The 112,387-nt window shown below is 63.3% G+C and carries 107 protein-coding genes and 14 pseudogenes (1 of these 121 running past the window's edge); 47 read left to right on the top strand and 74 right to left on the bottom strand.

The annotated features are described in order from the left end of the window. Positions 1–184: 184 nt before the first annotated feature. The 6 genes from GXN78_RS33525 to GXN78_RS33500 form a co-directional block, all read right to left on the bottom strand. Positions 185–1,798, bottom strand: a complete 1,614-nt coding sequence (locus GXN78_RS33525) for a GMC oxidoreductase (RefSeq protein ID WP_219910132.1) — start codon at positions 1,796–1,798, stop codon at positions 185–187. Between the two features lie 18 nt (positions 1,799–1,816). Then, a complete protein-coding gene (locus GXN78_RS33520; protein ID WP_106560919.1) occupies positions 1,817–2,527 on the bottom strand; it encodes an OmpW family outer membrane protein in 711 nt (236 codons plus the stop codon). 173 nt (positions 2,528–2,700) lie between these two features. After that, positions 2,701–3,504, bottom strand: coding sequence for an SDR family oxidoreductase (locus tag GXN78_RS33515; RefSeq protein ID WP_106560920.1), 804 nt, complete (start codon positions 3,502–3,504; stop codon positions 2,701–2,703). After that, on the bottom strand, positions 3,501–4,961 hold the full coding sequence (locus GXN78_RS33510) for an AMP-binding protein (protein ID WP_106560921.1): 1,461 nt from the start codon (positions 4,959–4,961) through the stop codon (positions 3,501–3,503). The genes GXN78_RS33515 and GXN78_RS33510 overlap by 4 nt, the downstream gene beginning before the upstream one ends. A 44-nt stretch (positions 4,962–5,005) precedes the next feature. Next, complete coding sequence (locus GXN78_RS33505) at positions 5,006–5,935, bottom strand: alpha/beta fold hydrolase (RefSeq protein WP_106560922.1); 930 nt, start codon at positions 5,933–5,935, stop codon at positions 5,006–5,008. Then, positions 5,932–6,906: an enoyl-CoA hydratase/isomerase family protein gene (locus tag GXN78_RS33500; RefSeq protein ID WP_106560935.1), complete on the bottom strand. Its 975-nt coding sequence runs from the start codon at positions 6,904–6,906 to the stop codon at positions 5,932–5,934. Before GXN78_RS33500 ends, GXN78_RS33505 begins: the two co-directional genes overlap by 4 nt. 136 nt (positions 6,907–7,042) lie before the next feature. Between GXN78_RS33500 and GXN78_RS33495 the strand changes: the two genes are divergently transcribed. Further along, entirely contained in the window at positions 7,043–7,762 is a 720-nt protein-coding gene (locus tag GXN78_RS33495) for a TetR/AcrR family transcriptional regulator (RefSeq protein WP_106560923.1), read from the top strand. An 8-nt stretch (positions 7,763–7,770) separates the two neighbouring features. On the opposite strand, the gene GXN78_RS33490 is transcribed toward GXN78_RS33495, so the two are convergent. The 8 genes from GXN78_RS33490 to GXN78_RS33455 form a co-directional block, all read right to left on the bottom strand. Continuing rightward, positions 7,771–8,628, bottom strand: coding sequence for an alpha/beta hydrolase (locus GXN78_RS33490; RefSeq protein WP_106560924.1), 858 nt, complete (start codon positions 8,626–8,628; stop codon positions 7,771–7,773). An 88-nt stretch (positions 8,629–8,716) separates the two neighbouring features. After that, entirely contained in the window at positions 8,717–9,793 is a 1,077-nt protein-coding gene (locus tag GXN78_RS33485) for an alkene reductase (RefSeq protein ID WP_106560925.1), read from the bottom strand. A gap of 31 nt (positions 9,794–9,824) precedes the next feature. Continuing rightward, positions 9,825–10,529, bottom strand: coding sequence for an SDR family oxidoreductase (locus tag GXN78_RS33480; protein ID WP_106560926.1), 705 nt, complete (start codon positions 10,527–10,529; stop codon positions 9,825–9,827). Positions 10,530–10,563: 34 nt separating this feature from the next. After that, positions 10,564–11,565: an NADP-dependent oxidoreductase gene (locus GXN78_RS33475; RefSeq protein ID WP_106560927.1), complete on the bottom strand. Its 1,002-nt coding sequence runs from the start codon at positions 11,563–11,565 to the stop codon at positions 10,564–10,566. Positions 11,566–11,573: 8 nt separating this feature from the next. Beyond that, positions 11,574–12,053, bottom strand: coding sequence for a DUF2147 domain-containing protein (locus tag GXN78_RS33470; protein ID WP_106560928.1), 480 nt, complete (start codon positions 12,051–12,053; stop codon positions 11,574–11,576). Positions 12,054–12,123: 70 nt separating this feature from the next. Beyond that, positions 12,124–13,110, bottom strand: a complete 987-nt coding sequence (locus tag GXN78_RS33465) for an MDR family oxidoreductase (RefSeq protein WP_106560929.1) — start codon at positions 13,108–13,110, stop codon at positions 12,124–12,126. A 173-nt stretch (positions 13,111–13,283) separates the two neighbouring features. Continuing rightward, positions 13,284–13,889: a TetR/AcrR family transcriptional regulator gene (locus GXN78_RS33460; protein WP_106560930.1), complete on the bottom strand. Its 606-nt coding sequence runs from the start codon at positions 13,887–13,889 to the stop codon at positions 13,284–13,286. Positions 13,890–14,090: 201 nt separating this feature from the next. Then, positions 14,091–14,507, bottom strand: a complete 417-nt coding sequence (locus tag GXN78_RS33455) for a fumarylacetoacetate hydrolase family protein (protein WP_164256101.1) — start codon at positions 14,505–14,507, stop codon at positions 14,091–14,093. 558 nt (positions 14,508–15,065) lie between these two features. On the opposite strand from GXN78_RS33455, the pseudogene istA (GXN78_RS33450) reads away from it, so the two are divergent. Continuing rightward, a pseudogene (gene istA / locus GXN78_RS33450) lies at positions 15,066–15,755 on the top strand (IS21 family transposase); the annotation flags it as partial. A 9-nt stretch (positions 15,756–15,764) separates the two neighbouring features. Here the strand turns inward: istA (GXN78_RS33450) and GXN78_RS33445 are convergent. The 4 genes from GXN78_RS33445 to GXN78_RS33430 all read right to left on the bottom strand — a co-directional run bounded on the left by GXN78_RS33445 (position 15,765) and on the right by GXN78_RS33430 (position 18,982). Next, a complete protein-coding gene (locus tag GXN78_RS33445; protein ID WP_164256097.1) occupies positions 15,765–17,840 on the bottom strand; it encodes a recombinase family protein in 2,076 nt (691 codons plus the stop codon). Next, entirely contained in the window at positions 17,830–17,997 is a 168-nt protein-coding gene (locus tag GXN78_RS33440) for a hypothetical protein (RefSeq protein ID WP_164255698.1), read from the bottom strand. Before GXN78_RS33440 ends, GXN78_RS33445 begins: the two co-directional genes overlap by 11 nt. 128 nt (positions 17,998–18,125) lie before the next feature. Further along, positions 18,126–18,635, bottom strand: coding sequence for a helix-turn-helix domain-containing protein (locus GXN78_RS33435; RefSeq protein ID WP_239142999.1), 510 nt, complete (start codon positions 18,633–18,635; stop codon positions 18,126–18,128). A 116-nt stretch (positions 18,636–18,751) separates the two neighbouring features. Next, a complete protein-coding gene (locus tag GXN78_RS33430) occupies positions 18,752–18,982 on the bottom strand; it encodes a DUF5372 family protein (RefSeq protein WP_239142876.1) in 231 nt (76 codons plus the stop codon). A gap of 95 nt (positions 18,983–19,077) precedes the next feature. On the opposite strand from GXN78_RS33430, the pseudogene GXN78_RS33425 reads away from it, so the two are divergent. From GXN78_RS33425 to GXN78_RS33415, 3 genes and pseudogenes are all read left to right on the top strand, one after another. Beyond that, positions 19,078–19,401, top strand: a pseudogene (locus tag GXN78_RS33425) (IS21 family transposase); the annotation flags it as partial. Further along, positions 19,401–20,183, top strand: a complete 783-nt coding sequence (istB, locus tag GXN78_RS33420; RefSeq protein ID WP_106561233.1) for an IS21-like element helper ATPase IstB — start codon at positions 19,401–19,403, stop codon at positions 20,181–20,183. The pseudogene GXN78_RS33425 and the gene istB (GXN78_RS33420), both read left to right, overlap by 1 nt. Positions 20,184–20,325: 142 nt before the next feature. After that, positions 20,326–20,664: pseudogene (locus GXN78_RS33415) on the top strand (transposase); the annotation flags it as partial. 83 nt (positions 20,665–20,747) lie between these two features. Here the strand turns inward: GXN78_RS33415 and istB (GXN78_RS33410) are convergent. Together istB (GXN78_RS33410) and istA (GXN78_RS33405) are read right to left on the bottom strand one after the other, a co-directional pair. After that, positions 20,748–21,536 carry an IS21-like element helper ATPase IstB gene (istB, locus tag GXN78_RS33410; RefSeq protein WP_106561234.1) on the bottom strand — a complete coding sequence of 263 codons (789 nt, stop codon included), beginning with the start codon at positions 21,534–21,536 and terminating at the stop codon, positions 20,748–20,750. 16 nt (positions 21,537–21,552) lie between these two features. Further along, positions 21,553–23,076: an IS21 family transposase gene (gene istA / locus GXN78_RS33405; RefSeq protein ID WP_239142998.1), complete on the bottom strand. Its 1,524-nt coding sequence runs from the start codon at positions 23,074–23,076 to the stop codon at positions 21,553–21,555. 202 nt (positions 23,077–23,278) lie between these two features. On the opposite strand from istA (GXN78_RS33405), the pseudogene GXN78_RS33400 reads away from it, so the two are divergent. Beyond that, positions 23,279–24,199: pseudogene (locus tag GXN78_RS33400) on the top strand (transposase); the annotation flags it as partial. Positions 24,200–24,739: 540 nt separating this feature from the next. Here GXN78_RS33400 and GXN78_RS33395 read toward each other — a convergent pair. Beyond that, positions 24,740–25,465, bottom strand: a complete 726-nt coding sequence (locus tag GXN78_RS33395) for a TetR/AcrR family transcriptional regulator (RefSeq protein WP_106561236.1) — start codon at positions 25,463–25,465, stop codon at positions 24,740–24,742. 63 nt (positions 25,466–25,528) lie between these two features. On the opposite strand from GXN78_RS33395, the gene GXN78_RS33390 reads away from it, so the two are divergent. The 6 genes and pseudogenes from GXN78_RS33390 to GXN78_RS33370 all read left to right on the top strand — a co-directional run bounded on the left by GXN78_RS33390 (position 25,529) and on the right by GXN78_RS33370 (position 30,949). Then, positions 25,529–26,353: an enoyl-CoA hydratase/isomerase family protein gene (locus tag GXN78_RS33390; protein WP_239142997.1), complete on the top strand. Its 825-nt coding sequence runs from the start codon at positions 25,529–25,531 to the stop codon at positions 26,351–26,353. A gap of 1 nt (position 26,354) precedes the next feature. Beyond that, the gene (locus GXN78_RS33385; RefSeq protein ID WP_106561238.1) at positions 26,355–27,587 is read left to right on the top strand and encodes a CaiB/BaiF CoA-transferase family protein; all 1,233 of its coding nucleotides are present in this window, start codon (positions 26,355–26,357) and stop codon (positions 27,585–27,587) included. 13 nt (positions 27,588–27,600) lie between these two features. Beyond that, entirely contained in the window at positions 27,601–28,947 is a 1,347-nt protein-coding gene (fahA, locus tag GXN78_RS33380) for a fumarylacetoacetase (protein WP_239142996.1), read from the top strand. A gap of 48 nt (positions 28,948–28,995) precedes the next feature. Then, a complete protein-coding gene (locus tag GXN78_RS33375; RefSeq protein WP_106561240.1) occupies positions 28,996–29,997 on the top strand; it encodes a tripartite tricarboxylate transporter substrate binding protein in 1,002 nt (333 codons plus the stop codon). Positions 29,998–30,585: 588 nt separating this feature from the next. Then, positions 30,586–30,657, top strand: a pseudogene (locus GXN78_RS41645) (aspartate 1-decarboxylase); the annotation flags it as partial. Positions 30,658–30,685: 28 nt separating this feature from the next. Continuing rightward, positions 30,686–30,949, top strand: coding sequence for a hypothetical protein (locus tag GXN78_RS33370; RefSeq protein WP_106561242.1), 264 nt, complete (start codon positions 30,686–30,688; stop codon positions 30,947–30,949). 528 nt (positions 30,950–31,477) lie between these two features. Here the strand turns inward: GXN78_RS33370 and GXN78_RS33360 are convergent. Next, positions 31,478–32,170, bottom strand: coding sequence for a Crp/Fnr family transcriptional regulator (locus tag GXN78_RS33360; RefSeq protein WP_106561243.1), 693 nt, complete (start codon positions 32,168–32,170; stop codon positions 31,478–31,480). A 163-nt stretch (positions 32,171–32,333) separates the two neighbouring features. On the opposite strand from GXN78_RS33360, the gene GXN78_RS33355 reads away from it, so the two are divergent. Continuing rightward, positions 32,334–33,989, top strand: a complete 1,656-nt coding sequence (locus GXN78_RS33355; protein ID WP_239142995.1) for a molybdopterin cofactor-binding domain-containing protein — start codon at positions 32,334–32,336, stop codon at positions 33,987–33,989. Positions 33,990–34,004: 15 nt separating this feature from the next. Here GXN78_RS33355 and GXN78_RS33350 read toward each other — a convergent pair whose 3' ends face one another. Further along, positions 34,005–35,720, bottom strand: coding sequence for an IS1634 family transposase (locus GXN78_RS33350; RefSeq protein ID WP_106561496.1), 1,716 nt, complete (start codon positions 35,718–35,720; stop codon positions 34,005–34,007). Between the two features lie 44 nt (positions 35,721–35,764). Here GXN78_RS33350 and GXN78_RS33345 point away from each other — a divergent pair, with 44 nt between their 5' ends. The 3 genes and pseudogenes from GXN78_RS33345 (at position 35,765) to GXN78_RS33335 (ending at position 37,229) form a co-directional block, all read left to right on the top strand. Further along, on the top strand, positions 35,765–36,115 hold the full coding sequence (locus GXN78_RS33345; protein WP_106561495.1) for a DUF6788 family protein: 351 nt from the start codon (positions 35,765–35,767) through the stop codon (positions 36,113–36,115). Positions 36,116–36,174: 59 nt separating this feature from the next. Next, positions 36,175–36,759: pseudogene (locus GXN78_RS33340) on the top strand (molybdopterin cofactor-binding domain-containing protein); the annotation flags it as partial. An 11-nt stretch (positions 36,760–36,770) separates the two neighbouring features. After that, complete coding sequence (locus GXN78_RS33335) at positions 36,771–37,229, top strand: (2Fe-2S)-binding protein (protein ID WP_106560882.1); 459 nt, start codon at positions 36,771–36,773, stop codon at positions 37,227–37,229. Positions 37,230–37,407: 178 nt separating this feature from the next. On the opposite strand, the gene GXN78_RS33330 is transcribed toward GXN78_RS33335, so the two are convergent. The 11 genes from GXN78_RS33330 to GXN78_RS33280 form a co-directional block, all read right to left on the bottom strand. Then, positions 37,408–38,331, bottom strand: coding sequence for a hypothetical protein (locus tag GXN78_RS33330; RefSeq protein WP_106560883.1), 924 nt, complete (start codon positions 38,329–38,331; stop codon positions 37,408–37,410). Positions 38,332–38,372: 41 nt separating this feature from the next. After that, a complete protein-coding gene (locus GXN78_RS33325) occupies positions 38,373–39,221 on the bottom strand; it encodes a CmcJ/NvfI family oxidoreductase (RefSeq protein ID WP_106560884.1) in 849 nt (282 codons plus the stop codon). Between the two features lie 15 nt (positions 39,222–39,236). Next, positions 39,237–39,950, bottom strand: coding sequence for an NAD(P)H-dependent oxidoreductase (locus GXN78_RS33320; RefSeq protein ID WP_106560885.1), 714 nt, complete (start codon positions 39,948–39,950; stop codon positions 39,237–39,239). A 46-nt stretch (positions 39,951–39,996) separates the two neighbouring features. After that, positions 39,997–40,722 (bottom strand): ABC transporter ATP-binding protein, encoded by a 726-nt coding sequence (locus GXN78_RS33315; RefSeq protein ID WP_106560886.1) that lies wholly within the window; start codon positions 40,720–40,722, stop codon positions 39,997–39,999. A gap of 21 nt (positions 40,723–40,743) precedes the next feature. Next, entirely contained in the window at positions 40,744–41,538 is a 795-nt protein-coding gene (locus tag GXN78_RS33310; RefSeq protein WP_106560887.1) for an ABC transporter ATP-binding protein, read from the bottom strand. Further along, on the bottom strand, positions 41,505–42,482 hold the full coding sequence (locus GXN78_RS33305) for a branched-chain amino acid ABC transporter permease (RefSeq protein WP_219910129.1): 978 nt from the start codon (positions 42,480–42,482) through the stop codon (positions 41,505–41,507). Before GXN78_RS33305 ends, GXN78_RS33310 begins: the two co-directional genes overlap by 34 nt. Next, the gene (locus GXN78_RS33300; protein WP_106560888.1) at positions 42,479–43,357 is read right to left on the bottom strand and encodes a branched-chain amino acid ABC transporter permease; all 879 of its coding nucleotides are present in this window, start codon (positions 43,355–43,357) and stop codon (positions 42,479–42,481) included. The genes GXN78_RS33305 and GXN78_RS33300 overlap by 4 nt, the downstream gene beginning before the upstream one ends. 33 nt (positions 43,358–43,390) lie before the next feature. Then, positions 43,391–44,575 carry an ABC transporter substrate-binding protein gene (locus GXN78_RS33295; protein ID WP_106560889.1) on the bottom strand — a complete coding sequence of 395 codons (1,185 nt, stop codon included), beginning with the start codon at positions 44,573–44,575 and terminating at the stop codon, positions 43,391–43,393. A 29-nt stretch (positions 44,576–44,604) separates the two neighbouring features. After that, positions 44,605–45,804, bottom strand: coding sequence for a CoA transferase (locus GXN78_RS33290; protein WP_106560890.1), 1,200 nt, complete (start codon positions 45,802–45,804; stop codon positions 44,605–44,607). A 69-nt stretch (positions 45,805–45,873) separates the two neighbouring features. After that, the gene (locus GXN78_RS33285) at positions 45,874–46,596 is read right to left on the bottom strand and encodes a glutathione S-transferase family protein (protein WP_106560891.1); all 723 of its coding nucleotides are present in this window, start codon (positions 46,594–46,596) and stop codon (positions 45,874–45,876) included. 40 nt (positions 46,597–46,636) lie between these two features. Further along, positions 46,637–47,371, bottom strand: coding sequence for an SDR family NAD(P)-dependent oxidoreductase (locus GXN78_RS33280; protein WP_106560892.1), 735 nt, complete (start codon positions 47,369–47,371; stop codon positions 46,637–46,639). A 331-nt stretch (positions 47,372–47,702) separates the two neighbouring features. Here GXN78_RS33280 and GXN78_RS33275 point away from each other — a divergent pair, with 331 nt between their 5' ends. The 7 genes and pseudogenes from GXN78_RS33275 to GXN78_RS33245 all read left to right on the top strand — a co-directional run bounded on the left by GXN78_RS33275 (position 47,703) and on the right by GXN78_RS33245 (position 53,715). Next, complete coding sequence (locus GXN78_RS33275) at positions 47,703–48,470, top strand: SDR family oxidoreductase (protein ID WP_239142994.1); 768 nt, start codon at positions 47,703–47,705, stop codon at positions 48,468–48,470. Positions 48,471–48,489: 19 nt separating this feature from the next. After that, entirely contained in the window at positions 48,490–49,083 is a 594-nt protein-coding gene (locus GXN78_RS33270; RefSeq protein WP_106560893.1) for a 2-hydroxychromene-2-carboxylate isomerase, read from the top strand. A 58-nt stretch (positions 49,084–49,141) separates the two neighbouring features. Next, entirely contained in the window at positions 49,142–50,329 is a 1,188-nt protein-coding gene (locus tag GXN78_RS33265) for an acetyl-CoA C-acyltransferase family protein (RefSeq protein ID WP_106560894.1), read from the top strand. 70 nt (positions 50,330–50,399) lie between these two features. Continuing rightward, positions 50,400–50,681 (top strand): hypothetical protein, encoded by a 282-nt coding sequence (locus GXN78_RS33260; protein WP_106560895.1) that lies wholly within the window; start codon positions 50,400–50,402, stop codon positions 50,679–50,681. Between the two features lie 120 nt (positions 50,682–50,801). Further along, positions 50,802–51,931: pseudogene (locus GXN78_RS33255) on the top strand (Re/Si-specific NAD(P)(+) transhydrogenase subunit alpha). A 32-nt stretch (positions 51,932–51,963) separates the two neighbouring features. After that, positions 51,964–52,287 (top strand): NAD(P) transhydrogenase subunit alpha, encoded by a 324-nt coding sequence (locus GXN78_RS33250; protein WP_106560896.1) that lies wholly within the window; start codon positions 51,964–51,966, stop codon positions 52,285–52,287. Between the two features lie 2 nt (positions 52,288–52,289). After that, positions 52,290–53,715: pseudogene (locus GXN78_RS33245) on the top strand (NAD(P)(+) transhydrogenase (Re/Si-specific) subunit beta). Positions 53,716–53,731: 16 nt separating this feature from the next. Here GXN78_RS33245 and GXN78_RS33240 read toward each other — a convergent pair. Next, positions 53,732–54,274, bottom strand: coding sequence for a MarR family winged helix-turn-helix transcriptional regulator (locus tag GXN78_RS33240; RefSeq protein WP_239142993.1), 543 nt, complete (start codon positions 54,272–54,274; stop codon positions 53,732–53,734). A 661-nt stretch (positions 54,275–54,935) separates the two neighbouring features. Here GXN78_RS33240 and GXN78_RS42290 point away from each other — a divergent pair. Then, positions 54,936–55,526: a short-chain fatty acyl-CoA regulator family protein gene (locus GXN78_RS42290; protein WP_308812455.1), complete on the top strand. Its 591-nt coding sequence runs from the start codon at positions 54,936–54,938 to the stop codon at positions 55,524–55,526. Positions 55,527–55,831: 305 nt separating this feature from the next. Here GXN78_RS42290 and GXN78_RS33230 read toward each other — a convergent pair whose 3' ends face one another. From GXN78_RS33230 to GXN78_RS33195, 8 genes are all read right to left on the bottom strand, one after another. Then, the gene (locus GXN78_RS33230; protein ID WP_106560898.1) at positions 55,832–56,821 is read right to left on the bottom strand and encodes a tripartite tricarboxylate transporter substrate binding protein; all 990 of its coding nucleotides are present in this window, start codon (positions 56,819–56,821) and stop codon (positions 55,832–55,834) included. 28 nt (positions 56,822–56,849) lie between these two features. Next, on the bottom strand, positions 56,850–57,533 hold the full coding sequence (locus tag GXN78_RS33225; protein WP_106560899.1) for a VOC family protein: 684 nt from the start codon (positions 57,531–57,533) through the stop codon (positions 56,850–56,852). A gap of 17 nt (positions 57,534–57,550) precedes the next feature. Beyond that, on the bottom strand, positions 57,551–59,218 hold the full coding sequence (locus GXN78_RS33220; protein ID WP_106560900.1) for an AMP-binding protein: 1,668 nt from the start codon (positions 59,216–59,218) through the stop codon (positions 57,551–57,553). Next, positions 59,215–60,210 (bottom strand): 3-keto-5-aminohexanoate cleavage protein, encoded by a 996-nt coding sequence (locus GXN78_RS33215; protein WP_106560901.1) that lies wholly within the window; start codon positions 60,208–60,210, stop codon positions 59,215–59,217. The genes GXN78_RS33220 and GXN78_RS33215 overlap by 4 nt, the downstream gene beginning before the upstream one ends. A 700-nt stretch (positions 60,211–60,910) precedes the next feature. After that, complete coding sequence (locus GXN78_RS33210; RefSeq protein ID WP_106560902.1) at positions 60,911–61,675, bottom strand: alpha/beta hydrolase; 765 nt, start codon at positions 61,673–61,675, stop codon at positions 60,911–60,913. Positions 61,676–61,699: 24 nt separating this feature from the next. Continuing rightward, the gene (locus GXN78_RS33205; protein ID WP_106560903.1) at positions 61,700–62,158 is read right to left on the bottom strand and encodes a hypothetical protein; all 459 of its coding nucleotides are present in this window, start codon (positions 62,156–62,158) and stop codon (positions 61,700–61,702) included. A 28-nt stretch (positions 62,159–62,186) separates the two neighbouring features. Continuing rightward, positions 62,187–62,618 carry a nuclear transport factor 2 family protein gene (locus tag GXN78_RS33200; protein ID WP_106560904.1) on the bottom strand — a complete coding sequence of 144 codons (432 nt, stop codon included), beginning with the start codon at positions 62,616–62,618 and terminating at the stop codon, positions 62,187–62,189. A 14-nt stretch (positions 62,619–62,632) separates the two neighbouring features. After that, complete coding sequence (locus GXN78_RS33195; RefSeq protein ID WP_106560905.1) at positions 62,633–63,235, bottom strand: TetR/AcrR family transcriptional regulator; 603 nt, start codon at positions 63,233–63,235, stop codon at positions 62,633–62,635. Positions 63,236–64,466: 1,231 nt separating this feature from the next. On the opposite strand from GXN78_RS33195, the pseudogene GXN78_RS33190 reads away from it, so the two are divergent. Together GXN78_RS33190 and GXN78_RS33185 are read left to right on the top strand one after the other, a co-directional pair. Beyond that, positions 64,467–64,625: pseudogene (locus GXN78_RS33190) on the top strand (ISKra4 family transposase); the annotation flags it as partial. A 66-nt stretch (positions 64,626–64,691) separates the two neighbouring features. Next, positions 64,692–65,687, top strand: a complete 996-nt coding sequence (locus tag GXN78_RS33185) for an IS30 family transposase (protein WP_106561524.1) — start codon at positions 64,692–64,694, stop codon at positions 65,685–65,687. A gap of 100 nt (positions 65,688–65,787) precedes the next feature. Here GXN78_RS33185 and GXN78_RS33180 read toward each other — a convergent pair whose 3' ends face one another. From GXN78_RS33180 to GXN78_RS33140, 9 genes are read right to left on the bottom strand one after another with little or no spacing between them, the layout of a single operon-like run. Next, positions 65,788–66,285 carry a hypothetical protein gene (locus GXN78_RS33180; protein WP_106561302.1) on the bottom strand — a complete coding sequence of 166 codons (498 nt, stop codon included), beginning with the start codon at positions 66,283–66,285 and terminating at the stop codon, positions 65,788–65,790. Positions 66,286–66,294: 9 nt separating this feature from the next. Next, complete coding sequence (locus tag GXN78_RS33175) at positions 66,295–67,671, bottom strand: amidase family protein (RefSeq protein ID WP_106561303.1); 1,377 nt, start codon at positions 67,669–67,671, stop codon at positions 66,295–66,297. A 17-nt stretch (positions 67,672–67,688) separates the two neighbouring features. Then, positions 67,689–68,468 (bottom strand): SDR family NAD(P)-dependent oxidoreductase, encoded by a 780-nt coding sequence (locus GXN78_RS33170; RefSeq protein ID WP_239142992.1) that lies wholly within the window; start codon positions 68,466–68,468, stop codon positions 67,689–67,691. Next, positions 68,465–69,220 (bottom strand): SDR family NAD(P)-dependent oxidoreductase, encoded by a 756-nt coding sequence (locus tag GXN78_RS33165; protein WP_106561305.1) that lies wholly within the window; start codon positions 69,218–69,220, stop codon positions 68,465–68,467. Before GXN78_RS33165 ends, GXN78_RS33170 begins: the two co-directional genes overlap by 4 nt. Continuing rightward, the gene (locus GXN78_RS33160) at positions 69,217–70,041 is read right to left on the bottom strand and encodes a polysaccharide deacetylase (RefSeq protein ID WP_106561306.1); all 825 of its coding nucleotides are present in this window, start codon (positions 70,039–70,041) and stop codon (positions 69,217–69,219) included. Before GXN78_RS33160 ends, GXN78_RS33165 begins: the two co-directional genes overlap by 4 nt. Positions 70,042–70,060: 19 nt before the next feature. Next, a complete protein-coding gene (locus tag GXN78_RS33155) occupies positions 70,061–70,852 on the bottom strand; it encodes an ABC transporter permease (RefSeq protein ID WP_106561307.1) in 792 nt (263 codons plus the stop codon). After that, on the bottom strand, positions 70,849–71,700 hold the full coding sequence (locus tag GXN78_RS33150) for an ABC transporter permease (RefSeq protein ID WP_106561308.1): 852 nt from the start codon (positions 71,698–71,700) through the stop codon (positions 70,849–70,851). The genes GXN78_RS33155 and GXN78_RS33150 overlap by 4 nt, the downstream gene beginning before the upstream one ends. Then, a complete protein-coding gene (locus GXN78_RS33145) occupies positions 71,697–72,791 on the bottom strand; it encodes an ABC transporter ATP-binding protein (protein WP_106561309.1) in 1,095 nt (364 codons plus the stop codon). Before GXN78_RS33145 ends, GXN78_RS33150 begins: the two co-directional genes overlap by 4 nt. 28 nt (positions 72,792–72,819) lie before the next feature. Next, positions 72,820–73,845: an ABC transporter substrate-binding protein gene (locus GXN78_RS33140; protein ID WP_106561310.1), complete on the bottom strand. Its 1,026-nt coding sequence runs from the start codon at positions 73,843–73,845 to the stop codon at positions 72,820–72,822. Between the two features lie 161 nt (positions 73,846–74,006). On the opposite strand from GXN78_RS33140, the gene GXN78_RS33135 reads away from it, so the two are divergent. From GXN78_RS33135 to GXN78_RS33115, 5 genes and pseudogenes are all read left to right on the top strand, one after another. Continuing rightward, positions 74,007–74,645, top strand: coding sequence for a MarR family transcriptional regulator (locus tag GXN78_RS33135; protein ID WP_106561312.1), 639 nt, complete (start codon positions 74,007–74,009; stop codon positions 74,643–74,645). Positions 74,646–74,674: 29 nt separating this feature from the next. Beyond that, positions 74,675–74,890, top strand: a pseudogene (locus GXN78_RS41635) (porin); the annotation flags it as partial. Next, a complete protein-coding gene (locus tag GXN78_RS33125) occupies positions 74,888–75,010 on the top strand; it encodes a hypothetical protein (RefSeq protein WP_239143061.1) in 123 nt (40 codons plus the stop codon). The pseudogene GXN78_RS41635 and the gene GXN78_RS33125, both read left to right, overlap by 3 nt. 165 nt (positions 75,011–75,175) lie before the next feature. Continuing rightward, positions 75,176–75,886, top strand: a pseudogene (locus GXN78_RS33120) (IS630 family transposase); the annotation flags it as partial. A gap of 112 nt (positions 75,887–75,998) precedes the next feature. Further along, positions 75,999–77,057, top strand: a complete 1,059-nt coding sequence (locus GXN78_RS33115; protein WP_239142991.1) for an IS110 family transposase — start codon at positions 75,999–76,001, stop codon at positions 77,055–77,057. A gap of 8 nt (positions 77,058–77,065) precedes the next feature. On the opposite strand, the gene GXN78_RS33110 is transcribed toward GXN78_RS33115, so the two are convergent. The 3 genes from GXN78_RS33110 to GXN78_RS33100 form a co-directional block, all read right to left on the bottom strand. Then, positions 77,066–79,162 (bottom strand): recombinase family protein, encoded by a 2,097-nt coding sequence (locus GXN78_RS33110; protein ID WP_106561480.1) that lies wholly within the window; start codon positions 79,160–79,162, stop codon positions 77,066–77,068. 139 nt (positions 79,163–79,301) lie between these two features. Further along, complete coding sequence (locus GXN78_RS33105; RefSeq protein ID WP_106561479.1) at positions 79,302–79,634, bottom strand: DUF6788 family protein; 333 nt, start codon at positions 79,632–79,634, stop codon at positions 79,302–79,304. A gap of 48 nt (positions 79,635–79,682) precedes the next feature. Next, positions 79,683–79,964 carry a DUF5372 family protein gene (locus tag GXN78_RS33100; RefSeq protein ID WP_106561481.1) on the bottom strand — a complete coding sequence of 94 codons (282 nt, stop codon included), beginning with the start codon at positions 79,962–79,964 and terminating at the stop codon, positions 79,683–79,685. Between the two features lie 515 nt (positions 79,965–80,479). Here GXN78_RS33100 and GXN78_RS41630 point away from each other — a divergent pair. Then, positions 80,480–80,854 (top strand): annotated as a pseudogene (locus GXN78_RS41630) (transposase); the annotation flags it as partial. A 119-nt stretch (positions 80,855–80,973) separates the two neighbouring features. After that, positions 80,974–81,135 (top strand): hypothetical protein, encoded by a 162-nt coding sequence (locus GXN78_RS33085; RefSeq protein ID WP_164256092.1) that lies wholly within the window; start codon positions 80,974–80,976, stop codon positions 81,133–81,135. 385 nt (positions 81,136–81,520) lie between these two features. Here GXN78_RS33085 and GXN78_RS33080 read toward each other — a convergent pair whose 3' ends face one another. Further along, a complete protein-coding gene (locus GXN78_RS33080) occupies positions 81,521–82,159 on the bottom strand; it encodes a TetR/AcrR family transcriptional regulator (protein ID WP_106558257.1) in 639 nt (212 codons plus the stop codon). Between the two features lie 267 nt (positions 82,160–82,426). Between GXN78_RS33080 and GXN78_RS33075 the strand changes: the two genes are divergently transcribed. From GXN78_RS33075 to GXN78_RS33050, 6 genes are read left to right on the top strand one after another with little or no spacing between them, the layout of a single operon-like run. After that, positions 82,427–83,416, top strand: a complete 990-nt coding sequence (locus tag GXN78_RS33075) for a tripartite tricarboxylate transporter substrate binding protein (protein ID WP_106558258.1) — start codon at positions 82,427–82,429, stop codon at positions 83,414–83,416. 35 nt (positions 83,417–83,451) lie between these two features. Beyond that, the gene (locus tag GXN78_RS33070; RefSeq protein ID WP_106558259.1) at positions 83,452–84,213 is read left to right on the top strand and encodes an enoyl-CoA hydratase/isomerase family protein; all 762 of its coding nucleotides are present in this window, start codon (positions 83,452–83,454) and stop codon (positions 84,211–84,213) included. Position 84,214: 1 nt separating this feature from the next. Next, positions 84,215–85,444, top strand: a complete 1,230-nt coding sequence (locus GXN78_RS33065; RefSeq protein ID WP_106558260.1) for a CoA transferase — start codon at positions 84,215–84,217, stop codon at positions 85,442–85,444. A 5-nt stretch (positions 85,445–85,449) separates the two neighbouring features. Then, entirely contained in the window at positions 85,450–86,772 is a 1,323-nt protein-coding gene (gene fahA, locus GXN78_RS33060) for a fumarylacetoacetase (protein ID WP_106558261.1), read from the top strand. 12 nt (positions 86,773–86,784) lie between these two features. Then, complete coding sequence (locus GXN78_RS33055) at positions 86,785–87,780, top strand: NADPH:quinone reductase (protein WP_106558262.1); 996 nt, start codon at positions 86,785–86,787, stop codon at positions 87,778–87,780. A gap of 1 nt (position 87,781) precedes the next feature. Next, complete coding sequence (locus GXN78_RS33050; RefSeq protein ID WP_106558263.1) at positions 87,782–88,573, top strand: 3-hydroxybutyrate dehydrogenase; 792 nt, start codon at positions 87,782–87,784, stop codon at positions 88,571–88,573. 375 nt (positions 88,574–88,948) lie between these two features. On the opposite strand, the pseudogene GXN78_RS33045 reads toward GXN78_RS33050, so the two are convergent. The 6 genes and pseudogenes from GXN78_RS33045 to GXN78_RS33020 all read right to left on the bottom strand — a co-directional run. Next, positions 88,949–89,647 (bottom strand): annotated as a pseudogene (locus tag GXN78_RS33045) (IS110 family transposase); the annotation flags it as partial. After that, positions 89,634–91,697, bottom strand: coding sequence for a recombinase family protein (locus GXN78_RS33040; protein WP_106558264.1), 2,064 nt, complete (start codon positions 91,695–91,697; stop codon positions 89,634–89,636). The pseudogene GXN78_RS33045 and the gene GXN78_RS33040, both read right to left, overlap by 14 nt. Positions 91,698–91,836: 139 nt before the next feature. Next, positions 91,837–92,169 carry a DUF6788 family protein gene (locus GXN78_RS33035; protein ID WP_106558265.1) on the bottom strand — a complete coding sequence of 111 codons (333 nt, stop codon included), beginning with the start codon at positions 92,167–92,169 and terminating at the stop codon, positions 91,837–91,839. Positions 92,170–92,225: 56 nt separating this feature from the next. Next, a complete protein-coding gene (locus tag GXN78_RS33030) occupies positions 92,226–92,618 on the bottom strand; it encodes a DUF5372 family protein (RefSeq protein WP_164256089.1) in 393 nt (130 codons plus the stop codon). Beyond that, a pseudogene (locus GXN78_RS33025) lies at positions 92,536–92,883 on the bottom strand (transposase); the annotation flags it as partial. The pseudogene GXN78_RS33025 and the gene GXN78_RS33030, both read right to left, overlap by 83 nt. A gap of 288 nt (positions 92,884–93,171) precedes the next feature. Then, positions 93,172–93,648, bottom strand: coding sequence for a hypothetical protein (locus GXN78_RS33020; RefSeq protein WP_164255859.1), 477 nt, complete (start codon positions 93,646–93,648; stop codon positions 93,172–93,174). On the opposite strand from GXN78_RS33020, the gene GXN78_RS33015 reads away from it, so the two are divergent. Then, positions 93,647–94,654, top strand: coding sequence for a site-specific integrase (locus GXN78_RS33015; protein WP_308812421.1), 1,008 nt, complete (start codon positions 93,647–93,649; stop codon positions 94,652–94,654). The two genes, GXN78_RS33020 and GXN78_RS33015, sit on opposite strands and share 2 nt — an antisense overlap. A 213-nt stretch (positions 94,655–94,867) precedes the next feature. On the opposite strand, the gene GXN78_RS33010 is transcribed toward GXN78_RS33015, so the two are convergent. Beyond that, on the bottom strand, positions 94,868–96,346 hold the full coding sequence (locus tag GXN78_RS33010; protein ID WP_106558267.1) for a short-chain fatty acyl-CoA regulator family protein: 1,479 nt from the start codon (positions 96,344–96,346) through the stop codon (positions 94,868–94,870). Between the two features lie 141 nt (positions 96,347–96,487). Between GXN78_RS33010 and prpC the strand changes: the two genes are divergently transcribed. The 5 genes from prpC to GXN78_RS32985 all read left to right on the top strand — a co-directional run bounded on the left by prpC (position 96,488) and on the right by GXN78_RS32985 (position 102,830). Continuing rightward, complete coding sequence (prpC, locus tag GXN78_RS33005; protein WP_106558268.1) at positions 96,488–97,642, top strand: 2-methylcitrate synthase; 1,155 nt, start codon at positions 96,488–96,490, stop codon at positions 97,640–97,642. A gap of 21 nt (positions 97,643–97,663) precedes the next feature. Beyond that, a complete protein-coding gene (acnD, locus tag GXN78_RS33000; protein WP_106558269.1) occupies positions 97,664–100,258 on the top strand; it encodes a Fe/S-dependent 2-methylisocitrate dehydratase AcnD in 2,595 nt (864 codons plus the stop codon). After that, a complete protein-coding gene (gene prpF / locus GXN78_RS32995; protein ID WP_106558270.1) occupies positions 100,258–101,451 on the top strand; it encodes a 2-methylaconitate cis-trans isomerase PrpF in 1,194 nt (397 codons plus the stop codon). Before acnD ends, prpF begins: the two co-directional genes overlap by 1 nt. 15 nt (positions 101,452–101,466) lie before the next feature. After that, entirely contained in the window at positions 101,467–102,327 is an 861-nt protein-coding gene (locus GXN78_RS32990) for an isocitrate lyase/PEP mutase family protein (RefSeq protein ID WP_106558271.1), read from the top strand. A gap of 95 nt (positions 102,328–102,422) precedes the next feature. Further along, on the top strand, positions 102,423–102,830 hold the full coding sequence (locus tag GXN78_RS32985) for a hypothetical protein (protein ID WP_106558272.1): 408 nt from the start codon (positions 102,423–102,425) through the stop codon (positions 102,828–102,830). A 22-nt stretch (positions 102,831–102,852) separates the two neighbouring features. On the opposite strand, the gene GXN78_RS32980 is transcribed toward GXN78_RS32985, so the two are convergent. The 8 genes from GXN78_RS32980 to GXN78_RS32950 all read right to left on the bottom strand — a co-directional run bounded on the left by GXN78_RS32980 (position 102,853) and on the right by GXN78_RS32950 (position 108,263). Continuing rightward, positions 102,853–103,203: a hypothetical protein gene (locus tag GXN78_RS32980; protein WP_146163097.1), complete on the bottom strand. Its 351-nt coding sequence runs from the start codon at positions 103,201–103,203 to the stop codon at positions 102,853–102,855. A gap of 202 nt (positions 103,204–103,405) precedes the next feature. After that, the gene (locus GXN78_RS32975; RefSeq protein WP_239142988.1) at positions 103,406–103,873 is read right to left on the bottom strand and encodes a M20/M25/M40 family metallo-hydrolase; all 468 of its coding nucleotides are present in this window, start codon (positions 103,871–103,873) and stop codon (positions 103,406–103,408) included. Further along, a complete protein-coding gene (locus GXN78_RS32970) occupies positions 103,764–104,441 on the bottom strand; it encodes a M20/M25/M40 family metallo-hydrolase (RefSeq protein ID WP_164256084.1) in 678 nt (225 codons plus the stop codon). Before GXN78_RS32970 ends, GXN78_RS32975 begins: the two co-directional genes overlap by 110 nt. Positions 104,442–104,529: 88 nt before the next feature. After that, positions 104,530–105,471, bottom strand: coding sequence for a DMT family transporter (locus GXN78_RS32965; protein WP_106558276.1), 942 nt, complete (start codon positions 105,469–105,471; stop codon positions 104,530–104,532). Beyond that, positions 105,468–106,193, bottom strand: coding sequence for an alanyl-tRNA editing protein (locus tag GXN78_RS32960; protein ID WP_106558277.1), 726 nt, complete (start codon positions 106,191–106,193; stop codon positions 105,468–105,470). The genes GXN78_RS32965 and GXN78_RS32960 overlap by 4 nt, the downstream gene beginning before the upstream one ends. 82 nt (positions 106,194–106,275) lie before the next feature. Then, on the bottom strand, positions 106,276–106,539 hold the full coding sequence (locus tag GXN78_RS41625) for a helix-turn-helix transcriptional regulator (RefSeq protein WP_239142987.1): 264 nt from the start codon (positions 106,537–106,539) through the stop codon (positions 106,276–106,278). Beyond that, the gene (locus GXN78_RS41620) at positions 106,536–107,051 is read right to left on the bottom strand and encodes an AraC family ligand binding domain-containing protein (protein ID WP_239142986.1); all 516 of its coding nucleotides are present in this window, start codon (positions 107,049–107,051) and stop codon (positions 106,536–106,538) included. Before GXN78_RS41620 ends, GXN78_RS41625 begins: the two co-directional genes overlap by 4 nt. 294 nt (positions 107,052–107,345) lie before the next feature. Next, a complete protein-coding gene (locus GXN78_RS32950) occupies positions 107,346–108,263 on the bottom strand; it encodes a LysR family transcriptional regulator (RefSeq protein WP_106558278.1) in 918 nt (305 codons plus the stop codon). A 119-nt stretch (positions 108,264–108,382) separates the two neighbouring features. Here GXN78_RS32950 and GXN78_RS32945 point away from each other — a divergent pair, with 119 nt between their 5' ends. Further along, a complete protein-coding gene (locus tag GXN78_RS32945; protein ID WP_106558279.1) occupies positions 108,383–109,375 on the top strand; it encodes a tripartite tricarboxylate transporter substrate binding protein in 993 nt (330 codons plus the stop codon). A gap of 39 nt (positions 109,376–109,414) precedes the next feature. Then, positions 109,415–109,831, top strand: coding sequence for a DoxX family protein (locus GXN78_RS32940; RefSeq protein WP_106558280.1), 417 nt, complete (start codon positions 109,415–109,417; stop codon positions 109,829–109,831). 122 nt (positions 109,832–109,953) lie between these two features. Here the strand turns inward: GXN78_RS32940 and GXN78_RS32935 are convergent, their stop codons facing one another. The 3 genes in view from GXN78_RS32935 to GXN78_RS32925 are tightly spaced (at most 29 nt apart) and all read right to left on the bottom strand, a layout consistent with a single transcriptional unit that may run on beyond the window. Beyond that, positions 109,954–110,751 (bottom strand): enoyl-CoA hydratase/isomerase family protein, encoded by a 798-nt coding sequence (locus tag GXN78_RS32935; RefSeq protein ID WP_106558281.1) that lies wholly within the window; start codon positions 110,749–110,751, stop codon positions 109,954–109,956. A 29-nt stretch (positions 110,752–110,780) separates the two neighbouring features. Then, complete coding sequence (locus tag GXN78_RS32930) at positions 110,781–111,977, bottom strand: ABC transporter substrate-binding protein (protein ID WP_106558282.1); 1,197 nt, start codon at positions 111,975–111,977, stop codon at positions 110,781–110,783. Beyond that, positions 111,974–112,387: the 3' portion of a branched-chain amino acid ABC transporter permease gene (locus GXN78_RS32925; RefSeq protein ID WP_106558283.1), read on the bottom strand. The gene runs 648 nt beyond the window's last position; 414 of the gene's 1,062 nt are visible here — the last part of the coding sequence; its start codon lies beyond the right edge, outside the window; it ends in the stop codon at positions 111,974–111,976. The genes GXN78_RS32930 and GXN78_RS32925 overlap by 4 nt, the downstream gene beginning before the upstream one ends.

The raw sequence follows: 112,387 nt of genomic DNA, 5'->3' as shown, positions 1-112,387 counted from the left end.
CTCCACATAAGCCGAGAGCCGAAGCGTCGTCGGGGGAGGCAGCCGACGACGCGAATGCGAGGAACGTGAAGAGGCGCACGCGATCGATTGCTTCACGATTCACATTTCAATGGGGGCTTTGGGCTGTCTTGATCCAAGCAACTTTTCAGGGCGAGCCAGGCACCGCAATCGAGTCTAGAAGGCCTCACTCACGAGCCATCACCTCCAAGTTGGCCGCAGGAATCTGCGCCATCGCATACTCGGAAATGGCAGTGATTGTCAGCGCAGGGTTAACTCCTGGATTGGCGGGCATCGCTGCACCGTCACATACCAGCATGTTCCGGTAACCAAAAACGCGCAGGTTCCGATCTATCACGCCGCTCTCGACGTCAGCACCGATGACCGCGCCTCCCACCATGTGGGCGGTGGTCGGAATGTTGCCCAGTGCCTCAAGCACATTGCTTTGAGCAATCCCCCCCGTTTGCTGCGCCAGCCACTGGGCGGCCCTGTTGCCGATGTCGATGTAGGTCGGGCTCGGCTTGTCGCGATCTTGCTCGGTCGCGAGCCGGTAGCCACGGCCGAACCAGCGCTTCCTCGCGCGCAGCGCGATTGCGTTGTCCAGGGCCTGCATCACGAGCAGCATCACCATCCGTCGACTCCAGCCGATCGGCCAGAGCGTTTGCAGCCATCGCAGTGGATGCGCGGCGATGGTGCCCATCCACTTGAGTGGCCGTGTCAGCCGACTGCCGTCGCCGACCAGAACCGTATAAAGCAGGCTGACAAAGTCGGCATTGCGACCATATGTGAGCAATTCAATGTGGGTATCCTGATTGACGTGCACACTGCTACTTGCGGTGACGTCTCTCCAAGTCTCGCGGTCCCGGGGCAGGCGCACAGTAAGGATCGATTCGCTGTTCGTGCGCACCAGTTCGCCTAGACGGTCACTGATCCGGGGCAGCGAGCCACTGTGCTTGCAATTGGCCAGCAGTTCGTTCGTTCCGAGCGTGCCTCCTGCAAAGACCACGCCACGCGCGCTGAGGATCTGGCGATCTCGGGCAAACCAGGCGCCGGGGCGTTGGGTGGTCACGCGGTAGCCTTGGCTGCCGTCGGCAGCGCCAAGCGGCGCGACATCCACCACCTCGCGCTCGGCCAGTACCTGCACGCCGCGCTTCTGCGCGAGCCACAAGTAGTTCTTCTCCAACGAATTGACTGCGCCGACGCGACAGCCCACCAGGCACGCGCCGCACCGCGTGCACCCGGTTCGGTCGGGGCCCTCGCCTTTGAAGTAAGGATCCTTGACGGATTTGCCCGGCTCACCAAAGTACACGCCGGTGGGCGCGCGGGTGAACGTGTCTTCGGTTCCGAAGTGTCGTGCCATCGAGCGGATCAGCTGCTGGTTGACTGACTCGAAAGGCACCGTCTTGACGCCCAGCATGTACTCGGCTGTGTCGTAATGCGGTTGCAGTAACTGGTTCCAGCGACCAAGCGATCGCCATTGTGCGTCATCAAAGAAATCCGGCTTGGCCCGGTACAGCACTCCGCCATAAACAACGCTGCCACCGCCAACGGCGATCTGGTTGGGCGTGAAGACGTGGCGAAATAGACGCATGCGCATGATGCCCTTCAGGCCCAGTGCCGGCGCCCAAAGGTACTTGCGGAACTGCCAGGTCGACCTGGGAAGGTCTTCGTCGCGATAGCGCCGGCCGCGCTCGATCACTGCGACGCGGTATCCCTTTTCGGCGAGGCGCAGTGCAGAGACGCTCCCGCCGAAGCCCGAACCGATCACCAGCCAATCGAAGTCAAATGTAGCTTTGGTCACAGAGATCGTCTTCGATGCTCAAAACCGGTATCCGACGGTCAATCCGAATATGCGCGGAGAGTCCTTGAGACCGACGCGCCGGGAAATCGCGCCAAAACCTGGCGTCTGTGTGACAACAGTTGCCACAGTTTTCATGCGAAAGGTGGAATACTCCATATTGATGCCCCAGCTTTTGTTAATTGGATACTCGAAACCAATCCTTGCATAAGGACCCCAAGAGCTCTTCAGGTCAATGGAACTACTTAGCCCCTGAACCGCGGCTGTATAGGCACTGCTCGACTTCTGATTAGTGAAGAACGTATAGGTCGCACCAATTCCTACGTATGGCCGGATGACAGGAAAATCGGTGAACGTGTAGAGCGCCATGACGGTCGGAAACCAGATGCGCGCCGTCGCGACGGTTCCCACGGTTCGAGCTTTCCCTGTGCCAAAGGCAGTGAGGGCTGGAGGAATCCCCGCCTGGAACTGAACCGCCCAGTTGCGGGATAGACGTCGCTCATAGCTCATGGCAAAGACGTCCAAGTCCCTGACACCTATTCCGAGACCAGGTGGCGTCGTCCCCGGCGGCCCCGTAAGGTCTCCAGACTTGATACTGAACTTGACCTTGGCATATCCGACTTTTATGCTGTTCTCTAGATCGTCGGCATGGGCTGTGCTGCTTAGTGAGAAAGCGATTGGAAGCGCTGCGCCAATAGCGGTGATCGCGGCGATAAGTTCTTTTCCTTGCATTTTGTCTCCGTACGGGTTTGGTTTTTAATTTCTTCAGCCGGAAGAAGGACTGGCGATTAATATTGAAAGTCATTCTTCCGTCGAGGTGTCATCGCATTGCGATTGGATTCGTTGTTGTCTTTCAATCTGTTATTCATTTCGCATCAGTGATTCCGTTCTCCAGCGCAATAGGGTCATCGAGCAAGGTGCCGGACAACCTGGCGGCTGAGCGCAGGCGGCGCGACGCGGGTGGCGAAAGCCAACAATGCGGCCTGCAGGCCGACGGTCCAATGAGTCTTGTGGATCCGTGACTTGGCCGCCGCACAGGCCCACACGGCGGCTGCCACATCGGCTGGGGCTAGACGAATGCCCAGCGACCTCGCGCTGGCGAGCTGAGCGAAGCCCTCCGACATACTGGTCTTGACGAAGCTCGGCCAGATGTCGCTGACACGGATGCCAAACCTGCTCCACTCAAGATCGAGCCCTTCAGTGAACCCGCGCACGGCAAACTTCGTTGCCGAGTAGGTCACCAGGTCGGGCTGGCCGTAAATGGCTGTGGCCGAAGCCATGTTGATCACGCGGGCACCCGGCGTACGTTGCAAGTAACGAAAGGCGCCGTGGCAACCGTTGATCATCCCCCGCACGTTCACGTCCAGCATCGCATGGTGCCGCGCCAGGGCCACGGTTTCGAACGGCCTCGAGGCAAGGATGCCGGCGTTGTTGAAAAGCACGTCAAGCCGTCCGTCGCTGTGCATCCAGAACGCCTCCAGCGCCCTCCGCCATGCGTCAGCGTCACCCACATCGAGTGCGCCCGCGACTGCATTGCCCACGCCTAGACTGCCGGCAACTGCTTCGGCGCCCTCCGCATCAACGTCGTAGAGCCCGACGAACCAGCCGCGGCGCGCGAACAGTTCGGAGCAGGCGCGGCCGATGCCCGACGCTGCGCCTGTCACGAAGATCGCCGGTCGGCCTCCGCGCGGCGCGGCATCCGCGCTCATCCGACCAGCTCCTTGGCCAGCTGGCGAAGCTTCGGCTTGTCGATCTTGCCCATAGCGTTCTTCGGCAGGCTATCGGCGACGAGGATGGTCGCGGGCCGCTTGACGCGCGTCAGGCGGTCAGCACAGTGTTCATTCAAAGCGTCCGAGCTGCCCTTGGCATTCGGGCGGAACGCGATGTAGGCGACAACGATCTCGCCCAGCGTCTCGTGCGGCGCGCCGATTACTGCCGCCTCCAGCACGCCGGGGAAGTCGTGGAGCACGTCCTCGATCTCCTTCGGATAAATGTTCTCACCGCCGCGGATGATCATTTCCTTCAAGCGCCCGACGATGGACAAATAACCGTCTGCGTCGATGCGGCCGATGTCACCCGTGTGCAGCCAGCCGTCGATAACTGTCTTTGCTGTTTCCTCGGGCTTCCCAAGGTAGCCACGCATGACGTTGGGGCCTTGCACCAGCACCTCGCCCGTGGCGCCCGGGGGCATATGCCTTCCGTACGAGTCGGCGATCGCGATGCGTTGCCCGGGAAAAGGCAGACCAACGGAACCGGGCTTGCGCAGACCGTCGATGGGATTGAGGGTCGAGGCGCAGGTACCCTCAGATAGCCCGTAACCCTCGACCAGCGGGAACCCGTAGCGCGCTTCGAAGTTCTTGAGCAGGTCCGCTGACGCAGGCGCCGCGCCGCATACGCCAAAACGCAGGCTGGAGGTGTCGGGCCGCACGGTGGTGGGCAGAGCATTGAGGATGGCGTAGATCGTCGGCACCGCGGAGAAGTACGTCGGTCGCAGTTGCTCGACGTCACCGAAGAAGGTCTCGATGTCGAAGCGCCGACGGATGGTGACTCGCCCGCCACTCGCCAGCGGCGTCAGGATGCTCACCACAATGCCATTGACGTGGAACAGCGGCAGCACCAGCAGGCAGTGGTCAGCGGTCGTGACCCTGAGCGCTTGGCGCCCCATGTCCGTCATGGCCTCGATATTGGCGTGGTCCAGCATCACGCCCTTGGGCAAGCCGGTCGTGCCGCTGGTGTAGATCAGCAACGCCAATGCGGCCGGGTCATCGACTGGTGTGCCCGCGTAGCGCGGCCCATACTGCAATGCCGCCACCGACATGGTGGGCACGTCCGCAACGACCGGTTCGCCGCTGCCATTGACGATCAGCTTCGCACGCGAGTCGGCGATTTGATGGCTCGCCTCCTTGACGGTGAGGCCGGGATTGATCGGCGTCATCGCCGCCCCCAGGCGCCAGACGGCGAACATCGCCACGGCAAACTCAATCTGATTGGGCAGCATGAGAGCGACGACGTCGCCCGTGCCAATCCCCAGGGACGCAAAGGCGCCCGCCGCGGCGAGGACGCGAGAATGAAACTCGTTATTAGACAAGGCAGTGCCGGCATCCGCGATGCACGGCGCGTCCGGCGCAAAAGCCGAGCGCGAGTCCGAAAGCATGGAAAATCGCATCGTTGTTCACTCCAGAAAGTCGACGAATTTGCGCTCGGGTCCGCCTAGCGGGGGCCGAGCAGGTGCTGGGTCAGGAAGCGTGTCTGGTCGAACACCAATTGCTCAAACGCGTGGCCCTTGTAGAAGTCGAAGTGGCCGGCGTCGTAGCGCTTGATCTCGCCGCGCGGCGCGCGGCGCGCGAGTTTCAAGGTCCGACCCGGTGGCGTCACCGTGTCGGAGTTGCTGACGCAGAACAGGATCGGGCACTTCACCCTGGCGGCGGAGAGCCCAGGGCGGTAGGTGCCAATCTCGGGAATCACCCTCGCGGCCACGTAATTGACGAAGCTCATGCCCTTCGGCATCAGTGCCAGATAGCCCGGCAGCGCGTCATGCGCGTTCATCAAGGCTGGCTGGCCTGGCGCAGCGGTGATAGGCACCATCACTGGCGGTCGCCCCAAGAGCTTGGCTGCGAAGTCACGCAGGACGACCGGAGTGACCTTCAGCGAGCCTTTCAGGCCCAGCGCGGCAGCAGAGGCCAAACCGTCGGTGAATGGGCATTGGCTCACGGCAGCGCGCAACTCGGGATGCCGGCTGGCCACCGTGATCGCATGGCCGCCGCCGAACGAGCTGCCCCAGACGGCGAGGCGACTGCCGTCGACATCAGCGCGGCGCTTGACGAAGGCCAACGCCGCCTCCCAGTCCGCAAGCTGTCGTTTGACCGACATCAGCTGCCGGGGTTCGCCACCGCTGTCGCCGAAGTACCGATAGGTGAAGGCCAGCGTGGCGATGCCCGCGGCCGCGAAGCGCTCGGAGAAGGCGTCGAGGCGCATCTCGCGGATCGCACCCAGGCCGTGACCGAGGACAACGACTGGCGGACGCTCCACGCCGACGGGCAGGTAGAGCCAAGCCGAACAGTAGGTTTCGCCTGAGTCGAAGCGGACGTCGTGCCGGGTGAAGGCGCCGGTTGCGGCGGGGGACTGGATCAAGGCGTTCATTTCGGGGCCTTGTTTTCCTGCAGGGGGAAGCGGCCTTCGGCGAGCGCTTCGTCGTAGATCGCGGGGGCGTAGAGCGGCAGGTCGCCATCGTGTGCTGTGCGATCGAGGTAGCCGACCATCAGCGATTGCGCTGTCGCGGAAGGGGCAATCTTGATGAACTCGGTGCGCTCCAAATGCAGGCCCTCATCGAGGGTCATTGACCCGCCGAGGTAGACCGCACGTTTGATCGCGGCAACGGAATCGCGAGGACGCGACCCCAGGTACCCGGCCAACTCGATGGCCCGGCCCAGCAGCGCGTCCGCGGGCACGACTTCATCGATCAGGCCAATCTCGAGGGCCTTAGCGGGCGGCACCGGCCGGCCTTCGAGCATCATCATGAGGGCGCGATGGGCGCCGACCAGACGGGTCAGGCGCTGCGTTCCGCCGCCGCCTGGAAGGATGCCCAGGAGCACCTCGGGCTGGCCGATGAAGAAGTCCCCATCCGCCATCAGACGCACATCGCAAGCCTGCGCGAGTTCGCTACCCAGGCCCAGCGCGGACCCGTTCAGAGCCGCGACAAAAAGGACGCCGCAGCGGTTCATGCGCAGGAAGGTGTCGTGCAACTGGTCCAGTTGCATGCCGCCCTCCAGCGGCGTGACAGATGCCGCGGCCGCCAGCGGCGGCATCCCTCGGACCTTCTTGGCGACACGGGCGATCACCGATGCAGTGCCGCGCCCAACCTTCGGAATACTCTTGCCGCCCTCTTGAAGCCAACGTACGTCGGCATGGCCGATGAAGCGCCCGGCATGCGTGCCGGTGAGGACCACCGCCCTGACCGCCGCATCGGACTCCACCTTGTCCACCAGGGACGCCAACTCCATGGCCATGTTCAACCCCATCAGCCCGTGCGGCCCGCCCTCGAGTCGCGCGATCAATACAGAGCCACGGGTTTCCACCTCGAGGCGCCCTGGCATTGCTGGTGTCTTCGTCATCTCCTGAATCCTTTCCTTCTCGGTAGCCGTGGCCCCGCAAATGCGCCAGGCCGTCTGAAGCCGGCCAATCCGGACACTGCCGGTCATATAACAGTGTTATTGATGTAGCATAACTCTGTTATTTCGAGCTTGCAATATGGCCACTGATAGAACTTTCCCTGAGGCACGTACTCGCCTCGTTCAGGCAGCGATCCGTCTACTTGCAGCGAACGGCCCTTCCGAAGTCAAGGCCCGTTCGGTCTCGAGCGAAGCGGGCCTGTCGACAATGGGGGTCTACTCGTACTTCGGCGGCGTGCCGGAACTTCTTCAAGCCGTTGCCGACGAGGGATTCGAACGCCAAGCCGCCATCTTCAAACAGGTGGCGAGTACGGAAGACCCGATGGTTGACCTATGTGCGATGGCTCTGGGCTGCCGGGACTTCGCAAGACGCAATCCCCATCTGTACGACCTGATGTTCGGCTTGTCGATTCACGGTAGATACAGCCCCTCGCGAGGCCCCCCGGCTGTGGCGCCGAGAGAGCAGTCAGCAGCGTTCACGGCGTCCTACTCCTATCTGTTCGAGGAATGCAAACGCCTGGTGGAGTCGGGTTGCGTTCGCAAGATCGATCCGGATCTCATTGCTGCGCAGCTGTGGAGCAGCTTGCACGGATTCATCATGCTCGAACTTGGTGGCTACTTCGCGGCTGTCGCAGATCCAGCCGCCGAAGTCCTGGTGCCGATGTGCGTCAACCTGATTGTCGGACTGGGTGCAGATCGCGAAGGCGCCGAATCTTCCGCTGCCGTGGCAACTACCGGCTGGGCACGTTCGCTGGGAGTGAAGGCCATTCCTCAGCGCAGCCGAAAGTCAAAGCACTAGCTCCTTGGCTAGCGCGAAAGGAACGTAAGTGCCCTGCCCACGAAGTCGGCATGGAACTGGAACACCGCGCCGTGTCCGGAATCGGGATAAATGACGAGTTCGCTGTTCGGAAGGCGCTCCGCCAGATCGCGCGTGTTCTTGCTTGGAACCATGCGATCGCTGTCGCCGTTCGCGACAAGGACGGGATGGTGAACCTTCGATAGGTCCACGGGCTTCTTGTCACCCCACCGGCGCAGCGCTTTCAGCTGCGCCTGCAACGCGGACACGGTGATTTTCTTGTCGCGGTCTTCGACGCGTTCTTTTATGCGCAGCAGAAACTCCTTTCCCGCACGGATTCCCGCGGGCGTCCTGGTGAAAAACAGAAACTGCTTCGGATCTTGGGCTGTAAGCAAGCCTCGGAACATGTCCAGGTACGTTACTCTGGCCACCTTGCTGATGCCTTCGCCACCGGCGGGGCCTGTCCCCGTGATGATCATCTTGCGCACGAGGTTCGGCTCCATCAGAACGATCTCCTGGGCGATCATTCCGCCCATAGAGAATCCGAAGAGGTCGACTTGATCGAGATCCATCGCCTTCATGAAGGTGATCGCATCCTTGGCCATCTCCTCCATTGAATTCGCCGGAGATCCGCTCGATGCGCCGACACCTCGATTGTCGAATGTGATCACACGATGCTTCGCCGCGAGCCCGTCGATGACCCGAGGGTCCCAGTTGTCCAGCACGGCAGCTAGGTGGATAAGGCACACCACCGGCGTCCCAGGATTGTCCGTGCCAAGTTCCCGGTAGGCGAACTTCACATCGCCTGCCGTGATCGTTCGCGTTGGAACGTTCTTCCAAGTGACGTTCGATTTCTGCGATTTGCTCATCTTGCTCCACCTTCGCGTGTTCGTATGAATCGCCCTGGCCGGCCTCGTTTCGCCATGCCAGCCTGATCGTCAGCGCTGCGGCTGCAAATCAAGTCGCAAGGGCCGGATAGTCGGTGTAGCCCTTGGCGCCCGGCGTGTAGAAGGTCGCCATGTCCACGGCATTCAGTGCCGCTTCCGTCTGCATGCGCTCCACCAGGTCAGGGTTGGCGAGGAACGGACGAGCGAAGGCGATGAGGTCTGCGTGGCCTGCCTCGAGCGCACTTTCTGCACCTGCACGATCGAAGCCGCCGGCAAGGATGAACAAGCCCTGGAACGCAGCGCGAAGCCGAAGCTTCAGTTCGGCAGGCACCGGCGGTGCGCCCATCGCGGAGTGGTCCAGCAGGTGGAGGTACAGCATGCCCAGTTGCGACAGTTCCCCGGTGAGCGCCAGGTACTGAGCCTCGACACCAGGATAAGCGCCCGTGCTGTTGAACACGCCCTGGGGCGAGAGCCGGACCCCGACGCGATGGGCACCGATGGCGGCTGCCGTGGCGCGGGCGACCTCGAGCGCAAAGCGATTGCGGCCCTCGACGCTGCCGCCGTAGGAATCGGTGCGCTTGTTCACGTTGGCGTTCAGGAACTGCTCGATCAGATAGCCGTTGGCGGCATGCAGCTCGACGCCGTCGAATCCCGCTTCGATGGCGAGCTGGGCCGACTTGGCGTACTCCTCGACGGCGTGGGCGATGTCGGTTGCGGTCATCGCCCGAGGGCCGCTGTGCGGCTGCATGCCCTGTGAGTCGGTGTGCATCTCGCCGGGGCACGCATCGGCCATCGGTCCGACCACCTCCGCGCCCGCTGGCAGGTTGACGGCATGGGTCACGCGGCCGGTGTGCATGAGTTGCACGAAGATCTTGCCGCCCTTGGCATGGACTGCATCGGTGACCGCCTTCCATCCGCGCACCTGTGCGTCATTGAAGAGTCCGGGGATGCGTGCGTAGCCCAGCCCGTTTGGCGAGGGCGAGGTGCCCTCGGCAATGATCAGGCCGGCCGTTGCGCGCTGGCCGTAGTACTCTGTCATCAATGCGTTGGGTGTGTTGGCCTCGACGGCGCGGCTGCGCGTCATGGGCGCCATGACGGCACGATTGGCGAGTTGAATCGAAGGCGTGACGAGGAGTTCGAAGAGCATGGTGGTCCTTGTGTTCCAAGTGCGGCGAACTTCAGGCCGCTTGTGGGAGATAGCTGGGCCTCGGTGCCGTCATTCCGAGCTTGACCTGCTGCGTGAGTTCATCGGCCAGCACCTCGTCCAAGCCCGACTCGAGTCCATCGAGCGCGCGCTTGACGATCTCCTCGGGGCTCGTCTTCGGGACATCGAACCCGCGCGTGAGATCGGTATCGACATAGGCCATGTGCAGCGCCAGCACTTGCGTCTTCTGCGCCGACAGCTCGTGGCGCAGGGCATTGGTGAGCGACCAGGCGGCGGACTTGCTCGCCGAATAGGCTGCCAGGTCGCCGCCGTTCACCCACGAGGCGATCGACAGGACATTGAGCAGCGCGCCGCCGCCGTTGGCCTTGAGAATCGGCGCGAAGGCCTTGCTCATTCGCAACACGGCGAAGAAGTTGGTCTCGAAGATGCGCCGTGCGACATCTTCGCTGTCGGCCGCGAGAAAGCCTCCCGGCTGGGCGATGCCGGCGTTGTTGATCACCAGCGTCACATCCGACGCGAGCGCTGCGGCAGCCGCCACGTCTTCTTGCTTGTTGACGTCGAGTCGCAAGGCTTCAACGCCGGCTTGGGTGACCCCCGCGGGGTCGCGTGCGCCCACGTAGACCTTGCGGGCGCCGCGGGCGAGCAGCTCGCGTGCGAATGTCAGGCCGATGCCGCGATTGGCGCCCGTGACGAGGGCAACAGCGTTTTCAATCTTCATGGAGTATCCAAAGAGGGGACTAGATGAACAAAGCTCACCTGATGCTGATGACGACCTTGCCCTTTGCGCGGCCGGTTTCGACATAGGTCAGGGCTTCATTGGTGGATTCGAACGGGAACACCCGATCCATCACGGGGCGGATGAGGCCGGCATCGAAGAGACGGGTGATCTCGCGCAGCTGGCTTCCATTCGCCTTCATGAAGAGGAACGAGAACGCGACGCCGCGGCTCTTCGCCTTGCGCCTGATTCCAAAGCTCAGCAGCCGCATGACCAGTTTCACAAACCCGGGTGCCGCGATCTCCTTGCCGAAATCGGGATCAGGTGGTCCGGAGATAGTGATGAGCTTCCCGCCACGCTTGAGCACGCGCAGGGATTTCTGAAGCGTCTTTCCGTCCTGGCTGTTCAGGACCACGTCGTAGTCGCGCAGGACATCCTCGAAGTCCTGCGTCTTGTAGTCGATGACGATGTCTGCGCCCAGGCTCTTCACGAGCGCGGCATTGGTCGTGCTCGTCGTGGTGGCAACGGTTGCACCCAGATGCTTGGCCAACTGGATGGCAAAAGTGCCCACGCCGCCGGAGCCGGCCTGAATGAAGACCTTCTGCCCCTTCTTCAGATTGGCCTTCTCGACAAGTGCCTGCCACGCTGTCAGGGCCACCAGCGGGATGGAAGCGGCTTCTTCCATCGTGAGCCCCTGGGGCTTGAGCGCCAGGGAAGCCTCCCTGACCGGGACGAATTCAGCGAAGGTGCCGATCCGAAAATCATCCGCCCGCGCATACACCTCGTCGCCCAGCTTGAACTTCCGCACGCGCGGGCCGACTTTGACCACCATCCCGGCCACGTCGTGGCCCAGGACGAGGGGCAGGCGATAGGGCAGGATGAGCTTGAACTCACCATCCTTGATCTTGGAGTCCAACAGGTTCACGCCGGCGGCATGAACCTGAACCAGGACCTCGTCATCGCGCAGCTCCGGCGTCGGCACGTCTGCCGAACGCAGCGCACCCTTCTTGCGGTATCGGTCGAGAACAAATGCTTTCATGGTCTTCCTTATTCTTGGCGCAACCAGGTCTGCGAACGACCCAGCATCGGCACACCGATGTAGCCGCGCACGCTGAGCTTCTTGCCGTTGTCGGTCAGGCGCACAGTGCTGCGGTAGACCTTGCCGTTGTCCGGATCGAGAATCTGGCCGCCGGTATATTCGTCGCCCTCTTTGGTCAAGCCGCTGAGGATCACCAGCCCGACGACTGGTGCGTTCTTGTTTGCGGCTTCGCACTTTTCGCACTTCGGATTCGGGTCTTCATTCGGGGCCGGGAAAACTTTCTCGATCCTGCCCAACAGAGCTCCGTTCGATTCCGTGATCCGGACCAGCGCCCTCGGCTTGCCACTGACATCGTCGACGTTCTTCCACAGACCTGTGGGCGATGCTTCTTGGGCCCAGGCGGGCGTCGCCAACAAGGCGGCAGCCAATGTGAGGAACCCAAAGACTCGTATGGGCAGGATCGGGCGAATGCTGAAAGTAGTGTTCATGACAGTGAAACGGTTGGGATTGAGAGCTGGAACTTGCGGATAGTGACTTCGTGCGAATCTGCCGTCGGCGTCATGCATTGACATCGACGACAGTACGACCTTGGACTTTTCCTTCGAGCATCCGGCGTGCAACTGAAGGCACCTCTGCAAGATCGACAACCCGGGTCGTGCGCGCGAGCTTGTCCAGATCCAAGTCACGTGCCAGTCGCGACCAAGCCTCGAGGCGGGTTGACTCTGGAGCATTAACCGAATCGATACCGGCAAGCATCACGTTACGCAAGATGAAGGGCAGCACCGAGGCCGGAAGATCGGTGCCCTGAGCCAGGCCGCAAGCGGTGACCACGCCCCGGTACCGCGTCTGCGCCAACACGTTGGCCAGCGTGTGACTCCCGACTGAATCGACCGCGCCAGCCCACCTTTCCCGGGAAATCGGCGCCCCTGGCTCCGAAAGTGTCTGGCGATCGATCAGGTCCGAGGCCCCAAGACTGCGCAGATAGTCGCCCTCCTCCGGTCGACCTGTAGACGCGATGACCCGGTAGCCGAGGCCAGACAGAATGGCGATGGCGATGGAGCCGACGCCCCCATTGGCGCCCGTCACGAGAATGTCCCCATGCTGCGGCGTCAGACCGCCATGCTCAAGCGCCAGCACGGACAGCATCGCGGTGTATCCCGCTGTCCCGATGGCCATCGCATCCTTGGTGGACAACGCGCCTGGAAGCTTGATCAGCCACTCGCCTTTGACCCGCGCCTTCTGCGAGTAGCCACCGTGATGGGTCTGGCTCAAGCCCCAGCCGTTGGCGACTACGCGGTCGCCAACGGCGATACCAGGGAACGAAGAGGCTTCGACCGTACCGGCGAAGTCGATGCCAGGGATCAAGGGGAACTGCCGGATCACATCGGCCCGCCCGGTGATGGCCAATGCGTCTTTGTAGTTCACTGTCGAATAGTCGACGGCGACCACAACATCGCCAGGCATGAGATCTTGTTCGCGCAGCTTGACCACGCTGATTGAGATCTTTTCATCAGTTTTGCTTGCGAGCAGCGCTTGGAATGTCATCGTCTTCTTTCAACAGAGATTTGTCAGGATTGCTTGCAACCTCGGCGAATCGCTTTGGCGTCGGCCGGCGAGTCCAGAGGTGTTGTGAGTCTTGGACGAGCCGCTGCGGCCGCATTTTGCATGATCTTCATCATATTATTGAGCGAGCAAATGGCCGACGTCCTTAAGTGAAATCAGGTAACGACGGGCATCAGCCGCTTCAACGCAGCCTCGCGCAGGCGGTCCGACAGAACGGGCTCGTCGACTGCACGAGCCAACAGCAATGTGCCCGCCATGGCGGCCACAGTCACGAGTGCTCGTTCGTGGGCACCGGGCTGGCCCCAGTCAGGCAATTGGCGGGCGACGAGATCGACCATCGTCTTAATGTGCTGGGTGGTCGCTCGACGCACCTCGGGAGCCTGCCGCGGCGTTTCCGATCCCAGCGCGACCAAGGGACATCCTGTCTCCACCTGCTCGAGGTGCTCTCTGGAGAGATAGACACGGAGCATGGCTTCCAGGGCCCTTTCTGGAGGCGCGCTGGCAACAGCCTGCGCCGCTGCTGCAGCGGACTCCGCGCACGCCCGATCCGCAGCTTCGGCCAGCATGGCCTCGCGTGAGGGGAAATGGGCATAGAAGGCGCCGTGCGTCAGCCCGGCCTCCTTCATGATGTCCGCGACGCCAGTACCGTCGTAGCCGCTACGGCGGATTGCTCGTGCGGCCGCGGACACGATGCGTCGGTGTGACGCATCCTTGGCCGCGCTTCTGGCGTTGAGCTTTCCATTTCGCATGATGTTTATCATACAACAGAAGCACAACTCCTTGTTGTGAGGGCTTGGGGCAACGACCACGCAATCGACGCCGTTACAAACCGCGACCTACGCCACCCGATTCGCGCTTCCTTCGCCTGCACGCCGCTGGTGATGGAACGTCAGGTACCTATGCCGGGTGGCCCGCACTAAGCAAGGCTGATAGGCCTGCTGGCCGCGACGCCACTCACCACATCAAAACGGTCGTGGAGCTCTTTGACTATCTTCTCTCACAGCGAGCGTCATGTGACCAACGGACTCGATCTCGATCTTTATGGCATCGCCGGCTTGAAAGGGGCCCACGCCTTCCGGTGTACCAGTGGCGATGACGTCGCCGGGTGAGATGGGAAGCACTGATGAAATGAGCTCGATCAACTCCGCGACGCCCACGATCATCTCGGCGGTGTTGGCCTCCTGCCGCAATGTGCCATTCACCCAAAGTCGGTTCTGCAGCGCCTCGGCGTTCGGCACTTCGTCCGCCGTCACCAGGAAGGGGCCTAGTGGAGTAAAGGACTCGAATGACTTTCTCATGGACCGCTCCTCTTCGGCCACGCCCGGCTCGATCCGCATCGTCGCGTCGATCAGGCAGGCGTAACCGAACACATGCTGCACGGCATATTCGCGAGAGATGTTGCGCCCGTGTTGACCGAAATGAACCCGTGGGCTGAACCATGGACAAGGCAGAACTGATCCGCTGGCCGGACCTTCAGCCAAGAGAGGCTATATTCACCTGCCCCTATCGGCGCCATCGACCGCCGCGATGCTGCACGAACCCGTCTGTCGGCCTATCTGAGACAGCCACGGCTGGTCCATCGGATCGGTGCTTTGACGGTTGGCGACCTTGACTACCCGCCAGTACACAGCGACGTCATGGCCTTTCTCTTTCCGGTGGGCACTAGGAGCCTGTCGGGCTTTGCAGTCTTCCGAACGATGCTGCCATCCGAGACAATTGGGGCAACAAAACCAAGCCTCCCGCCCCGATGAGCCGCTTCGTCCCCGTAGACCGAGACACGTCGTATCTGTTGCCTCCGTCGGTGGACGAATGGCTGCCCAATGATCACTTGGCGCGCTTCGTGGTCGAAGTTGTTGGCGCCGAAGTAATACTGACCCAGTGCGCCGAAGTAAAAGTGACCCACCTGGGCGAGGATGACGGCCTTTTTGGCGCCGTCGATGTTGACCCAGGAGCAAGCAGTGGAGATACGAGTGATGGCCCGAAGGGGCGAGAGCGTCAGAGCGATCGCGAAGCAGTTGGACTGCTCGCGCAACACGGTACGCCGGTATCTGAGAGACGAGACGGCACGGCGCTACGGCCCGCGTGAAGCGCGGGCGTGCAAGCTCGACGAGTACAAGGGCTATTTGCGTGAGCGTGTCGAGCAGGCCCGCCCGCGGTGGATTCCAGCCACCGTGCTCTTGCGCGAGATCCGCGAGCGCGGCTACGCCGGCGGCATCAGCCAGCTCAAGGCCTGGCTGGCGCCCTTGAAGAAGAGCGAGCCCGAGCCGCTGGTGCGCTTCGAGACCCCACCGGGCAAGCAGATGCAGGCCGACTTCACTTATGTCAGGCGAGGTCGCGATCCGCTGCTGGCGCTGGTGGCCACCATGGGCTACAGCCGCGCGAGCTTCGTCAAGTTCGTCGCAAGTTCCGGCGAGGACGCAACCACGCTGTGCGCGGGATTGCGCGAGGCCTTCGACTACTTCGGCGGGGTCCCCGAGCATGTTCTGTTCGACAACACCAAGGCTGTGGTGATCGAACGCAACGCCTACGGCGAAGGCCTGCACCGCTGGAACGGCGAGTTGAGAGATCTCGCGGAGGCATGCGGCTTCACGCCCCGACTGTGTCGCCCTTGCCGAGCGAAGACCAAGGCGTGGACTTCATACTGCACCTTGTTCGGATAGTTGAGCGGCAATAAGGCGTGGGGGCCGACCGCCGTATCGGCTGCCGGCGCCTTTAACCAGTGTGACGTTGCCGGGCGGTTCGTACAAGCATCGATGATTGTTGCCGTATAGGTGGCGCTTAAGGATGCCGAGACGGCCGAGTTGATGAACGGTCGTCGAGGACACACCGAGGTGCTTGGCGACCTCTTCGCCAGTGAGCATGCCGCGCTCGCGCAGCCGCTCGAAGCGGCTCTTGAGCGCGTAGGCGTATCGCACCAGGATGACCTTCTTCATCGTGAACGCTTCGCCGCGCCAGTTGCGATGCCCGAGCGCGTTGAGCTTGACGGCGATCTGCCGGTCGGTAGAGGTCTCGAGCAACTCGTCGATGAGGGCGACCACTTCCGGCGGGGTCTTGCGGATCTGCGCGATGGGCCGCGGCTTGTCGACGCAAAGGCTTTGCGTTCGTCCGCCGCGCCAGCGTACGTGCACCGCAATGCTCGGCCCGGCCACCAACGTCACGTCCTCGATCAACAATGCCAGCATGCGCTTGCGTTCCAACGCACTGGTCCTGGCGTCGTTCCAGACCCGAGGGAAGTCGCGCGCCAGGTCGACGATGCGCTTGCGCGCCGGCTCGTCGAGTTGAGCCTCATCCTCGTGCTGCTGGCGTTCGTGCTGTTGCTGCAAGGTGTCGAGTTCGCGCAGGCGTTGGTTCCATTCCGCCTCGAGCGCATCGGCCACCAAGCGGTTGTCCGGATCCACCTTGGCGTAGCGGCGGCGGGCTAACTCGGCCTCGTAGCGCGTGCGCTGAAGCTGCGCCTGACGCCGCGCGGCGGCCTGCTCGATGCGCTGCGCAATCTCATCCTGCACGGCCAGTGCGACCTCGATCGCCGCCGGCGCCACGGTCTGCAGGAGCAAGGCGCTGACCGCCGCGTCGACCGCCGGTCCGTGAACCGCTTGACACGGCTTGCCGGCTCGGCGCACGACCTCTTCGTAGCAGCGGTAGTACGCACGCAGTTGGCCACTGAGAGACTCGTAGTGCACCCGCATGCGTGCCCCGCATTTGCCGCACAACACGCGCCCCTGCAGCAGGCCATTGCCCTCGCGCGGCATGCGTCCCCGCTCTCCGGGGGCGAAGCCCAGGTTCTGCCGCAGCCTGAGTTCATTGCGCTCGAACTGCGACCAATCGATGTAACCCGCATGGGCATTGCGGATCAGCACCTTCCAATCCTGCTGCCCCACGTCTCGCTGCACCGGCCGCAGTTGCGCGTTGCAGAAGATGCGCGAACGGCCGTAGACGAAGGCGCCCGCGTAGCGCGGGTTGTGCAAGATCTGCAATACCCGCGAGACGTCGATCAGGCCCCACAGCAGATCACCCTTGCCGATTCCTCGACGGATGCGTCGCGGGAACAGTACCTCCTGTTTGCGCAGACGCCGCACAACGGCGCAGGCAGAGCCGAGGTCGTTGAACATCTCGAACAGCAATCGAACGGTGTCCTGGACCTGGCGGTCGGGGTCGAGAACGACGTGACCAGCGCCGTCGTACACCAACCCGATCGGCAAGGGCATCTCCAGCTCACCTCGGCGTGCCTTGTTCAGGATGCCACCTTGCAGGCGTGACTTCAGGATGTGCAGTTCGGCTTCGCTCATCGTGCCCTTCAGACCCAGCAGAAGGCGATCGTTGAAGTGGGACGGGTCGTAGACCCCGTCCTCGTCGAGGATGAGGGTGCGTGACATGGCTGCCAGCTCAAGCAGGCGATGCCAGTCGGCGTTGTTGCGTGCCAGGCGTGAGACCTCCAGCCCCAGCACGATGCCGGCGTGGCCGAGCGCAACCTCGGTGACGAGACTCTGGAAGCCGTCGCGGTCGCGTGCCTGCGCACCGGACAGGCCCAGGTCGCTGTCGATCACGTGCTCCAGCGGCCAGCCCAGCGCCACCGCACGCTCGCGCAACGCGTATTGGCGCTTGGTGCTCTCCGTGTTCTCGAACACCTGGCGCAACGAGGATTGCCGCACGTACAGGAACGCATCACGGCGCAAGTGGTCGGCGTCGACCTTCAGGGCAGAATCACTGGGCATGAAGTACCTCTAACTGGGTCGCCAGCACCATGTCGGCCAGCAGGCGCACGAGCTGGCGATCGAGCGTGCCGGTGGGTGCCGCCGATGTCGGCGGCGCGATCACTGAAGATGTCGAGGGTGCCGCGGTGGCGCGCAACACCCGCAGGCCGTGCCACATGCCGTGGAAGATGATTGCGCCCAGAGCGTCTGGACGGCCTCGACCGGCCACTACGTCGGCGCGAATGCACTCGTAGGCCGCGGCCGCATCGCTGGGCAGACTCGACGAGGTGTTCGTCGAAGAAGGTGTCAGCGTTTTTTTTTGCGAGCGATTGCCCGCTCGATGCTGCGTGGGTGCACCTTGACACCCAATTGGGTGTGAACCAGTTTGGCCATCTCGCGTGCGTGCATCGGGCCGCTGCCGGTGTGGTGCGACTCGATGACGTCCATCACCTCGGCGGTGAGCTTGTGGGCTGACTTCGGCCCGCGCGGTTGCGGCAGCAACCCGGCAACGCCGTCGCGCTCGAACGCGGCTTCGGCCTGGTAGAAGGTCGGTCGCGACAGGCCGAACAAGCTGGCCGCCTCGGCCTTGGTGACGCCGTCTTGCCGCGCGTGGCGAAGCATCTCGTACTTGACCTGCACCAGGTCGTTGGCGTCGAAGAACCCGCCGGGGTGGAACCAGTCGGCCTGAACCCGACTGGGCTGCACGTTGAGGATGCCCGCCTCGCGCAATCGGTCGAGCTTGTTGGCAGGCTTGGGCATGGTCGCAGTGGTTCTTGTTGTGTAAATCATAATATGCCGCACTGTATGCAACGTCAAGATGGATTTGCTCCTTCTGATCCAATGAACTTGAATGAATTAGGCCAGTTGAATTTAAGAGGCGTCTACCGGCAGCACCAAGTGCGGCGTTAATACGTTTACACATGCGGCGCAATTTACTTGACACGCTTGCGCCTGCTGTGATGCCGACTCTTGATCTCGCCAACCAGCGCCACGAGCGTCGACAGGTCGTCCGCGCGGAAGAACGACCGCCCGGCTGCAGCATCGGTTCGAGCATCTGGCGGATCAACGTCGGTCCACGCCGCCGGCAGTGAGCGCAGCTGACCATGGGCGTCGAAGAACATGACGCGGTCCTCGCCCCAGTTCTGCTTGCGAGTGGCAAGCACCAGGCGCCGACCCTTCCACGGATGGAAAGGGTGCGTGACTTCGACCTCTATGGACGCTCCAGACGCTGCATCACGTGCAGTTCTGGACCTACGAGAAGGGCAAGGTCGAGCGATTCAATTCGTACCTGAAGGGCAGCTTCCTGGTGCCGCTGGCCGCGACGTTGGAAGCAAGCGGCTTGCGCCTCGACGCCAACCTGGCCAACCTGCACGTGCGTCGCTGGCTCGACGAGGTTGCCAACGCCCGCGTGCACGCCACCACCAAGGCCGTGCCCGCAGTGCGGCTGGCCGAAGAACGCGCGGTCATGCTGAGCGCGCCAGCGCTCAAGGCGCCGGCGCCCACACGTCAGCGCGTGGCCCCGCCGGTGGAGAGCCTGCAGCATCCGCTGTCGGTGTACGACGCCTTGCTGGAGGCTGCGTGATGAGCTTGCAACATGACCGCATCGCTGAGCTGTGCGAACAACTCAAGTTCGCCCGGCTGGGCAGCGACTGGCCGGCGCTGGCGCAGGACGCTGCGCGGGACGGAACCAGCTTCGCCGACTTCCTCGAGAAGGTCCTTGCCAGCGAGTTCGTGGCGCGAGAGGAGCGCAAGCGCGTCACCATGATGCGCCTGGCGACGATGCCCTCCGTGAAGACGCTGGAGCAGTTCGATTGGACCCAGGCAACTGGCGCGCCTAAGGCGCAGATCTTGGAGCTGGGCCACCTGGCATTCGTCGAGCGTGCCGAGAACGTGGTACTGCTCGGGCCAAGCGGCGTCGGCAAGACCCATGTCGCATTGGCACTGTGCCACCGCGCAGTGATGGCGGGACACAAGGCCCGCTTCATCACCGCGGCCGACCTCATGATGCAACTGGCAGCGGCCAAGGCGCAGAGCCGGCTGAAGGAATACTTCAACCGAGCCGTGCTCGGACCGAAGCTGTTGGTGATCGACGAGATCGGCTACCTGCCGTTCGGGCGGGACGAAGCCAACCTGTTCTTCAACGTGGTGGCCAAGCGCTACGAGCGTGGCTCGATGGTGCTCACGAGCAACCTGCCGTTCACGCAGTGGGCGGGCGCCTTCGCGGATGACCAGACGCTGACGGCGGCGATGCTGGACCGCCTGTTGCACCACGCCCACATCGTGCAGATCACGGGCGAGAGCTTCCGATTGAAAGACAAACGCAAGGCCGGCCAGGCGGCAAGGAGGGCCACGTCGGTGACATGACCGGCGCCGCGCGCTGCTCGGCCGCTTCGGGCTACGCCCTACGCGCCCGAGCAGCGCATCGAAAGTGATCCGGGTGGGTCAGATTTACTTCGGCGACCATGCTGAAAGTGGGTCAGATTTAAATCGGCGTTGACACGAAGTCATCGAGCAGCTCGATCTGAGTGAGTTGACCGGCCAATACGCAGGCCGGGGCTCAGCCGCGCACCATCCTGCAGTACTGCTGGGTCTGCTGATCTATGGCGACGCCAATGGCGTGCACTCCAGCCGCAAGATCGAGCGCGCCACTTACGACTCGGTGGCCTTTCGCGACGTGGCGGCGAACACCCACCCGGACCACGACACGCTGGCCACGTTTCGCCGCCGCTTCCTGAAGGAGGTGGAGACGCTGTTCGTACAGGTACTGGTGCTGGCGCGCGAGATGAAACTGCTCAAGCTCGGGCACATCGCGCTGGACGGCACCAAGATCGATGCGAACGCGAGTGTCACCTTCCGGCGTAATGGAGCCACCTGTTTTCGGCATATTGGAGCCGGCTGCAACGAGGTTGAAGGGCACCATCGAAGGTTTCAAGCTTGAGCGGTTTTGGCCTCGGTGGCAAGACGCTGGCGGATGACCGCCGGCAGTTGTCGCGGGGCCCGGTAACTCTTGCCATCGAGCACCAGGCAATAGGCGTTGTGACGCATGCGATCGAGCGTCGCGCTGGCCAGCAGCTTGTTGGCCGGGAAGGCCTGGTCCCACTCGGTGAGGTCCAGGTTGCTGGTCACGATGGTGGCCGCGCTCTCGTAGCGCTCGGCCATCAGTTCATGCAGATCTTCATCGGCCGGCGGACGAAGGGGTTTGAGCCCGAAGTCATCAATGATCAGCAGCAACACGCGTGCGAGATTGGCCAGCTTGCGCTCATAGCCGCCGATGGCGCGCGCCGCATTCAACGCCGCGGTCAGTTGCGTGCAGGTGGCGAAGGTGACATCCACGCCCTGGCGCACCGCGCAGTGGCCCAGCGCCTGCGCCAGATGGCTTTTGCCGGTCCCGCAAGGCCCGACGATCAGCACCGGTGCGCGCTCGTCGAGATAGCGTCCGGTGGCCAGCTCGTGCACCAGGGCGCGATTGAGCTGCGGCAGTCGGTCGAAGTCGAACTGGTCGAGCGTCTTGTTGCTGCGGAACGCCGCCCGTCGCAGCCGGCAGGTGAACTTCTTCTGCTCGCGGCGCGCAACCTCGTCTTCGATGAGGAGGGCGAGGAATTCGGTGTAGGCGAGCTTCGAATCGATGACTTGGCGGTTGCGCGCCTCCAGCGAGTCCAGGATGCCCGACAGGCGCAGTTGCTTCAGGTGCGGGCTGAGGGCCGGCATGGGATTCATGATGTGCACTCCTTGGTCAGTGACGCGGTGCGTCGGGGTTGAACAGCAGTTGCGCGCTGCGCACGAAGCGCGCGCCGGGTGCGTGGATGTGAGCGCCATCGGCGCCATCCAGCGGTAGCTGGTCGAAGCCGCCAGTGAGGATCGTCTTGACGGTGCGGTAGTACGGGCTCGCGTGCAGAAGCGCTCGGGCACAAGCGACTTCCAGGCGCGCAGCTCCGAACCTATCGCGCAGCCGCAGCACGCCTTGGGCTGCGCGCAGTCGCTCCAGGATGCGATCGGCCAGCAGCCGCTCGATGAGCTCGGCACACGCAGCGCCAACTTCGCGTGCCTGTTGCAGGCACCACGCACGGTCGTGCGCGAAGAACTGGCGCGCCGCCGGCGGCAAGTGGTCGCGAACGCTCACGCGTTGGCCCGGGCGATGGCCTCGAGCGTGGCTGGCCACCAGCTGGTGATCTTGGTACAGGAACACTGTGGAGTCAGTGGCGCGCATCCACAGCGTCTTGCCCACCAGCGTGAACGGCGCCGAGTACAGCACCCGGTCGTGCGCGACATGGCAATCGCGGTGGACCGACACCTTGTGCCAGGTGCCCAGATCCGGCGCGACCGCCGGCAGCGGCTGCAGCTGCGTGCGCTCCAGCTCGAACAGCGCCAGTGGCGCCTGGCGGGTCGTGCCGTGCACGCGCACACCGGCTTCCTTCATCACCCAATTGCGTGCCTGGGCGTTAAGGTCGGCAAGGTCGCGGAACTCGCGCAGCGGCACGAAGCTGCCCTTGACGTATTTGACTCCCGCTTCGACGACCCCCTTCTTCTTCGGATCCCGCGGGGCACATGGGTCGATCCTGAAGCCGTATCCCTCGGCGCACTCGGCATACGCGCGCTGCACGACAGGGTCGTAGATGCAAGCCTTGACGATCGCGCACTTGGCGTTGTCGATGATGAGACGCCGCGGCACGGCGGCGAACCATTCGAAGGCGCGCCGGTGGCAGCCCAGCCAGGTCGCCACCGTCTGGTCCCACACGAATTCGACGTACTGATGACGGCTGAAGCACAGCGTCATCACGAACGCCCAGGTGCGCCGCAGCGCACCTGTCGGATGCATCAGCATCGGCCCTGCGCCGAAGTCGACCTGGGCGGCCTCGCCGGGCGCGAAGCTCAAGGGCACGGTGACATCGGCCGGGCGCTCGCCGCGGATCGAAACGATCATGCGGTATACGGACGAGTAGCTGCCCTGGTAGCCATGATTGCGCTGTAGAGCAGCCAGGATCGTCGTGCCCTGCACGCCTCGGTCGAGCCAGCCGGCGATGAGCTCGCGATGCGACTCCAGTGTCGAGACGGTGGACGCTGCGAGCTTGGGCGCGCCGAGGGCGGCGGCGATCTGGGCGTCCTCGGGCAAAGGTGTTTGCGCATCCAGCCAGCCGTGCTGCTCGGCCAACGCGCGCAGGTCCGCCAGCTTGTGCCGGCCCAAGCAATGACTTCGCGCGATCTCTCGCTCGGAGGCGCCCTGACGCATCTGCGCAAGGGCGATTCGGTACTGGAACATCTCGATTCTCCTTCGGCTCATCGCTGCCTCCGTGGGGACTTCATCAAGTCGCCCACTTCAGCACGCAACAACCCATTCAGATCGAGGTGTCCTTCAACTCAAGTGGCTCCAATATGCCGAAAACGCAGTGGCTCCATTACGGCGGAAATCCACTGGCTCCATTACGCCGAAAACGAACTGGCTCCTATGTGCCGGAAGGTGACACGCGAGCAAGCACCGCCCCCTGTCCTGGGCACATGCCAACAAGATCGAAGCGCAATTGCGCCAGGAAGTGCAAACCCTGCTGGCGCTGGTCGAGAACAGCGACCGTGCGGCGGTGCCCGATGGCATGGACGTGCCGGCGGAGATCGCCCGGCGTGAAGACCGCTTGAGCGCGATCGCGCAGGCCAAGGCCAAGATCGAGCAGCGAGCCAGCGAGCGCCATCAGTTCGAGCAGCAGGAGTACGAGGCCAAGACCGCCAAGCGCCAAGCCCAGCGTGAGGCGGGCAAGAAGCCGCGCGGCAAGGACCCTGAGCCTCCAGAGGCCGGCCCCGAGGACGGCGACCAAGTCAATCTCACGGATGAAGAGTCGCGCATCATGCCCGTCTCGAGTGGAGGCTTCGAGCAAAGCTACAACGCACAAGCCGGCGTGGACACCGAGACGATGATGGTGATCACCCAGCATGTGAGCCAGGCATCCAACGACAAGCGCGAAGTCGTGCCTACGCTGCAGCAGATCCAAGCGTTGCCCGCGGTGCTGGGCCAGGTGCACACGCTCATCACGGACAACGGCTTCTTCAGCCAGGCCAACGTGACGGCGTGCCACGACGCGGGGGTCGAGCCGCTGCTGGCGCTCAAGAGGGAGTCGCATCACACGCCCGTGATGGAGCGCTTTGCACTTGATGTGCCCGAGCCCAAGACGACGGACCCGCTCGTGCAGATGGCACGCCGCCTGGGCACGCAGGCCGGCCGAGCCCTGTACGGCCTGCGCAAGCAGACAGTGGAGCCGGTGTTCGGCATCATCAAGCGGGTGATGGGCTGGCGCCAAATGAGCATGCGCGGACTGGCCAAGGCCCAAGGCGAATGGAGCTTGGTGACCATGGCCTGGAACATCAAGCGCATGCACGTGCTGCGCGCTGTGTGAGGGGAAAAGTGCGCCTCGATCACGCCGAAACCGAGGCCTCAAGTGGCTTGAGGTGGCCCCACGGTGCCTCGTCAATCGCCGGAAACCCTCGATCAGCGCACCGCCGTCTCGACAAACGCGTCGTACCGATCAATTGGAGTCGCTCGGGCTCAAGTCCGACGGCCTCCTAGATGACCCATCTTGGTGGGAGAAGGTGGTGGTCTGAATGTGGTCTGCTTCTGATGCGACATGTCGCCAGGGTGCGTCCGCCGGCGCGCAGCGTGCCGCAGTGGCCGAGACTGCCGGCAGGACGCCACGGCTGCACCATCTCGGGGATAGCCGCGCGCGGCCGGACCACCGGGCCGTAGCTACGTTGGTCGCAGCAGTTCGCGCTGGTGACACGAACTGCTGTGAAGGTCAGTTCAGCAGTTCAGCTCACTGGCGGCAGGCAATGGTTGCACCTAGGGGCCGGCCGGCCTGCGACGGCGCCAGTTGGTGCCGATATCCAGACCGCTGCCGGCGACGGTACGGTGACCTGGCTGGGACTGGAGGCGCGCTGCGCTAAACCAAGTGTGACTTGGAAGGTTCCTTCAAACTCTTGGGCCCAGCGACCACAGCGGATAAAAAGAGATCGATCGAGAGTTCGATCATCCGCTGCTTCTCGATGCCGCTATCCGTCCGCGGCGTGCGGCCGGCCAATATGAGCGCCGCAACACCATGCTCCATCGACCAAGCCGCATGCGACAGATAGTGCAGTTGGCTCTTCGACCAGCCACTCTCGATCGCTAGCTCGAAGATCGAATCTGAAAAGTAGGAGTAGGACACGTTGCTCGCTGCCTCGACATCACCTCGGACAAACTCCCGCAGCAAGCGCGGCCCCGTCATCAGATCGAACAAGCCGGCGTGCAACTCCGCGTAGCGCACGTAGCTCAGCATCATTTCACGGGCTTTGGCCAGTGCGCCAAGATTCATTGCCGAGATTTTCACGCGTTGCTCGGCCAACTCCTTGAATCCGCTGGACGCGATGGCGGCCAGTAATTCTTCCTTTCCCTTGAAGTGGCGCGATGGCGCTGCCTCAGAAACTCCGAGTCGCCGTGCCAGCGCGCGAAGGCTCAGTTCGCTAGCGCCGTTTTCCTCGAACATCTTGCGCCCTTCCTCCACGAGCGCGTTGCGCAGGCCGCCGCGCTCGTAGGCGGGCTCCCTGAGTTGCGGGGGCAGCGCACGGGGCCTTTTGGACCCAACGCGGGGGGTCGCGCGTGCGGGTGTTCTGGGCAGCTTGATGGTCATGGTCGATACGGGTTTCACGCGATCGATCTTACAAGCGGCATTCCTCAGCGGCTGCCGAGAACATTGGGGTTAACACCGATAACGTTTCTAGTTAACAGTGTTATCGTTACCTTCACACAAGGAGCAATCATGAGCCCAGTTGCGTATGAGAAGGATGGTGCGGTCGGCATCGTCACCCTGGCGAAACCACCCCACAACCTGATCGACAACGTGATGCTGCAGGCGCTGGCGGCTGCGTACGAACAAGCCGTCGGCGAAGGTTGTCGCGCCATCCTGCTGCGCAGTTCCATGCGTCACTTCTGCGCGGGTGCGGACCTCAATCTGCTTCCTGTTGAACGCTGGAGCCAGAGCGAACTCGCTCGCCTCTGGGCCTTGTTGGAAGACGTGCCGGTGCCTACCGTCGCAGCGGTCCATGGCGCCGCGCTTGGCGGGGGCTTCGAACTGGCGCTGATGTGCGACATGATCGTTGCGGCAGACACCGCGACCTTCGGAATGGCGGAAGCCTCACTCGGCCTGCTGCCGCTGCTCGGCGGCGTTCAGCGTGTGGCGCAACGCGCCGGCGTGGCTCGCGCCAAGGAGATGGCAATGTTCGGGCGCCGCCATGATGCGCGTGCGCTTGAGCGCTGGGGTGTCATCAATCTCGTCGCTGCGGAGGCCGAGTTGGCCGCCGCGTCGCTCTCGTGGGCACGACAACTGGCGGCGGGTGCCACGGTGGCGTTCCGCAGCATCAAGACGGTGGCGAATCTGGCGGCGCGCGGCGGCATCGCGGCGGCCGATGCACAACAAGAGGAAGCCAACACGATGATGTGGAACAGCCGCGACCAGAAGAGGGGCCTAGATGCCTTCGCTGCGACAGGGCCGGGCTCCGCGGTCTTCGAGGGGAACTGAGATGAGCGCCGCTCCGCTCGAAGGCTTGCGCGTGGTCGACTTCACGCGTGTACTGTCTGGACCGAGTTGTACCAAGACGCTGCGCGACCTCGGCGCCGAAGTGACCAAGATTGAACCACCCGCTGGTGATTTGGGCCGCGCAGGCGTACCGCATGTCGGCACCATGTCGATGTACTACGCACAGCAGAATGCCGGCAAACGTAACGTCAGCCTGGACCTCAACTGGCCTGAGGCGCGTGAGATTGTCGGGCGGATGTGCCGTGATGCCGACGTCATCGTCGAGAACTTCCGCCCAGGAACGTTGGCACGTTTCGGCTTTGCCTATGACGACGTGGTGAAAATCAACCCAAGAATCGTCTACGTTTCGATCAGCGGCTACGGACAGACGGGACCTTGGCGCAATCGACCGGCGTTCGCACCGACGGTCCACGCCGAGACCGGACTCACAGACATTCTGCAGAAGCATTACGAAGGCGCGATGGTCGAACCGCGCAATGATGCCTGCAGCCATGCGGACGTGTACACCGGGCTGCAAGGCGTCATCGCCGTACTGGCCGCTCTTCAACATCGCGAGCGAACCGGTGAAGGGCAGTACGTGGATGTGTGCATGGCCGCCACCATGCTCTCCGTCAACGAGCGTGCCGGCGCGCAACTGACAGGTCTGGATGTCAAGGACGAACCCTACGCCTTGAGCGCAAATGAGTCACCCCTGTTCGAACTGCCAGACGGGCGAAAGCTAACTATCGCCTCGAGCCCGGTGGCTTCACCGATGTTTCTCAAGTACTGCTCGATGATGCGCCGGACCGATCTCTTCACAGACCCGCGATTCGCGTCTGCGACGCTGCGCAAGGCAAACCTTGAGAGCCTGATGGCCGAGGTCAAGGCGTGGATCCTGACCTTCACCGATCTGGATCTGCTGCAAGCGCAAGTGAGTGAGGCGGGCCTTGCAATCGGCATCGTACGAAGCACGCAGGAGCTGGCCGAATCGGAGTGGGCTAAGGACTGGGGCGCGATCGTCAATATCGACGATCGCGACGGAGGCACGGTGCGCATGCCTGGTCCGCCTTGGCGCTTCGGGCGTTCCGAGTTGCCAGCACCGGGCGCGCCTTACTTCCAAGGAGAGAGCAACAGCGCGGTCCTGAGCGAACTTGGGCTCACAGAGGAGCGCATCCAGGCGCTTCGCACGCAAGGGGTACTGCGCAGCCGCCGCAGTCTCAGCGGCGCGTTCGACTGAGATGAGTCAAGCCATGCGCGAAATAGACCTTACCCACGACGCCTCGGCCACAAGCTGGATACAGAGCGCGAATTCGGACGACACCGACTTCCCGCTTCAGAATCTGCCCTTCGGCGTCTTCCGGCGATCAGGCAGCGATGAACCGCTGCGCGGGGGCATCGCCATCGGCGACCAAGTGCTGGATTTGGCAACGCTGAGCCGAGCGGATGGCCTGGACGGCCTCGACGGCCTCGACGGCCTCGACGGCATTGCACTGCAGGCGGCAAAGGCATGTGCGGCCCCGGAACTCAATGACTTCTTGGCAATGGGACCGGCCGCCTGGCGCGCGCTGCGCCACGCTCTCTTCCGATTGCTCCGGCAAGATGGCAAGAGTGACATCGATACGATCCGCCAAAGCCTCTGCCCGATGGCGGACGTCGAGCTCGCACTACCGGCACGCATCGGCGACTACACGGACTTCTATACCTCAATCCATCACGCTCGCGCCATCAGCGCCCTGCTCGCGCCGAACGGAGAACTGCCGAGAAACTTCCAGTGGGTACCCACCGCGTACCACGGCCGCGTTTCCTCGATCGGAGTCGCAGGCCAGACCTTCCGGCGCCCGCATGGACAGGCCCTTCGGGAAGGTGGCGTCACTCCGGAATATGGGCCGTGCCAGCGACTCGACTACGAACTCGAACTCGGCCTCTACATCGGTGTCGGCAATGCCCCCGGCGAACGCATCGCGCTATCCTCCGCGGAAGACCATGCCTTCGGCATCTGCCTGCTCAACGACTGGTCGGCACGCGACATTCAGGCTTGGGAAATGACGCCGCTCGGGCCCTTCCATGCCAAGAACTTCGCCACGACCGTGTCTCCCTGGATCGTCACCCTGGATGCGCTTGCTCCCTATCGGAAACCCTGGACGCGTCCCACCGCGGATCCCCAGCCCCTGCCCTATCTCGAAGACGATGGAAATCGGTCTGCTGGCGCGCTAGACATTAGCTTGGAAGTCCTGATTGAGACCGAGCGAATGCGCTCAGCCGAACTGCCGCCCCAGACCCTATCGCAGACGAACTTTGCTCACCACTACTGGTCGATGGGTCAGATGATTGCACATCACACAGCAGGTGGCTGCAACCTGCAGACGGGCGACCTGCTGGGTAGCGGCACGATCTCAGGTCCAAGTCGGGCGGAGGCCGGTGCGCTAATGGAACTTGCGCTGGCCGGACAGATGCCCGTTCAGCTGAGCAACGGCGAAAGCCGCAGCTTTCTCGAGGATGGCGACTCGGTCATTCTCCGCGGCTGGTGCGAGCGCAATGGCTTTCGGCGCATCGGCTTCGGCACCAATCATGGCCGGGTGCTACCGGCCTGGACGTAGCGTCGTCGCACGCTCCGCCTTGTTGAGAACACCACAAAGGAGACAACCATGAAGTTCGTTTGTAAACTCGGCCGGCGGTATTTGGCGGCCTGCATCGTTGCTGCCGCCACGCTGCCATCCATCACCATCGTTCACGCGCAGATTCCATCATCTCGACCACTCGTACTGCGCGTTGCCTACCCAGCCGGCGGGCCCGCTGATGTGGCAACGCGCAAGATTCAGGTACCTTTGCAGACCGCGCTTGGAAAGCCGGTGATCATCGAGAACCTGCCTGGTGCGGGCGGTTCGATCGCAGCAAACAACGTGCTGGCCGCGGCACCGGACGGGCAAACGCTGCTCGTGACGACGGGCAACGACATGATTCTGTCACCGCTTGCCTTGTCGCAGGTGAAGTACAAGCCCGAACAGTACCGCCTGCTTGCCACCATTCTGCCGACCGACTTCATGCTGGTCACGAGCGCCGACCATGCGTTCTCCGGCATCGACGCCCTTATCGAGAGGGCTCGCAAGAGCGATCAGAAAGAACTGACGATCGGGAGTTGGGGCTACGGCTCAGCACCCTACCTGGTAGGGGCGGATTTCAGCGCATCGACGAACGCACGCGTCTTGGATGTTCCGTACAAGGGCGCGGCCCCCGTGATTCAGGCCCTGCTGAGCCGCGAGATCGACATGGCGTTCGTGCCGCTGGCGCCCAACGTACTGGAACTCATCCGCACTGGCAAGATCAACGCGATCGGCGTCGCAAACACCAAGCGCAATCCTTATCTGCCGAAGTTGCCGACGCTGAGCGAGGGCAAATACCTGAAGAACTTCGTCTACAGCGCCTGGGCCGCGGTCTTTGTGCCCGCATCCGTGCCCGAGTCCGTCGCCGCGGCACTGCACAAGAGCCTGGCCGACATAACGGGAAGCAGCGACTTCCAGAGCTTTCTCAAGGACTCGGCCGCACTGCCCGTAGAGCCGATGACTCTGGCGCAGTCCGCCGCGTTCTACCAAGCTGAAATCGACAAGTTCCGGCGCATCGCGAAGGCCGTGAAGCTCGAGCCGCAATGACATCATCGACATGCGCGCAACCGGACTGGAAACCTATGAACCCAATCCCAGCCAACGGTTGCTCGCATGCATGACATCTCAACCGAAATGATCGAAACGCCTCCCATGGACGATTCTGTGCTTGTCGGTGGCTGCCACGGACTCGTTTTCGTTCCGGCAGCGCAGTTGAAGGATTACTACCGGGGACAGGGCTCGGTTGCCGCAGCAGGCTTCGTGCTCCTGCTTTTGGCGCTTGCATCTCTGCTATAGCCTCTGCAAGGTAACAAACCGGTGGGCACACGGGGCCGCGAACTCGAGCAGGGTAACGGAGCGCACGGCGTAGCAGACAGAGGCAGGCCGAATCCTGGCGCTCGGATTGGCCGGCGGACCGCAACGCTGTGGGTGGCCTTGCCGGTCGAGATCGCAACAATGGGTCTCGTTTGAGCCTGGGATCGGTCGTACCAACGGAGTCCGCTGCGACTGCACCATTCTTCGCTCGCCTCCCGCTGTGTCCATGTCGTTATCCCGGTGGCGATTGACACCAGACTGATTCATCTCGCGCAAAAAGTGAAACCCTGATCTATCTTCGACGCCCTGCTCAAGTCATAGATCCATCGCGTTGCCGTCCTCGATTGCGAATGGCATTACGAGGGTTCATGCGCCAGCGACGAAGACCCGCTAGTGGTCGGCACTAGAAGTTGTTGTACTTATGAATACTCCACACATCCAGGACCCGGAAGGAAGCGACGGCTTCCCCAACATGGTCGCCTTCAAATGGCTCATGGCTGGCATCGGCTGGAGGGTCGATCTGCCGCGCCTGCGGAGCGACAAGGCCTACATGGAGGAATGCCTGCAACGCGCGCTGAGGAGTGACTCAGAGTTGCTACAGAAGCGCGGTGTCGAAATGCTTGGCTTACAGCGCGGATTGGATGCGCATTGCGACGCTGCCATTGCCGTCCCGATAAGTACATAACTGCTTGGCGCACCACGCTAGAACGCTGCCAGCCTGGGCCGAGAATGGCAAGCCGATATCTGGAACATCAACAACGGGGAGCGCATCGTCACGTACGCAATCCGGGGTGACCGAGGAACCGGCATCATTCGGTCAACGGCCCGGCCGCGTGGAGGGCATCAGTGGGCGATCTGATCGGATCATCATCGCCGCGTTCGGCCTAGTGCCCGAAGCGCAAGTGAAGAGCCACAAGCCCAAAGCTCGTACTCGCGGATGGTGCCGATTGCATCAGGGAAGAGCGTACCTTCATTCCTGTGTTGCACGTGGCTTCGGTCGAACCGTTGCGGAGTGGCACCACGTGCTGAATATATGCCCATCCAGGAGGACTCTGTCCATGATTCAGATCGAACTGGAGCTCCTGGCGGAAAAGTTCGAGAAGCCTTGCATCGAGAACACCAGGAAGGGAAAGCTTTCGTGTTGCGCACCCTCGCTCTTCGGGGGAAAGGATCATTGAGTGACACTCCGACTCTTAGCGGCGAGGCGACAGCGCTAGGGGCCTTCCTCCCCAAGGTAGCTGCGCAGACCTCCAAGGTCGACCACCTCGACGCCGCCGTGCTCTACCCGCAGCAAACCCGCGCGCTCAAGCGCATGCAATGCTCTGTTGGCGCGCTGGCGAGAGACCGCGGACAACAGCCCGATCTCGTCCTGGGTCAGCCGTATGAAGCTGCTCGCCTGCGGATAAAGAATAGGGTCAAACAGGCTTGCCAGGCAGCGTGCGACGCGTGCGTCCGGGCCCAGCAAGCGGTCGAACTCCATAAGTCCGATGAACAGGCTCAGGCGGGCGTTGATGTGCGAGAGAAGGAACCGATTGAAATCGAGGTTCGTCGATACCAGGCGTTCGAAGGTATGGCGCGGCACGCAGGCCATGCGCGTCGGACGCACGGCCACGCCATCGTAGCGCCACGGACCGGGCGTCAGCAGAGATCCTTCGCCGGCCCAGCCACCGGAGGTCACCCCGGTGAAAGTAGAGACGCGACCATCGGCCAGAGAAAGCGACATTTTCACGAGGCCCTCGATGACACCAAGCCAGAGATCCGCGGGCTCTCCGCGGCGCACCACGAACCCGGCGGCCGGCACCTCGCACTCGTGTGACTCGCGCACCACACGGTCGAGTTCCTCGACCGTCAGGGTCTGCGCCCACAAGCTCTCGCGGAGCATGGTTTCCATGGCCTTCGACGACATACGTGTTGCCCTCAGCTCGCAGACCCACTCCTCCACTCGCATCAGCGCCGCGTGGGAAGGACGGCAATGCGCGCGTAAGGAATGTCTTTGAAAAGACATTTTTGGCGCGGCGATCATGCCATATTGAGCCCTGTTCGCCACTACCAAAAGACAGGAGATAAGGATGGAGCATCCGAAATCCGGCGCGGGCCCCACGCATGCGCCGTTTCATGACGAACCGCCCGGCATGCGCCGGCGCAACCTGCTGGGATACGCGGCCTCCGCGCCGTTGATTTCAGCCGCCGCGGGACTCGGCGGCCTGGCGGCCCCCTCGTCGGTCCAGGCCGCGATACTGCCGATGACGCCACCCGACACGACCGACCTGATCGACATCGGCGATGCAGTGACCGTTACAGCGCTGCCGACCATGCCTCTGGTCAAGGTCCGGAGCGTCGCGAACGGCCGCGTCAGGTTGGAGCTTCCGCGCCTGGAATCGGGTCAGGGCATCGCCACCGCCGCCGCGATGATGCTCGCCGACAAGCTAGGTCTTCCGTTGAACGCGATCGAAGTCGGCTCCGCCGACGCCAGCCCCGAGCTGTTCTTCAATCAGCTTACCGGGGGCTCGTCGAGCGTGCGTTCGCTGCATGCGGGCATGCCGTTGCTCGGCGGTTTGGGCGGGCTGCTCACGAGCTCCGCGAACGCGGTGGTCGGCCAGCGCGTGACGCGGCTCGATGCGATGGACATCGTGACCGGACGCAAGAAGTTCACACTCGACCAGACGGTCCCCGACGCGAAGCCAACCATGGTGTGCCGACCGCCGACCATCAACGGCAAGTTCGTGCGCATCAACAACACGACCGCGGTGATGGGCATGCCGGGCGTTCTCGGCATTGCGCCGATTCCCGCCACGAACGGCATCGTGCCCACGCCGCCAGGCGTGGCGGTGATGGCCGAGACATTCGGGCAGGCCTGGGCTGCGGTGAATGCGCTCGACGTCACATGGACCGCAGGCGCGGTCGCCGACGAATCCAACGGCAGTATCCAGCAGAAGCTGAAATCCGCGCTGCTACCTTTCCTGCTGCCGCCGCTGGGCGCGCTGACGGTCGAAGGCGAGTTCGAGTTTGCGGCTGTCTCGCACTGCCCGATGGAAACCGAATGCGCCATCGCCGATGTGCGCGCCGACCGGGCTGAGATCTGGTCCGGTCTGCAGAGCCCGATCGTCACGCAGCAGGCAGTGGCTGCAGATCTCGGCTTGCCGCTGGAGAAGGTCAAGGTGCATGCGGTGCCCTCGGGCGGCTCCTTCGGGCGCCGGCTGTTCTGGGACGCGACGCTGCAAGCGGTACAGATCTCCAAGGCGTTGGGCCGCCCCTGCCGCCTGATGTACCACCGCACCGACGACATGCGCCACGGCCGCGTGCGCCCGCCCATGTTCCATCGAGCGCGCGCCACGATGCTGCTGGGTCAGGTCATCGCTTTCGAGCAACGTATCGCCGGAGTGCGGCTCGATACGCGCCACGGCTTCGGCGAGATGCTGGGTGCCGCGGCCACTGCACTACCCAACGGTTTTCCGCAGACGGCGGGCAACTTCGCCATCGAGCAGATCATGTTCAAGACCATGGTCACTTCGCCGTACAACTTCGGCGTCACCACCAAGCTTCTGACGCCGGTGGCGATGGACATCAACACCTGCTCCTACCGTTCAGTACACATCCAGCCCTCGCGCTTGGTGGAAGAGATCCTGGTCGACGAGATGGCGAGGGCGCTACGAAAAGATCCGGTCGCCTTCCGCCTCGACTTACTTTCCGCAGGTCGGGAGACGCATTTGCGCGTAATTTCCTGACTGCGAAGGACGGGTCTAGAACGTGCCGGGCGGGACGCCAAGGAGGGCGAGCACTTGGCGCTGCAACTGTGTGAGCTTGAGGTCGAAGACCTGGACGGGGTGTCCGTGCTGAAGCAGATGGTGGCGCTCGGCGAGGCTGAACAGCCGTAGCACCTGCTCGGTGGTGGGGTGCGCGCACTGGCGTTGCTCGGGATAGATGGGGAGTTCTTCGATGCCCTCGCGCGCCATGGCCTGGCGCAGCTCGCGCTCGATGAGGGCTTGAACCAACAGCGCGATGGCGTATAGCGTGAACAGCGCTTCGATGCGCCCCTCGTTCTTGAGGAAGACCGGGGCGATTTCGTGCACGGTCTTGACCTGCTCGAAGCGCTTCTCGATCATGGGCTGGCCCTTGTGGGCCTCAAGGACCTGGGCGGCGGTGAGCGTGCGGTCGTTGGTCATCAACGGATAGCAGCCATCACTCCTGCGGTCGTAGGTGATGGCGTCCTCGTCAATGACCCACTGCACGTCAAAGCGCCGCTTGGTGATCTTGCGGTAGGCGGTGTCGGGGCCGGGGCGACCGCGGCGCGCTTGCTTGAATACATGCTCCTCGCGCACGACGCGGCGCACCTTGAGGTAGCGGCCCACGTGGTGCTGCTCCAGGAGGAGCTTGATCTGCAGGTCGATCTCCGGGGCGCCGCGCAGTCGGGTCTTGGAGGAGGCCAGGCGCCGGCGCAGATCCTCGAACTGCTCGATGGCCGCAGCGATGTTGCGCAGGCGCCGGGCGTGCTGGCGCAGCGTCAGCAGCGTGCTCCAGACCCAGACGATGGACCAGGCCTCCATGGAGGGCAGAGGGGCGCGGTGCACGTACCAGCAGTCGCGCGGCCCGTCGCCGTAACGCGGGTTGGGCCGGTCCCAGACCAGGGTCCATTCGGGCGTGTGGGTCTGGATCCATTCGCGGAACTGCGCATCCTCCAGCCGGTTGCGCGGCATGACGGTGACGAAGCGGCCGCCCGCGCGGTCGATGTGATCCATGTTCTCGCGGGAACAAAGTTTTGAGTCCGCGCAATACAAGAAGTCGCTGCTGCCGGCAATGGCGCGTAGCGTGTTCCAAGTCTCGATGTGGGTGACTGAGTCGCTGGTGTTGCCGTCGGTGCAGCGAAACGCCACGGGGACGTTGCCATCGGCGCTCATGGTGAGGATGAACAGCAGCTGCTTGAGATCGGGGCGGTGCGCTTTGGACCTCCCGTACGTGATCGCCGGGGCGGTTCGCCCCCGGATCTGGCGCCCGCCCGCGCCGCGATAGCTGCCACAGAAGCTGATCGTCGTGGAGTCGTTGTGGAACTCCTCGAAACGCACACCGAAGCGCTGCCCGACGGCCAGGACGAGTTCGGTGAGCAACGCGGTGCGGTCGGCATCGAACAGGTGGTCCAGGGCCCGTCCGAGGCGGTCGTCGCTCAGGTGCCCCATCTCCCGGGCGCTGATGCCGAACATGCCGTCGGCGAAGCCGTGCACCGTCTCCTGCTGACGGTAGATGGGCTCACGCTCGACGATGATGGAGCGCAGCAGCACGCCCAGCGCGCTGGCGTGACTGACGGCGCAACGCCGGTCCGAGGCCACGAAGCGCGACAGCGTCTCGGTCAGCCCGATGCGCTCGATGAAGTGGTTGATCAGGGGCAGCGGGCCCAGGCGCTCGGTGTGAAGAGTGAAGCCTGCCTCCTCCATGGTGGAAGTGGGGGCTTGCGAGCGCGGCATGCTGGCGATATTATTATCGCCAGCAACACACCCGTCAAGAGCCTATGCCGAGTTCAGTCGCCCAACGCATTGAGCAAACCCGCGAGAAGATCGGGCGCATCCGAGCCGCGCTCACCGAGATCGAATACCTGTGCTCCGGCACGCTGCACAAGCGCACGAAGGTGTGCGGCAGGCCGAGTTGCCGCTGCGCCCAGGACCCCTCGGCGCGGCACGGTCCGTACTACGAATGGGGCCACCTCAGGGACGGCAAGCTTGTGCACCGCGTGGTCACGCCCGAGCAGGCCAGTTTGCTGCAGCAGGCCATAGACAACCAACGCCACGCCAAGAAGCTCATGCGGGCGTGGGAGGAGCAGACCGAGCGCCTCATCGACCTGGAAGCACCGCGCCAACCCTGATCTTCCCGGGCGTCAGGAAATTACGCGCAAATGCGTCTGCCGACCTGCGGAAAGTAAGCCTCGAGTACTTGCGCCTGCCGCGCGCACGCGCGGTGCTGAAGGCGGTAGCCGAGGCGGCGCAATGGGGCAAAGCCATGCCGGCGGGCTTTGCGCAGGGCGTGGGCGTGCACCAGGAGTCAAAGTCCTTCACGGCCTGCATCGTCGAGATCGACGCATGGGTACCGACCGACACCAAAGTGACTCGCGCCACCATCGCGATCGACGTCGGCACGCCCATCAACCCCTCGGGCATCGAGGCGCAGATGCAGGGCGGCCTGTGCGAATCGATCTCCATCGTGCTGACGGCCGGCCTGCATATTCAGAACGGTCTGCCGCTGGAAGGCAGCTACTCGCAATACCACTTCGCGCGCATGAAGAACTATCCGAAGGACGTGAAGATCATCATCATGCCCCCCAGCAGCGGCGAAGCGATCGGCGGCCTGGGAGAGGTCGGTCTATCGGCCAGCTCGGGCGCGATCGCCAACGCCTATGCGCGCGCCACCGGTCGGAAGCCGCGCAGCTTCCCCTTGAATTTCCCGGTCGACTTCACCCCCGTCCCCCCGGGCAAGCTGCCCACGCCGGTCACTGTGCCGGTCCCCGCCTGAGGAGCCCTACCATGCCTGTGCAATCTTTTAAGGTGAACGGCAGCAACGTTGACGTCGAGGCGCCCGACGACATGGCGCTACTGTGGGTGCTGCGTGACAAACTCGGCGTCACTGGCCCGAAGTATGGCTGCGGCATCAACGTGTGCAAGGCGTGCACCTGCCACGTGGACGGCAAGGCGGTCACCGCGTGCTCGACGCGGGTGGCCGACGTGCGCGGCCGGCAGGTGACGACCATCGAGGGCCTGGCCAACGGCAACACGCTGCATCCGGTACAGCAGGCCTGGATGAACCTCGACGTGCCGCAATGCGGCTTCTGCCAACCGGGACAGATCATGGCGGCAGTCGACCTCTTGCGGCGCACCCGCAACCCGACTGACGCCGACATCGATGCAATCGAAAACGTGTGCCGCTGCGGCACCTACGGTCGCATCCGCGAAGCCATCAAGGCGGCTGCGGCGATGCTGGGATAGCACATTGGCGCATGTCAGCATAGACGATGCTGACATCCCATCCCGTGACTCGACCAGCCATTGACAACCGGCGGCACAACCGCGGTTTTCGACGATCACGGAGTGGATCCTGGCGGCCAGATCCTTTGGACGAGCTCTGTGGCGCATCGAGTGTGTGGAGATAGTCGGGCGCAGACCACTACAGAGCTTTCGGAACATCGTTCGATGAATTCGTCTCCAACGGAGAAAGGTCGGCGGCCAAGAAAGAAGGACATCCACCAAGCGGCATCTGGTCGATCGCCTCCACAGCCAAGTGAAGCGGCACGCGCCGTGCAGGGTCAATGAGGCCCGCTGCCCAGCGGTCAGATTCTTCGGCACCAGCCGACAAACCAGGAGGTGCTGTTAACTGCTTGTGCCCGGCGAACACGGCCCCATCGCCCAGCCCCGATGAATCGATCCAGAGCTCGGTGCTCAAGGCGCTCATGCCTACCGCCAAGGCTGCCGACGCCCACTCTGCCGCATGCAGCGGAAACAACTGAGCAGCGTTATCCGCGGGCCCCCGATAGAAGCAAACGGGCTCATCCAACGCTTCAAGTCCTCGCCACTCTGCCCAGCTCGTTTCACCGAGCCATTGTTCAAGAGACTTCCGGGCCTGATATGTCAGAGTGCCGCTAACTTTCGTTCGAAACGAGAAGAGCTCCGCGTACGCCTGCATGTTATGCGGCAGGAAGCTCACCTTTCCTGGCGCTGCATGCACGCAAGCTGCATCTCTTCCGATCAATGCGCCAACGGACGTAATCACCAGCGGGATGCCGGTCTTCACGAGGGCCGGCGCGTAGCGACGGACTGCACGTGCATCGGCGCATTCGAGGACGACATCTGGCTGAGACCGAAGTATCAAGCCGAGCACACCATGCGATGAATCATCTGCGGCGTCGTCGGCAGGGTCGGCCCAACCTACTATCTCTCCAGCGGTGCCCCCCGCGTGGCGTCGAATGGCATCTCGCAGCTCCTCCGCCCGCACGGCGATCCCAAGCAGGGCGACTTTTAGCACGGCTTGGCGCTCCGCAGATTGAGCTCCGACGCAGTCACCGAACGTGAAGCGCGATGATTCGCGGGACATGTCGCAGTCAGGATCATGCGGCGCGCGAGGGAGACGCTGAACTAGAAAAACGCGAACACACGTGCCTCAATGCTTTCGCGCAAAGGCGCGTCGGGCGGAGCATGGGGATCGTCGAACGCCGTATGAGGGGCAAACGGTGCGGTGCTTTGACTATCGAAGTTCTTGAATACGATCGCCTCGTTCCTATTTTGTTCAGGGAAATAGTGCCAGCGATGGGTGGGCGAGTAGGTGAGGTTGTATGTCTCTCCGATCCGGTCTGAATAAATCAGATCGCTTGCCACTAGGTCCTCGGCATGCATGCTTCCAGCATCGAGAACAGCAAGAGGCGCATCAAGAATCGGAGCGCGATTCAGGGGCCGCCACACATTGATGATGGCGAATCTACCGGCCTGCAGCTCGGCCGCTCGCGCTCCCACTTCCAACTTCAACCTTGCTACCGCCGACCGGGCGGTGAAGTCTGCATGCGCTTTACCCACTGGCTCACGGACGTCGCTGAAGGTGAGTTGATTGCCGTTCAGCGGCCCGCGGCCCGTGCGGCGCCTGCGAGTGTGATCGAAGACGAGCGCCTCGCGTGCGCCGGTGAGAGATCGGACGAGCTCTTCAACCTCCGGGAAGTAGACCGAACGCACGAGCGAGTCGTCCCAGAAATTCGACGTCGCACTGGTGTGATCCGCGAGCAGAAAACCTTCGTGTTCGAGCGAGAGTCGAGCACGCAGCGGCCTCGCATTGCGCACAACCGCAGGCTGCCATTCATACGTCGCATTGAGCGCCGGTTTGCCCGCCGGCGGATCGCAAACATATGTCGTCGGCTTGTCCTTCATCGGTACGAGATAGCTGATCTGGGCGGAAACGCTATCCTGACCGTCGGCAGAATGCGTTCTCGAATGCATGATGGCAGCTCCTGCCTAGCTGGCAACCCGGCGGACAGGGCGCAGCAGTTCATCGAAGTCGCCGAGGGTCGGGAAATCCATGGGCGGCTCGGATTCGAGGTTGAGCAGCCGGTCTCGATACTCTTCGAGGAGCGCAACGCGTGTTTCCTGGCTTACATAGGGAACGTGCCATCCAATGAAGGGCTGCAGAACATCGAAGCCGACGTAACCCAGCGTTCCACGAAGAAGATGCTTGAGCATCTCTTCCAGTGGCCCATGCACCCCATCGGGTTCAAACATGTGCGACTGTCCGCCGAGCGTCAACGCCACCAAAGCCTTCTTTCCGGCGAGTCCACCACGGTCGTAGAACCGCATGCCGCCGTAGCAACGCCCTGAAACCAGCACCCGGTCGATCCATCCTTTCAGAATCGCGGGCGTTGAGAACCAGAAAATTGGAAAGCTGAATATGACCAGATCCGCCGCTACCAGTTTGTCCAACTCCGCCTGGATATCCGGCGCCAGTGTCTTGGAAGCATCCCCGTTGCGCTGCTCCAGCGCATAAACGAGATAGTCGGCGTTGACCCGACTCTCGAAATCGCCTGCGCTTGCGATAGGATCGAAGTGCATTGCATAGAGGTCGGATACCACGACACGGTGCCCGGCACCGGTGAGTGTCTCGACCGCGAGATCCTTCATCGCAGTGGTGAAGGATCCCGGCTCGGGATGCGCGTGGACGATAAGTACATTCATGAGTTTGCTCCTAGGAAGCCAACGCTGTCCTGATGGTTGTCCAGACTCAGACGCTGAGATAGGTGGCTCGGATCTGATCGGCCGCGGCCAATTGGTCCGTGGTGCCGCTGAACTTCACCTCTCCCTGGCTAAGAAGGTAGACGCGATCGGCAAGTGCCGTCGCCAGGTAATAATTCTGTTCGACCACCAGGATCGGCGTGCCACCCCGTTTTATTTCCAGCAATCGTTCCTCGAGAAAATCGACGATGGCCGGCGCCAGTCCTTCACTCGGTTCGTCAAGAACCAGAAGCGCAGGGTTTGCTAGCAGCGCCCTGGCTATTGCGAGCATTTGCTGCTCGCCGCCGGAGAGTTGGCTACCGAAATTGTCGAGTTTCCCGGCAATGCGCGGAAACATCTTCAGCACATCGTCCGTGACGTAGGTTCTGACGCGTTGTGACTTCGTTCGACCGATCCTTGCTACCTTACTGGAAGCGGCCAGGCGAAGATGCTCGCCGACGGTCAGGGTTGGGAATATGCCCCTGTGCTCAGGCACGTACCCGATACCATGGCGGATGATCTGGAAGGTCTGTTCGTTTGTGATGTCGACCCCTTTGAGAGATACCTTCCCCCTGGCGGCGGTCGCGAGCCCGAGTATGGTCTTGAGCGTGGTCGTCTTACCCGCGCCATTGCGTCCAAGCAGTGCCACGCACTCCCCTGCGCCGACGTTCAGGCTCACGCCGTGAAGGATGTGGCTGTCGCCATAGTAGGTATGCAATGCGTCGACGTGCAGCATGTGGAGGCTCCTCTAGTTCGATCAGTGGACCGCGCTGTTCTCTGAAGCGGCCTGCGGTTGGCGGTCGCGCGCGTGCTTGCCAAGGTAAGCCTCGCGCACGCTCGGGTTATTGCTCACGGTTTCGCGGTCGCCAGACGCGAGTACCTTGCCATAGCTGAGCACCGTGATCTGTCCGCACAGTTCGAATACGACATCCATGTCATGGTCGACCAGAAGCAGGGTGAGATCGGAGGACAGGCCACGGATCAATGCAATGAGCTGTTTGCGCTCGGACGGCGAGGTACCTGCGGCTGGTTCGTCCATCAGCAGAATGCGCGGCTCCGCGCAGAGTGCAATCGCGACCTCAAGTTGCCGCTTCTGTCCGTAGGAGAGCTCGCGCACGAGTCTCGTGAGCACGTTGTCAAGCTCCAGCCGCTCGGCGATGGACTTCGCCTTTTTGACAACATCAGGACAACCGCTTGCTCGCTGGAACATCTGCCACCGGGATGCGCTGAACGCCTGGCACGCAAGCCTAAGATTCTCCAGAACGGTCAGGCCTTCCATCAACATGTTGCGCTGAAAAGACCTCGCAAAGCCCGCGCGCACGATCGCCTGCGGACTCTTCATTTCGAGCGGTTGACCGTGCACCAGCACCGTACCCGATGTTGGCCTTACCCACCCTGTGACAAGATTGAACAGTGTCGTCTTGCCCGCCCCGTTGGGGCCGATGATGGCGTGACGAGCGCCGGTAGGGATGCTGAGGTCGAAGTTGCAGATGACCTTCAGCGCCCCGAACGACTTGTTCAAGCCGCGGATTTCAAGCGCGTTTTCCACCATTTGCCATCCTTCCGATGAGACGTTTGTTTGCTGTCCAGCAGACCTAGCACACCGTCCTGCAGGAAGACGACGACCAGCATGAAGAACAGACCGAAGAAGATCAGATAGTTCTCGGTGAGCATGCTGAGGCCTTGCTTTGCCAGAATGAAAATGGCCGCACCGACGAGCCCTCCGAACAAGTAGCGGCGCCCGCCGATGATCACCATCAAGACTGCCTCGCCGCCCACCTGCCACGTCATCATTTCTGGATTAACGAAGTAGGAGTACTGAGCGCTCAGAACGCCTGACACGGCGGCGAAGACAGCGGCAATCACGAACGCGCCCACCTTGTAGTAAGTAACACCGTAGCCCATGGCCTGCACGCGACGCTCGTTCTCCCTGATGCCAACGAGCACGCTGCCAAATGGGGAACGCACGATGCGCCACAGCAGGAATAGCATGACTGCCGCGACGACTGCTACATAGGCATAGAACACAAGCGGTGCATCCGCGCTGACACCCAGCCAGCCGAGGTCCGGCCGCGACAGGCCCGTCAGTCCGTCAGTGCCTCCTGTGGGCTTGGACTTCACCGCAAGTCCATAGAACATCTGGCAGAACGCCAGCGTGATCAAGAGGAACTCGACCTCGCGCGTGCGCGTGCAGATGAAGCCAACAATCACCGACAAGAGCAACACGATCAGAACGGCCAGCGGGAAAGCCGCCCATATCGGGACGTCCAGTAGCTTGGTCAGGACGGCGTAACCATAAGCGCCGAGCCCGACGAACATAGCGTTGCCTAGGGGAACAAGGCCCGTGTAACCAAGTAGAAGGTTGACCCCGCTGACGAAAACGCCAGCGATCAATATCTCGATGGCAAGCGTCGTCGCATAGGAGTTCGTGAGCGACATCCCAATGGCTGCGATGATCAAAGCTGCAGCTGCCGCCAAGGAAAGTGGATTCTTCACGCCTGCCTCATTTCTTTCTTGAACAGGCCGGCGGGCTTGAACGTCATGATGACGACCAGCAGCGCGTAGAGCGCAAACATTTGCACGTCGGGCCAGTAGGTTTGCACGAACGTATCTAGCATGCCCGCCACAATCGCTGCATAGAAAGAGCCGCGCACGTTGCCGAGTCCCCCGAGCACAACGACAACAAAGGTGAGGACGAGGATGCTCACACCCATCTGCGAGTAGATGCTGAGAATCGGCGCGGCGATCACGCCGCCAAGCCCTGCGAGGCCGCAGCCCAACCCAAACACCAGCGCAAAAACCCAGCGGATGTTCACCCCCATCGCGCTCACCATCTCGCGGTCATCGACACCGGCACGAACCGTTGCGCCGATCAGCGTGCGCTCCAGCAACGCCCAGACAAACACGGCGCACGCCAAGCCCGCCCCGATCACGAAGAGACGGTAGACGGGATAGGTGAATCCCAGCAGACTGACGCCTCCATTGAGCAGCGGCGGGATCGCCAGCGAGTAGTAGTCCGAGCCGAACACGACCTCCACAGTTCCCGCCGTGGCGAACAGCAGGCCGAACGTCAGCAGCGCCAGGTCCAGATGCGCTGATCGGCCTTTTTCGCTCAATGGCTGCAACACCAGCCGCTGAAATAGCACTCCGAGCGTGAATGGTAAGAGTGGAGCGAGAAGGAGAGCGAGCCAGAACGAGCCGGTGGCCTTGGCGACCACGTATCCCGCGTAGGCACCCAGCGTGTAGAAGGCGCCGTGGGCCAGGTTCAGAACGTTCATCAATCCGAAGATCAGCGTCAAGCCAACGGCGAGCATGTAGACGAGCATGCTGAGCTGCAGCCCGTTGAGAAGCGTGAATAGAAACAGATCCACCTGGAGACTCCGATCGAGGTATGCCGGACAGGGTCAGGGCGCAACTGGCTTCGTGCATCCCGGAAGATCGGCCGCGCCTGGCAGGCTGTCACGCATCTTCCGCACAGGCTTTCCGTCATCTCCCTTGACCACTTCGACAAGGTAGAGCTTCTCGAGAACGGCGTCATTGTCCTTGTTGAACTTGATGTGGCCCCGCGGTGCTGCGAACGAAACAGTGTTGAGCGCCCGCATGAATGCGGCACCATCCTTCGAGTTTCCGTTGACCTTTTCGAGCGCCAGAATGATGCTTCTCGCATTGTCGTAGCCAAGCGCCGCGTAGACGTCGGGGGCCGCGCCGTACTTCTTTGTATAGGCCGAGACAAATGCCTTGTTGGCATCGCTGGGAATGTCCGGCGTGTGGATCGTGACGTGCTTGGTTCCAATCACGAGGTCGCCCCAAGCCGGCCACAGGGTTTCGTCATACAGGAACTGATCGCCGATCAGCGGCATGGTGGAGCGCATGCCGAACTCCGCATGCTGCTTGACCACTTGGACGGCTTCGGCGCCCGCATAGAACGAATAGATGAACTGGGCACCGGTCGCCTTTGCAGTCGCCAGATAGCCGCTCCAATCCTTGGTGGTCTGGAACGGGCTCCAGAGTTGGCTGCTGACCTTGCCGCCGCCGTCTTCGAAACCGCGCTTGAACGCATTCAGGAACGCCCGTCCTGCGGCGTAGTCCGGACCGAGCGTGACCGCTGGCTTCATCCCCTGCCTGGCCCAGTATTGCCCGGCCGCGTAGTGGTAGGCGTTGGCACTGTACGAAGTGCGTGCGACGTAGGGGTTGCAGAATTTGCCGGTGATCTCATCGGCGAACGCGAGCCCAACCACGAGCGGCGTCTTGGATTTCTCGGCCAGTTCGGTCAGCGCGATGGCCACGCCCGAATGGATCACGCCGGCAACGACGTCGACCTTGTCCGAGTGGATCAGCTTATTGAATTTCTGCACCCCGACCGCGGGGGTCAGTTCATCGTCGGCCCGCACAATCTCGATGGGCCTTCCGGCAACTTTCCCGCCGACCTCCTGCACCGCGAGCTCGAAGCCCTTATCGGCGGTAGCCGCGCCAGATGCGTACGCACCGCGGTACGGTAGCAGCAGGCCGATCTTCACGGGCTGCGCTTGCACCGCCGCGGCGGCAAGGCCCAGGATGAGGCCGGCGAAGGTCATGGTCAGCTTTTTCATGGTTGTCTCCTTTGATGTTTGTCGGACGTTCAGGCTGGTGCTTTCGCTGCGCCGGCTTCCTTGAGGCGGGCGATACGTGCGGCATCGAATCCCAGCTCGGCGAGAATCACGTCGGTGTGCTCTCCGATGCCGGGAGCAGGGCCTTGAATGGCCGAAGGCGTGCCGTCAAACTCGGCGGCCGGCTTGGGCTGCCGGACAGCACCAACCTCTGGCTGCTCCAAGCCTTCAATCAGCTTCATGGCAAGCACCTGTGCGTTGTCGACAATCTCGCTGCGCCGCAACACTGGTGCGCACGGCACGTCCGCCTTGTCGAGGCGCTCTAGCCAGAGATCCCGGGCTTGACCCTTGAGGATCGCGGCCATGGCGTCGATGCGCGTCGCCGAGTTGAGCGAGCGTCGCTCGGCCGTGCTGAATCGCTCGTCCGTCTTGAGATCGGGCCTTTCGACAGCGTCGCAGAAGCCTTGCCATTCCGCGTCGGTGATGGTGCCGACTGTCATGTAGCCATCTGTTGTTTCAAAGACAAGGTCGGGCCCTGCATTGGTGGCTGCGGCTGTCTTCTCCCGGCCCACGACGGTGTACTGCATCATCGCCTCGGGCCAGAGGAAGGACAGCATCGTCCCGAGCAGTGACAGCTGCACGTGCTGCCCCTTGCCCGATTTTTCGCGCGCGTAGAGCGCGGCGGTGATGGCCTGGGCCGTGAAGATCGAGGTCGTCTTGTCGGCCAGAATCGTTCGGATCATCTGGGGACGCTGGGTCTTCTGGTCGGATTGGATGTCGGCAAGTCCGGAGAGCGCTTGGATCATCGGGTCATAGATGCGCTTCTTGACGTACGGGCCGGAAGTGCCAACGCCATTGATCGAGACGTAGATGAGCCGCGGATTGATCTTCTTGACGTCTTCCGGGCCGATACCCAGACGCTCCATCGTTCCCGGGCGGAAGTTCTGGATCAGGACATCCGAGCGCTTGATCAGTTCGCCCAACACTTCCATGGCCTCGGGTTTCTTCAGGTCAAGGGCAATCGAACGCTTACCATGATTTGTGGATACGAAGAGTGCCGAGAATTCGCCGTTCGCACTGATCTTCTGGCGACTGCGGCGGTTGATGTCGCCACCCGGCGGCTCGACCTTGATGACCTCTGCGCCCTGGTCGGCGAGATGCATTGCGGCCAATGGCCCAGATACAACGCTCGAAAGATCGAGCACCTTCACACCACTCAATGGTCCGGACATCTGCTTTCTCCTGTCATGCACTGGTGCCGCGCTGCGGCACCGTTAGGTTGGAATAGTTTGGATCGCGAGTCAGTGCGGGGCACCGCCGGAAACGGGCAGCGGCATCTGGAAAAGACCCGAGTTGGGCCTCACCAGTAGCGGCACGCTCGACGGGTCACAGAAGGCCCGCTTCAAGGCCTCCTTGTAGGCCGCGCGGTTGATCAGCCGCTGGTGGTATTCGCAAATCGGTTTCGGCATTTCGATCTCATACTCCACAGCCCAGTCCAGACAGGTCGCCAAGAGGATGTCAGCCGTACTCATCTTGTCTCCGAGGAGGAACTGCGCCTCCCCCGCGTTGATCAGTGGTGTGATCGCGAAGAGCTGGTCGAGAAAGTATTCCTCGGCAGCTTTCACCGCCACCGGCGCCTCGCCGTACAGGCTCTTGAAAGTGGTGTGGCGACGGATAACGTAAAGCGTATGGGCGTCGAACTCGGTCATGATGAAGTACGACCATTCGTTGAGCTTTGCACGACCACGCGCATCGCGCGGGACGTGAAAGCCTGCGGGGGGGTCGAACGCCTCGCTTAGATAGGCAATGATCGCGGCGCTCTCAGTGAGCACCAAGTCACCATGGCGGATGACGGGAACCTTGTGCCGTGGATTCAATTTCAGAAACTCGGGGTCCTGCGTCTGCCCGCCACGAGGGTGCACCGCGTGGAATGTATAAGGCAGGCCCATCTCCGCGAGCATCCAGTGGACGCGGAGATTGCGTACCGTTCCCATACCCCACAGAGTCAGGTCAATCTTTGTCATTTTTGTCTCCTTTATTTGACGCAGGGGCGTTGCAGGCCTCTCAGAATTTTTCGCTGTAAGGCCGCACGTCGAGTTCGAGGGTCCAGGCACTGCGGTGCTGCTGGGACAATTGGAAGTAGGCTTCCGCCACAGCGTCCGTCTTGAGCATTCCGTCAGGCGGCAGCGACTTGACCAGGTCAGGCATCATCTTGTGGATCGCGGGCATGTCGACCGCACCGTCGATGATGACGGTCGCCACGTGGATTCCCTGGGGGCCGAACTCTCGCGCCATGCTCTGTGATATGGCGCGCACTCCGAACTTGGCGGACGCGAAGGCCGCGAAGTGAGGCCCACCGCGCAGCGCCGAAGTGGCTCCCGTGAACAGCAAAGTGCCGGATCTGCGCGTCACCATGTGCCTTATCGACTCTCGCCCAAAGACGAATGCGCCAAAGCAGCCGAGGCGCCAAACCTTTTCGAACTGATCTCCAGTGATGTCCAGCAGCGGCTTGCGGTGCTGAGCGCCGGCGTTGTAGACAGCCACGCTGACCGGACCAGCGTCTTTCTCGATCCGGTTGAGCGCCTCGATCACTTCCTGCTCGGAGCGCAGGTCGACCTTCATACCGGTCGCGGTGCCGCCATTCGAGCGAATCTCTTCTGCGTAGCCTTGAAGCTTGTCTTCGCTGCGCGCCAGCATGATGACGTGATGCCCAGCTTTGGCGAACCGGCGTGCGATCCCGCCACCCACACCTTCGCCCACGCCGGCGACGACGGTAATTGGTTTGTCATTTGCAGTCATTGATGTCTCCGAGAGAAAACTTACCAGTTGAAATTACGCGCTTCTCAGTCGATCTGCGCACTTCGGATCGGCGCAGCCGACTCGCACGGACCAGCCTGCAGACCCACCAAATGCCCGGGCGATGCTGATGGCTCGACGGAACGCCGAGCAGCGAACCGCCCAAGCTGAAACGCGCGTTCCGGCGGCGACAGTTGGAGCCCGAATCCGCGCAGTCTCCCGACTGCTGATCTGGGGTATACGCCTACGGTTTTCGGTTTCATGGGATTGCAAATTCGCTTCGGTACAAATATGATAGGTGCGTACACACCTATATACAAGGAGACAGTACCCCGTGAATACCCCTACTTCACCAGACAGCAGCCCACAAAAGCCAAAGACAGCGCTGATCGTCGGCGCCGGTGACAGTCTTGGCTCTGCCCTTTCGCGGCGATTCGCACGCGAAGGCTTCGAGGTCTGCGTTGCCCGTCGCAACGCGGATCAACTCGCTCCCTTAGTGGACAGCATCACCTCGGAAGGCGGAAAGGCTCACGCGTTCGGATGCGACGCTCGGAAGGAAGAGCAAGTGATCGCGCTGTTCGAATCCATCGAGCGCGACATTGGCCCCATCGAGATCGTTGTGTTCAACATTGGCGCGAACGTGCAGTTCAACATCCGCGAGACCACGGCTCAGAAGTACTACAAGGTCTGGGAGATGGCGTGCTTCTCTGGCTTTCTCACCGGTCGGGAGGCTGCAAAACACATGGTGCCCCGCGGCCACGGGACGATCTTCTTCACCGGCGCCACAGCCAGCATCCGGGGCGCGGAGGGCTTCGCCGCGTTCGCGGGCGCCAAGCATGGCCTGCGCTCCCTGGCGCAGAGCATGGCACGCGAGCTTGGCAAGCAGGGCATCCACGTCGTGCACCCCGTGATCGACGGGCCGATTGATACACCCTTTGTGCGCGAGCGCTTTCCTGAGCTTGTCGCCCAGCGTCCGGCCGATGGCTTGCTCGCGCCAGACGATATCGCTGACACCTATTGGCTCGTCCATCAACAAAAGCGCAGCGCGTGGACCTTCGAGTTTGACCTTCGCCCCTGGCTAGAGCCCATCACCAATTTTTGACCACAGACAAGGAGACCAGATCATGAGCATCATCGACTTTTTCTTCGACTATGGCAGCCCGACCAGCTATCTTGCCTACGTTCAGATGCCCGGGGTGGCGAAGCGCACCGGTGCAACGATCAACTACAAGCCGTTCCTTCTGGGTGGCGTCTACCAGGCAACGCAGAACCGCTCGCCGATGGAGATCCCGGCGAAGCGCGACTGGATGCTGGAAGACATGAAGTTCTTCGCGAAGCGCTATGGCGTTGCGTTCCAGTTCAATCCGCATTTCCCCATCAACACACTGCATCTGATGCGCGGAGCTATGTACGCCCAGCGCGAGGGGTTTCTGGTTCCCTACTCGGATGCGATCTTCAAGGCCATGTGGGTGGACGCGAAGAATCTCGGTGACGTCGCCGTCATCGCCCAGACGCTAAAGGATGCGGGACTCGACGGACGCAGGATCATCGAAGCGACGCAGGAGCCGGCCGTCAAGGACTCACTCAAAGCAGCGACAGAAGAAGCGAGCAAGCGAGGTCTCTTTGGTGCGCCGACAGTCTTTGTAGGCTCGCAGATGTTCTTCGGCCAAGACCGGGTGCAGTTCGTCGAGGAACTGGTGGCTGCGACTCGCTGAGCAAGTCGACGTTCGCCATGTCGTTGTCCCCCCTCTCAAACCGATTGGAGATTTTTCTATGAGCAACCGCCGAGAAGTATTCGTTGTTTCCGCCCTGCGTACCCCCATTGGTACTTTCGGCGGGAGCCTGCGAGATGTGCCGCTGGCCGATCTTGCCACTCTGGTCATGAAGACAGCGCTTGAGCGGAGTTCGGTTCCATTGGACAGCGTCGGGCACGTTGCGCTAGGCAATGTCATTCCGACCGAACCGCGCGATGCGTATCTCAGCCGTATTGCGGCGATCAACGCCGGACTTCCGGAGGGGACCCCAGCATTCAATGTCAACCGGCTCTGTGGATCAGGCCTTCAAGCTGTCATCTCCGCCGCACAGTCCATCATGCTTGGTGATTGCGAGATCGCGATCGGAGCAGGTGCAGAGTCCATGTCCCGCGGTCCTTACCTGAGCAAGGCGATGCGCTGGGGCAGCCGCATGGGTGACACGCAGATGCTCGACTACATGGTCGGCGTGCTCCACGACCCGTTCCATGGCATTCACATGGGAGTGACCGGCGAGAACGTGGCGGACAAGTACGGCGTGACGCGAGAGATGATGGACGAGCTTGCGGCGGCCAGTCACCAACGCGGCGCGCGGGCCATCGCTGACGGTCGCTTCAAGACCCAGCTGGTGCCTGTGGAAATCTCTGAGAAGAAGAAATTGGTGATGTTCGACATAGACGAGCATGTCAAGGCGGCAACGACCGTTGCTGTACTGAACTCGATGAAGGCTGCCTTCAAGAAAGATGGTGCGGTGACTGCCGGCAACTCGTCTGGCGTCAACGACGGCGCAGCAGCGCTAGTGCTTGCGAGTGCACAGGCTGTGAAAGATTTCGGCCTGAAGCCGCTGGCAAGGTTGGTCTCCTACGGCCACGCCGGCGTAGATCCGCTGATCATGGGAATCGGCTCGGTGCCGGCCGCACGGCAAGCACTGGCGCGCGCTGGGCTTAAGGTCGCGGACCTGTCGCTGATTGAGGCCAACGAAGCGTTCGCGGCGCAGGCATGCGCGGTCAGCAACGAGCTTGATCTCGATCCTGAGAAGGTCAACCCCAATGGCTCCGGCATCTCGCTGGGCCATCCGATTGGCGCAACGGGAGCGATCATTTCGACCAAGGCCGTGCATGAGCTGCAGCGCATCGGAGGTAGGTATGCCCTGGCGACCATGTGCATTGGTGGAGGACAGGGGATCGCAGCAGTCTATGAACGCGCGTAGTTCCGCAACACGCCCCCAGCGCTCTAACGGCGCCGGCAACGCGTGATCGGCCCTGGAGGTTGTTGTACTTATGAGTACGGCACACATCAAAGACCTGGATGGAAGCGACCGCTTTTTCAATCTGGTCGACTTCAAATGGCTGATGGCTGGCATGGGCTGGTGGGTCGATCTGTCACGCCTGCAGAGCGACAAGGCCTACATCGACGAGTGCCTGCAACGTGCTCTGAGGAGTGACTCAGAGTTGCTACAGAAGCGCAGTGTCGAAATGCTTGGCTTGCGGCGCGGTTCGGATGCGCATTGCGACGCTGCCATGCCGTGCACATCATCGACTTGGCATCGTGATGGACACTGAAGGGCCCAACCGTTTGGCAGCCTCACTCACCGGTCCACGTGGACGTGGCGTGGAGTTTCATTGATCAGGTGTGGATAGGTACATAGCTGCTTGGCGCATCGCACTAAGAAGATACACAACATGCTGATAGGTGTGCCGGCCGAAACTGCGCCAGGCGAAACCCGAGTGGCCGTCACTGCGGAGACGGCCAAGAAACTCACTGCGCAGGGGCATACCGTGCGCGTCCAGTCCGGCGCGGCGTTACCGCCAGCGTCACCGATGCGGCCTACCAGGCAGCGGGTACCGAGATCACAGATGCGGCAGGCGCCTTCGGCTGCGAGATCGTGGCCAAGGTACGCGCGCCCAGCGACGCCGAGGCGGCGCTCATGAAGCCCGGCAGCGTCGTCATCGGCATGCTCAACCCCTTCGATGCCGATGGCCTGCAGAGAATCGCGAGCGCCGGTCTCACCGGTTTCGCCCTCGAGGCCGCGCCGCGCACCACCCGCGCGCAGAGCATGGACGTGCTTTCCAGCCAGGCCAACATCGCCGGCTGCAAGGCCGTCATGATCGCCGCCGACAAATACCAGCGCTTCTTCCCCATGCTCATGACCGCCGCGGGCACCGTGAAGGCGGCGCGCGTCGTGATCCTCGGCGTCGGCGTTGCAGGCCTGCAGGCCATCGCCACCGCCAAGCGGCTCGGCGCCGTCATCGAGGCCTCGGACGTACGCCCCTCGGTCAAGGAGCAGATCGAATCCCTCGGTGGCAAATTCATCGAAGTCTCCTACGACACCGATGAAGAGAAGGAAGCCGCAGTCGGTGTCGGCGGCTACGCCAAGCCCATGCCCCAGAGCTGGCTGGACCGCCAGAAGATCGAAGTCGCCAAGCGCGTCGCTGCCGCCGACATCGTCATCAGCACCGCGCTCATCCCCGGCCGCGCCGCGCCCACCCTCATCACCGAAGACATGGTCAGGTCGATGAAGCCGGGCTCCGTCATCATCGACATCGCCGCCGGCAAGGGCCCGGAGGGCGTGGGCGGCAACTGCCCCTTGTCCGAGGCCGACCGCACCGTCATCAAGCACGGCGTCACCATCGTCGGCGAAACCAACCTGCCCGCGCTGGTCGCCGCCGATGCCTCCTCGCTCTACGCGCGCAACGTGCTCGACTTCCTGAAGCTCATCGTGAGCAAGGAAGGCACGCTCAACATCGACCTCGAAGACGACATCGTCGCCGCCTGCCGCATGACGCAGGACGGCCAAGTCACCAAGAAATAGCAGTCAGCAAGACAAGCGAGGAGAAGAAGCTCATGGATCCCGTGTCCCACACCGTCATCAACCTGATCATCTTCGTGCTGGCCATCTACGTCGGCTACCACGTGGTCTGGACCGTCACGCCCGCGCTGCACACGCCGCTGATGGCCGTGACCAACGCCATCTCGGCCATCGTCATCGTCGGCGCCATGCTCGCCGCCGCGCTCACCGAGACGGGCCTCGGCAAGACCATGGGCGTGCTGGCCGTGGCGCTGGCCGCGGTCAACGTCTTCGGCGGCTTCCTCGTCACGCGGCGCATGCTCGAGATGTTCAGGAAGAAGGACAAGAAAGCGGCCCCTGCCAAGGCGGAGGGCCACTGACCATGTCGATGAACGTCGTCACCCTGCTGTACCTGATCGCCTCGATCTGCTTCATCCAGTCCTTGAAGGGCCTGAGCCACCCCACCACCTCCATCCGCGGCAACCTCTTCGGCATGGCCGGCATGGCCATCGCCATCCTCACCACCGCCGCGCTGATCGTGCAGCTCTCCGACGGCAAGGCCATCGGCATGGCCTGGGTGCTGCTGGGCCTGGTGGTCGGCGGCGGCTACGGCGCCTGGCGCGCCAAGACCGTCGAGATGACCCAGATGCCCGAGCTGGTGGCCTTCTTCCACAGCATGATCGGCCTGGCGGCCGTCTTCATCGCCGTCGCGGCCGTGGTCGAGCCCTGGGCCTTCGGCATCGTTGCCAAGGGCGAGCTCATCCCCGCGGGCAACCGGCTCGAGCTCTTCCTGGGCGCGGCCATCGGCGCCATCACCTTCAGCGGCTCGGTCATCGCCTTCGGCAAGCTCTCGGGCAAGTACAAGTTCCGCCTGTTCCAGGGCGCGCCGGTCCAGTTCAAGGGCCAGCACATGCTGAACCTGGCACAGGGCTTGCTGACCATCGCGCTCGGCCTGGTGTTCGTCTTCACCGAGAGCTGGACCGCCTTCTTCCTGATGGTGCTGCTGTCCTTCGTGATGGGCGTGCTGATCATCATCCCGATCGGCGGCGCCGACATGCCGGTGGTGGTCTCGATGCTCAACAGCTATTCGGGCTGGGCCGCGGCCGGCATCGGCTTCAGCTTGAACAACGCGATGCTGATCGTCGCCGGCTCGCTGGTGGGCTCCTCGGGTGCGATCCTGAGCTACATCATGTGCAAGGCGATGAACCGTTTCGTTCTTCAACGTGATCCTGGGCGGCTTCGGCGGCGAGACGGCCGCGGCCACGGGCGGGGCCAAGGAGCAGCGGCCGGTCAAGAGCGGCAGCGCGGACGACGCGGCCTACATGCTGAGCAATGCCGACACCGTGATCATCGTACCGGGCTACGGCCTGGCGGTGGCGCGGGCCCAGCACGCGGTCAACGAGCTGGCCGAGAAGCTCACGCACAAGGGCGTGACGGTGAAGTACGCGATCCACCCGGTGGCCGGGCGCATGCCGGGGCACATGAACGTGCTCCTGGCCGAAGCGGAAGTACCCTACGACCAGGTCTTCGAGATGGAAGACATCAACGGCGAGTTCGCGCAGGCCGACGTGGCGATCATCCTGGGCGCCAACGATGTGGTGAACCCGGCGGCGCTCACCAAGGGCAGCCCGATCTACGGCATGCCCATCCTGGAGGCGTACAAGGCCAAAACGGTGATCGTGAACAAGCGTTCGATGGCTGCGGGTTATGCCGGTCTGGACAACGAGCTGTTCTACATGGATAAGACCATGATGGTCTTTGGCGACGCCAAGAAGGTGGTCGAGGACATGGGCAAGGCGATCGAATGACGATCGAGACCCCTCGTCAGGCCGCCAGTTCGCGTCCGCCCTCTTTGCCTAAGTCCTGCTGCCAATGTCGGACGATGTGTACCGTATCCCTCAAGGCACGGCGCACAACAATCCACTGGTCAGGACCGATGATGTCATACAGCTCCTTCTGTGCCTGCCGCCACGCCTGATGAGTGCGCGCCAAAGCATCAAGCCCTTCCTGGGTAATGCTGACGTTTCGGATCCGCCGATCGTCCTCACCCGGCTTCGAAATCAGGTATCCACTCTTGATCAAAGGTTCGATCAGACGCGTGACGCTCGTGCGATCCATCAGCATCGCATCTGCGATTTGGGTGACCCCGGCGGGTGACAGCGCAGCAATGTTTCTCAGCAGCGTGAACTGGGCCATCGTCATACCCGTGGACCGCAGGTGCGAGTTGTAGAGAGTGGTCAACACTCTCGAAGCCCTGTGAAGATCAAAAAGCGCGCATTGCTCAAGCAGGTCTGCCTCCTTGGATTTGCGCGCGCTTCGCGCTCCAGGTACATCAGGGCGTTCTTGGACTGGCAACGGATTCGTCAAGCGGATATCTCCACATAAACAACGTGTATACACATCTTACTACACCATATCCAAAACTCAAGTTCAGGCCATTTCGAGGGCCACTGAGACGCAAAGGTCGACTTTTGAGGACTCCCTGTACATTTTGAGCCGCCAAGCGCGCATGACCCTTAAGCTTTGCAGCACTGGCTACCGACCCACCGAAAGGCGCTTGCACGTGGACGACCGGTTGGCGGCGCCGCTTGGAGGTAGCCTCGGCCACGCTGGACAATCTTCGGCGCGTCGCCCGCCTCGTCCTCTTTGCTCTGTACACAGTAGCCGCCCAGCGCATGCACCGTCTGCGGCGTGAGCCCGAGGTTGCGCGCACGCCGGAATGCCTCGTTCACCAAGAAGCGCACGGTCTCAGTTGCCGAAAGGCAGATCGGAGATCGGCTACGCGTTGCCCCGGGGGCACCGCGCAGTCCGCGAGACAGGCACTCCACACCCGCGGCATCGGCCACGGCGGCGAAGGTGCGTCGTAGGCGATCAGCATGACGCTCCTTCTCGCCGCGCGCGTGCAGGTCCGCCAGGTGCGGCAGGCTCGGAGGCTTGCGCGATGACGGCGGCGAGACGACCGGCAGCGTGCCGTAGGGCGTGCACAGGTCGGTGGGGCGGAAGCGTTTGGCATGTTCAAGTCCGATCCGTGGAGCGGCCGCAGGCCGTTGGAAGTAAAGGAAATCAGTGCCGCTGGCGCGTGCAGGCAGGAACAGCTTCGCTGGAGGCGGCGCTCCTCCTCAATCCGGTTGTCCTCGTCCACGAACACCAGGTTGGGCTGGCACCCGCAATCTGGTCCTCTGGCCAGGCCGAAGGCAGCAATGATGATCAGGCGCCCACGCAAGCCCGGCGCGCGACCGAGCCGTTGACCCCACTGCAGCCGTACGAGGAGGTACGTGACTTCTTCTACGAACGACACAACCACATGGCCGTGCTCGACGAACGCGCCGAGCTGTTGTTCCAGCAACTGCACTGCGACAAGGCAGGCGCCGCCGGCTGCGGGCGGCGAAGACATCTGTTAGATGTGCACGGCGTGTCCACGATCAACGCACGCCGCGTCGGCGACAACACCCCCGGCGCCGCAACGCCGATCGGCGCAGATTGCAAGGACTGCGATCGGGAGAACTGCGCTCAACGTGCCTTCCCGGCCATTGGCCGAGAACTGCAGGTCAGCGAAGACTTGCGCCAGTTCGCGCCATATGCCAATGCGAAGCAGATTGATCGGAAGCCCGGCGCCTGATGAAACCGAAGCTTCCTGTGCGCACGCAGCGGAGATGAACACCTTGACTCAAGCCTAAACGTCATCGATCCGATCATTGAGAGGCAGTCGTTGAAGCGCTGCCCTAGCCCCAAATCTCCAACCACGCAAGTAAGGCTACGCCAGCCATGGCGGCCAACGCGATCCCATACCACTGCCCACGAAGGTATTCCGGAAGCTGGTCGGTCGGTAGCCAGTAGATGGAGTGGTCGGCGCAGAAAATAAAGGTCATCTCAGGCTCCGATGCGGGCTCCGACCCTGGCCAATCGCTGCGCATCGTGGGCCCTTTACTGCGGCGCGAGTTTCATGGCCGCGGCCAAGCGCTTGCTGCGGCTTTGTTCGGACGCGTAAAGAGCGGTCACCTCGTTGAGTGACATCGCCGACAGTGACTTGTTGCCCGTCTCACGTGACCACTTCTGATAGGCCGCACTGCCCACGATCGTCGAGATGTGCTGATGCAGTTTCTTGACCACGGCTTCCGGGGTGGCAGCATGAACGAAAACGCCAGGCCAGACGGTATAGTCGAAGCCCTTCAGGAGCTTGCTCTCGCCCGCCGCCGGGACGTCGGGCAGATTGACGGTGCGCGTGGGTGACGCCATTGCAACCGCCTTCAGCTTGCCGCTCTCGATCATTCCCTGCGTCGTCCCGGCGAGTGGAAGGAATGCGTAATCGAGCTGTCGACCGATGAGATCCTGCACCATCGGGGCCACCCCCTTATACGGAACGTCCAGGAGCTTGATGCCGGTCTGGGCGCGCAGGTCTTCGGTGATGAGGTGCGGAGAAGATCCAATGCCCCAGTTGCCGAACGAAAGTTCTTTGGGGGCCGCCTTTGCGTGAGCGACTAACGCATCGATCCCGCTTGGGGGCTGAGGGTTGCCGGTCACAAGCACGAATTCCGAAACGATCAGCGGGTGGATCGGTCGCAAGTGTTCGGACCTGTATTTTGCGGAGCTCAGTGACAGCGGGTTGAGAACCGCGTCGTTGCCTGTCAAGACCAGCAACGTCGTTCCATTGGGAGGCGTGGCGAGATAGGCCATTGTCGCCAGCGAGCCTCCTGCGCCGGGCGCGTTCTCGACTATGACCGTCTGTTCCAGCGCGGCCTGCAAGGGAACCTGCATCTGCCGCGCGGCGGTATCGGCGGGACCACCGGCCGAATATGCCACTTTCAGCGATATCGACCGGGCTGACTGACTCCACGACGGGAGAGCTGGGGGGCTGAAGAGCGCAGCCAGCGTCTGTACGGCCGATCTACGCGAGAGTGAATTGCGGTTTGTCATGAGCTTGTCTCCTGGTTGATGAGGGCGGTCAATGCGGGGCAGACCCAAAGGGTCCGACCAACTCGGCTTTCTGGGATAACTCGATGAAGTTCCCGTCGGGGTCTCGAACAAACGAGATGACTGCGGAGTCACCTATGAGTCGGGGCGGCTCCCCTTCGCGTGCGCCCCTGCGCAGTGCGGCAGCGTGTTCGCTCACGCAATCGCGCACCTGCACCGTCAGGTAGCTCCATCCGCGCACCTTCCAACTCTGGGGGCGCCGCGGCGTGTCGGTCTCTTTCAGTTGCAACTTGGTAGTGCCGCACAAGTACCCGTCGCCGCAAGCGGGCAACTGCATGACGGAATGCCAAAACGCCTGATGCGCTGCAAGGTTGGATACCTCCAGGTGCACTACAAGCTCCACATGATCGCCGTCTGCAGCCGGCTGCAGCATGACTGGTTGGCCATCCGGGTCGCGCACGACGATGCACCTTGGCAGACCTTTTCGGATCAGGGAGATGCCGGCGATCCCACTTCCTTGCCCGGTCAAGGCGTGACGCGAGTTGTTCACCTTGATTACGCTGATACCGGCTACAAACCGGTGCTGATGGATGCCGTCGCCGAGCTTCTGCATCGCCTCAGAGGGAAGCTTCGCCACGTCGCTCCAGAACGCAGTTTGGGAATCCAGCCGTTCGGTGAACATGCCGACATCGAGGCCAGGTTTAGCAAGGTCCATGGAGCCTGTCCGTCCAGTCACGCGCCGAATTCGTGCTGCGCGAGAGCTTTGACCTGGTTCTTCTGGAGCTTGCCATTCTGGTTGCGTGGAAGCGGCTCGCACGTGAGCTTCCAGAAGTCCGGACGCTTGTAATCCGCAATGCGGGCGGCCAGGAACGCAGCCAACTCTTCGCTCGTCGTGGCTGCGTCCTTCGACTGCACCAAAGCGAAGGTCCTCTCTCCAAGAACCGGGTCCGGAACACCAACCACTGCACAGTCGGCAACACCCGGGTGTTGCAGCAGGGAGTTCTCCACCTCGGCACTGAAGACCTTGAAGCCGCCACGGTTGATCATGTCCTTGAGGCGGTCAAGCACGTAGATACGGCCAGCCGAATCCTTCTTCGCGATGTCACCGCTTCGCCAATAGCCATTGCGGAATGCACGCGCCGTTTCATCGGGGTCGTTCCAGTAGCGCGGGAACACGTTGGGGCCGCTGACCAGAAGTTCGCCGCTGGTCCCGGGGGGAACTTCATTCCCTTGCTCGTCTACGATGATGATGACATCGCACTCCAGCACCAGACCAACGCTGTCGGGAGTTTGCGCGGTGAGTTCGGCCGGCATCATGCTGCACACCGCGCAGGTTTCAGTCGCCCCGTAGGCATTCACCAACTGGAGACTGGGCAGCACCTCCGAGAAGCGCCCGATCACCGCCGCTGGCATGATGGCGCCGCCGTAGATGCAGTAGCGCCAGGCGGACAGGTCGCGCTCGCCGAGTGTTCGATCCATCTGGCAGAGCTGGATCATGGCAGGCACCATCACCGAGTAAGTAATGCGCTCGCGCTCCAGTACCTGGAGAACAAGAGTCGACTTGAACTCGCGCATCAGCACGAGGGCGCCCCCGCTCGCAAGCGTGACCGAAAGCACCGGGCCGAAGCCCGCAATGTGCGTGCCTGGCACGACCAGCAGTGCACGCTGGGGGGCGTCAATGCCCAATGCGTAGAGGTAGTGCAGGCAGGTATGGGCGAAATTCAGGTGAGTGAGGCACGCCCCCTTCGGCTTTCCCGTCGTACCGGACGTGTACACGATCATCATCGTGTCTTCTTCGGCCAGTTCGGGCAGGACCGTTGCCGGCGCGTCAGCGAGGCGCTCGAAGTCCTTCTCTCTGTCTGAATCCGACACCAGCCACGTGCGTTGAACTGAAGATGACAAAGGGAATCGATCCGCCCAGTCGTGCGCCGTAACGACGAAGGCCGGCTCGCAGTGGGACACTATGTGAGCCACGTCGGCTGGCCCGAGACGTGTTCCCATCGGGACGGCCACTCCACCGGCGCGAACGCAGGCGAGCATAGCCACAACGTACTCGAGCCGGTTGTCCAGCATGACTGCCACACGCTGGCCGTTCGCCAAGCCAGCTTGCTTCAGACCAAAAGCCGTGCGTTCTATCAACGAGTCTAGTTCTGCGTAAGTCAGGCGCCGATCGCCGCAGACCACCGCCTCGGCATGTGGAGCGCGCGCGACCGACGCGCGAAACATCGCGTCGTAACTGCGAGGGCGCCTCTCGTACACTGGAACTCGCCGGTCGCCAAACACGCTAACGTCAGCGACTCGATTTACCTGCGGCGGGACGTGCCAATGCTGACCATCGGGCGTCGTCCGGGGCATTTTGTCAAAGTCCCCGCGCTGCGGGATGCCGGCGGCGGAGCTCATGCGCCGATCATCCTTCGGTAGTCGGCCGGTGTTGCGACCGGCCGGCCGACCACATCCGCCAGCTTCGAGGCGACGCCGTAAGCTTGCAAGTTGGACTCAATGCGGTCGTCGCGATGCGGCCACAGCCAGTATGTATCCTCCATTCCGATGCGAATGTGCAGCCCCATGAGAGCGGCCATGGTTGCCACGTACATCGCAGCACGTCCGGCAGCACAAACCATGATGAAGGCATCGGGATCAATATCACGGATGGCCCCCACCGAACGCGTGAGACCTTCGATCATCTGACGCGGGTTGTCCATAGGGCTGCAGCCAGGCAATGCGGGAAGCACCAGCCAGACAGCCGGCGTCTTGATGAGGCCGCTACGAATGAGGAATCGATCGGCGTTGGACACGTCGCCGTCGGTATAGACAGCGATCTCAGGAACAGCTCCCGACTCGGCGATCAGCCGGGTTTTCTCCATGAGTATGGGCGCAGGTTTGGCAAACAGCGAATCACCGATGTAAGTCGCGGTGGCGTTCACCGGAGCGGCATCGAGCAGTTTCGAGTCCAGCACACGCTTCATCTCGTCCCACTCCCCATCAAGGGCGGGCACCAAACAGCCGTCGACGGCGAGGTCCGGGTACTTCTTCTTCAGCGGGTCAATCACTGCGCGGAAACGCTCCAGCGAGACGACGTTGTATCCCTGGTCATCTCGGACGTGGATGTGCACCGTGCTGGCTCCGGCATCGAGCACTTCCATAGCTGAGTCGCGGATCGCGGTAGGCGTGAGCGGTTGGTGCGGGTTTTGGTCATGCCTGAAGAATGCACCGGTGATGGCCACTGAGACGACCAGCTTTTCAGGGATGTCCCACGGCACGGAGATGGGTGCGTCGTGGAGTGCCGAGTTCTCCAGATTGAGAATCTGTGGCGCACCATAAGGACGCCAGAGCATCTTGTTGCGCTCGCGGTCAACACCCGCTTGCACCTTGTCCCAGTTCACTTTAGTCATTGCTTGATCTCCTATAGGAAAGCTGTTTAAGAAGAATGAAAATTCCGGATTCAGCAGCAGGGGCAGGCCGCACCGGAAACAGACCACCGTAAGCGCATGACTTCCACCGCATTGCGTGCCCACGCGCGTAGGGCGTCACGTTCGTCGTGTCGCACTTGTTCGTCGCGCGCCGAGATCCAGATGTGCCGAGAGTCGACAAGGCCGTTTGCGAGTCGCGGGGCTGTGCTTCCCGGCGCTGCGGGCACCACGACATCGATCACGCTGCCGCGCGGAGGAGGCGAAGAGAGCATCCAAGCAGCGAGGTCAACTGTGACCTCCGCTGCCCAATCGATAGGACCGTTGCCGCGGATACCGAGACGGCGCACACGGAGCGCAGACGTGGAGGTTTCTCCCGCCTTCGCCGGCGCCGGCTCAGCCCTGCTGAAGGGCTCGATCGCATGGACTTCCAGCGTCCCATCCGTGGCCATGGGAACGCCTGCCAACTCGAATGCGCGGTGAAGGGTCAGACTTTCGTCCACGAGCATGGACGGGCTGGGGTACAACGAGCAGGCGGCTTTAGACAAAGCTCCGCCCGCCGCGCCCGGCTTGGGCACGATGCATGTGTTCATGGCGGCACACTTTCAGGCTGAAGAAACTCGAAGAAAGCACTGCCCGGCGGGCCCGCCTTTGGGCGGTCCGTTGTCGGCAGGGCGTGCAGTTGTTACTGCGCTTGGCTCGCGCCCGCGCAGATCAGCTCTGCGGTCCGAGCGGGGGCCTCAAGCGCGGGATAGTGACCCGCACCCTCGATCGTCGCCAAGGTCGCTTGGGGAAACAGCGGCAGAACCTTCTCACGCATCACAGCTTCCGTGAGCACGGGATCATGTGCGCCCACGAACACATTCACCACGCCCTTGAAGTCGCGCGCCTCAGCACTCACGTCTTCCTGCGTCCAAGCGTTCAGATACCGGCGAATCGCGTCCGTGGTTGCGGTCCCAAGCGACAGCTTGGCAACGTGGCGGGCGAAACCCGCCCCGAGCCTTCCGCTGGTCACGGCCGCCGCGCACTGGCCACGCACTTCTACGTCGTCGGCTGCCGAGCCAAAGAAGGCAGCGCCCTGTTCGTCCAGAGGAAAGCCCTGCGCCGGGACGCTGCAAAGGAGGGTCAGGCTACGCACTTTTTCGAAGGCTGCCTTCTGGAAAACAGCCCACTGGGCTGCCTGCCCTCCCATAGAGTTTCCCACCAAGTGGAACTCGCGCCAGTCGAGTTGCTCGGCTAACTCCAGCAGATCGCTACCCATCTCACGAACCGTGAACTCGCCCTTCTGGTCGCGCGACTTGCCATACCCGCGAAAGTCGGGGAGAACCACAGTGAACTTGTCCGGGTCGACGAAAGGCATCATCGGTGCGTACGTCTGGTGATCGCAAAGCCAGGTGTGTGCAGCGAGGATGCGAATCGGACCTTGGCCGATCGAGGTATAGCCGAGCATGAATGTCTCCTTTTGTGTGGTCAGTTACCGAACCGGCTTGTCAGCACCGGTCTGGATCTCACTCAGGCAGCTAAGGTATCCGGAGGGCGCGAACGGAACGCCACCAATCCCCCAGTTGGACCGCGGTACGTCGTTGAACAGACACCACACCCTCGCGGCGTTTTCGTGATCGTGCGGCACCCCTTCGGCTTCCAGCGTGATACGAACAAGGTCGCGCATCACGCCCTGTTTGGCACGGTCGTCCATCAAACCTTCGATGGTCGAAACGGTGTAGCGATAGCGCGGCTTTCCTGGCCCCATGCCCCCAATGTTGAGTCGCCCTTCCGGAAATTCCTGAGCAAACGTCCATGCCACGTGGCGCGCAGCTTCGGTGTCAGGAATCTTCTCCCACCACATCAGCACCTTGGTCGCACGATGCAGCAGGGCCTTCAGGTTCGGCTCCGGCAGCGCGCCTGCGGAGAACGAAAGTTCGATCATGGGCATAGGATGGCTCCAGGTTTGGGTGTTGAGACTAGGCCGAGGCGCGGGACGGATGCATCTGCAATCCCTGCAGGACGTCGCGTCCTTTGGCGGTGTCAGCATAGATGCGGCCGTAGACGATCTTTCCCCCCTCGACGCGGAAGAGGAAGCAGTGTTCGTTCTCCATCGTCTTGCCGTTCTTCGCCCTGGCGCGAGCAACCACGGGCACGACGATATGCGAGCCGCAGTCAAGGACGTCGTGCGCGTCGTAGTTGAAAAATTCGTAGTAGTTCTCGTACAGGTCATCCCAAAACGCCTTGAACTCCGCAAGCCCGCGGTAAGTGCCGCCATATGGCAGCGACTTTGGAAACTCGAAGGTCACGTCTGGTGCCAGAAACTCGAGCAGGGGCTCGCGTCGGTTGTTCTCGAACCCGGTGTAGGCGAGGCGACACGCCTCGACAATGGCTTGGTTATTCCCGGACATGGCAGTCCTTTCGTTTAGCGGAGGATGGAGGTGAAGATCAGCCGGCGTGCAGTTTCCAGCGGCGCGGTGGATCGCTCCACCTTCATCCGCAGGATTGCGCCCTCCCAGCTGTTGAGGACGAAGTCCGCAAGAGAGTCGATGTCAGCTTGAGCGTTGATCTGTCCCGCGTCCTGTGCTTGCGCGAGGCACTCGCGGAACATCAACGACCATTCGGCAAAACGATCCGCCAGCCGTTCGCGAACCCGCTCCTCGGTGTCCGCGAGCTCCAGGCTTAGGTTCCCCATCAGGCACCCGTTGCGGCAGCCGCGCTCGGCGAAGAACGCAACGCGTTCGTCGAAATAGTTCTCCAGACGCTGAAGTGGCGCCACTTCTAGATCCAGGAGGAAATGCCTGAGCTTGACCAGATGCCTCTCGAAATAGCAGTCCACCACCTCCGCACCAAAAGCGTGTTTGCTTTCGAAATGGTTGTAGAACGAGCCCTTTGGGACGTTGGCGCTCTTGGCAACCTGGTCCACGCCAGTGCCGTGGAAGCCATGGGCGTGGAACTCGGCCAAGCCGGCAACTAGCAGCTTGCGCTTCGTCTCGTTTTCCGCGGGATTACTTTTCTTTCTTGGCATGTGTTGGCCTTTCGATGGTTCTTAGTATGACCAGTCGTCTTAAGAATGAGATTGGGGTTTACCCGTCCCTATGAGGTAAGGCGCGTGAGCGCTTTGCCCCACCCCATCCACATCCATCTGCATGCGGCGTCGGCGCGCCACGAACTGCTGGTACCTGCGGAAGCAGCAGTCGGCGCCATCCGGCGTCGAAGGCCTTCGAATGTCAGCTGCCGAAGGACCGAAATGCCATATGGGCCCATCCTCGACCGTGGACTTCGGAGCGTGAACTTCCTCTTTACCGCAAATCGAATCTGATGGACCGATCGCCGCTCGATTGGATGGCCACGTCATCACGATCCGCAGGTCCTGGCCAGTGCTGCACAACGCCTCACGAATCCTTCGAGGTATCCCAGTCGTGCTGCTGCGAACTGGCACCACCACGTGCGGGCCTTTGCCGCCCACTGGTCTTGCAGAACGACACGAGCCCGAGCCGGCGCAGGAACTTACGCGCGACCTCGGTCGCCCTGCTGTATCGCCGCCCAGCCAAAGCCCTTGTATGTAGCAAAGTAGCACCTGGCCGGCACAGGCCGATGAGCCCAGGCAGGGTAGACATTCATTGCCATGCCGAGGGAGAGCGAGGGTCGTGCCGGCCGCTCTCGGCTCGCCGCGAATAGGCAGCCCGAACGGTTGTGAGGTCCACGAGACCGCATCGAACACAAGGAAGGGCGCTGGCTCATTGGAAGCAGGAATCTTTATCGGCATCGACGTGTGCAAAGCCTAGTTGGACGTGGCGCAGTTGCCTTGCGCGGCCTCTGGCCAGCCCCCCGTTGCTGCGCTTCGGGTGAACAACGACGAGAGCGGACGTGCCGTTCTGGTTGGGCAGCTGAAACAGCTCTCGGCTACGGCTCCTCGCCTTCCCGATGCGGGCCAGCCCAATACGGCGGCTGGTCAAACCCGAGATCTCCCGGTTCCCGTACAAGGAGCGTGCACATATGCCAGGTTCTACGACCGCGCCGGGTCAGGCGAGCGCTTGCGTGAAACGCACTCGTCCGTGTTGCCTTCCGCCTATGGAACAGCGTCGGCACCCAGAATAAGCATCTATCGTGGCTCAATGGCTGGCCTGTGCGTACCCCTGTCAACGCTTCACGCCGCATCTCGCGATGCGCCGCGCATGACTCGGGGACAACATGATTCGCTACATCTTTGTTGTCAGGGACTTGCACCCTTTACTCCTTGCCGGTCTCCCGGCGCCTCCATAAATCGCATAGTGGGTCGCCGAATGTGCAAGAGCCAGCACATGCGCTGGAGTCGTCTCGGGGCTCACGCCATAGTCCAGGTTCGAGTGGCGCTCTTAAACAACGAGCTCGAGGCTCTTGCTCAAAAGCAATTTCCTTGGCGGCCTCAAATCTGAAGTGCAACACCTCACTCCATGTAAGGTGCTGTAGTGGAAGAAAGACGAGCAACGTACAGGCAGCTGATGCCTGAGGAACGAATGACGATCGCGAGCATGAAGTTGCAGGGCGCGAGCACGCGGGCGATCGCCCGCGTGCTCGCGCGGCCGGCCTCCACGGTCAGTCGCGAACTGCGGCGCAACAGCTGCGCTGAGCTCGGCTACGCGAGCGACACCGCCACGGCTCTGCAGGCGCGACGCCGCCGCACCGCCAGGCCGATGGTCAAGCTCGATGTGAGCAGCGTTACCTGGGGCGTCGTGCTGACCTTGCTGAGCTGGAAGTGGTCGCCCCAGCAGATTGCCGCTACGCTCAGGCGTGTGTACCCCGACGAACCTCAGCGCCACGTCTCTCACGAGACGATCTACACGGCCATCTACGCGCAACCGCGTGGCGAGTTGCGCCGTCAGCTCATCGCCTGCCTGCGTCAGGGCCGCAGTACGCGCTTGCCGCGCAGCCGCGGCACGGATCGGCGCGGCCAGATCCCGGACATGGTCAGCATTCATGTGCGCCCGCCCGAGATCGACGATCGGGTCATGCCCGGACACTGGGAAGGTGACTTCATCAAGGGCACAGGCAACAAGTCCTCGGTGGGCGTTCTCGTCGAGCGCAGCAGCCGTCTGGTGCTGCTCGCGCGCATGGAGGATGCCACCGCCGCCGCGGCGCTGGCCGGCTTCACGGTCAAGCTCAATGCAATCGCCGCGCCCCTGCGCCAAAGCCTGACCTACGACCAGGGCAAGGAGATGGCGCGTCACGCCGAGCTGGCGGCCAACACCGGCGTGCGGGTCTACTTCTGCGACCCGCACAGCCCCTGGCAGCGCGGCACCTGCGAGAACACCAACGGGCTGCTGCGTCAGTACCTGCCCAAGGGTACCGACCTGTCGGTGTACACGCAGCAAGAGCTCGACGCCATCGCCGATAGTCTGAACACCAGGCCGCGTGCTACGCACAACTGGCGCACACCGCTGGAGGTGTTCGCACAAACGCTGGCCAGCTCTCATAAGCCATCAACTTCAGTTCATTGACCCCGGTGTTGCGCTTCGGACTTGAAACCGCCCTTGGATTGTCGTGCAACGGGTGTCCTGGCCTTGGCAACTGACCTCCCGGCGCGTTTAACGGCTTCCCTCAACAGCTGGCGAGCCAGGGAGCTTTCGGGAGTGCGACGCGGGTGAGGAGCAAAGCCACGGTCGCAGCGCTAGGGCGTTCCATGGCGATGTAGACGCCGACGACGCACCGGCTGGCAATGTCGATGGCCAGCGTGATCCAAGGCCGGCCGATGGGCTTGCGCCAACGCTCGTCCACGACAACCAGGTCCGACTGAGTGTGATCGATCTGCACCAGTTCCATGAGTTCGACGTAGGTCCCGCCGGTCCGATCCGGGACGTCCAGCCGCTTCTCGGTCAGCCACTTGTAGAAGAAAGCCGCGCGACGCGCGTGCTTCGCGATCGCCAATTCGACGTCTTCGAAGACACGTCCCCGGCCCGCTGCACGCTGCTGAAAGTCGTCCACGATCCGCGTGACGCGGCTACGGCCGGTCACGGTGGCCGACGGGCAGCGCTGCGTGGATCGTGACCGCCTGTTCACCACGACGAGCCTGACGAAGTCGATGCCGAGATCCTTCAAGGGAGAACTTCAGCCGAGCGCCTGCTCCACGAGCCGCGCGATCGCCAGCAAATACTTGTCGTCGTACCAGCGGCCCGCGAGTTGGAGCCCGATGGGCAGGCCGAGCGCGCTCTTGCCGCAGGGCATCGAAAGCGCGGGGTGGCCCGTCAGATTCATCGGGTAGGTGTACGGATACCAGGCGCCTCGGATCGTGCCCGCGGGCCGGCCAGCAATCTCGATCTCGCCGCTGACGTCCATGCCTATGGGTAGTGGCGGCGCCGACACGGTGGGCGAGACCAGCACGTCGAAGCGCTCGAACAGCGACTGCAGCGCGCCGAAGCAACGCGTCTTGGCGAACGTGGCCTCGTGCAGTGCCACGGCGCTGTGCCGCCTGCCCTTCTCGACTGCCTCGATCAGCGTGGCATCGAGGCGCTGCCCGAAGCGCTCCAGGTTGTTGCCGACCCGCACCGCCAGCATCGACTGCAGCACCACCAGGAAATGCCTCTCGAGCGAGACGAAGTCCAGCTGCACAGTCTCGACGATCGCGCCTTCGCCCTCCATGCGCCGGACGGCGGCGGTGGTGGCGGCCTCCACCTCGGGATCGACTGGGTTGCCCGCACTCGGTAGCCAGGCCACTTTCAGGCCACGAAGCGTGACGGGGCCTGGGCGCAGCGGCGCGGGCCCCGCCTGTCCCCAGGGATCGCGCGTGTCGAAGCCCCGGATCACCTCGAACAGCAAGCGAGCGTCCTCCACGTCGCGCGCCATCGGGCCGGTGAAGGAGTTCGCCGAATAGAGGTCCGGCGCCTGCAGGTGCGGCACCACGCCCAGCGTCGGCTTCAGGCCCACGATGCCGCAGCAGGAGGCCGGGATGCGGATCGACCCGCCGCCGTCGGTGCCCAAGGCGAGCGGCCCCATGCCGGCCGCGACGGCCACAGCCGCACCGCTGCTCGACGCGCCGGGCGTGTACCTCGGGTCGATGGGACTCAGCGTGCGCCCGAAGAGCGGCGCGGTCGGTACCTGTTTGTGGCCGAACTCGGGCGTGGTGGTCTTGCCGATCAGGATCGCGCCTGCCGCCTTGGCCCGCGCCACCGCCACGGCATCTTCCTTGGGCACGAAGTCCTCGTAGATCGCGGAGCCCATGGTGGTGCGTACGCCGGCCGTCAGGATCAGGTCCTTGGCCGAGTAAGGCACGCCATGCAGCGGCGGCAGCGTGCCGCCGGCCATTACCTCGGCTTCCGCCTGGCGCGCGGCTGTCATTGCCTGCTCGGCGGTGACGGTGATGAAGGCATTGAGCTCGCGGCGCGCCCCGATGCGGTCGAGCGCCGCCTGCACGGCCTCCACCGGCGAAACCTGCTTGCGCCGGATGAGCGATGCCAGTTCGCGCGCGCTGTGGTCCATCAAGTCCATGGTTCGTCCTCCGGGGTCTATAGCATCCAGCGGCCGCCGTCGATCAGCAGCGTCTGGCCGGTGATGAAGCGGGCCTCGTCGCTCGCCAGGAAGCGCACGGCGGCAGCGACGTCCTCGGGGGCACCGATGAAGCCTGCCGGCGTGCCCGCCACGATCTGCGCCAGCACCTCGGGCTTGAGCCGATCGTGGGCGCGCGTGCGGATGGCGCCGGGGCACACCGCGTTGACGGTCACGCCATGCGGCGCCAGCTCGCGTGCCAGCGAGCGGGTGAAGCCGAGCACACCCATCTTGGCCGCGGCATAGTCGGCCAGGCCCACGTCGCCGGCGAAGGCCGCATCCGAGCTCATGTTGACGATACGGCCGTAGCCACGCGCCTTCATGCCAGGCGCCACGCGCCGGGAGGCGCGCATGGCGGTCAGCAGCGACACCTCCAGCACGAAGCGCCAGACGGCTTCTTCCGATTCGGCAAAGGGTCCGCCGCGCTCGCGCGCGCTCTGCCCCACGTTGTTGAAGAGGATGTCGACCGGCCCGAGCTCGGCCTCCACCCGATCGAAGAAGGCCGAGACCACGGCGGCATCGGTGCAGTCGCCGGTCACGCAGAGGCAGCACGATCCTGCATGGCCCATCGCGGACAGTTGTTGCAAGAGCGCGGCCACATCAAGGTCCAGCACCGCCACGCGCGCGCCATGCGCGAGGAGGTCCAGCACCGCGGCGGCACCGATCCCCTGTCCGCCTCCGGTCACCACGGCCACCCGGTCATCGAATCCCATGTTGACCCCCTCGTGCTTCGTGTTCAATGAAAGCTGCGCCCACCGTCGACGGCGAGCGCGACCCCGGTGATGTAGCTGGCGCCCGGGCCGCAGAGGTACAGCACCGCCTCGGCCACTTCCTCGGGCGCAGCCACTCGCCGCAGCGCATAGCGCTGCCGGATGGCCTCGAGCTCGTGTTCCGGGTTGTCGCTGTGCTCGTAGCTGCTGCGGAACAGCGGCGTGTCGATCGCACCGGGACACACCGCGTTCACCCGGACGCCGTCGGCTGCGGCCTCGATGGCCAGGGCCTTGCCGAACATGATCACGCCGGCCTTGGTCGCGCAGTAGGCGCTGCGATGGCGCAGCGGGCTGAGCCCGGCGGCCGAGGCCACGTTCACGATGCTGCCGCCGCCGGCGCTGCGCAGATGCGGCATCGCAGCGCGGCACACCAGCATCGGCCCGGTGAGGTTGACCGCAAGGGCGCCGGCCCATTGCGCATCGCTCATGGCCTCGAGAGGGACGAGTGCATCGACGCCGGCTGAATTCACCACCGCATCGAGGCCGCCCGCCCAGCCGGCCACGCCATCGACCGCCTGCCGGACCGCCGCCGCATCGGCGACATCGCACACCACGGCCACCGCCGCCTCGCCCAGGGCCTCGCACGCCCGGCCCAGCGCCATCTCATCGCGGTCCAGCAGCCCGACCCGCGCGCCGCGCGCCACCGCCAGCCGCGCCACCGCCAGGCCGATGCCGCTGGCAGCGCCGGTCACCAGGAAGCGGCGATCATGCAACTCGCTCATGACGCCGCCGCGGCCTTCAGACGCGGGCGCATGTCGTCGCTGATGCGGTCGCAGCGGTCGATCCACACATCGGAATGCGCGAGCGCATGCTCGATCAGGCCTTCGAGCACCTTGATGCGCGAGGGCTGGCCGATGATCTGCGGATGCATGCCGACCATCATCATGCGGTCCTCGGCGTAGAGCACGTCGAACTCGCTCTTCCAGGCCTCGAGAACGGCCGAGGGCGCCTGCAGCGTCCGTCCCGGCAGCACGATCGAATACTGGAAGAAGGGCGCGTCGTCCAGCACCCAGCGGAAGGGCAGCTCGACGATGTCGGTGCGCCGGCCGCCGATCTCCAGCAGGTAGGGCGAGTCGTCGTCAAAGAAGTTGGACGAATAGTCGAAGCCGTATTCCTGGATCAAATCCAGCGTGATGGCGCTGAACTCCGCCGCGGGCGAGCGCCAGCCGCGCGGGCGGCTGCCGGCGAGCCGGGTGAGGACTTCCATGCCCTTCTCCATCTCCTCGCGCTCCTCCTCGGGCTTCAGGGTGACGATCCAGCGGTGGCTGTAGCTGTGGTGGGCAACTTCGTGCCCCTGATCGACGACCTCGCGCACCAGTTCCGGATGCTTCTCGGCCACCTCGCCAGGGATGAAAAAGGTGGACTGGATGCCGTAGCGCGCCAGCAGCGCCAGCACGCGCGGCATGCCCACCTTCCATCCGTAGGCGCCTTGCGACATCAGGATCGGACGCGCGGCATTGGCGGGGTCGCGCCCGGTCCACATCGTCTCGGCATCCAGGTCGAAGGTCAGCATCAGCGGGAAGCCACGGCTCGTGGTGGGCATGGAGATCTCCTTGGCGAAATCAGACGTGTTTGTGGAAGCCGGTCCAGCGCTCGGCCAGCAGCAGCGCGATGCCGGTGGCGACGATCAGCAGCGTCGAGACCGCCGCGACGCTGGGGTCTACGCCTTGCTCCACCGAGGTGAAGATCTTCACCGGCAGCGTGGTCTGGCTGGCCGAGAGCAGGAAGACGGACACCGGCACGTTGTCCAGCGAGGTGATGAAGGCGAACAGGCCGCCGGCGACCAGGCCGGGCTTGACCAGCGGCAGCGTGACCAACCGGAAGGCGGTAGAGCCGTCGGCGCCGAGCACGCGGGCCGCGTCCTCCAGCGCCTCGTCCACCGAGGAGAGGCTGCCCAGGCTCGCGCGCACCACGTAGGGCACGGTGATGACCACATGGGCCAGCCAGAGGCCGAAGGAGTTGCCGCGCAGCCCGGTCAGCGTGTAGTACTGAAGCAGCGCGACGCCCAGCACCACCGAGGGCAGGATCAGGGGCGCCATGAACAGCGAACCGAGCGCCGCGGCACCCGGCAGCATGCGCCGGTGGATCGCATAGGCCGCAATCAGCCCCAGCACCAGCGAGGCCGCGGTCGAGCCGGCGGCGAGCCAGAGGCTGGTCCAGGCGGCACTCAGGTATTCGGGGTCGCGCAGCACCACCTCGAACCAGTGCAGCGTCAGCCCCTTGGGCGGAATCGTGAGGTAGGCCGTCTTGCTGAAGGCCGCGAGCACGACCACCAGCACGGGGATCTGCAGGAAGACGACCACGCCGATGGCGGTGGCCGCCAGCCACCACCCCGGCGCACGCTCTTCGCTCATGCCGCGCCTCCCCACCGCTTGAGCACCCGGCTCGAAAGGCCGATCACCAGCAGGGTCAGCGCCGTCAGCGCGAAGGACATCGCCGCACCGGCGGGCCAGTCCAGCGTCTGCAGGAAATCGTCGTAGATCAGCGTGGCCATGACCTTGTAGGTTGGCCCGCCCAGCATGCGCGGCGTGACCAGGGCGCTGATGCTGAGCACGAAGACGAGGATGGAGCCGGACAGGATGCCCGGCGCGCTCATGGGCAGCGTGATCGACCAGAAGACCCGCGGCCTGCTCGCCGACAGCGTGTAGGCCGCGGCCTGGACGTCCTTCGGGATGGCCTGGATCGCCGGCACCAGCATCAGCACCATGAAGGGCAGGAAGATGTGCGACATGCCGACCAGCAGGCCGAAGAGGTTGAACATCATCCGGATCGGGCGCTCGATCAGCCCGAGGTCCACCAGCAGGTTGTTGACGAGGCCGCGGTTGGCCAGCAGCGCGATCCAGCCGAAGGAACGCACCACCAGGTTCAGCAGCATCGGGAAGATGACGAGCATGGTGAGCGCCAGGCGCATCGCCGGGCCCGCGCTGGCGATGTAGTAGGCGAGCGGGTAGCCCAGCAGCAGGCAGATCGCCGTGACGCCGAAGCCGAGCACCAGCGTGCGCAGCACCACCTCGCGGTAGTACTCGTCGGTGACGATGCTGGTGTAGTTGGCCAGCGTCCAGTTGCTGGAGATGCCCGTGCCCGCCACGTACTCGTGCAGGCTCAGCGGCACCATCAGCAGCACCGGCGCGGCGAAGACGAGAAGCAGCACGAGCAGCAGCGGCGAGGCCAGCAGGAGGCCCGGGAGCGTCCTCGGGTTCATGCCGCGCCCGGCCCCTGCGCCGCGTTGACGTACACATGCTGCGGCTCGATGGCCACACGCACCGGCGCGCCCGCGCCCAGCCCGGCAAAGCCGCCGTTGGTCGGCGCCTCGGCGATGAGTTCGATGCCGCCGAAGCCGAGCACGTACTGCACGCGCGATCCGACGAAGGAACGCAGCGCCACGCGCCCGTCGAGGGCGAAGCCTGCATCCTCCCCCGCACCGAGGAAGCGGATGTCCTCCTGGCGCACCACGACATCCACGGCCGCGCCATCGGCGATGCCATCGACCGCCGCGAGGGCGAGCGTCGGGCCGCCGCCGTCGATCTGCACCGCAGGCGGCGCGCCGGCCGGCCGCACCAAACGCCCGCGCAGGCGGTTCGGCCGCCCGATGAAGCTGGCGACGAAGCCGGTGGCCGGCCGATGGTAGATCTCCTCCGGGGTTGCGAACTGCTGCACCACGCCATGGGCCAGCACGCAGACACGGTCGGACATGGACATCGCCTCACCCTGGTCGTGCGTCACGAACAGCGTGGTGATGCCGACCTCCCGCTGCAAGCGCTTGAGCTCGATCTGCATCTCGTCGCGCAGCGACGCATCGAGGTTGGACAGCGGCTCGTCGAACAGCAGGATGCTGGGCCGTGGCGCGATCGAGCGCGCCACCGCGACGCGCTGCTGCTGGCCGCCGGAGAGCTGGCGCGGCAGGCGCTCGCCGTAGGCGGACAAGCGCACGCTGGCCAGCGCCTGCTCGACGCGCCGTTTCAGCTCGCCGCCCTCCACGCCCTGGCGGCGCAGGCCGAAGGCGACGTTCTCGAACACGCTCATGTGCGGGAACAGCGCATAGGACTGGAACACCAGCCCGATGCGACGCTTGTTGGCCGGTAGCTGCGTCACGTCGCGCTCGTCGATGAGGATGCGGCCGCTGGTCGGCTGGATCAGCCCCGCCACCATGCGCAGCACGGTCGTCTTGCCGCACCCCGAGGGGCCCAGCAGCGAGATGAACTCGCCGTCCTTGACGGACAGGGACACTGACGACGCGGCGGTATGCCCGCCGGGGTAGCGCTTCTCCAGGCGATCGAGCGTGAGTGCTGGCATGTCAGGGCCCCGCGTGGATGAGCGGGGCTCAGCGGGCGACTTCGCGCTGCCAGCGCTTGGTCCACTCGGGCAGCGACTTCGCCACCGCCTCGGGATCGGGCAGCCACAGCTTGTCGAAGCTCTCCTTGTAGGGAACGATCTTCGCGGCCTTGTCGCTGAGCTTGACCTGGGTGTTGACCGGCCCGGCGTACTTGCGCTCGGCAAAGCAGGTCTGGCCGTCCTTCGACAGCACCTGGTCGATGTACTTCAGGGCCAGCGCCGGCGACTTGGCGCCCTTGGGAATCACCAGCGCCGGCAGGATGCCGACCGCGCCTTCCTGGGGGTACACGATGGCCAGGGGCAGGCCCTTGTCGATGGCCGAGCCGGCGCGGTCGGGGTACCAGACCGCCGCCGCGATCTCCTGCCGCTCGAAGAGCGACACGATCTGGTCGGCCTGCGTGTACAGCGTGACCGAGGACTTCGCCAGCGGCTTGATCGCCTCGAAGCCGGGGTTCATGTTGTCGAGCGTGCCGCCCTTCATGCGGTTGAGCGCCATCAGGAACTGCGAGCCCGAGGTGCCGCTGATGTCGCCGATCGCGAGCCGCCCCGCGAATTCCGGCTTGGCCAGGTCGGCCCAGGAGGTCGGCGGCGTCTTGACCTGCTTGGTGTCGTAGACGATGACGGTGGCACCCGTCATGAAGACCACGTACTGCCCGTCCTTGTCGAAAGCACGTGGGGAGATGTCGGGCGCGTTGGACAGCTTGGACTTGTCGATGGCCTCCAGCAGCTTCTCGTTCTTGAGTTGCGACGCCAGCGAGTTGTCGATGTAGACCACGTCGAAGTCGGACTTGCCGCCGGTGGCGCGGATCCCGGCCGCGAACTGCGAAGAACTGCCCAGCTTCAGCGACACCTTGGCGCCCGTCGCCTTCTCGAAGGCGGCAATGTGGCAGGTCTTCGAGTCGTCGGCGAAGGAGCCGCCGAAGATGCCGACCACCAGTTCCTCGGCTTGTGCAATGCCGCATAGGAATGCCGCCATGAGGGTAGAGACAAGACAGCGCGAGAACATCGGTTTCATGGTGAGCTCCTGTGAAGCAGAGGATCGAAAGGCTGCGTTGGAGTTCACTTTATCTTTCGTGAAAGATAAATGCAAGGCATTTAAGATGGGTGCAAACCCGCGTCGCTGCACGGCACCACAATGGCAGCGCTTGGCCTTCACTTTTTCAGGGAATGCACGTCATGGCGCACAAGAAAGAAGCATCGAACCGGCATCCGCCCCAAGGCGATGCATTGCATCGCGACAATGCCGCCGACCTGGGCCGCTCGAACGAGGCGTCCGCGACTGGCGGCGACCTGGTCGAGCGCGGCATCCGGCAGTGGCAGCGCGAGCGGCCCGACATCGACAGCAGCGGCAAGGCCGTGGTCGGGCGCCTCCTACGGCTCGAGGAAGTCGTGTTGCGCACGCTCAACTTCGTGCTGGAGCCCTTCGGCCTGAAGTACCACGAGTACGCGGTGCTCGCCACGCTGCGGGTGGCGGGAGCGCCCTATCGGCTTTCGCCTTCGCGCCTGCAGAGCACGCTGCTCTTCACCTCCGGCGGGTTGTCGAACCTGCTCAAGCGGCTCGAAAAGGAAGGCTGGATCAGGCGCTCGATCGACCCGGACGACCGGCGCGGCGTGCTGGTCAAGCTCACGGCGAAAGGCATTCGCCTGGCCGACGAGGCGATGCCGCGACACGCAGCAGCCGAGCTGCACCTGCTGCGCATGTTCGATGCCACACAGCGCAATGTGCTGTCCGGCTTGCTGAGCCAAATGATGACGGCCAATGCGCCGGAGCTGGGGCCTGACCCGGGCGATGCGCAGGACGAGACGCGCACCTGAATTTTCCTCCGCGAAACGCGGCTCGCTGCCTGGTCGGCGACACGGTCCACGTCGGGCCTGGCTTGATCCGCCTGGCCTACTCGCAAGTCAAGAACGACTACAACCTGCCGTCGTCATTTACGCCCGACCCGAAAGCCAGCAAGCTTGCCCCCAGTTGCGTACACAATCTGTCGAAGCGCACCGCCCTGTCCCTGTACACCACGGTCGCCCGTGTGCGCAACAAGAACGGTGCAAGCCTGGCCGTGGATTGGCTCGGCTCCGCGGCAGACCGGCACTGGCGGCCGAGTCAGGCAGCTTGGCATCAGCAGGCGCGGCGGTGCATATCTGAGGCCGCTGCTGATGCACGGATGCACGAGCCATCGTAGTCAGCTCGAAGGAGGCGCTGACATGGCCCTGGTTGGCGCAGCAAAAATCAACTGTGGGTCTTCCGCGCCGGACATAGCAATCTTCCTTGCGGGCACTACCGCCCGCAAGGAGAACATCTTGGAACGAACCTATTGCAGTGCGCTCGAAATAGTTGAACTTATTTGATGCGGCACACTCCGACCTTGATGGAGGTCGCAGCCATGCGCATTGCCCCAAGGATCGAACTGGATGCTGTTGCCCAACGAGAGTTGGCGGCCTTGGCGCGGCGAGGCCGCGTCGAGGCGCGTGTGCAGCAAAGGGCCAAGGTCGTATTGCTCGCCGCCCAGGGCTGGCAGAACAAGGACATCGCCGTCGAGGTTGATCTGGATCGGCGCCAGGTCGCCTTGTGGCGCCAGCGCTTCCTGGAAGGCGGGGTGGAGGCCCTCATGCACGATGCACCGCGCCCCGGGCGCACCCCCAGCGTGACCGCCGAGGTGGAGTCGAGCATCGTGGACAAGACGCTTCACGACAAGCCCATTGCCGCCACGCACTGGAGCACGCGCACGCTGGCCGCGCAGCTCGGGGTGGGGCCGACGACGATTCGCCGCGTGTGGCAGCGCAACGGCCTGAAGCCGCATCGGCAAAGCAGCTTCAAGCTCTCGCGGGACCCGCGCTTCGAGGACAAGCTGCTGGACGTCGTGGGGCTGTATCTCAACCCACCCGAGCGCGCCCTGGTTCTGAGCTGCGATGAAAAGAGTCAGATTCAGGCGCTCAACCGCACCCAACCGGGCTTGCCGATGAAGAAAGGCCGCGCCGGCACCGTCACCCATGATTACAAGCGCCACGGCACGACCACCCTGTTCGCCGCCTTGAACACGCTGGATGGGACGGTCATCACGATGTGCCAGCCGCAGCACAGGCACGCGGAGATGCTATGTGGGACTACCCGAGCGGGACCCGTTTAGCTAAAACGGGATTTCCTCAACCTCGTGACAAAAGGAGATGGAAATGTCGACAACTCAGACAGTCCCACAAGTGAAGGATACGGCGATCGCGGGCGAGTTGTACATGAGCTTCGAGCTCGGCGACAAATCCTGGAAGGTGACGGCGAGCGATGGCCACCGGGGCCCGAGCCGGTACAACTTGGACGCCGGCGACACGGCCGCCGTTGCGCACTGCATCTGCAAGGCCCTGGAGCGCTGCAAGCTCGAGCCGCAGGCCACGGTGCATTCCTGCTACGAAGCAGGGCGCGACGGCTGGTGGCTGCACCGCTGGCTAATCGGGCAGGGTGTCGACGACATCGTGGTCGACTCCTCCAGCATTGAAGTGAACCGACACGCCAGGCGGGCCAAGACCGACCGGCTCGATGGCGACAAGCTGTTGGCGATGCTGCTGCGCCATCATCGCGGCGAACAGGTGTGGTCGGTGGTGCATGAGCCCACGCCCGAGGACGAAGACGCGCGCCGCACACACCGCGAGCTCGCCCGGCTGACGCAGGAGCGCACCTCGCACGTGAATCGCATCGCCTCGCTGCTGGTGCTACATAACCTGCGTCCGCACGTCATCATCGGCGGTCGCGACTGGCCCGCCTGGTGGGCGCGCCATGGCGAGCAAGTGCCGCCTGTGTTGCGCGCCGAGATCGAGCGCGAGAGCGCGCGGCTGGCGCTGGTCAGGCTTCAGGTCAAGGCGATGGAAGCCGAGCGGCGCCAGGAACTGGCCGATGGCAAACAGCCACAGGTGGCGCAATTGGCGCAGCTGCGCGCCATCGGACCCAAGGGCGCCTGGGTATTGGTCAAGGAGGTGTTTGGCTGGCGGCGCTTCGCCAACCGACGCGAGCTGGCCGGCTGCTTGGGGTTGGCACCCACGCCGTATGCCAGCGGCGACAGCCAGATCGAGCAAGGCATCAGCAAGGCGGGCAACAAGCGAGCGCGTGCGTTGCTGGTCGAACTCGCTTGGTGCTGGCTGCGCTGGCAGCCCGACAGCGCCTTGACCCAGTGGTTCAACCGGCGCTTCGCTGGTGGGGGCCAGCGCATGCGTCGCGTAGGCATCGTGATGGTGGCTTCATAAAGCACTCCTCACAGCTGAGAGTTGGGATGATAGACGTCGGGTAGCGTCTCGCGATGGTTCTTCAAGTGACCTGAGGTGCGTATGCGATCACGGAGTTGCTGCTCCTGTTGGTCGGTGATCGTGATCCACCAGGGGCCCTGTGCGCCGAGATGGCGTGCATCAATAACTCCGCGCTTTATCCAGTAGCGAACAAAATAGACACTCACGGATAGGCGATCAGCAAGTTGCCCGGCTGTGAGCTCTTCTGGACGCATCAGACAGACGGAAGGCACGGCGTAGCGAATGCGGATCCATTTGATCATTGCCCGCGTAATTGGCAGTCCACGCGGACTGCGAAGGCCCTCTTCATTCAAGGCCTGGACGATCTGTTGATTGGAGAGCCGGCTGGACAGTTCTCGTATGCGTTCGATGATCTGGCGCGGGTAAAGCATTTGGTCTGCGATCGGGCTTGGGAGAGGAATCGTGGTGTCGGTGCAGGCACCCCCTTGCCAGCGAACGTGCAGAACGACCTGTCTCGCATCAGTGAGTTTCTCGACCGTGATGTCGCGGATGAGCAGTCGCAGCATCCGCTTGCGATCCTTCGACTGGGTCGTCGCAGCGCGCCAGACGCGCGGCAGATCACGAGCCAGAGCCAGAACCTTCGTCTTCTGCTCGGGCGTCACGACGTGGGCCTTCTGGGTCTGGAAATTTGCGGCTTCGGACTTGACTTCGTCAATGTGCAACATGGCTTCGTTCCAGCGGCGCTCAAGGCTTGCGGCGACCAGGCGATTGGACGGGTCGACTTCTTCATAGCGGCGTTTGGCCAATGCGCAGTCATACTCGGCGCGCTCGATTCGCATGTGCCACTGACGCATGACGGCTTGGTTGCGCTGCTCAAGGTCGTTCAAGGCTGCCAAGGCCAACTCGAGTTCGGCTGGCTTCAGGGCCTTGAATACCTCTGCGCAGATGGCGTCGTCGAGCAGCTCGGTGCGCACACTGAAGCAGTTCTTCGTGGCCAGCCCTTCGCGGCGCCTCCAAGTGCATTGGTAGGTGGGATAGATGCCGCCGTTGCCTTGATAGCGCACTAGGACCGCCCGCCCGCAGGTGCCGCACAACAGCATTCCCTGGAGCAACGCAAGGCCTTCGCGTGCCGGACCGCTGAGCACGGTCCCTTCCGCGTTATTGCGGTTATTCGCCAGGCGCCGCTGGTTCTGATCGAACTCCTCCACGGTGAGGTAGCCCTCGTGGTGTTCACGCAAGTGGACACGCCACTCCGGCATGGGGACCGCCCGCACATTCTTGCGCACCTCGCCCTCGGGGGTGATGCTTCTGGCGTACTGGCGGCGGCCGAAAACGTAGCTGCCGGCATACATCGGGTTCCTCAGCAGGGTCAGAATACGACTCTGGCTGAGTCGACCCCAAACGAGCTTGGTAGCCCACACACCTCCATTGGCGCGCTTTGGGAAGCGCAGGCCGTCCCTTGCAAAGCGTTGGACAACGGCGTAGGCACTGCCCGTTTCCCGGAACACTCGAAACGCCAGTTGCACGGCCCCCCGCACTTCGTCGTCGGGATCCATGACGATGCGGTCGTGGTCGTCAAAGCAAAAGCCTACCGGCAAGGGGAAGCGCAACTCACCCTTCTGCGCCTTGTTCAGCTTGCCGCCCAGGAGGCGCCCGCGCAAGAAATGCAGTTCGGCCTGGGCCATCGTGCCCTTGATTCCGAGCACCAGTCCGTCGTTGAAGTCCGCGGGGTCGTAGCAGCCATCGGTATCGATCACCAGGGTGTGCGTCAGGGCACACAGTTCCAGGAGCCGATGCCAGTCGAGGCTCGAGCGCGCCAGGCGCGACACCTCCAGGGCAAACACCGCTCCGACCTGGCTCATCGAGACATCCGCCACCAACGTCTTGAAGTCCTCGCGACCGGCGATCTGTGCCCCCGAGCGGCCCAGGTCCCGATCCAGCACGCGGATCGACCCCTGCGGCCACCCCATGGCCCGTGCCTTGTCCTGCAGCGCATATTGGCGCTCGGTGCTCTCCTGGTTGTGACGCACCTGACCCGGTGTCGACTGCCGCACGTAGATGTACGCCGGTTTGCTCAGGTGCGCTTGAGTGATGGTCGTGTTCATCGCAGGCCTCCACACTGGACATGAGCGTCGGGTCGGCCTCGATCATGGCGATCAGCATGTTGGCCAACAGAGTCGCGCCAACTGAGAGATCGATGGGGACGGTGGGCGACAGGGGTGATACCTGGCTCACCGTTGCACCTCAGAGTGGCTCTCGCCGACGCAGCAGTTCGTGGTTGATCTCGGAGATCTCCTCCAAGATCTCGCGCACTTGGGCGTAGTTGGCCAGGTGCTCGCATACCTGCGCGTGCTCGGCCTGGGGGACGTAGTCCATTTGAGGCGACCTGCCCGAGTAGCTCACCGAGAGGTAGTACTTGGGTCCGTGTCCGGGACCCTCTGCGCACTTGCAGTTTGGATTGCCGCAGCGCTTGTAGCGTTCGATCAAGGAGCCCCGAAGCACAGCGTCCAGCGGCGGCATCTTGCGCAGCAGTTGCCTGCGGCGTCGCTTGAGGGCTGAAGAGGTCGGCTCTGTCATTCTTGACGGACCACAGATATAACTGGTCCGACAATAGTTCATGAACGCTCATTTGACAAGCCCTCCGCACGAGCGAGCTGCCAGGATCTCAAGCAGCGCGACCAGATCGCACAGCGAGCCCAGGTCAAGCCGAGCCGTCGAGCCGTCAACTCGCTGGGATGGATTGGGCGCGGCGAGGTCGGTCCATTCGCGAGCGATGGCGAAGCTGAGGCGCTCGCCATCATCCCGAAGGATCAGCGTGTCCACACCCGCAACGTATCGCGCCTTCAGTACAGCAAAGCGCTGCCCCCTACGTGGATGAAACGGATGCCGAATCTCGGCCCAACCCAACGACTGGTTGGACGAGAGTGCAGTTGACGTTAACCGTGGTGGCCCTTGCGAGAAAACTGGTCATCGCGCTGTGGCGCTATCTGCAGTACGGCGAGATCCCGGCCGGGGCCTTGCTCAAGCCGGCCAATGCTTGAAATCCCGAGCAGCCCTGTTCTAAAAAACGCACGGTGGCCAAGGAACACATCATCATGATCAAAGGTCGACGCGCCCGCTGCAGCCACGGGTCACTGCATGGTGACCGTCCCAAGAGATGGGGCGCGCCGGTAACGGGGGTTTGCCAGTGCGCTACGCGCGCATGCAGCATGAGGTGCAGAGCGTCCACGCCCTGCACGGATAGAAGTTCGTCCGAGCACTGGCTCGAACGCTCGCCATACCCCAGGATGGATCACCAATGTCACGGCCACCGTCTTCATCCGCTCACCAACACCCGGGCGCCGCCATGAAATACCACTTCTTATCGATTCGATCTTAAAAAAGACTTGACAAAAGAGTCCCCATAGAAGTCCCCATAGAAGTGGCTGCAGTTCCTGCGCCTGATCCAGCGCAAGACGCCCAAGCACCTGCAGCTGCACCTGATCGTGGACAACTACGGCACGCACACGCACCCCGACGTGCAGGCCTGGCTGGCCAAGCACCCGCGCTTCGTCATGCACTTCACGCCTACCAGCGCGTCGTGACTCAACATGGTCGAGCGCTTCTTCCGCGACATCTCCGAGAACCGCATCCGACGCGACAGCTTCACCAGCGTGCCTGAACTGGAGTTGGCGATCGATCTCTACGTCGAGCACCACAACGGCAACCCCAAGCCGTTCATCTGGACCGCCAGCGCCAACGACATTCTGGCCAAGGTCACGCGCGCCAAGGCGGCGCTGGCAAGAAGCAAAAGATAAGTACATATCTGAGTGGCGCACTACACTATGAGAGCGCCGGTGCGCTCGCCAGTCTCGCCACCGGGCCTTTGGCGGCGCACCTCGAGCCGTGGGTCACGTCGCTGATTGCCAAGCAGTACGTGGCCACCGTCGTCTATCTCAAGGCGCGGCATGCGCTGGCGTTTGACCGCCGGCTTGCCAGTCAGCGTGTAGCCTTTAGTGATCTCGCCGAAGTTCACCTCACGCGGTACCAAGACCGCAGCTCGCGCATGCGCCGACCGATCGGTGCGCTGCTCAGATGAGCACTCTTGGCGACGCTGGCGCCAACGGCGTGAACGCGCCGCGTGGGCCAGGCGCCCGGCGCGACTGCGCTGGTAGCGGCGTCCGGCCGCGCTGGTAGCCGCGTCGCATGAATGAACCCAGGCCAGCACGCGCTACTACCGCGCCACCAAATGGGCTGCGTACAACGCCACGCCCAAGGCTCGGTGCTCGTTGACAAGCCAGGGTTGGGCAAACCCATGCCGTGGTACGCCCCGGCAAGGGGTCGGCGTGAGCGTCAGCACATCGCCTCGACCTTTGCGCATAGGTGGTTTTACGACGCCGCACGCGACCGCGACGGGGAGTGCAGGCACACACGCTTTGGTCTGTTGTTCAGCGAACTCGATCAGCTTCTTCGATGCATCGAATTCATGCCTCTGGCGGACCGGCCTCAATAGCGCGAAGGAGGAGGTCGATCGCAAACCGAACAAGCTCGTCGACATTGAGCGAGCTTTCCTTTTGTGGAACGACGCCTGCCAACAACAGCGCAGCAATGCCGTGCTCCAGCCCCCAGGCCGTGTGAGACAGCAACTCCAGCGACTCCTTCGGCCAACCATGCTCAACTGCCAGCGAATGAATGGCGTTCGAGAACATGTTGAATGATTCCAGCCCGGCCGTTCCGAACTCGCCGTCTCGGAACTCGGCAAGTCGCGGCCCAATCATCAGGTTGAACAATCCCTCATGGGACATCGCGTACTTGATATAGCTGAGCATCATGGCGCGCGACCGCGTGAAGGAATCCTTCTCGCGCGCCTCGATCCTCCGCCGTTTGTCCCGTAGTTCATGAAAGCCGCTGCTCGCAATAGCGGCAAGAAACTCCTCCTTTCCGGAGAAGTGCTTGAACGGCGCAGCTTCGGAAACACCGAGCCGACGGGCCAGAGCTCGCAAGCTGATCTCCTTGGCGCCCTCTTCCTCAAACATCTTGCGGCCTTCGGCAACGAGGGCGTCGCGTAGACCCATCTCGCCGTTGCTGTTTGCTCTTCCTGTACTTTTCTTCCTGCCGGTCATCTCAAGCCTAGTTCGAATGTTGTTGAACGTGTCAGATTAACTGGTTTTGCCGCAAGCAGACACGCTGCGCTGCCGACGACGGCTTGGTCCGTGGTGATGCCGCCTGCAACATCTCCCCTCACCCCGAGAGACATCGTTGAGTCGGATGCGATCGCCAGTCGCGGCTGCCGCAGGCGTATGCGCCTCACTCCGGGTAAGCACTGATAACCAGAAGCGACAGCCAACAGTAGACTTGAGGTTAACAATGCTTACCAAAAGGAGACCTTCATGTTCACGTCACGTCAGGTATTGATGAAGTTCATTATCCCGGCCCTTGCCTTGCTCGTGCCGCTGGCGGGACACACTCAGACTTTCCCCACCAAGCCGGTCGTCATCAAGGTGGCGTACCCGGCGGGAGGTCCCGCGGACGTTGCCATTCGCGACTACACACCGTCGCTTCCTCAACAACTTGGCCAGCCGGCGGTAGTCGAGAATGTCAGTGGCGCGAACGGCTCAATCGCCGCAATGAGTGTTCTGCAGGCAGCCCCGGACGGCCATACCTTGTTGGGCATCGTGGCGAGCGACCTGATCCTCGCGCCGAAGATCGTGCCTTCCGCGCGGTTCAAGCCTGATGACTTCCGTGCCGTCGCCATCACGCAGCAATCGGAACTGGTGCTCATCAGCAGCCCCAAGCATGCGTTCAAGAAGGTCGACGACCTCGTTCGATATGCGAAGGCGAACCCCGGCAAGCCACTCTCGATCGGTCATTGGGGGAACGGCTCCATCACCCATGTCGCGGGCGCCGACTTCGCCGCCCGGGCCGGCATCAATTTGCTCCAAGTCCCCTACAGGGGTGCAGCACCTGTCCTGCCTGACCTGACCAGCGGCAACGTAGACCTGACCTTCTTCCCTTTGGCCGGCCCCTTGCTCGGGTTTATCCAGGCCGGCCATGTCAAGCCCATCGCCCTCGCAGCCAATACCCGGAGCGCCCAACTGCCCGACGTTCCGACTATCAACGAGAGCGCTGCAGTGAAGGACTTCGCCTACACCATCTGGTCGGGCGTATTTGCATCAAAGCAAGTTCCGGAAGCAGTGATCCAACGCCTGAACAAGGTGTTCGGCGCGCACACTTTGTCCCCGGAATGGCGTGGCCGCCAAGTCACGGTCGGAGCCACCGTCTTTGATCTGAAGGACGTCAAACAAACCGAGGACTTCTTCGCGGCCGAGATCAAGAAGGTTGAGGCCGCAGCCAAGGTCGTGCGCTTCGACACCAACTGATATCCCTTCCCAGCAACCCATCCCCTTCCCACATCATGAACACTGTCACTTTCGAGCAAGACGGCGCTGTCGGCGTCGTCACCATGTGCAAGCCCCCTCACAACCTCATGAACATGGCGTCGCTCGCCGATTTGGGGGAGGCGCTCCAAAAAGGTGTGGACAGCGGCTCCAGATCGATTCTGCTGCGCAGCTCCATGCGCCACTTCTGCGCGGGCGCCGACCTGAACGTCATCTACGAAGAGAGGCCGAACGAGGAGGCACTCCAAGCGCTGTGGGCGAAGTTTGAAGACATTCCGCTGCCCATCGTGGCAGCGGTCCAAGGTGCAGCACTCGGGGGAGGACTGGAACTGGCCCTCATGTGCGACATGATCATCGCAGCCGACACCGCGACCTTCGCCATGGCAGAGGCTTCCCTTGGCTTGCTGCCGCTACTAGGCGGGGTGCAGCGCATCGCGCAGCGCGTCGGACCCGCGCGCGCCAAGGAACTCGCGATGTTCGGACGCCGCCACGACCCAAAGGCCATGGAACGATGGGGCGCCATCAATTTGGTGACGCCGGAGCAGGAACTCGCCGCGGTGTCGATGTCGTGGGCGCGGCAACTGGCAGCTGGGCCCACAGTCGCGTATCGCGGCATCAAGCTCCTGGCCGATCTGTCCGTCAGAGGCGGGAGCAAGTCCGCCGACGCCAAGCAGTATGAGGTCAACGAGTGGATGTGGCGATCCGAAGACCAACGGCGAGGCCTTGCCGCGTTCGCCCGCGACGGACGCCCTGCCACTGCAACGTTCGAGGGGAACTGACATGAGCGCTCCCCTCTCGGGCATCCGTGTCGTCGACTTCACACGGGTGCTGGCCGGTCCCCACTGCACGAAGACGTTGCGCGATCTGGGCGCAGACGTCATCAAGATCGAACCTCCAGCCGGCGACGTGGGCCGTGCCGGGGTTCCATACGTCGACAACATGTCGCTGTACTTCGTTCAACAGAACGCGGGCAAGCGCAACATCAGCCTGGATCTGAACTATCCCGAAGCACGAGAAGTCGTCAAGGAGCTTTGCCGATCCGCCGACGTCATCGTCGAGAACTTCCGACCGGGCACACTGGCACGCTTCGGCCTGGGCTTCGAGGACATTGTGCAAACGAATCCGAGGGCGGTGTACGTTTCGATGAGCGGCTACGGGCAATCCGGTCCTTGGCGCAATCGCCCAGCTTTTGCACCAACGGTTCAGGCGGAAACGGGCCTCACAGCCATCAACGTCGATCACTACGGCGATGCGCTTGCCGATGTTCGCAACGACTCGTGCAGCCATGCGGACGTGTACACCGGTTTGCAAGGCGTGATCGCGGTGCTTGCAGGGCTACAGCATCGAGAGCGGACCGGCCGGGGCCAGCACGTCGATGTATCGATGGCCGCCACGATGCTGTCTGCTAATGAGCGCGCGGGTGCGCTGATGTCCGGGCTTGAGACGAATGGCGAACCATATGCGCTGGGCGCGCCCGAGTCCCCGATCTTCGAGCTTCCAGACGGGCGAAGACTGACGATCGCGTCCAGCCCCGTGTTCACCCCTACGTTCCTGAGCTACTGCGCGATGATGCGACGCACCGACCTGCTGAAGAGACCGGAGTACGCTACCCCAGAGCTTCGAGCCCAGAATCTCAAGCCGCTGCTGGATGAGGTTCGCGCTTGGATCCTGACCTTCTCCGATCTCGACGAACTGCAGGCCCAGGTGAGTGAAGCAGGCCTGGCGATCGGCGTAGTGCGTACTACCGCTGAACTCGCCGAATCTGAGTGGGCCGCCCATTGGGGCGCCGTGGTCGAAGTCGACGACCGCAACGGAGGCAGGCTGCGCATGCCCGGCGCACCCTGGCGCTTCGGCGATGCAGTGCTGCCGGCCCCGGGTCTTCCCTATTTTCAGGGCGAGAGCAACGAGGACATTCTTCATGAACTGGGCTGGAACCCTGCGGACATTGATAGCTTGCGGGCCAGTGGCGTACTCCGCTCGCGGCGCAGTGCGGCGGGAGCTTTCGATTGAATGCCATGAACTCGCTGAATCGAACCCACGATCCCGGGGCGCGAAGCTGGGTGGCTGCTGCAAACGAGCCGCTTTGCGATTTCCCGATCCAAAACCTGCCGTACGGCGTTTTTCGCACCAGCAGCCAGGAGCCGTTCCACGCGGGCGTTGCGATCGGCGACAGCGTGCTCGACCTCGGACGGCTGCATGCCAGCGGACTCCTCGATGGGCTGGCGCTGCAAGCCGCCAGCGCATGCCTCGATGCGACGCTCAACCGCTTCATGGCGATGGGCGCTCCGGCTTGGCAGGCGCTTCGACATGCTGCGTTCGACCTTCTGAACGCGAACGCGGCGCCGGAGACCGTCGACGCCGCTCGCAAATGCCTCGTATTGCAGACAGCAGTGGAACATGCGGTGCCGGTCGCGATTGGCGACTACACTGACTACTTCACGTCGATCCATCACGCAATCAATGGGGGGCTCCTGCTGGACCCCGCGTACAAATTGGCGCGCGCCTTCCAGTGGCTGCCCATGGCCTACCATGGCCGCGCATCCTCAATCGGGATGACGGGCCACCAGTTCCCCCGACCCCACGGTCAGGTCCTTGATGAGACCACGGGGACCCCTGTGTATCGTCCGACCCGCCGCTTGGACTTCGAACTCGAACTGGGCGTCTTCGTCGGCCGGGAGAACGCCTTAGGAGAGCCTGTCGGGATCACCGAGGCCGAGGACAGCGTGTTCGGAATCTGCCTGTTGAACGATTGGTCGGCGCGCGACATCCAGGCTTGGGAGATGACCCCGCTGGGACCGTTCCAGGCAAAGAATTTCGCAAGCACCCTATCACCGTGGATCGTGACGCTGGAAGCGCTCGCACCCTTCAGGAGCGCTGTGGAGAGGGTGCTCGACGGCCCTGCGGTGCTCCCCTATCTCGACAGTCCCGCCAACAGAGAACGAGGTGCATTCGACATTCGCCTGAAGGTGTCGGTCGAGACCGCTGCGATGCGTGCATCCGGCTCCGATCCGCGCGTGTTGTGCACGACCAACTTCGCTCATCAGTACTGGACAGTCGCGCAGATGCTCACCCACCACACGGCGGGAGGATGCAATCTGCGCGTGGGCGACTTGCTGGGAACAGGCACGATATCGGATCCGCAACCCGAGAACGCTGGATCGCTCATAGAGCTGAGCCAAGCGGGCCGCAAGCCCCTCGATCTGGGCAATGGCGAGGAGCGCAGCTTCGTGGAAGACGGCGACAAAATCATCCTGCAGGGATGGTGCGAACGCGGGGACTTTCGGCGCATTGGCTTCGGGTCCAACTTCGCAACCGTCACCCCTGCACGGCAAATTTAAGGTGCTGATACGATGAAAGCAGTCTGGTATGAAAACGTAGGGCCTGCGCGCACCGTGCTGCAGTACGGCGAAAGACCGATGCCGACGCCGGGGCCTGGCGAAGTTCTGGTGCGGCTTCGCGCATCGGGCGTCAACCCCTCCGACGTCAAGGCCCGTGCTGGCCTGCGGGGCGGCAAGAGTTCCATGGCCTACCCGCAGATCATTCCGCACAGCGACGGCGCCGGGATCATCGAGGAGCTGGGCGGGCCGTCGAGCCGCTTCACCCCGGGTGACCGTGTCTGGGTCGCCAATGCCCAGTGGAGACGTGCCCGGGGCACAGCAGCGGAGTTCCTCGTCATCGACGAATCCCTGGCTTTCTCCTTGCCCGACTCTGTGCCCTTCGACGTCGGGGCAGCACTGGGCATCCCGGCACTGACTGCCTGCCACGCCGTCGCAGGCTACAGACCTGTCGAAGGCAAAGTCGTGCTGGTGAGTGGAGGCGGTGGCACGGTCGGCAGTCTCGCGGTTCAGTTCGCCAGGCAGTCGGGAGCCTTCGTGGTGGCATCGGGAAGCCTGACCGACAGGGAGCGGATTCTTCGACTGGGTGCACATGCGTTCGTGGACTACAAAAGCGCTCACCTGGTCGAAGAGGTGCTTCGCGCCACAGACGGCCGATCCCTCGACCATGTGGTCGAAGTGGAGTTCGGCGACAACATCCAGGCCGTCGCGGATCTTCTGTCCGAACGAAGCACCGTTGTCGCGTACGGCTCCGCCAAGACACAAAAGCCCGAGTTGCCTTTCTACACCTTGATGTTCAAGGGGGTGCGGCTGGAGCTTCTGCTGGTCTACCTCCTGACGAATCAGGAAAGGGGCGCGGCGGCCGACCGCATCAACCAGTTGCTCTCGACCGGCGCGCTTGACGTGGCTGTTTCAACCGTCATTCCTCTCAAAGAATGCGCACGGGCGCACGAGATCGTCGAGTCCGGCAACAGGTCAGGCGCCGTGATAGTGCAGGTATCGGACCAGTGAGATGACAGAGCAAGCAAATGCCCGGGTGGCGTTGGTCACCGGCTCCACCAGCGGAATCGGGTTGGAGATCTCGAAGTCCTTGGCCGAGAATGGCTGGATAGTGGCTCTGCACGGAAAGGGCAATCCGATTCAAGTCCAAGCGGCGCTGGATGCAACGAACGCGCGGGCGAAGTTTCCCGTGAGGCATTTCGATGCCGACATGCGGGATCCGCAAGAGACACGCAGACTCGTCCGGGGGATTCAGGAAACCTACGGAAGCCTGGATCTTTTGGTGAACAACGCTGGCATCCAGCACATCGACAGGATCGAGAGCTTCTCCCCGGAAAGCTGGGACGACGTGCTGGCCATCAATCTCAGCGCGGTGTTCCACGCCACGCGAGCGGCGCTGCCCGCAATGCAGGCGAAAGGCTATGGCCGCATTGTCAACATTGCCTCCGTGCACGGTCTCGTTGCCTCGCAGGAGAAAGCTGCCTATGTCGCAGCGAAGCATGGGGTGGTGGGCTTGACCAAGGCCACTGCGCTTGAGAATGCGAAAGCCGGTATCACCTGCAACGCCATCTGTCCCGGTTGGGTTCTGACGCCCCTGGTCGAGGCCCAGATCGCTCTGCGGATGGAGCGATCGAACAGCGGCCGAGACGAGGTGGTCAGCTCGATGCTGTCCGAAAAGGAACCGACTTGCCGATTCACGACCACAGACCAAGTTGCCGGCGCAGTTCGCTTCCTGGTCAGTTCTGCTGCCGACAACATAACAGGCGTCAGCTTGGCGATGGACGGAGGATGGACAGCACAATAGTCAACCGTAGCAAAAACCAACTGTGGTCTACAAGGGCCTCACCCAATTGCAAGCAATATTCGGCACAGCAATCACGCATGCGCGATCGCTGGGGAGTGGGATCGACGAGTAGGGCCGTTGAACAGGCGGACGCGAGACAAGGGTGCGGACTGGCTGGTCTACAAACGGTCATGTTGCAGCATGCATTTTTGCTGCGGACCCTGATGAAAGACGCGCGCGGAGACCTCGTTCACTCACTCTTCGAGGATGGCGTTGACCCTCCGACACAGTTTCAGGCACTCCCCGCGCAGGTCCAACCTTGGTTCATCACGACGAGCCGTCAAGCGGCGGTGGAAATGGGGGTTTCGATGCCCCCGTGGGAATGGCGATCCGAGGCTACAACAGCATCGTGAACTGCTCCCTTCGGGAGAGTACGGCCCAGGCCATACGCGCGTTCTTTGCAGCGATGGCCACGATCGCACGCCAGTAGCCGCGTCGCGAGAACAGCGCCGCCGCCCATCGGCTGAGGCCGTCGGTTTTGTTCTGAGCAGCATGGAGTACCGCACGGGCACCCAGAACCAGCAGCGATCGCATGTACGAGTCCCCTGTCTTCGTGATGTGCCCCAGTCGCGCCTTGCCGCCCGAGCTGTACTGGCTGGGCACTAGGCCAAGCCAGGCGGCAAACTGGCGACCACACCTGAACTCATGACCGTTGCCGATCATCGCAACCATTGCAGTGGCGGTGGTTTGGCCGATCCCTGGCAGAAGCATGAGTTGCTGAGCTCGGGCATCGGCGCGCGCCATCTGTCCGATGTGTCGGTCATAGAGCGCGATCCGCTCGTCCAGCCGCGTCAATTCGCTGAGCAGATCGCCGACGACGGTATTGCTCCAGCCGGGCAGATCCTCCAGGCACGCCATGGCTTGGCTGCGCACCGTCGACGCCTTGAGCGGGAGCACGATGCCGAACTCGCTGAGTAACCCGCGAATTCGGTTGATGGTTGCGGTGCGCTGCTCGACAAATCCCTGTCGCACTCGATGCACGCTCAGTTGCGATTGCTGCTCCAGGCTCTTGACGATGATTTCATATTGCACCTCTCACAGCAGCGCTTTTCGATCCTTGCGGTTGGCTCGCTCGTAGCTTTCGCTCGGTGAGCTCATCGAGCGTGATCCAGTATGGCCCTCTCGACTTCAGCTGACGTGCAGCGAGTATCTTGCGTGCAATCCAATAATGGACCTTGCTGACGCTGACTCCGAAGCGCTTTGCGATCTGCGGAACAGTCAATTCCTCGGCCTTCTTGAGCATAGGTGCGGGGATTGCGTGGCGCCAGCGAATCCATCTGACCATCGAGTCGTTAAATACCTTGCCAAGTGGGCTTCTGACTCTCTCTCGGTTGAGTTGCTGCGCAATCAGCGCATCGCTCAGATTGCGCGCAAGCGCTCGCACACGAGCTACTGTAACTTCGCAGCAGCGAACGCGGTCGGCAAGCGGCAACGGCAGTTCTACGGTCACGTCGCTGCAGGCGCCGCCTTGCCATCGGATGTGCAGCACCGCCTGCTTGGGCGCCAGACGTTTCTCGACGGTAATATCTTTGATTAGCAAACGTAGCATTCGCTTGCGATCCTTGGCTGAAGTGCTGGGGGCATTCCATAGGCGCGGCAGCTCCCGCGCCAGCGTCATCACCTCAGCTCTTTGCTCCTCGGTGATCACCTGCGCCGTGCGATGTTGGGCCTCGGCTTTCTGATGTTTTATTTCTTCCACGCGCAATAGCGCCTCATTCCACCAACGCTCCAAGGTACTGGTGACCAGACGATTGCTGGGATCGGCCTCCTGGTATCGCCGCTCCGCCAGGGCTGCCTCGTACTCGGCGCGCTCGAGGCGCATTCTCCATTGGTGCATGAGCGCTTGATCACGTCCCTCCAGATTCGTCAGCACGCTCATGGCGAGTTCCAATTCGGCTGGTTGTAGTGCGTCGAGCACCTGCTCGGCAACGGCCACATCTAGGGGGTCGCACCGTACGCTCATGCAGTCTTTGGTTGACAGGCCTTCGCGGTGCTTGGCGCCGCAGAGATAGGTGGGGTAGAGCCCGCCATTGCCGCTGTAGCGCACGCACAGCCGACGCCCGCATTTGCCGCACATCAGCAGGCCTTGCAACAGCGCGGCACCTTCGCGTGGCGCTCCTCCCGGAATCATCGGCGGCACGCTGGTACGGTTCTTTTCCAAGCGCAGTTGATTGCGCTCGAACTGCTCCCAGTCAACAAATCCTTCATGATGGTTGAGCAACAGCACCCGCCACTGTGAGCGCTCGACCGTCTTGATATGGCTGCGAACTTCCCCGTCGGGCGTGAGCCCCCGCTGGCATTGATGCCGACCGAAGGTGTAGGCCCCCGCATAGGACGGGTTCTTCAACACTTGCAAGGTGCGCTCGTAAGTCAGATCTCCCCATTCCAGCTTGCCGTTCCACACGCCGCCGTGGCGCCTCTTGGGGAAGCGAAGCTGGTGGGTGACGAACCACTGCATCACCGCGTGGGCACTGCCGCTTGCCTGGAACTGCCGGAAGATCAGTGCAATGGCGCCACGCACCTCCTGATCCGAATCCACAACGACCTGGCCTCGTGCGTCGTAGCAAAGTCCCACCGGCAGTGGGACACGCAGTTCACCGCGCTTGGCCTTGTTCAGCTTGCCACCCTGGAGGCGGGCGCGCAAGAAGTGCAGTTCGGCTTGCGCCATGGTGCCCTTGAGCCCGAGCAACAGCCCGTCGTTGAAGTCGGCAGGGTTGTAGCAGCCGTCCGCGTCGATGACCAGCGTGTCGGTGAACGCGCAAAGTTGTAGCAGGCGGTGCCAATCCACGTTGGAGCGGGCCAGTCTCGACGCCTCCAGAGCAAACACCGCTCCCACCTGTCCCATCGACACGTCTGCCACCAAGGTCTTGAAGTCCTCCCGACCCGCCGTCTGCGCCGAGCGGCCCAGGTCCCGATCGAGCACCCGTATCGCACTCTCCTCCCATCCCAGTTCCAACGCCCGTTCCCGCAGCGCGTACTGGCGCTGGGTGCTCTCCTGATGATGACGCACCTGACTCGGGGTCGATTGACGTATGTACACGTACGCCGGCTTGCGCCGGTGCTCCTCGGTGATCTTGCCGTTCATCGCTCGCCTCCGTCGCCAATGGATCGCAGTTGCGGTGAGCGTCGAGCCAACTCTGGACCATGCTGGTGAGCACCACGCCAGCGGCTACGGTATCGATTGCGGGGGCGGCTCGACGGTTCAACTCGTCCGCCCCGGCATCTCAGAGCGCCTCTCTGCGGCGCAGTAGTTCGCGATTGATCTCGCAGATCTCTTCGATGGCGGTGCGAAGCAGCTGGTAGTTCGACAGGTGCTGGCTGACTGCCTCGTAGTCGCCCTGGGGCACGTAGCTCATCTGCGGACGCTGGCCAGGGAAACTCACCGAGAGGTAGTACTTGGGACCGTGACCTTCGCCTTGGGCGCACTTGCACCCTGGTTTCCCACAACGCAGGTAGCGCTCGATGATCGAGCCGCGCAACAGGTGTTCCATGGACGGCAGCGTGCGTAGCAGCTGCGCACGGCGTCTCCGAAGAGAGGAGGAGGTCTTGTTCTCCATCTTTGTCAGAACACGTATAAGACTGTACTGATAGTGCCACCATTGTGCGCTCCCCGTCAAGTCTCGGCGGCGGGTTCGCGAGCGTTGAGTTCTCGCAGCAACGCAGCCAGCTCGAGCAAGCGACGCGCGTTCAGGCGCGCCGCGGTTTGCCCTGGTGTGACCAAGGGGTCCGGATCGGCCAGGTCTGTCCACTCGCGTGGAACCGTCAGCGTGCCGTGCTCAGAATGCCGCAGCGTCAGCGTGTCCACACCGGACACGCGTCGGCGCTTGACTACGTCGAAGGTCTTGGCGAACAGCGGGTGAAATGGGTGACGGATACTTGCCCTGTCTACAAGTGCATCAGCACAAGGTGCAGTATGAGATGTCCGTCTTGATGGGCACGAAGCGCATGTTCGGGCGCTGCACTGCCTCGCAGATCGCCGCCGCGTCTGCGGCGTCGTTCTTGCCATGCTTGCCGGACATTCGATAGGGGCTGACGAACTTGGGCGCCATCAGGCGCACCGTGTGCCCGTGCGCCATGAACTGGCGCGCCCAGTGGTGCGCACCGGAGCACGCCTCTATCCCAATCACGCAGGGCGGTAGCGACGCGATCAGTTCCACCAGCTTGGCCCGTGTCACCTTGGGAGATATGAGTTCGGGCTTGCCCGCTTCATTGACCCCGTGGATGGCAAAAACAGACTTGGCCAGATCGATACCAACGTACAGAATAGTCATGGGCTTCTCCTTTCCGAGTTAGTAGATGGGAGTTCGCAACCCCATCGTGGCACTCAGTTGCCGGCAGCCGCAACAAGCAGCGGCTTAATCGGGAGGGGGAGGCCCCTTTCATTCACTCTTGCGCAGGCAAATGTGTCACTTGTCTTCTGGGCACGGGCCGATCGGTGGCAAAGCCGCATCCAGCCAGGGTTTGCGCAATTTGCGAAGGAAATGTGTCACTCGCTCTTCACCGCCAGACGTGCAAAGACAATGTGTCACCGCCGGAGCTCTGGGGGCGCTTCTGCCGCCCTACCCTATCGCCGCTCGCGTCACCGCGATACGACGCTCGCGCGTCAACGCGGTGCACTGCAGCGGTGGCGGGGAGTTGGAACCGTAGTACCGCCGGCAGTGCCGACAGCGAAACGGCGCATCCAGCAGTTGTGCATCGAGCCGGTACGCCGATGCTTCACCACAATGCCGGCAGGCTGCGAGAAGCGGCTCACGATGAATCGGACATCGGTCGTGGCGCTCGCGCTGGTGCACCACCGTGTGATAGCCGAGCGACATGCAGCGCGGGCAGTATCGCAGGAAGCGGCAACCATCCAGCGCCGCCGCGTCCATCCCCTCGCGCACGCTGCGCTGTGTCACGCCGAGCAGACGGGCGACGATAGGTACCTCAATGTCCCCCGGGGCGAGGCCCAGGTACGGGTCCACTGGGTTGGCCCGCAGCTGCTTTCCCAGAAAGTACCCTGCCAGCCGATTCGTGCGGGCGAACTTCCATAGCATGCAGACCACCGACTCGTACGCCTCCTATGCCTCGGCGATGCGCTACTGGTGCGCCTGGTACGCCGCGCGCTATGGCCAGGTGCTGCGAATGCCCGTTCCGGTCCCCGTGGTCGTCCAGTTCATCGTCGACCACGCCGCGCGCACGGCGGATGCGGATTCCAAGGCTGGCCTGTCGACTGGATTGGTGAGCGAGCTGCCGCCAGACATCGACCAGGCGCTGGTGGCCAACGGCTACAAAACGCGGCTCGGCGTGCCGGCGCTCAACACGCTCGTGCACCGCATTGCGGTGCTGTCCAAGGCGCACCAGCTGGCCAAGGCGCCGAACCCTTGCGCCGACCCGCTGGTGCGCGAGCTCCTTGCCCAGACGCGCCGCGCCTACGCCAAGCGCGGCGCGCGGCCGCGCAAGCAGCGCGCGCTCACCAAGGACCCGCTGCAAGCGGTGCTGGCGACCTGCGACGACACCCTGCGCGGAAAACGCGATCGCGCCCTCCTCCTGTTCGCATGGGCCACCGGCGGGCGACGGCGCTCCGAGGTCGCCTCGGCCACGCTCGAGAACCTTCAACGTGTCGATGCCAACGCCTATCTCTACACGCTCGCGCACTCCAAGACCAACCAGGCCGGCGCCCAGCGCCCCGAGGACGTGAAGCCCCTGGTGGGCAGTGCGGCGCAGGCCATGCAGGCGTGGCTCGCCGTGCTAGCGGAAAGAGGCATCCAGGAAGGCGCCCTCTTCCGCCGCATCCGCAAGGGCGGTCATCTGGGGGAGCCGCTCGCGCCAGCGGCCGTGCGCGACATCGTGAAGGCGCGATGTACGTTGGCGGGGGTGGAGGGTAAGTTTTCTGCGCACTCGCTCAGGGCCGGGTTCGTGACCGAAGCCGGCCGACAAAACATGTCGCTGCCCGAGACGATGGCCATGACCGGGCATCACAGCGTGGCGACCGTGATGGGCTACTTCCGCGCCGAAAGCGCGCTGGGCAGCAAGGTCAGCCGGATGCTCGACGAAGATTGAGTGGTGCGGGGCGGTTCGACGACCCTACAGCGCCCGCAGTTGATGGCACAACCCACTCGAGACTCGCGACCTTGTTCACGCCCCTTCCGTCTTGACACCTGACCCATCAAAGCTGGCGAGCCACATAGCAGCATCGACGAACTGCTGCCGCGACGCTGCAGCAGCACTGACCGCCCTCTCATGCTCGATCTCCGTTAGCGCAACTCCCGCGCTTCAAGCCCCCTGCACGTTCCGCACGATCTGCCACGCATTGGCGTAGGGCGCGAACTGGCGCATGTTCTCGTTGACCTGCAGTTCCCGCCCGATGGCCGGGAAGGCACGTTGGGCACAGTTCTCCCGATCGCAGACCTTGCAGCCGGCGCCAATCGGCGTTGCGGCGGCGGGGTCGTTCAGGTCGAGCCCCGTTGCATACACAAGCCGATGTGCATGCCGCACATCGCATCCCAGCGCCACCGCGAAGGTGCGTGCGGGTGCTGCGAACCCGCCGCGGCGGCGTGAGATGCAGCGCGCGATCCAGAGGTAGGTGCGCCCGTCGGGCATCTGGGCGAGTTGCGTCAGGATCTTGCCCGGCTGTGCAAATGCCTCATACACATTCCAAAGCGGGCAGGTGCCGCCTGTCCGCGAGAAATGGAAGTCCGTCGCCGACTGGCGCTTGGAGATGTTGCCCGCGCGATCCACGCGCACGAAGAAGAACGGAATACCCTTGGCATCGGGCCGCTGCATCGTGGAGAGCCGGTGGCAAACAGTTTCGAAGCTCACCCTGAATTGCTGGCTCAGCAGCTCGATGTCATAGCGCAAAGCCTCGGCTTCCGCCAGAAAGCGGCGATAAGGCAGCAGCAAGGCGCCGGCAAAGTAGCTCGCGAAGCCGATTCTGGCCAGCGCGCGGGCTTCGTCACTGGCGAAGCTCTCATGGTTGGCGAACGACTCGATCAGGTCGGCCGCGTCCAGCCGCGCGATCTGTGTGGCGAGCTGAAACGCCCGCTGGCCCGGCTCGATGTCGGCCGAGAGGCTTAAGGTGCGGTTGGACGCATTGAAAGCACGGACCACATCGGCGCTATCGCCGACGCGGCGTGCGTTGATCGTCGCGACGCCGTGCACCTCGGAGAGATGTCTTTCCAACAGCGCAACCAGCTCACCGCCGGCAGCGGCCGGGTCTGCCTTGGCGTCGCGGTGCAGCCGCTCGAACAATTGCTCGGCGCGTTCGTCGAGCACGGCCATGTGGTTGTGCCGCTCGTAGAAGAAATCGCGCACCTCTTCATACGGCTGCAGCGGGGCCGCGGATCGCTGGGGGTTGTGGTCCCCGTCGATGCCATCCGCCAGGAGCATCAGACGTTCCTCGGCGGTGCGGCAACGCTTGTGCAGCCGCACCAGCACTTGCGCCATGACCGGCAACTGGCCGACCATGGCCTGCACCTCGGCCATGGAAACCGGCTCCTGCCCGCCTGCCTCGGCCACCACCTCCCGCACTTCAGAGATGAGTCGGGCCTCTTCATCTTCCGAGAAAAACTGCAGATCGATCCCGAGGCTCGATTGCAGCCGCAGCAGCACCGGCACGGTCAGGGGCCGCTGATTGTTCTCGATCTGATTCAGATAGCTGGGCGACAGCTTCAGGGCATGCGCCAGTGCCGCCTGGGTGAGACCGCGCTGCTCTCGCAGGGTCTTCAGCCGCACGCCCATGTAGGTCTTGTGCATCGTGGGGGATCTTCGCAAACATTGCAACTTGGCTCAACGGCTTCGCAAATCTTCGCCAATTCAGCCCTGGTCAGGCTGATTGTCCCCTGCGAAGATTGCAAACACAACACCCGCACCGTCGAGACCTTAGAGAGCCATGCGATGACCGAAATCTCCATTTCACCCTTCAAGCCGAAGAAATCCGTGGCGCTGTCCGGTGTGACCGCCGGCAACACCGCGCTTTGCACCGTGGGCCGTACCGGCAACGACCTGCATTACCGCGGCTACGACATCCTCGACATCGCCGAGGTCTGCGAGTTCGAGGAAATTGCCCACCTGCTGGTGCACGGCAAGTTGCCCACCGCCGCCGAGCTGCGCGCCTACAAGGCCAGGCTCAAAGCGATGCGCGGCGTGCCTGCCAGTGTGAAGACGGCACTGGAGCAGATCCCCGCCGGTGCGCATCCCATGGACGTGATGCGCACCGGCGTGTCCGCCCTGGGATGCACGCTGCCCGAAAAGGACGACCACAACACGCCGGGCGCGCGCGACATCGCCGATCGGCTGATGGCCTCGCTGGGCTCCATGCTGCTGTACTGGTACCACTGGTCCACCCAGGGCAGGCGCATCGAACTGGAAACCGACGACGACTCGATCGGCGCGCACTTCCTGCACCTGCTGCATGGCGCCAGGCCCGGCGCCGCGTGGGAGCGGGCCATGCACACTTCGCTGAACCTGTACGCCGAGCATGAGTTCAACGCCTCGACCTTCGCCGCGCGCGTGATCGCCGGGACCGGCAGCGACATGTACTCGGCCATCGCGGGCGCCATCGGCGCGCTGCGCGGGCCCAAGCATGGGGGTGCCAACGAGGTCGCGTTCGAAATCCAGAAGCGCTACGACAGCCCGGACGAGGCGGAAGCCGACATCCGCCGCCGCGTCGAAGCCAAGGAGGTCGTGATCGGCTTCGGGCACCCCGTCTACACGGTGAGCGACCCGCGCAACGTGGTCATCAAGGGCGTGGCCCGGTCCTTGTCCGATGAAGCGGGCGCGACCAAGATGTACGACATCGCGGAGCGCCTCGAGTCGGTGATGTGGGACGCCAAGAAGATGTTCCCCAACCTGGACTGGTTCAGCGCAGTGAGCTACCACATGATGGGGGTGCCGACGGCCATGTTCACGCCGCTGTTCGTGATCGCCCGCACCAGCGGCTGGGCCGCGCACGTCATCGAGCAGCGCATCGACAACAAGATCATTCGTCCGAGCGCCAACTACACCGGCCCCGAAGACCAGGCATTCCTGCCCATCCAGGATCGCCGCTAGAAGCCCTTTTCGCGCCCACGCATGAACGCCTCCTACCGAAAGAACCTGCCCGGCACCGCGCTGGACTACTTCGACGCCCGCGCCGCCGTCGATGCCATCGCACCCGGCGCATACGACCGATTGCCCTACACCTCGCGCGTGCATGCCGAGAACCTGGTGCGCCGCTGCGACCCGGCCATCCTGAACGAATCGCTGTCGCAGTTGATCGAGCGAAAGCGCGAGCGCGACTTCCCGTGGTTCCCGGCGCGCGTCGTCTGCCATGACATCCTGGGCCAGACCGCGCTGGTGGACCTGGCCGGCCTGCGCGACGCCATCGCCGACATGGGCGGCGATCCGGCCCAGGTGAACCCCGTCGTGCAGACCCAGTTGATCGTGGATCATTCGCTGGCGGTTGAATTTGCCGGCTTCGATCCGGATGCGTTCGCCAAGAACCGCGCGATCGAAGACCGTCGCAACGAGGACCGTTTCCACTTCATCGAGTGGACCAAGAAGGCCTTCAAGAACGTCGAAGTGATCCCGCCGGGCAACGGGATCATGCATCAGATCAACCTGGAGCGGATGTCGCCGGTGGTCCATGCCAAGGACGGCGTGGCCTTCCCCGACACGCTGGTCGGGACCGACAGCCACACCCCCCATGTCGACGCGCTCGGCGTGATCGCGATCGGCGTGGGCGGCCTCGAAGCCGAGAGCGTGATGCTGGGCCGCGCGTCCTGGATGAGGCTGCCCGACATCATCGGCGTGGAGCTGACCGGCAAGCCGCAGCCCCACATCACCGCGACCGACATCGTGCTGGCGCTGACCGAATTCCTGCGCCACCAGAAAGTGGTCGGCGCCTACCTGGAGTTCCATGGCGAAGGCACCTCGGCATTGACGCTGGGCGACCGAGCGACCATCTCCAACATGACGCCGGAGTTCGGCGCCACGGCGGCGATGTTCTCCATCGACCGGATGACCATCGACTACCTGCGTCTGACCGGGCGCGAGGACGAGCAGGTCCGCCTGGTCGAGGTCTATGCCAAGGAAGCGGGCCTGTGGTCGGACGCACTGGCCACCGCCGAGTATGAACGGGTGCTGCGTTTCGACCTGTCCTCGGTCGTGCGCAACATGGCCGGACCGTCCAATCCGCACAAGCGCCTGCCGACCTCCCAGCTCGCCGCGCGCGGCATCGCGGCCCCGTGGGAGGAAGTGCCCGGCCGGATGCCCGACGGCGCCGTGATCATCGCGGCGATCACCAGCTGCACCAACACCAGCAACCCGCGCAACGTGATCGCCGCCGGCCTGCTGGCGCGCAACGCCAACGCGCGTGGCCTGGTGCGCAAGCCCTGGGTCAAGTCCTCGCTGGCACCCGGCTCCAAGGCCGTGCAGCTGTACCTGGAAGAAGCGGGCCTGTTGTCCGAGCTCGAGAAGCTGGGCTTCGGTATCGTGGCCTTTGCCTGCACCACCTGCAATGGCATGTCCGGTGCGCTCGACCCGGTGATCCAGCGGGAGGTGATCGAACGCGACCTGTACGCCACGGCCGTGTTGTCGGGCAACCGCAACTTCGACGGCCGCATCCACCCCTATGCCAAGCAGGCCTTCCTGGCCTCGCCGCCGCTGGTCGTGGCCTATGCGATCGCCGGCACCGTTCGCTTCGACATCGAGAAGGATGTGCTGGGGCTCGATGCCGCCGGCCAGCCCGTGACCTTGAAGGACATCTGGCCCAGCGATGCCGAGATCGACGCGATTGTCGCCAGCAGCGTCAAGCCCGAGCATTTTCGGCGGGTCTACGACCCGATGTTCAAGATCGGCGTGGCCAGCGGCGAGTCCATCAGCCCGCTGTACGACTGGCGGCCGCAGAGCACCTACATCCGCCGCCCGCCCTACTGGGAAGGCGCGCTGGCCGGCGAGCGCACGCTGCGCGGCCTGCGCCCGCTGGCCGTGCTGCCCGACAACATCACGACCGACCACCTGTCGCCGTCCAACGCCATCCTGCCGGACAGTGCGGCCGGCGAATACCTGCACAAGATGGGCTTGCCCGAGGAAGACTTCAACTCCTACGCCACGCACCGCGGCGACCACCTGACGGCGCAGCGCGCGACCTTTGCCAACCCGCAGCTCGTCAACGAGATGGCCGTGGTCGACGGCGAGGTGAAGAAGGGTTCGCTGACCCGCATCGAACCCGAGGGCCATGTGGTGCGCATGTGGGAGGGCATCGAGACCTACATGCAGCGCAAGCAGCCCTTGATCATCATCGCCGGTGCCGACTACGGCCAGGGCAGCTCGCGCGACTGGGCGGCCAAGGGCGTGCGGCTGGCGGGCGTGGAGGCCATCGCGGCGGAGGGCTTCGAGCGCATCCACCGCACCAACCTGATCGGCATGGGTGTGCTGCCCCTGGAGTTCAAGCCCGGCGTCAATCGGCTGACGCTGGGTCTGGACGGCACCGAGACCTACGACGTGGTGGGCGAACGCCGGCCGCGTGCAGACCTGACACTGGTGGTCCGGCGCAGGAACGGCGAACATGTCGAGGTGCCCATGACCTGCCGGCTCGACACGGCCGAGGAGGTCTCGATCTACGAGGCCGGCGGCGTGCTGCAGCGCTTTGCGCAGGACTTTCTAGCCTCCACACAATCCGCCTGATGCCACACATGCCACAGATCAAGATCCCGGCCGCGTACATGCGTGGCGGCACCAGCAAGGGCGTGTTCTTCCGCCTTCAAGACCTGCCCGAGGCTGCGCAGGCACCGGGCGCCGCGCGCGATGCGCTGCTGCTGCGCGTGATCGGCAGCCCCGATCCGTACGGCAAGCAGATCGACGGCATGGGCGCCGCGACGTCGAGCACCAGCAAGACCGTCATCCTGTCGAAGAGCACGCGGCCCGGCCACGACGTCGACTACCTGTTCGGCCAGGTGTCGATCGACCAGCCCTTCGTCGACTGGAGCGGCAACTGCGGAAACCTGTCGGCCGCCGTCGGTCCGTTTGCCATCGGCAACGGCCTGATCGATGCCGGTCGCATTCCGCGAGACGGTATCTGCACCGTGCGCATCTGGCAGGCCAATATCGGCAAGACCATCGTGGCGCACGTGCCGATCGTCGGCGGCGCAGTGCAAGAGACCGGCGATTTCGAGCTGGATGGCGTCACCTTTCCGGCCGCCGAAGTGCAGCTGGAGTTCCTGGACCCAGCGGACGAGGGCGACGGCGAGGCAGGCGGGGCCATGTTTCCGACGGGCCATGTCGTCGATGACCTGGAGGTGCCAGGCGTCGGCACGCTCAAGGCCACGCTGATCAATGCGGGCATTCCGACGATCTTTGTCGACGCCGAGGCGATCGGCTACACGGGCACCGAACTGCAGGATGCCGTCAACGGCGACGCCAAGGCGCTGGCCATGTTCGAGAGCATCCGTGCCCAAGGTGCGCTGCGCATGGGCCTGATCAAGGACATCGGCGAGGCTGCCAAGCGTCAGCACACGCCCAAGGTCGCGTTCGTCGCAGCGCCCAAGGCGTATGTGGCGTCCAGCGGCAAACCGGTGGACGCGGGCGACGTCGACCTTCTGGTGCGCGCGCTATCCATGGGCAAGCTGCATCACGCCATGATGGGCACGGCAGCCGTGGCCATCGGCACCGCCGCGGCGATCCCCGGCACGCTGGTGAATCTGGCGGCTGGAGCTGGCGGACGCACCGCCGTGCGCTTCGGCCATCCCTCGGGAACGTTGCGCGTCGGCGCCGAGGCCACGCAGGTCGGTGGCCGATGGGTCGTGACGAAGGCGCTCATGAGCCGCAGTGCCCGTGTGTTGATGGAAGGCTGGGTGCGCGTGCCCGGCGACAGTTTCTGATTGGAAGTTTCAGGTATGTCCACCCGCAAGACCCTCAAGTCCCTGGCCGAAGCCCGTCGCGGCGTCCTCGTGCCCGGCGCCTTCAATGCCCTGTCGGCCAAGGTCATCGAAGACCTGGGTTTCGAGGCGATCTACGTCACCGGCGCCGGCGTCACCAACATGTGGTTCGGCATGCCGGACCAAGGCTTCATGGGCCTGCACGAGATCGCCGACCACACCGCGCGGATCCGCGATGCGGTGAGCGTCCCCTTGATCGTCGATGCCGACACCGGCTTCGGCAACGCGCTGAACGTGCGCCACACCGTTCGCGTGCTGGAACGCGCGGGCGCCGACTGCATCCAGCTCGAGGACCAGGTGGCGCCCAAGCGCTGCGGGCATTTCTCGGGCAAGGAGGTCATTTCCACCGAGGAGGCCGTCGGCAAGATCAAGGCCGCCGTGGATGCCCGGCACGACCCCGACTTCCTCATCATGGCCCGCACCGATGCCTGCGCCACGCAAGGCTTCGAGGCGGCCATCGAGCGCGCCCAGAAGTTTGCCGACGCCGGTGCCGACATCCTGTTTGTCGAAGCGGTGACCACGGCCGAGGAGATCCGCGCGTTGCCGCAGCGGCTGGTCAAGCCTCAGCTGATGAACATGGTGATCGGTGGCCGGACCCCGATCTTCGGCGCTGAAGAACTGGGCGGATTGGGCTACGGCATCGTGCTGTACGCCAACGCTGCGCTGCAGGGCGCCGTTGCCGGCATGCAGAAGGCGCTGACTGTGCTGCGCGAGACCAGGCGCATCGATGAAGATTCGGCTCTGGTGACGCCGTTCGCCGAACGCCAGCGGCTGGTCGGCAAACCCGAATGGGATGCGCTGGAGAAGCGTTACACCTGAGCGGCGGGCAACCGAGGCGCAAACGGCTCGCGGGCGCACCTCACCAGCCTGCCAGGGAACGACGCGCTACGATCACCCGGGTCGGCACCTTGTTGATGCTGCTGTGGCTGCCGATCATCGGCAATGTCATAGCCTGGCTCATTGCCAAGCTGCGGCGCCCGGTGGCTGCGGAGCCGGCGGGTTTCGAGGCGGGCAGCACATTCCACCCCCATGCCCTCGTCGAGCTCACGCTGCGCGCGTCCCAGCTCCCCTCCGAAGACTCGCTGGTCCTCGAAGGCGAGCACCGCTGCGCCCTCGTTGTGGACAACGAAGGCTTTTCGGCACGCTGGATCGTGGCGCCGGGGCAAGCGTTTCGGCGCGGAACGGCGCAAACGTTTCAGGTCGAGTTCCTGAAGCCGGCGATCGCACTGCCACGGTTCCAGCGCGATGCGGCATTCCGGATGCTGGTGGCCGAATCGTTCGTGGGCGATGGCCGGGTGCTTGAGTTGCTCGGTCACGACTGACGCCTGGTGTCACGCGCCAGCCCTACTGGCGCGCCAGCCGCAGCAACTCTTCACCGACAACACGGCGCGCCTCGTCGGTCGACGCGCAATCGAAGAGCGTCTGCAAAAGGTCGTCGTGCTCAAGCCTCAGCAGGCTTGCAATCATGGACTGTTGCGCCGCAGAGAAGACCTCGGCCAACACCCAGGACTCGAGCATCTGCGCCGCGTGCGCCGGGTCGTCGCGATGCAACTCGCCGAGTCGCAGAACAAGCTTCACCTGCGCCGCATCGAACGACTGCGGGATCACCGGATTGGTCTTGCGCGGTTGCGCAACCCGGAAATATGGCGCAAGCCCGCGGATACGAGCGGCGAACCTCGACATGGTTTTTTGCATCGGCTTCCCCCGCGTCCTCGAAGAGGAGATCGAAGAGGAACCATCATGCAACCGGCCCGAGAAGTCGAGCGGCGGGAGCGTAACCTTAGGCAAGGAGAGCGCGCAAATCCGCGAACGGGACAGTGATTGGGGTGATCGCATCTTTCGTGCATGTATGGACCCTGCGCCTCAAACGGTTTGCGCGCATGACTCGGCACAAGCGTTACTCACGCACTTCGGCGCCGGTCGCCCATGCGCCGAGCCTTGCAAGAAAGCGATCAACAGCCTTCAGCTCGCTGGAAGCGATCCACTCATTCGGCTGATGCGCCTGCGAGATGGCACCAGGTCCGCAAACCAGCGAAGGGATGCCGGCCTGCTCAAAAAAGCCCGCCTCGGTTCCAAACGGAACTTCGCCTGGCGGCCCCAGCGCACCCAACGCTCTGGCAATGGCCACCGCGGCACTGTCATTCCTTGCCGCGAGCGCCGGCACCCCGGCGATCTGCGCCATCTCTACCTCCACGTCTGACGACACCACGGCCAGCAGCCGTTCGAGCTCGGCCTTCACGGCCGCTGTGCTGACCTCATCCGGCGGCCGGAATTCCCACAGCACCTCGCAACAACCGGGCACGATATTGATCGCAGTCCCTCCACCGATACGGTCCACATTGACGGTGGTGCGATTGCCCCGCATGGACAGTGTGCGCCCGAACTTTTGCCAACTCCACGACCAGCAGCGCTGCCGGCTCGATGGCGCTGATTCCCGAGCTTGGATCGCTGGAATGCGCCGGGCGGCCTCGGAAGGTGGTCCGATGACCATAGAAGCCCCGATGCGCCAGTCCGATGCGCATCTCGGTCGGCTCGCCAATGATGGCCAAGGCTGGCGACTGAACACGCGCCTGCAGGTCGGCGATCAGACGTGGCACGCCAAAGCATCCCACCTCCTCGTCGTAGGAGAACGCCAGATGGATGGGGCGGCGCAAATTCAGGCGGCACCAGCGCGGCACTGCAGCGAGGCATGCCGCAATAAACCCCTTCATGTCGGCCGATCCCCGCCCTTGAAACCGTCCATCGCGCTCGACCAGCGTGAAGGGGTCGGAATCCCAGTCCTGATCCACGACCGGGACCACGTCGGTATGCCCGGACAGGACAACGCCGCCCGCCACGTCCGGGCCGATCGTTGCCAGCAGGTTGGCCTTTGCGCCATCGTCGCTGTGGATCAACCGCGCCTTGGCGCCATGCCCTTCCAGGTACGCCGCCATCCAGCGGATGAGATCCAGGTTGGACCGGTGTGAGGTCGTGTCTAAGGCGACCAGCGTCCGAAGGATCTCTGCCGTGTCAATGGTCTGATCAAGGTTGCGATGGCGCCGATGTCGGTGATACGCGCTCCGCGGGCTGGAGCGTCGTGACGAAGAAGCCGAGCAGGATGAGCGCGATGCCCGCGACATGGAAAGCGCGCACGGGCTCTCCCAGCATGAGAAAGGCCAGGAGTGCGGTGAACAGCGCGACGAGGTGGAACGAAACGCCCGTCACCGTCGCGCCGAGCGTTGCGACGCAGCGGCTCCAGAGGATGAAGGCGAAGAGCGATGCGAAGACGCCGATGTAGAGAACCGCGCCGACCGATGCCGGGTCGCTCGGGATGCGTGCGCCGCGCGCGAGTTCAAAGGCCCAGAAGGGCATCAGCACGAGCAGCCCTGCCGCCATGGTCGCCGCCAGAAACACCAGCGGGCTGATCGTCGCGGGCTTGCGCCGCAGCAGCACGGAATAGACGGCATAGTTGGCAACGGCCAAGAGCACCAGCAACTCGCCGCCCTCGAAGCGCAACGCGGCGAGGCTCGCCATGTCACCGCGCGCCACGATCCAGGCGACCCCGGCGAACGAGATGGCGATGCCGAGAAGCGCCTTCCAGGTGATGCGCTCGACGCCGAGGACCCCTGCCGCGAGCGGCACCATGAGCGGCAAGGTCGAATTGAGGAACGCGACGCTTGCGGCCGGCACGGCCTGCAAGGCAAGGTAGCCCAGCGCGTTGTAGCCGGCGATGCCGAAAGCGCCACAAGCGGCAATGAGCACCCAGTGCCGGGCCAGCAGATCGCGCTCCCGCCAGGCTTGTCGGCAAACGAAAGGCATCAAGACGGCAAGGGCGACGACCCAGCGGCCGACCGCCAGGGAGACCGGCGGAAAGACAGGCCCGAGCGCGCGGCCCAGCACGAGGTTGCCGGACCAGAACGCAGGCGGGAGCCACAACAGCCAGACGGGGCGGGCCCACAGGGCGAGGAGCGCGGTGCGCATCACAGGCCCTGCAGGCCGATGCGGACCCGGCGGTTGGAACGGCCCTTGTTCTCGATCTTGAGAATTCGGATCGGGCGCGAAGCGCCCGTGGAGCCGAGATGCGTTCCGCCACAGGCTTGTCGATCGAGGCCAGCGATCTCGACGATGCGGATCAGGCCTTCCGAGGAAGGCGGCGGCGCGACCGAGCGGGAGCGCAGCAGGCCCTTCTCTGCGTGGGCGGCTGTCATGGACACGTAGCTCGTTTCGACGGCGAGGTCTTGGGCGACCACGTCGTTCAGCTCCGGCTCCAGGGCTCGCAGGCGATCGTTGTCGGCATCCGGCAGGTCGAAGTCGATGCGTGCTGTCCCATCTTCGTTCATCTGGACGCCGGTCACCAAAGCGCCGTCGAAGTCCCTGAAAACCAACGCATTCAGGATGTGCAGATCGGTGTGGAGCTCCCGCATGAGCATGAGCTGTCGGAACACGGGATCGGCCGCCACCTGGACATCGCCCGCAATCTCGAGGCCGCCCGCGATCTCGATCCAGATTGAACTGCCCTCCTCGCAAAAGCCGGTGACCGGGGCTTCGCCGCCTTGCCACCGGATGACTCCTTTGTCCGGGAGCTGACCACCGCCGCCGGGATAGAAGGGATGCCGGGAGAGAAGAACCGCGCCCGGTCGTGTCCTGACGACCGTCGCATTCAGTGTCAGGATCTCAGGATCGTCTTGGCAGAAGAGTCGTGTCATGGGTTGCCCTGCTGATGGGGCGCCAGCATGGCAGGACGGCTCGAGATGCTATTGGTCAGAATTGAGGGCGACGCAGCAGATCTCAGGACAATCGCGCGTGGACGTACTGGAGAGGTGTCATGCCGAAGGTGCGCTTGAAGTGCTTGTTCAGCGCACTCTGGTCATAGAAGCCCGAGGAGAGTGCCGCTTCGACGACGGACTGGCCGGCGTGCAGCCGACGCAGAGCGGCCCTGAGGCGCAACTGCGTTAGATAGGCGTGCGGCGTCAGACCCATCGTTCGTTTGAATGCCACGATCAGCTGGAACGGCGTCAGACCCGCAGCCGCGCCCATTTGCTCGAGCGTCAAGCTGTCGGCATGGCAGTCGCGCACGAGTTCGAGAACGGGTGCGAGCGAGTCGGAATCACCAGGGGCTTCAGGCATGCGTCCGGGAGGCCTGCCCATGCCGCTGGAGCCAAATCGCCGAAGGTGCGCACCACCAACTCGCGATGAAGCAGCGCGTCCTGCGGTTCTCCGTCCAGGACGCGGTGGAGCGTGAGAAATCGAGCGACGAGGTCCGGGTCGCGCACCACATTCGACGTGAAGTACCCCGGTTGATCGATTCCGACGGCGTCCAGAACGTCCTGGATGGCCGACTCGGCCAGGTAGAACGATCGATACCGCCAGCGCTCGCTGCCGCCCATCCGGCCTGAATGCGGTTCGGAAGGGTTGAAGACGAGCAACGCCTGCGGATGGGCAACGTCCGTGCGACCACGGCTCTTGGATTCCGAACCGCCTGCTTCCGTCACCGCGACGACGAGGGAGTCGTGCACATGAGGGGCGTACTCGTGCGTCGTGAAATCGGCATGCAGCAGGTCCATCCCCGGCGGGCCAGGCGCGTGCCAATAGCGTGACTTGTTGCGGGGATCCAAACGGGCCAAAACGGAGTGTCCTTTCGTACCGACAGCACGGTGCGCTATGGAACAGATGGTAGCGCTCATGCCACCCTCGATGCTGACCCAGGGCAACCAGGGGAGGAAGCCTTGAGAGCAAGGGCGAACTGCAGGCCGCGTTCGACCGCCGAAGCCGCTGCCGCAACATTGCCACCCCATTGGCCCGTGGGGTGCCCGGCAAGGAGCGCATCGCACCAATGGCCGCAATGGCTTTGAGTCGTCTTACGCTCTGCCTCTTGAATTCCATTTTTGCCGGGTCACATACCCTCGCATGAAGTCGGCAACCCCTTGGGCTGCCGGCGACAAGGGGCGCTCCTTCTTGGCCAGCAGATAAAACTTCCGGCTGAGCTTGGGTGCCAGCAGCAAACGGGTTTGCAGGCCGTAGAGGTCGAGGAGCGAGGTGGCATACGGCAAGCAGGTCGTCACCCCCAGCCCGGCGTTGACCATGCTGAGGGCCGTGGTCATGAAGGTGACCTCGATATCGGGGCTCAGCGTCAAGCTGCCGGACGCCGCATGCAAATCCGCGCTCAATATCTGTGTGTACTCCCCCTGCAGGGAAATCAGCGGATAGCGGGATAGATCCGCCCAGGTCACGCGCTTCAACTTGCCCAGCGGATGATCCAGCGGAAATACCGCGACAAACGGCATTTCAAACAAGCTGTGCGTTGCGATTTCATGTGACACATCCCGTTCCGGTCCAATGCCGAAATCGACTTCACCGCTGTGCACCTTTGACTGCACTGCCTCCACGGCGCAGTCGGAAAGGCGAATCTGCACTCCCGGGTATTGCCTGTTGAATGCTGCGATGACCTCGGGCATCAGCGTACAAGCCATCAGCTGCGGCGCAGCGACCCGGACAACGCCGCTCTTCAGGGCCTTCAGGTCATGGATCGCGTGGAACGCTTCGTCAAGGTCCTGCAGGATACGAACCGCCAGAGGCAGGAACTCGCTGCCGACCTCGGACAGCTGTACTTTTCGCGTGCTGCGGTAAATAACCTGCACGCCCAAAACGTGCTCCAGTTCCTTGATCAAACCACTCAGCGCCGACTGCGTGATGTGCAGTCGGCTGGCTGCCTCGGTAAAGCTGGCGGCCTTGGCGACAGCCACAAAGGCACGCAGTTGGCGCAAAGTGACATTCATCGGATTGAGTGATATGTTGATATGAAAAAGCTGATTGAATAATAAGTCAACTTGGTTCCTACTCGCATTCGCTACGAGCGCTTCGCACAATATTTGCAAATGCCCAGCAGGAGACAACCATGCCTTACCTCAACTTCGGGGGCTGCCTCGCCACGCTGCTAGCCGCCATCGCGGTGTCTGTCAGTGCCCAGGCCCAAGCCCCTGCCCAAATTTTCCCAAGCAAGCCCGTGAAATGGATCGTGGGCTATCCCGCCGGGGGAGGCTCGGACTTCCTGGCGCGCACTGTCGCGGCCCAGATGTCTGTGCAGTTGGGCCAACCGGTGATCATCGACAACCGGGCTGGTGCCGGCGCCATCGTTGGCGCCGAAGTGGCGGCCAGATCATCGGGCGATGGCTACACCCTCTTCACCGCTGACAACGGCGTGTTGATCTACAACCCGGCACTTTACAAGAAGCTGCCGTACGACCCGGTGCGCGATTTCGCCCCCCTCGGCCTGATGGCGCGGACACCGCTGCTGATTGTTGCCGCGCCCAACGCCGGGATCCGCAATGCCCAGGAGCTGATAGACATGCTGAAAAAGAATCCCGGCAAACTGAGCTATGGCTCACCAGGAAACGGCAGTCCTCATCACCTGGCCATGGAACTCTTCAAAAGCCGGACAGCGGCTTTTGTGGTGCACGTGCCCTATCGGGGGGCCGCGCCCGCCATGCAGGATGCCATGGGCGGCCAGATACCACTGATAGTTGTGGACACGTCGACTGGCATGAGCGCCATCAAGGCCGGCAAGCTGGTGCCGCTGGTGACGTTCTCAAAACAGCGAGTTTCACAGCTGCCCGACGTACCCACCATGATCGAGCTTGGCTACAAGGATGTTGAGGCCTATGCCTGGCAGGGCATGGTGGTTCCCGCCGGCACGCCAGGCGACATCCGTCAAAAGCTTTCGCTGGAAATGCAGGCAGCCGTTAATCACCCGAGCGTCCGCAAGAAACTCGAGGAGGCTTCCTGGGAGTCCGTGCCCAGTGACGCAGGTCTTCTGTCGGCGTACATCGTTTCCGAAACGAAAAAGTGGCATGCGCTGATCCGCGAGCGCGGCATCAGCCTGGAACAGTAGGCGGCCCCACCCTATTCACGAAACGCAACAAGAACATCCATGACACACCCTAACTCCGCACTCAGTCTCATGCTTGGGCGTACCCTGCTGGGCGCCTTGTTCCTCGTCTCCGGTCTCGCCAAGATAGGGCGATTCGCCGGTGTCGCAGGCTTTATGGCATCCAAAGGGCTGCCTGCCGCCGAAATGCTGCTGGTGGCCACCATTGCGCTTGAGGTGGCTGGTGGCCTTGCCCTGATTGCGGGATGGCGTGTCCGGTACGCGGCATGGGCCTTGCTCGTATTCACTGGCTTGGCAGCAGTGATCTTTCATGCCTTCTGGGCGGCGGAAGCTCCTGCCTACCAGAACCAGCTGAATCACTTTCTGAAAAACGCTGCCATCATGGGGGGTCTGCTCTGCCTTGGCGCTGTGGGTGCCGGCTCGTGGAGTGTCGATGAGCGTGCATCGGCAAAAGAATGAATCCCTCCAGCGGCTCGCTTTCATCCCATATGAGCCGCTTCGGCAACAATTTTCTTCCACCGAAGGCATGCCGGTCGCGCTGCCGCTGGGTCGCAACAGCCCGCAGCGGGATATCTACTGGTCTAGGACCCAACGAACACAGGCCGCCGTCGCTCCCGGAAGGCCGAGAGTCCCTCATTCCGGTCCCCGGAAAAATTGTGCACCGCTACCACCGCCTGCTCGGCTTTGAGAGCGACGTCCACAGCGTGCTGTAACCCATCGTCGACGAGCTGCTTCATCCTGCGCATGCCCAAGGGGCTGTTCTGCGCGATGACCTCGGCGATTTCGCGGGTGCGATGCTCAAGCTGATCCGCCGGGTGGATTTCACTCACCAGACCCCATTCCATCATCGTGCGTGCCGTGACGTTCTGACCTGTGAGCATCAGGTACTTCGCCCGATTCACTCCGATCTTCCGGGGCAACCGCACCGATCCGCCCCCGCCCGGCAGCAGGCCATACTTCGCGTGGCCGTCGCCAAACATCGCCTCCTCGACGGCAACTACGATGTCGCAACACAAGGCGATTTCCAGACCACCAGCCAGCGCCATTCCGTTCACCGCAGCGATGGTCGGCACTCGCAGCACCTCCAGCTTTCGCAGAGTGGTCGAAATGCTCTCCATGTACGCTGCCGTCAGCGCCCCGGCGGACTCGCCTGACTTGGCAAACGCATCCAGAGCTTTCAGATCTCCGCCGGTGGAGAAAGCGCGACCGGTGCTCGCAAGCACACATGCACGGATGGTCTTGTCATCTTCGATCGCCCGCAATGCTTCCGCCAACTCCTTGATCAGCTCAGGGCTCAGGCTGTTGAGTGCCTGCGGGCGATTGAGCCTGAGCCAGGCAACGCCTCGCTGATGCTCAACGGTGAGACTACTGGGGGACATGGGCCCTTCTCCTTGCTCGGGGTTGTCGGTCAGCGCGCTGTCTTGATGGGTTCCCAGCGATCGCCGCTCAATCTCATCATGTACATCTGATTGACAGGGGCGAGATCCGTGGGTGTCGTGTTGATGTGAATACCGTCCATGAGCATCGGAACCTTCAGGTCCTTCAAGGTGGATGCGACCTTCATCACATTGGCCCTGCGCAAGTCCTCCCCGGCGCCCTTCAGCACCTGCTCGATCGCATAGGACGCGGCATAACAGGCCCAGTTCCACCAGTCGCCTTCGACCGCCGCGGGATAGAAGGATTGCTTCCACGCGAGCCAGTCCTTGACGTCCGGATCGTTGCGGAAGATGGGATTCGTCGGATCCTTCATGAACTGGGCAGACACGATCCCTTGCGAAGCCTCCAGTCCCGCGGGCCGGACGACCGTGTCCAGATTGCTTGCCGGGCTGACCAGCAGGTGCAGTGGCTTCCAGCCGCTGTCGTTCACCAATTTGACAGCCTGAGTGGCGAACTTCGCCGCCGTGACGTTCAGCAGCACGTTGGCACCGGAGGCCTTGAGCCTGCCGATCTGCGATTCCAACGTGGGGTCGCTCACCTCATAGCTCTGCTCAGACACGATGAGCTTGTCGGCCTTGTTCCCCAGGGCCGCGCGCAGGCCGTTGCGGTATTCCTTGCCGTAATCGTCGTTCTGGTAGAGCACTGCGATGCGCGGTTCCTTCACGTTCTCCAGAACGTATCGGGCATACGAGGCCGCTTCCACAGGGTAGCTGGGCAGAAATGCCATCGACCACGGGAACTCCTTGGCGTTGTTCCACTTGCTCGCGCCAGTGATCAGCATCAGGTGCGGGACCTGCTTCTGATTCAGGTACTGGTGGATGGCCGTGTTCGTGGCGGTGCCGAAGGTGCCGTAGACCAGCAGGACCTGCTCCCGCTCGACCAGCCTGCGAGTCTGCTCGAGGGTTCGCGCGGGGTTGAAGCTGTCGTCCAGCGAGATCACTTTGACCTTGCGGCCGTTGATCCCACCTCGCTTGTTCACCATCTCGAAATAGGCCTGGTTGCATTTGCCGATGGATCCGGCCGACGAAAGGGGGCCGGAGTACGGCACCACATTTCCGAGCACGATTTCCTTGTCATTCGCGCCGGCGTCGTATTGCGCGGCGACCGTAGCGAATGATGCGACCAGAGCCGCTGCGGCACAGGCCGCCTCAATGAAGCTTGCTTTCACGCCTTGTCTCCTGGTTGAAGGTGGGAACTGGCGCGGTCCGGCGCCCTTCTACGGACCGCGCGAAAGATCAGGCCCTGGATTCGCTCGAAGACGCCGGCAAGGCCGCGCTTTTCGAGCGCCATCAGCGCAATCACCACGCCGCCGTAGATCGCCCCGGTCATCGCCTGGGAGACGTGCTCCGCGAAGTTGGGGATCAGGACCAGGAAGGCCGCGCCCAGCAATGGGCCGATCCTGGAGCCGGGACCGCCGACAACGACGCCGATGAACAGCGCCAGCGACAAGGCGAAGGGGAAACTGTCCGGTGCCACGTACTGCACCTGCATCGCGGCGAGGGCCCCACCGATGCCCGTGAGCATCGCGCTGATCGCGAAGGCGAGGTCTCGCATGCGCCTGGCAGGAACGCCCATTGC

The sequence above is a fragment of the Variovorax sp. WS11 genome (genome assembly GCF_010499245.1).
In the GTDB taxonomy this organism is placed as follows: domain Bacteria; phylum Pseudomonadota; class Gammaproteobacteria; order Burkholderiales; family Burkholderiaceae_C; genus Variovorax.
This window is presented reverse-complemented; position numbering and strand designations above follow the sequence as displayed.

Bases quoted from the DNA above. Each gene is read 5' to 3' on its own strand.
- GXN78_RS33485 (WP_106560925.1), bottom strand. From the start codon at position 9,793: ATGCTCTTCGAACTCCTCGTCACGCCTTCGATTCAACTCGCCAATCGT.
- GXN78_RS41620 (WP_239142986.1), bottom strand. From the start codon at position 107,051: ATGGACCTGCTGCATGCCGATTTCACGACGCACGAGTACGCCCCTCAT.
- GXN78_RS33350 (WP_106561496.1), bottom strand. From the start codon at position 35,720: ATGCCGCGCTCGCAAGCCCCCACTTCCACCATGGAGGAGGCAGGCTTC.
- GXN78_RS33015 (WP_308812421.1), top strand. From the start codon at position 93,647: ATGCAGACCACCGACTCGTACGCCTCCTATGCCTCGGCGATGCGCTAC.
- GXN78_RS33515 (WP_106560920.1), bottom strand. From the start codon at position 3,504: ATGAGCGCGGATGCCGCGCCGCGCGGAGGCCGACCGGCGATCTTCGTG.
- GXN78_RS32935 (WP_106558281.1), bottom strand. From the start codon at position 110,751: ATGTCCCCCAGTAGTCTCACCGTTGAGCATCAGCGAGGCGTTGCCTGG.
- GXN78_RS33220 (WP_106560900.1), bottom strand. From the start codon at position 59,218: ATGAGCTCCGCCGCCGGCATCCCGCAGCGCGGGGACTTTGACAAAATG.
- GXN78_RS33200 (WP_106560904.1), bottom strand. From the start codon at position 62,618: ATGTCCGGGAATAACCAAGCCATTGTCGAGGCGTGTCGCCTCGCCTAC.
- GXN78_RS32960 (WP_106558277.1), bottom strand. From the start codon at position 106,193: ATGACACGACTCTTCTGCCAAGACGATCCTGAGATCCTGACACTGAAT.
- GXN78_RS33195 (WP_106560905.1), bottom strand. From the start codon at position 63,235: ATGCCAAGAAAGAAAAGTAATCCCGCGGAAAACGAGACGAAGCGCAAG.
- istA (WP_239142998.1), bottom strand. From the start codon at position 23,076: ATGTTCCAGTACCGAATCGCCCTTGCGCAGATGCGTCAGGGCGCCTCC.
- GXN78_RS32950 (WP_106558278.1), bottom strand. From the start codon at position 108,263: ATGAATGTCACTTTGCGCCAACTGCGTGCCTTTGTGGCTGTCGCCAAG.
- GXN78_RS33035 (WP_106558265.1), bottom strand. From the start codon at position 92,169: ATGGAGAACAAGACCTCCTCCTCTCTTCGGAGACGCCGTGCGCAGCTG.
- GXN78_RS33440 (WP_164255698.1), bottom strand. From the start codon at position 17,997: ATGTGGCACGGCCTGCGGGTGTTGCGCGCCACCGCGGCACCCTCGACA.
- GXN78_RS33050 (WP_106558263.1), top strand. From the start codon at position 87,782: ATGACAGAGCAAGCAAATGCCCGGGTGGCGTTGGTCACCGGCTCCACC.
- GXN78_RS33445 (WP_164256097.1), bottom strand. From the start codon at position 17,840: ATGCCCAGTGATTCTGCCCTGAAGGTCGACGCCGACCACTTGCGCCGT.
- GXN78_RS33370 (WP_106561242.1), top strand. From the start codon at position 30,686: ATGAATACTCCACACATCCAGGACCCGGAAGGAAGCGACGGCTTCCCC.
- GXN78_RS33460 (WP_106560930.1), bottom strand. From the start codon at position 13,889: ATGATAAACATCATGCGAAATGGAAAGCTCAACGCCAGAAGCGCGGCC.
- GXN78_RS33230 (WP_106560898.1), bottom strand. From the start codon at position 56,821: ATGACAAACCGCAATTCACTCTCGCGTAGATCGGCCGTACAGACGCTG.
- GXN78_RS33470 (WP_106560928.1), bottom strand. From the start codon at position 12,053: ATGAACACTACTTTCAGCATTCGCCCGATCCTGCCCATACGAGTCTTT.
- GXN78_RS33140 (WP_106561310.1), bottom strand. From the start codon at position 73,845: ATGAAACCGATGTTCTCGCGCTGTCTTGTCTCTACCCTCATGGCGGCA.
- GXN78_RS33010 (WP_106558267.1), bottom strand. From the start codon at position 96,346: ATGCACAAGACCTACATGGGCGTGCGGCTGAAGACCCTGCGAGAGCAG.
- GXN78_RS32990 (WP_106558271.1), top strand. From the start codon at position 101,467: ATGTCCACCCGCAAGACCCTCAAGTCCCTGGCCGAAGCCCGTCGCGGC.
- GXN78_RS33040 (WP_106558264.1), bottom strand. From the start codon at position 91,697: ATGAACGGCAAGATCACCGAGGAGCACCGGCGCAAGCCGGCGTACGTG.
- GXN78_RS33495 (WP_106560923.1), top strand. From the start codon at position 7,043: ATGGCCACTGATAGAACTTTCCCTGAGGCACGTACTCGCCTCGTTCAG.
- GXN78_RS33375 (WP_106561240.1), top strand. From the start codon at position 28,996: ATGAAGTTCGTTTGTAAACTCGGCCGGCGGTATTTGGCGGCCTGCATC.
- GXN78_RS33075 (WP_106558258.1), top strand. From the start codon at position 82,427: ATGTTCACGTCACGTCAGGTATTGATGAAGTTCATTATCCCGGCCCTT.
- GXN78_RS33175 (WP_106561303.1), bottom strand. From the start codon at position 67,671: ATGGACTTGATGGACCACAGCGCGCGCGAACTGGCATCGCTCATCCGG.
- GXN78_RS33265 (WP_106560894.1), top strand. From the start codon at position 49,142: ATGAGCAACCGCCGAGAAGTATTCGTTGTTTCCGCCCTGCGTACCCCC.
- GXN78_RS33490 (WP_106560924.1), bottom strand. From the start codon at position 8,628: ATGAGCAAATCGCAGAAATCGAACGTCACTTGGAAGAACGTTCCAACG.
- GXN78_RS33285 (WP_106560891.1), bottom strand. From the start codon at position 46,596: ATGACAAAGATTGACCTGACTCTGTGGGGTATGGGAACGGTACGCAAT.
- istB (WP_106561234.1), bottom strand. From the start codon at position 21,536: ATGAATCCCATGCCGGCCCTCAGCCCGCACCTGAAGCAACTGCGCCTG.
- GXN78_RS33325 (WP_106560884.1), bottom strand. From the start codon at position 39,221: ATGCATTCGAGAACGCATTCTGCCGACGGTCAGGATAGCGTTTCCGCC.
- GXN78_RS33505 (WP_106560922.1), bottom strand. From the start codon at position 5,935: ATGAACGCCTTGATCCAGTCCCCCGCCGCAACCGGCGCCTTCACCCGG.
- GXN78_RS33115 (WP_239142991.1), top strand. From the start codon at position 75,999: ATGTCGACAACTCAGACAGTCCCACAAGTGAAGGATACGGCGATCGCG.
- GXN78_RS33385 (WP_106561238.1), top strand. From the start codon at position 26,355: ATGAGCGCCGCTCCGCTCGAAGGCTTGCGCGTGGTCGACTTCACGCGT.
- GXN78_RS33205 (WP_106560903.1), bottom strand. From the start codon at position 62,158: ATGCCCATGATCGAACTTTCGTTCTCCGCAGGCGCGCTGCCGGAGCCG.
- prpF (WP_106558270.1), top strand. From the start codon at position 100,258: ATGCCACACATGCCACAGATCAAGATCCCGGCCGCGTACATGCGTGGC.
- GXN78_RS33280 (WP_106560892.1), bottom strand. From the start codon at position 47,371: ATGACTGCAAATGACAAACCAATTACCGTCGTCGCCGGCGTGGGCGAA.
- GXN78_RS33210 (WP_106560902.1), bottom strand. From the start codon at position 61,675: ATGCTCGGCTATACCTCGATCGGCCAAGGTCCGATTCGCATCCTCGCT.
- GXN78_RS33055 (WP_106558262.1), top strand. From the start codon at position 86,785: ATGAAAGCAGTCTGGTATGAAAACGTAGGGCCTGCGCGCACCGTGCTG.
- GXN78_RS33510 (WP_106560921.1), bottom strand. From the start codon at position 4,961: ATGCGATTTTCCATGCTTTCGGACTCGCGCTCGGCTTTTGCGCCGGAC.
- GXN78_RS33250 (WP_106560896.1), top strand. From the start codon at position 51,964: ATGGATCCCGTGTCCCACACCGTCATCAACCTGATCATCTTCGTGCTG.
- GXN78_RS33295 (WP_106560889.1), bottom strand. From the start codon at position 44,575: ATGAAAAAGCTGACCATGACCTTCGCCGGCCTCATCCTGGGCCTTGCC.
- GXN78_RS33355 (WP_239142995.1), top strand. From the start codon at position 32,334: ATGGAGCATCCGAAATCCGGCGCGGGCCCCACGCATGCGCCGTTTCAT.
- GXN78_RS33310 (WP_106560887.1), bottom strand. From the start codon at position 41,538: ATGGTGGAAAACGCGCTTGAAATCCGCGGCTTGAACAAGTCGTTCGGG.
- GXN78_RS33215 (WP_106560901.1), bottom strand. From the start codon at position 60,210: ATGACTAAAGTGAACTGGGACAAGGTGCAAGCGGGTGTTGACCGCGAG.
- GXN78_RS33030 (WP_164256089.1), bottom strand. From the start codon at position 92,618: ATGGCAAGAACGACGCCGCAGACGCGGCGGCGATCTGCGAGGCAGTGC.
- GXN78_RS33260 (WP_106560895.1), top strand. From the start codon at position 50,400: ATGAGTACGGCACACATCAAAGACCTGGATGGAAGCGACCGCTTTTTC.
- GXN78_RS33135 (WP_106561312.1), top strand. From the start codon at position 74,007: ATGGCGCACAAGAAAGAAGCATCGAACCGGCATCCGCCCCAAGGCGAT.
- GXN78_RS33155 (WP_106561307.1), bottom strand. From the start codon at position 70,852: ATGAGCGAAGAGCGTGCGCCGGGGTGGTGGCTGGCGGCCACCGCCATC.
- GXN78_RS33290 (WP_106560890.1), bottom strand. From the start codon at position 45,804: ATGTCCGGACCATTGAGTGGTGTGAAGGTGCTCGATCTTTCGAGCGTT.
- GXN78_RS33320 (WP_106560885.1), bottom strand. From the start codon at position 39,950: ATGAATGTACTTATCGTCCACGCGCATCCCGAGCCGGGATCCTTCACC.
- GXN78_RS32975 (WP_239142988.1), bottom strand. From the start codon at position 103,873: ATGCGGGGCAATCGCACCACCGTCAATGTGGACCGTATCGGTGGAGGG.
- GXN78_RS33165 (WP_106561305.1), bottom strand. From the start codon at position 69,220: ATGAGCGAGTTGCATGATCGCCGCTTCCTGGTGACCGGCGCTGCCAGC.
- GXN78_RS32940 (WP_106558280.1), top strand. From the start codon at position 109,415: ATGACACACCCTAACTCCGCACTCAGTCTCATGCTTGGGCGTACCCTG.
- GXN78_RS33345 (WP_106561495.1), top strand. From the start codon at position 35,765: ATGCCGAGTTCAGTCGCCCAACGCATTGAGCAAACCCGCGAGAAGATC.
- GXN78_RS33185 (WP_106561524.1), top strand. From the start codon at position 64,692: ATGCCTGAGGAACGAATGACGATCGCGAGCATGAAGTTGCAGGGCGCG.
- GXN78_RS33020 (WP_164255859.1), bottom strand. From the start codon at position 93,648: ATGCTATGGAAGTTCGCCCGCACGAATCGGCTGGCAGGGTACTTTCTG.
- GXN78_RS32980 (WP_146163097.1), bottom strand. From the start codon at position 103,203: ATGCAAAAAACCATGTCGAGGTTCGCCGCTCGTATCCGCGGGCTTGCG.
- acnD (WP_106558269.1), top strand. From the start codon at position 97,664: ATGAACGCCTCCTACCGAAAGAACCTGCCCGGCACCGCGCTGGACTAC.
- GXN78_RS33500 (WP_106560935.1), bottom strand. From the start codon at position 6,906: ATGACGAAGACACCAGCAATGCCAGGGCGCCTCGAGGTGGAAACCCGT.
- GXN78_RS32985 (WP_106558272.1), top strand. From the start codon at position 102,423: ATGCTGCTGTGGCTGCCGATCATCGGCAATGTCATAGCCTGGCTCATT.
- GXN78_RS32945 (WP_106558279.1), top strand. From the start codon at position 108,383: ATGCCTTACCTCAACTTCGGGGGCTGCCTCGCCACGCTGCTAGCCGCC.
- GXN78_RS33150 (WP_106561308.1), bottom strand. From the start codon at position 71,700: ATGAACCCGAGGACGCTCCCGGGCCTCCTGCTGGCCTCGCCGCTGCTG.
- GXN78_RS33480 (WP_106560926.1), bottom strand. From the start codon at position 10,529: ATGAAGATTGAAAACGCTGTTGCCCTCGTCACGGGCGCCAATCGCGGC.
- prpC (WP_106558268.1), top strand. From the start codon at position 96,488: ATGACCGAAATCTCCATTTCACCCTTCAAGCCGAAGAAATCCGTGGCG.
- GXN78_RS33065 (WP_106558260.1), top strand. From the start codon at position 84,215: ATGAGCGCTCCCCTCTCGGGCATCCGTGTCGTCGACTTCACACGGGTG.
- GXN78_RS33080 (WP_106558257.1), bottom strand. From the start codon at position 82,159: ATGACCGGCAGGAAGAAAAGTACAGGAAGAGCAAACAGCAACGGCGAG.
- fahA (WP_106558261.1), top strand. From the start codon at position 85,450: ATGAACTCGCTGAATCGAACCCACGATCCCGGGGCGCGAAGCTGGGTG.
- GXN78_RS33070 (WP_106558259.1), top strand. From the start codon at position 83,452: ATGAACACTGTCACTTTCGAGCAAGACGGCGCTGTCGGCGTCGTCACC.
- GXN78_RS33395 (WP_106561236.1), bottom strand. From the start codon at position 25,465: ATGACCATCAAGCTGCCCAGAACACCCGCACGCGCGACCCCCCGCGTT.
- istB (WP_106561233.1), top strand. From the start codon at position 19,401: ATGAGCTTGCAACATGACCGCATCGCTGAGCTGTGCGAACAACTCAAG.
- GXN78_RS33145 (WP_106561309.1), bottom strand. From the start codon at position 72,791: ATGCCAGCACTCACGCTCGATCGCCTGGAGAAGCGCTACCCCGGCGGG.
- GXN78_RS33225 (WP_106560899.1), bottom strand. From the start codon at position 57,533: ATGGACCTTGCTAAACCTGGCCTCGATGTCGGCATGTTCACCGAACGG.
- fahA (WP_239142996.1), top strand. From the start codon at position 27,601: ATGCGCGAAATAGACCTTACCCACGACGCCTCGGCCACAAGCTGGATA.
- GXN78_RS33475 (WP_106560927.1), bottom strand. From the start codon at position 11,565: ATGAAAGCATTTGTTCTCGACCGATACCGCAAGAAGGGTGCGCTGCGT.
- GXN78_RS33105 (WP_106561479.1), bottom strand. From the start codon at position 79,634: ATGACAGAGCCGACCTCTTCAGCCCTCAAGCGACGCCGCAGGCAACTG.
- GXN78_RS32970 (WP_164256084.1), bottom strand. From the start codon at position 104,441: ATGGCGGCGTACCTGGAAGGGCATGGCGCCAAGGCGCGGTTGATCCAC.
- GXN78_RS33110 (WP_106561480.1), bottom strand. From the start codon at position 79,162: ATGAACACGACCATCACTCAAGCGCACCTGAGCAAACCGGCGTACATC.
- GXN78_RS33335 (WP_106560882.1), top strand. From the start codon at position 36,771: ATGCCTGTGCAATCTTTTAAGGTGAACGGCAGCAACGTTGACGTCGAG.
- GXN78_RS33315 (WP_106560886.1), bottom strand. From the start codon at position 40,722: ATGCTGCACGTCGACGCATTGCATACCTACTATGGCGACAGCCACATC.
- GXN78_RS33330 (WP_106560883.1), bottom strand. From the start codon at position 38,331: ATGTCCCGCGAATCATCGCGCTTCACGTTCGGTGACTGCGTCGGAGCT.
- GXN78_RS33520 (WP_106560919.1), bottom strand. From the start codon at position 2,527: ATGCAAGGAAAAGAACTTATCGCCGCGATCACCGCTATTGGCGCAGCG.
- GXN78_RS33465 (WP_106560929.1), bottom strand. From the start codon at position 13,110: ATGACATTCCAAGCGCTGCTCGCAAGCAAAACTGATGAAAAGATCTCA.
- GXN78_RS33360 (WP_106561243.1), bottom strand. From the start codon at position 32,170: ATGTCGTCGAAGGCCATGGAAACCATGCTCCGCGAGAGCTTGTGGGCG.
- GXN78_RS33160 (WP_106561306.1), bottom strand. From the start codon at position 70,041: ATGCCCACCACGAGCCGTGGCTTCCCGCTGATGCTGACCTTCGACCTG.